Annotated in this window: 103 protein-coding genes (2 of these 103 cut by a window edge); 56 read left to right on the plus strand and 47 right to left on the minus strand. The window is 69.5% G+C overall.

Annotated features, from left to right (window positions below; genetic code table 11):
• Both AC1ROC_RS11195 and AC1ROC_RS11200 read left to right on the plus strand, forming a co-directional pair.
• A protein-coding gene (locus AC1ROC_RS11195; protein ID WP_085369169.1) for a PTS sugar transporter subunit IIA crosses the window boundary here: on the plus strand, window positions 1-86 show its final stretch. 373 nt of this gene lie to the left of the window's left edge; 86 of the gene's 459 nt are visible here — the last part of the coding sequence; its start codon lies off the left edge, out of view; the stop codon is at window positions 84-86.
• Window positions 86-358, plus strand: a complete 273-nt coding sequence (locus AC1ROC_RS11200) for a PTS sugar transporter subunit IIB (protein ID WP_085369168.1) — start codon at window positions 86-88, stop codon at window positions 356-358. Before AC1ROC_RS11195 ends, AC1ROC_RS11200 begins: the two co-directional genes overlap by 1 nt.
• A gap of 21 nt (window positions 359-379) precedes the next feature.
• Here the strand turns inward: AC1ROC_RS11200 and AC1ROC_RS11205 are convergent, their stop codons facing one another.
• Window positions 380-691 carry an ArsR/SmtB family transcription factor gene (locus tag AC1ROC_RS11205; protein WP_493000181.1) on the minus strand — a complete coding sequence of 104 codons (312 nt, stop codon included), beginning with the start codon at window positions 689-691 and terminating at the stop codon, window positions 380-382.
• A gap of 59 nt (window positions 692-750) precedes the next feature.
• On the opposite strand from AC1ROC_RS11205, the gene AC1ROC_RS11210 reads away from it, so the two are divergent.
• Window positions 751-2052 carry an MFS transporter gene (locus AC1ROC_RS11210; RefSeq protein ID WP_493000183.1) on the plus strand — a complete coding sequence of 434 codons (1302 nt, stop codon included), beginning with the start codon at window positions 751-753 and terminating at the stop codon, window positions 2050-2052.
• Here AC1ROC_RS11210 and AC1ROC_RS11215 read toward each other — a convergent pair.
• Both AC1ROC_RS11215 and AC1ROC_RS11220 read right to left on the minus strand, forming a co-directional pair.
• A complete protein-coding gene (locus AC1ROC_RS11215; protein ID WP_493000416.1) occupies window positions 1957-3657 on the minus strand; it encodes a phospho-sugar mutase in 1701 nt (566 codons plus the stop codon). The two genes, AC1ROC_RS11210 and AC1ROC_RS11215, sit on opposite strands and share 96 nt — an antisense overlap.
• Before the next feature lie 5 nt (window positions 3658-3662).
• A complete protein-coding gene (locus AC1ROC_RS11220; protein WP_434951969.1) occupies window positions 3663-4496 on the minus strand; it encodes a purine-nucleoside phosphorylase in 834 nt (277 codons plus the stop codon).
• Window positions 4497-4581: 85 nt separating this feature from the next.
• Here AC1ROC_RS11220 and AC1ROC_RS11225 point away from each other — a divergent pair, with 85 nt between their 5' ends.
• On the plus strand, window positions 4582-6018 hold the full coding sequence (locus AC1ROC_RS11225) for an NAD(P)H-quinone dehydrogenase (protein WP_085369163.1): 1437 nt from the start codon (window positions 4582-4584) through the stop codon (window positions 6016-6018).
• Between the two features lie 27 nt (window positions 6019-6045).
• Window positions 6046-7707 (plus strand): cation:proton antiporter, encoded by a 1662-nt coding sequence (locus tag AC1ROC_RS11230; RefSeq protein WP_493000186.1) that lies wholly within the window; start codon window positions 6046-6048, stop codon window positions 7705-7707.
• Between the two features lie 30 nt (window positions 7708-7737).
• Here AC1ROC_RS11230 and AC1ROC_RS11235 read toward each other — a convergent pair whose 3' ends face one another.
• On the minus strand, window positions 7738-9501 hold the full coding sequence (locus tag AC1ROC_RS11235; RefSeq protein ID WP_493000188.1) for an acetyl/propionyl/methylcrotonyl-CoA carboxylase subunit alpha: 1764 nt from the start codon (window positions 9499-9501) through the stop codon (window positions 7738-7740).
• Window positions 9502-9580: 79 nt separating this feature from the next.
• The gene (locus AC1ROC_RS11240; RefSeq protein ID WP_085369159.1) at window positions 9581-10219 is read right to left on the minus strand and encodes a Maf family protein; all 639 of its coding nucleotides are present in this window, start codon (window positions 10217-10219) and stop codon (window positions 9581-9583) included.
• A 24-nt stretch (window positions 10220-10243) separates the two neighbouring features.
• On the opposite strand from AC1ROC_RS11240, the gene AC1ROC_RS11245 reads away from it, so the two are divergent.
• Genes AC1ROC_RS11245 through AC1ROC_RS11260 form a run of 4 tightly spaced genes read left to right on the plus strand, consistent with a single transcriptional unit; the run spans window position 10244 to window position 14463 of the window.
• Window positions 10244-11503: a class I SAM-dependent RNA methyltransferase gene (locus tag AC1ROC_RS11245; protein ID WP_493000190.1), complete on the plus strand. Its 1260-nt coding sequence runs from the start codon at window positions 10244-10246 to the stop codon at window positions 11501-11503.
• Between the two features lie 38 nt (window positions 11504-11541).
• A complete protein-coding gene (locus tag AC1ROC_RS11250) occupies window positions 11542-12201 on the plus strand; it encodes a response regulator transcription factor (RefSeq protein ID WP_085369157.1) in 660 nt (219 codons plus the stop codon).
• Entirely contained in the window at window positions 12188-13438 is a 1251-nt protein-coding gene (locus tag AC1ROC_RS11255) for a sensor histidine kinase (RefSeq protein ID WP_085369156.1), read from the plus strand. The genes AC1ROC_RS11250 and AC1ROC_RS11255 overlap by 14 nt, the downstream gene beginning before the upstream one ends.
• The gene (locus AC1ROC_RS11260) at window positions 13435-14463 is read left to right on the plus strand and encodes a DUF8320 family protein (protein WP_168688852.1); all 1029 of its coding nucleotides are present in this window, start codon (window positions 13435-13437) and stop codon (window positions 14461-14463) included. The genes AC1ROC_RS11255 and AC1ROC_RS11260 overlap by 4 nt, the downstream gene beginning before the upstream one ends.
• A 365-nt stretch (window positions 14464-14828) precedes the next feature.
• On the opposite strand, the gene AC1ROC_RS11265 is transcribed toward AC1ROC_RS11260, so the two are convergent.
• Genes AC1ROC_RS11265 through AC1ROC_RS11280 form a run of 4 tightly spaced genes read right to left on the minus strand, consistent with a single transcriptional unit; the run spans window position 14829 to window position 17456 of the window.
• Window positions 14829-15050, minus strand: a complete 222-nt coding sequence (locus tag AC1ROC_RS11265) for an acyl-CoA carboxylase epsilon subunit (protein WP_143465756.1) — start codon at window positions 15048-15050, stop codon at window positions 14829-14831.
• Complete coding sequence (locus AC1ROC_RS11270; protein WP_085369154.1) at window positions 15047-16660, minus strand: acyl-CoA carboxylase subunit beta; 1614 nt, start codon at window positions 16658-16660, stop codon at window positions 15047-15049. Before AC1ROC_RS11270 ends, AC1ROC_RS11265 begins: the two co-directional genes overlap by 4 nt.
• A 39-nt stretch (window positions 16661-16699) precedes the next feature.
• Window positions 16700-17032 (minus strand): hypothetical protein, encoded by a 333-nt coding sequence (locus AC1ROC_RS11275; protein WP_493000194.1) that lies wholly within the window; start codon window positions 17030-17032, stop codon window positions 16700-16702.
• A gap of 31 nt (window positions 17033-17063) precedes the next feature.
• Complete coding sequence (locus AC1ROC_RS11280; protein ID WP_493000196.1) at window positions 17064-17456, minus strand: hypothetical protein; 393 nt, start codon at window positions 17454-17456, stop codon at window positions 17064-17066.
• 100 nt (window positions 17457-17556) lie between these two features.
• Between AC1ROC_RS11280 and AC1ROC_RS11285 the strand changes: the two genes are divergently transcribed.
• A complete protein-coding gene (locus AC1ROC_RS11285; protein ID WP_493000198.1) occupies window positions 17557-18318 on the plus strand; it encodes a biotin--[acetyl-CoA-carboxylase] ligase in 762 nt (253 codons plus the stop codon).
• Between the two features lie 6 nt (window positions 18319-18324).
• Window positions 18325-18879 carry a PH domain-containing protein gene (locus AC1ROC_RS11290; RefSeq protein ID WP_247597308.1) on the plus strand — a complete coding sequence of 185 codons (555 nt, stop codon included), beginning with the start codon at window positions 18325-18327 and terminating at the stop codon, window positions 18877-18879.
• Here the strand turns inward: AC1ROC_RS11290 and AC1ROC_RS11295 are convergent.
• On the minus strand, window positions 18841-19383 hold the full coding sequence (locus tag AC1ROC_RS11295; protein ID WP_493000201.1) for a GtrA family protein: 543 nt from the start codon (window positions 19381-19383) through the stop codon (window positions 18841-18843). The two genes, AC1ROC_RS11290 and AC1ROC_RS11295, sit on opposite strands and share 39 nt — an antisense overlap.
• Window positions 19384-19500: 117 nt before the next feature.
• On the opposite strand from AC1ROC_RS11295, the gene AC1ROC_RS11300 reads away from it, so the two are divergent.
• From AC1ROC_RS11300 to AC1ROC_RS11315, 4 genes are all read left to right on the plus strand, one after another.
• Complete coding sequence (locus AC1ROC_RS11300; RefSeq protein ID WP_434951991.1) at window positions 19501-20640, plus strand: 5-(carboxyamino)imidazole ribonucleotide synthase; 1140 nt, start codon at window positions 19501-19503, stop codon at window positions 20638-20640.
• A 67-nt stretch (window positions 20641-20707) separates the two neighbouring features.
• The gene (purE, locus tag AC1ROC_RS11305) at window positions 20708-21223 is read left to right on the plus strand and encodes a 5-(carboxyamino)imidazole ribonucleotide mutase (RefSeq protein ID WP_493000203.1); all 516 of its coding nucleotides are present in this window, start codon (window positions 20708-20710) and stop codon (window positions 21221-21223) included.
• Window positions 21220-22578 carry an LCP family protein gene (locus tag AC1ROC_RS11310; protein ID WP_085369146.1) on the plus strand — a complete coding sequence of 453 codons (1359 nt, stop codon included), beginning with the start codon at window positions 21220-21222 and terminating at the stop codon, window positions 22576-22578. The genes purE and AC1ROC_RS11310 overlap by 4 nt, the downstream gene beginning before the upstream one ends.
• Window positions 22579-22676: 98 nt before the next feature.
• A complete protein-coding gene (locus tag AC1ROC_RS11315; RefSeq protein ID WP_493000206.1) occupies window positions 22677-23903 on the plus strand; it encodes an acyltransferase family protein in 1227 nt (408 codons plus the stop codon).
• Here AC1ROC_RS11315 and AC1ROC_RS11320 read toward each other — a convergent pair.
• From AC1ROC_RS11320 to rfbB, 4 genes are read right to left on the minus strand one after another with little or no spacing between them, the layout of a single operon-like run.
• Window positions 23880-25100: an acyltransferase family protein gene (locus tag AC1ROC_RS11320; RefSeq protein WP_493000208.1), complete on the minus strand. Its 1221-nt coding sequence runs from the start codon at window positions 25098-25100 to the stop codon at window positions 23880-23882. The genes AC1ROC_RS11315 and AC1ROC_RS11320 overlap by 24 nt on opposite strands.
• Window positions 25101-25160: 60 nt before the next feature.
• Window positions 25161-26306 carry a glycosyltransferase family 4 protein gene (locus AC1ROC_RS11325; protein WP_168688860.1) on the minus strand — a complete coding sequence of 382 codons (1146 nt, stop codon included), beginning with the start codon at window positions 26304-26306 and terminating at the stop codon, window positions 25161-25163.
• Window positions 26281-27156 carry a dTDP-4-dehydrorhamnose reductase gene (gene rfbD, locus AC1ROC_RS11330; RefSeq protein ID WP_493000210.1) on the minus strand — a complete coding sequence of 292 codons (876 nt, stop codon included), beginning with the start codon at window positions 27154-27156 and terminating at the stop codon, window positions 26281-26283. The genes AC1ROC_RS11325 and rfbD overlap by 26 nt, the downstream gene beginning before the upstream one ends.
• On the minus strand, window positions 27156-28145 hold the full coding sequence (rfbB, locus tag AC1ROC_RS11335; protein WP_085369142.1) for a dTDP-glucose 4,6-dehydratase: 990 nt from the start codon (window positions 28143-28145) through the stop codon (window positions 27156-27158). The genes rfbD and rfbB overlap by 1 nt, the downstream gene beginning before the upstream one ends.
• A gap of 128 nt (window positions 28146-28273) precedes the next feature.
• Between rfbB and AC1ROC_RS11340 the strand changes: the two genes are divergently transcribed.
• The 5 genes from AC1ROC_RS11340 (at window position 28274) to AC1ROC_RS11360 (ending at window position 36437) form a co-directional block, all read left to right on the plus strand.
• Entirely contained in the window at window positions 28274-30166 is a 1893-nt protein-coding gene (locus tag AC1ROC_RS11340) for a cell wall-binding repeat-containing protein (RefSeq protein ID WP_493000212.1), read from the plus strand.
• Window positions 30167-30175: 9 nt separating this feature from the next.
• Window positions 30176-30787: a dTDP-4-dehydrorhamnose 3,5-epimerase family protein gene (locus tag AC1ROC_RS11345; protein ID WP_168688864.1), complete on the plus strand. Its 612-nt coding sequence runs from the start codon at window positions 30176-30178 to the stop codon at window positions 30785-30787.
• Window positions 30788-30792: 5 nt separating this feature from the next.
• Window positions 30793-31662, plus strand: a complete 870-nt coding sequence (gene rfbA, locus AC1ROC_RS11350) for a glucose-1-phosphate thymidylyltransferase RfbA (RefSeq protein WP_085369139.1) — start codon at window positions 30793-30795, stop codon at window positions 31660-31662.
• Window positions 31663-31837: 175 nt separating this feature from the next.
• Window positions 31838-34177 carry a cell wall-binding repeat-containing protein gene (locus tag AC1ROC_RS11355; RefSeq protein ID WP_493000215.1) on the plus strand — a complete coding sequence of 780 codons (2340 nt, stop codon included), beginning with the start codon at window positions 31838-31840 and terminating at the stop codon, window positions 34175-34177.
• 172 nt (window positions 34178-34349) lie between these two features.
• Entirely contained in the window at window positions 34350-36437 is a 2088-nt protein-coding gene (locus AC1ROC_RS11360; RefSeq protein ID WP_143465748.1) for a cell wall-binding repeat-containing protein, read from the plus strand.
• On the opposite strand, the gene AC1ROC_RS11365 is transcribed toward AC1ROC_RS11360, so the two are convergent.
• The 6 genes from AC1ROC_RS11365 to AC1ROC_RS11390 form a co-directional block, all read right to left on the minus strand.
• A complete protein-coding gene (locus AC1ROC_RS11365) occupies window positions 36424-37227 on the minus strand; it encodes a hypothetical protein (protein WP_493000217.1) in 804 nt (267 codons plus the stop codon). The genes AC1ROC_RS11360 and AC1ROC_RS11365 overlap by 14 nt on opposite strands.
• Entirely contained in the window at window positions 37224-38066 is an 843-nt protein-coding gene (locus AC1ROC_RS11370; protein WP_168688868.1) for a glycosyltransferase family 2 protein, read from the minus strand. Before AC1ROC_RS11370 ends, AC1ROC_RS11365 begins: the two co-directional genes overlap by 4 nt.
• Window positions 38067-38099: 33 nt before the next feature.
• Window positions 38100-39359 carry an ABC transporter ATP-binding protein gene (locus tag AC1ROC_RS11375; protein WP_493000219.1) on the minus strand — a complete coding sequence of 420 codons (1260 nt, stop codon included), beginning with the start codon at window positions 39357-39359 and terminating at the stop codon, window positions 38100-38102.
• Between the two features lie 2 nt (window positions 39360-39361).
• Complete coding sequence (locus AC1ROC_RS11380) at window positions 39362-40258, minus strand: ABC transporter permease (RefSeq protein WP_085369133.1); 897 nt, start codon at window positions 40256-40258, stop codon at window positions 39362-39364.
• Between the two features lie 47 nt (window positions 40259-40305).
• Window positions 40306-41703, minus strand: a complete 1398-nt coding sequence (locus AC1ROC_RS11385; protein ID WP_493000222.1) for a glycosyltransferase family 4 protein — start codon at window positions 41701-41703, stop codon at window positions 40306-40308.
• A 173-nt stretch (window positions 41704-41876) separates the two neighbouring features.
• The gene (locus AC1ROC_RS11390; RefSeq protein WP_493000224.1) at window positions 41877-42962 is read right to left on the minus strand and encodes a glycosyltransferase family 2 protein; all 1086 of its coding nucleotides are present in this window, start codon (window positions 42960-42962) and stop codon (window positions 41877-41879) included.
• A gap of 183 nt (window positions 42963-43145) precedes the next feature.
• On the opposite strand from AC1ROC_RS11390, the gene AC1ROC_RS11395 reads away from it, so the two are divergent.
• Window positions 43146-45971, plus strand: coding sequence for a rhamnosyltransferase WsaF family glycosyltransferase (locus tag AC1ROC_RS11395; RefSeq protein WP_493000226.1), 2826 nt, complete (start codon window positions 43146-43148; stop codon window positions 45969-45971).
• A 60-nt stretch (window positions 45972-46031) separates the two neighbouring features.
• Here AC1ROC_RS11395 and AC1ROC_RS11400 read toward each other — a convergent pair whose 3' ends face one another.
• Window positions 46032-47513, minus strand: a complete 1482-nt coding sequence (locus tag AC1ROC_RS11400) for a DUF2142 domain-containing protein (protein WP_493000228.1) — start codon at window positions 47511-47513, stop codon at window positions 46032-46034.
• A gap of 6 nt (window positions 47514-47519) precedes the next feature.
• Window positions 47520-48884, minus strand: a complete 1365-nt coding sequence (locus AC1ROC_RS11405) for a hypothetical protein (RefSeq protein WP_085369128.1) — start codon at window positions 48882-48884, stop codon at window positions 47520-47522.
• A 137-nt stretch (window positions 48885-49021) separates the two neighbouring features.
• On the opposite strand from AC1ROC_RS11405, the gene AC1ROC_RS11410 reads away from it, so the two are divergent.
• Together AC1ROC_RS11410 and AC1ROC_RS11415 are read left to right on the plus strand one after the other, a co-directional pair.
• Window positions 49022-51499, plus strand: a complete 2478-nt coding sequence (locus AC1ROC_RS11410; RefSeq protein WP_493000230.1) for a glycosyltransferase — start codon at window positions 49022-49024, stop codon at window positions 51497-51499.
• A gap of 2 nt (window positions 51500-51501) precedes the next feature.
• Window positions 51502-52491, plus strand: coding sequence for a glycosyltransferase family 2 protein (locus AC1ROC_RS11415; RefSeq protein WP_085369126.1), 990 nt, complete (start codon window positions 51502-51504; stop codon window positions 52489-52491).
• On the opposite strand, the gene AC1ROC_RS11420 is transcribed toward AC1ROC_RS11415, so the two are convergent.
• Genes AC1ROC_RS11420 through AC1ROC_RS11440 form a run of 5 tightly spaced genes read right to left on the minus strand, consistent with a single transcriptional unit; the run spans window position 52466 to window position 58498 of the window.
• Window positions 52466-54175 (minus strand): DUF2142 domain-containing protein, encoded by a 1710-nt coding sequence (locus AC1ROC_RS11420; protein WP_493000232.1) that lies wholly within the window; start codon window positions 54173-54175, stop codon window positions 52466-52468. The genes AC1ROC_RS11415 and AC1ROC_RS11420 overlap by 26 nt on opposite strands.
• A 25-nt stretch (window positions 54176-54200) precedes the next feature.
• Window positions 54201-55790, minus strand: a complete 1590-nt coding sequence (locus tag AC1ROC_RS11425) for a DUF2142 domain-containing protein (RefSeq protein WP_493000234.1) — start codon at window positions 55788-55790, stop codon at window positions 54201-54203.
• A 6-nt stretch (window positions 55791-55796) separates the two neighbouring features.
• Window positions 55797-56174, minus strand: coding sequence for a DUF2304 domain-containing protein (locus AC1ROC_RS11430; RefSeq protein WP_085369123.1), 378 nt, complete (start codon window positions 56172-56174; stop codon window positions 55797-55799).
• A 2-nt stretch (window positions 56175-56176) separates the two neighbouring features.
• Window positions 56177-56911 carry a glycosyltransferase family 2 protein gene (locus AC1ROC_RS11435; protein ID WP_085369122.1) on the minus strand — a complete coding sequence of 245 codons (735 nt, stop codon included), beginning with the start codon at window positions 56909-56911 and terminating at the stop codon, window positions 56177-56179.
• Window positions 56912-56941: 30 nt separating this feature from the next.
• Window positions 56942-58498, minus strand: a complete 1557-nt coding sequence (locus AC1ROC_RS11440) for a DUF2142 domain-containing protein (protein WP_493000237.1) — start codon at window positions 58496-58498, stop codon at window positions 56942-56944.
• Window positions 58499-58589: 91 nt separating this feature from the next.
• Here AC1ROC_RS11440 and AC1ROC_RS11445 point away from each other — a divergent pair, with 91 nt between their 5' ends.
• Window positions 58590-60461, plus strand: coding sequence for a hypothetical protein (locus AC1ROC_RS11445; RefSeq protein ID WP_493000239.1), 1872 nt, complete (start codon window positions 58590-58592; stop codon window positions 60459-60461).
• Window positions 60462-60467: 6 nt separating this feature from the next.
• Here AC1ROC_RS11445 and AC1ROC_RS11450 read toward each other — a convergent pair whose 3' ends face one another.
• Complete coding sequence (locus tag AC1ROC_RS11450; RefSeq protein WP_493000241.1) at window positions 60468-60677, minus strand: hypothetical protein; 210 nt, start codon at window positions 60675-60677, stop codon at window positions 60468-60470.
• A gap of 174 nt (window positions 60678-60851) precedes the next feature.
• Window positions 60852-61745, minus strand: a complete 894-nt coding sequence (locus AC1ROC_RS11455) for a glycosyltransferase family 2 protein (RefSeq protein ID WP_168688883.1) — start codon at window positions 61743-61745, stop codon at window positions 60852-60854.
• Window positions 61746-61825: 80 nt separating this feature from the next.
• On the opposite strand from AC1ROC_RS11455, the gene AC1ROC_RS11460 reads away from it, so the two are divergent.
• Window positions 61826-63208 (plus strand): lipopolysaccharide biosynthesis protein, encoded by a 1383-nt coding sequence (locus tag AC1ROC_RS11460; protein ID WP_493000243.1) that lies wholly within the window; start codon window positions 61826-61828, stop codon window positions 63206-63208.
• On the opposite strand, the gene AC1ROC_RS11465 is transcribed toward AC1ROC_RS11460, so the two are convergent.
• From AC1ROC_RS11465 to manA, 3 genes are read right to left on the minus strand one after another with little or no spacing between them, the layout of a single operon-like run.
• Complete coding sequence (locus tag AC1ROC_RS11465; RefSeq protein WP_493000245.1) at window positions 63150-64439, minus strand: exopolysaccharide production protein; 1290 nt, start codon at window positions 64437-64439, stop codon at window positions 63150-63152. The two genes, AC1ROC_RS11460 and AC1ROC_RS11465, sit on opposite strands and share 59 nt — an antisense overlap.
• 10 nt (window positions 64440-64449) lie before the next feature.
• Window positions 64450-65775, minus strand: coding sequence for an O-antigen ligase family protein (locus AC1ROC_RS11470; RefSeq protein ID WP_085369116.1), 1326 nt, complete (start codon window positions 65773-65775; stop codon window positions 64450-64452).
• Window positions 65776-65799: 24 nt separating this feature from the next.
• Window positions 65800-67020 carry a mannose-6-phosphate isomerase, class I gene (gene manA / locus AC1ROC_RS11475; RefSeq protein ID WP_493000247.1) on the minus strand — a complete coding sequence of 407 codons (1221 nt, stop codon included), beginning with the start codon at window positions 67018-67020 and terminating at the stop codon, window positions 65800-65802.
• 128 nt (window positions 67021-67148) lie between these two features.
• On the opposite strand from manA, the gene AC1ROC_RS11480 reads away from it, so the two are divergent.
• The 5 genes from AC1ROC_RS11480 to AC1ROC_RS11500 all read left to right on the plus strand — a co-directional run bounded on the left by AC1ROC_RS11480 (window position 67149) and on the right by AC1ROC_RS11500 (window position 74758).
• On the plus strand, window positions 67149-68327 hold the full coding sequence (locus tag AC1ROC_RS11480; RefSeq protein WP_085369114.1) for an acyl-CoA dehydrogenase family protein: 1179 nt from the start codon (window positions 67149-67151) through the stop codon (window positions 68325-68327).
• A gap of 72 nt (window positions 68328-68399) precedes the next feature.
• The gene (gene galE, locus AC1ROC_RS11485; RefSeq protein ID WP_493000250.1) at window positions 68400-69362 is read left to right on the plus strand and encodes a UDP-glucose 4-epimerase GalE; all 963 of its coding nucleotides are present in this window, start codon (window positions 68400-68402) and stop codon (window positions 69360-69362) included.
• A 194-nt stretch (window positions 69363-69556) separates the two neighbouring features.
• On the plus strand, window positions 69557-69877 hold the full coding sequence (locus tag AC1ROC_RS11490; RefSeq protein WP_082581223.1) for a WhiB family transcriptional regulator: 321 nt from the start codon (window positions 69557-69559) through the stop codon (window positions 69875-69877).
• 62 nt (window positions 69878-69939) lie between these two features.
• Window positions 69940-73335, plus strand: coding sequence for a glycosyltransferase family 2 protein (locus tag AC1ROC_RS11495; protein ID WP_493000253.1), 3396 nt, complete (start codon window positions 69940-69942; stop codon window positions 73333-73335).
• Entirely contained in the window at window positions 73328-74758 is a 1431-nt protein-coding gene (locus tag AC1ROC_RS11500) for a DUF5719 family protein (protein WP_493000255.1), read from the plus strand. Before AC1ROC_RS11495 ends, AC1ROC_RS11500 begins: the two co-directional genes overlap by 8 nt.
• Here AC1ROC_RS11500 and AC1ROC_RS11505 read toward each other — a convergent pair.
• Together AC1ROC_RS11505 and AC1ROC_RS11510 are read right to left on the minus strand one after the other, a co-directional pair.
• On the minus strand, window positions 74755-74949 hold the full coding sequence (locus AC1ROC_RS11505; protein WP_493000257.1) for a hypothetical protein: 195 nt from the start codon (window positions 74947-74949) through the stop codon (window positions 74755-74757). The two genes, AC1ROC_RS11500 and AC1ROC_RS11505, sit on opposite strands and share 4 nt — an antisense overlap.
• A gap of 178 nt (window positions 74950-75127) precedes the next feature.
• Window positions 75128-75571: a metallopeptidase family protein gene (locus AC1ROC_RS11510; RefSeq protein WP_085371336.1), complete on the minus strand. Its 444-nt coding sequence runs from the start codon at window positions 75569-75571 to the stop codon at window positions 75128-75130.
• Between the two features lie 42 nt (window positions 75572-75613).
• Between AC1ROC_RS11510 and AC1ROC_RS11515 the strand changes: the two genes are divergently transcribed.
• The 4 genes from AC1ROC_RS11515 to AC1ROC_RS11530 are packed head-to-tail and all read left to right on the plus strand — an operon-like array spanning window position 75614 to window position 79369.
• A complete protein-coding gene (locus tag AC1ROC_RS11515; RefSeq protein ID WP_085371335.1) occupies window positions 75614-75835 on the plus strand; it encodes a DUF3499 family protein in 222 nt (73 codons plus the stop codon).
• Complete coding sequence (locus tag AC1ROC_RS11520) at window positions 75832-77268, plus strand: phosphomannomutase/phosphoglucomutase (RefSeq protein ID WP_493000259.1); 1437 nt, start codon at window positions 75832-75834, stop codon at window positions 77266-77268. The genes AC1ROC_RS11515 and AC1ROC_RS11520 overlap by 4 nt, the downstream gene beginning before the upstream one ends.
• 59 nt (window positions 77269-77327) lie before the next feature.
• On the plus strand, window positions 77328-78818 hold the full coding sequence (gene ahcY / locus AC1ROC_RS11525; RefSeq protein ID WP_168688891.1) for an adenosylhomocysteinase: 1491 nt from the start codon (window positions 77328-77330) through the stop codon (window positions 78816-78818).
• Window positions 78818-79369 (plus strand): GNAT family N-acetyltransferase, encoded by a 552-nt coding sequence (locus AC1ROC_RS11530; protein WP_085371332.1) that lies wholly within the window; start codon window positions 78818-78820, stop codon window positions 79367-79369. Before ahcY ends, AC1ROC_RS11530 begins: the two co-directional genes overlap by 1 nt.
• 12 nt (window positions 79370-79381) lie before the next feature.
• Here the strand turns inward: AC1ROC_RS11530 and AC1ROC_RS11535 are convergent, their stop codons facing one another.
• Both AC1ROC_RS11535 and AC1ROC_RS11540 read right to left on the minus strand, forming a co-directional pair.
• Window positions 79382-80293: a cyclase family protein gene (locus tag AC1ROC_RS11535; protein ID WP_256922148.1), complete on the minus strand. Its 912-nt coding sequence runs from the start codon at window positions 80291-80293 to the stop codon at window positions 79382-79384.
• A 7-nt stretch (window positions 80294-80300) separates the two neighbouring features.
• The gene (locus tag AC1ROC_RS11540) at window positions 80301-81140 is read right to left on the minus strand and encodes an RDD family protein (protein ID WP_085371330.1); all 840 of its coding nucleotides are present in this window, start codon (window positions 81138-81140) and stop codon (window positions 80301-80303) included.
• Between the two features lie 17 nt (window positions 81141-81157).
• On the opposite strand from AC1ROC_RS11540, the gene AC1ROC_RS11545 reads away from it, so the two are divergent.
• Window positions 81158-82153, plus strand: coding sequence for a stage II sporulation protein M (locus AC1ROC_RS11545; protein ID WP_085371329.1), 996 nt, complete (start codon window positions 81158-81160; stop codon window positions 82151-82153).
• A 15-nt stretch (window positions 82154-82168) separates the two neighbouring features.
• Here the strand turns inward: AC1ROC_RS11545 and AC1ROC_RS11550 are convergent, their stop codons facing one another.
• Genes AC1ROC_RS11550 through AC1ROC_RS11570 form a run of 5 tightly spaced genes read right to left on the minus strand, consistent with a single transcriptional unit; the run spans window position 82169 to window position 87891 of the window.
• Complete coding sequence (locus tag AC1ROC_RS11550; protein WP_085371328.1) at window positions 82169-83500, minus strand: DUF58 domain-containing protein; 1332 nt, start codon at window positions 83498-83500, stop codon at window positions 82169-82171.
• 8 nt (window positions 83501-83508) lie between these two features.
• A complete protein-coding gene (locus tag AC1ROC_RS11555; RefSeq protein ID WP_085371327.1) occupies window positions 83509-84516 on the minus strand; it encodes an AAA family ATPase in 1008 nt (335 codons plus the stop codon).
• Complete coding sequence (locus AC1ROC_RS11560) at window positions 84513-85823, minus strand: DUF4350 domain-containing protein (protein WP_256922147.1); 1311 nt, start codon at window positions 85821-85823, stop codon at window positions 84513-84515. The genes AC1ROC_RS11555 and AC1ROC_RS11560 overlap by 4 nt, the downstream gene beginning before the upstream one ends.
• Window positions 85820-86506 (minus strand): DUF4129 domain-containing protein, encoded by a 687-nt coding sequence (locus AC1ROC_RS11565; RefSeq protein ID WP_085371326.1) that lies wholly within the window; start codon window positions 86504-86506, stop codon window positions 85820-85822. The genes AC1ROC_RS11560 and AC1ROC_RS11565 overlap by 4 nt, the downstream gene beginning before the upstream one ends.
• A complete protein-coding gene (locus AC1ROC_RS11570) occupies window positions 86503-87891 on the minus strand; it encodes a hypothetical protein (RefSeq protein ID WP_493000265.1) in 1389 nt (462 codons plus the stop codon). Before AC1ROC_RS11570 ends, AC1ROC_RS11565 begins: the two co-directional genes overlap by 4 nt.
• A 201-nt stretch (window positions 87892-88092) precedes the next feature.
• On the opposite strand from AC1ROC_RS11570, the gene mtrA reads away from it, so the two are divergent.
• The 7 genes from mtrA to secA all read left to right on the plus strand — a co-directional run bounded on the left by mtrA (window position 88093) and on the right by secA (window position 98318).
• Window positions 88093-88776 (plus strand): MtrAB system response regulator MtrA, encoded by a 684-nt coding sequence (gene mtrA / locus AC1ROC_RS11575; RefSeq protein WP_493000267.1) that lies wholly within the window; start codon window positions 88093-88095, stop codon window positions 88774-88776.
• A gap of 37 nt (window positions 88777-88813) precedes the next feature.
• Entirely contained in the window at window positions 88814-90448 is a 1635-nt protein-coding gene (gene mtrB, locus AC1ROC_RS11580; protein WP_256922145.1) for an MtrAB system histidine kinase MtrB, read from the plus strand.
• Complete coding sequence (locus AC1ROC_RS11585; protein ID WP_493000269.1) at window positions 90445-92145, plus strand: LpqB family beta-propeller domain-containing protein; 1701 nt, start codon at window positions 90445-90447, stop codon at window positions 92143-92145. Before mtrB ends, AC1ROC_RS11585 begins: the two co-directional genes overlap by 4 nt.
• A gap of 117 nt (window positions 92146-92262) precedes the next feature.
• Window positions 92263-92973: a ComF family protein gene (locus AC1ROC_RS11590; RefSeq protein WP_493000271.1), complete on the plus strand. Its 711-nt coding sequence runs from the start codon at window positions 92263-92265 to the stop codon at window positions 92971-92973.
• 149 nt (window positions 92974-93122) lie between these two features.
• On the plus strand, window positions 93123-93827 hold the full coding sequence (hpf, locus tag AC1ROC_RS11595) for a ribosome hibernation-promoting factor, HPF/YfiA family (protein ID WP_085369944.1): 705 nt from the start codon (window positions 93123-93125) through the stop codon (window positions 93825-93827).
• Between the two features lie 252 nt (window positions 93828-94079).
• On the plus strand, window positions 94080-95345 hold the full coding sequence (locus AC1ROC_RS11600; protein WP_493000273.1) for an ATP-binding protein: 1266 nt from the start codon (window positions 94080-94082) through the stop codon (window positions 95343-95345).
• A 165-nt stretch (window positions 95346-95510) separates the two neighbouring features.
• Window positions 95511-98318, plus strand: a complete 2808-nt coding sequence (secA, locus tag AC1ROC_RS11605) for a preprotein translocase subunit SecA (RefSeq protein WP_085369945.1) — start codon at window positions 95511-95513, stop codon at window positions 98316-98318.
• A 67-nt stretch (window positions 98319-98385) separates the two neighbouring features.
• Here the strand turns inward: secA and AC1ROC_RS11610 are convergent, their stop codons facing one another.
• Complete coding sequence (locus tag AC1ROC_RS11610) at window positions 98386-98937, minus strand: Rv3235 family protein (RefSeq protein ID WP_493000275.1); 552 nt, start codon at window positions 98935-98937, stop codon at window positions 98386-98388.
• Window positions 98938-99128: 191 nt separating this feature from the next.
• On the opposite strand from AC1ROC_RS11610, the gene AC1ROC_RS11615 reads away from it, so the two are divergent.
• Entirely contained in the window at window positions 99129-100622 is a 1494-nt protein-coding gene (locus AC1ROC_RS11615) for a sensor histidine kinase (protein WP_085369947.1), read from the plus strand.
• 158 nt (window positions 100623-100780) lie between these two features.
• A complete protein-coding gene (locus tag AC1ROC_RS11620; RefSeq protein WP_493000278.1) occupies window positions 100781-101173 on the plus strand; it encodes an avidin-fold protein in 393 nt (130 codons plus the stop codon).
• 6 nt (window positions 101174-101179) lie between these two features.
• Here AC1ROC_RS11620 and AC1ROC_RS11625 read toward each other — a convergent pair whose 3' ends face one another.
• Window positions 101180-101746, minus strand: coding sequence for an Lrp/AsnC family transcriptional regulator (locus AC1ROC_RS11625; RefSeq protein WP_085369948.1), 567 nt, complete (start codon window positions 101744-101746; stop codon window positions 101180-101182).
• Window positions 101747-101920: 174 nt separating this feature from the next.
• On the opposite strand from AC1ROC_RS11625, the gene AC1ROC_RS11630 reads away from it, so the two are divergent.
• From AC1ROC_RS11630 to AC1ROC_RS11650, 5 genes are read left to right on the plus strand one after another with little or no spacing between them, the layout of a single operon-like run.
• Complete coding sequence (locus AC1ROC_RS11630) at window positions 101921-103492, plus strand: ABC transporter substrate-binding protein (protein ID WP_493000281.1); 1572 nt, start codon at window positions 101921-101923, stop codon at window positions 103490-103492.
• Window positions 103476-104555: an ABC transporter permease gene (locus tag AC1ROC_RS11635; RefSeq protein ID WP_247597315.1), complete on the plus strand. Its 1080-nt coding sequence runs from the start codon at window positions 103476-103478 to the stop codon at window positions 104553-104555. Before AC1ROC_RS11630 ends, AC1ROC_RS11635 begins: the two co-directional genes overlap by 17 nt.
• Window positions 104552-105442, plus strand: a complete 891-nt coding sequence (locus AC1ROC_RS11640; RefSeq protein WP_085369950.1) for an ABC transporter permease — start codon at window positions 104552-104554, stop codon at window positions 105440-105442. The genes AC1ROC_RS11635 and AC1ROC_RS11640 overlap by 4 nt, the downstream gene beginning before the upstream one ends.
• A complete protein-coding gene (locus AC1ROC_RS11645) occupies window positions 105439-106233 on the plus strand; it encodes an ABC transporter ATP-binding protein (protein ID WP_493000284.1) in 795 nt (264 codons plus the stop codon). Before AC1ROC_RS11640 ends, AC1ROC_RS11645 begins: the two co-directional genes overlap by 4 nt.
• Window positions 106230-107006 carry an ABC transporter ATP-binding protein gene (locus tag AC1ROC_RS11650; RefSeq protein ID WP_085369951.1) on the plus strand — a complete coding sequence of 259 codons (777 nt, stop codon included), beginning with the start codon at window positions 106230-106232 and terminating at the stop codon, window positions 107004-107006. Before AC1ROC_RS11645 ends, AC1ROC_RS11650 begins: the two co-directional genes overlap by 4 nt.
• Window positions 107007-107120: 114 nt before the next feature.
• On the opposite strand, the gene AC1ROC_RS11655 is transcribed toward AC1ROC_RS11650, so the two are convergent.
• Window positions 107121-107369 carry a WhiB family transcriptional regulator gene (locus tag AC1ROC_RS11655; RefSeq protein WP_055890939.1) on the minus strand — a complete coding sequence of 83 codons (249 nt, stop codon included), beginning with the start codon at window positions 107367-107369 and terminating at the stop codon, window positions 107121-107123.
• A 292-nt stretch (window positions 107370-107661) separates the two neighbouring features.
• On the opposite strand from AC1ROC_RS11655, the gene AC1ROC_RS11660 reads away from it, so the two are divergent.
• From AC1ROC_RS11660 to AC1ROC_RS11690, 7 genes are all read left to right on the plus strand, one after another.
• A complete protein-coding gene (locus tag AC1ROC_RS11660; RefSeq protein WP_168688905.1) occupies window positions 107662-108078 on the plus strand; it encodes a hypothetical protein in 417 nt (138 codons plus the stop codon).
• Window positions 108079-108114: 36 nt separating this feature from the next.
• Window positions 108115-108870 (plus strand): DUF1684 domain-containing protein, encoded by a 756-nt coding sequence (locus AC1ROC_RS11665; protein WP_168688906.1) that lies wholly within the window; start codon window positions 108115-108117, stop codon window positions 108868-108870.
• Between the two features lie 79 nt (window positions 108871-108949).
• A complete protein-coding gene (locus AC1ROC_RS11670; RefSeq protein WP_493000287.1) occupies window positions 108950-110446 on the plus strand; it encodes an ABC transporter substrate-binding protein in 1497 nt (498 codons plus the stop codon).
• A gap of 75 nt (window positions 110447-110521) precedes the next feature.
• A complete protein-coding gene (locus AC1ROC_RS11675) occupies window positions 110522-111484 on the plus strand; it encodes an ABC transporter permease (RefSeq protein WP_085369955.1) in 963 nt (320 codons plus the stop codon).
• Window positions 111481-112365, plus strand: coding sequence for an ABC transporter permease (locus AC1ROC_RS11680; protein WP_168688908.1), 885 nt, complete (start codon window positions 111481-111483; stop codon window positions 112363-112365). Before AC1ROC_RS11675 ends, AC1ROC_RS11680 begins: the two co-directional genes overlap by 4 nt.
• Window positions 112362-113180, plus strand: a complete 819-nt coding sequence (locus AC1ROC_RS11685; protein ID WP_168688909.1) for an ATP-binding cassette domain-containing protein — start codon at window positions 112362-112364, stop codon at window positions 113178-113180. The genes AC1ROC_RS11680 and AC1ROC_RS11685 overlap by 4 nt, the downstream gene beginning before the upstream one ends.
• Window positions 113177-113941 carry an ABC transporter ATP-binding protein gene (locus AC1ROC_RS11690; RefSeq protein ID WP_493000290.1) on the plus strand — a complete coding sequence of 255 codons (765 nt, stop codon included), beginning with the start codon at window positions 113177-113179 and terminating at the stop codon, window positions 113939-113941. The genes AC1ROC_RS11685 and AC1ROC_RS11690 overlap by 4 nt, the downstream gene beginning before the upstream one ends.
• 118 nt (window positions 113942-114059) lie before the next feature.
• Here AC1ROC_RS11690 and AC1ROC_RS11695 read toward each other — a convergent pair whose 3' ends face one another.
• From AC1ROC_RS11695 to rsgA, 3 genes are all read right to left on the minus strand, one after another.
• Entirely contained in the window at window positions 114060-114686 is a 627-nt protein-coding gene (locus AC1ROC_RS11695) for an acetate uptake transporter (protein ID WP_085369959.1), read from the minus strand.
• An 85-nt stretch (window positions 114687-114771) separates the two neighbouring features.
• A complete protein-coding gene (gene bcp, locus AC1ROC_RS11700) occupies window positions 114772-115245 on the minus strand; it encodes a thioredoxin-dependent thiol peroxidase (protein ID WP_085369960.1) in 474 nt (157 codons plus the stop codon).
• Between the two features lie 58 nt (window positions 115246-115303).
• A protein-coding gene (rsgA, locus tag AC1ROC_RS11705) for a ribosome small subunit-dependent GTPase A (protein ID WP_085369961.1) crosses the window boundary here: on the minus strand, window positions 115304-115343 show its 3' end. 1019 nt of this gene lie beyond the right edge of the window; 40 of the gene's 1059 nt are visible here — the last part of the coding sequence; its start codon lies beyond the right edge, outside the window; it ends in the stop codon at window positions 115304-115306.

Below are 115343 nucleotides of genomic sequence, written 5' to 3' on the forward strand. Positions count from 1 at the left end.
CGGAGTCGATCCCCGCCCTCGCGGCGGCTCAGGATGCTGCGGACGTGCAGCGCATCATGGCCGCGAGCGAGCAGGGCGCCGCCTGATGAAGATCGTCGCCATCTGCGGGGCGGGCATCGGAACGTCCGGCATCCTCAAGGTCAACGCGGAGCGCGTGCTGAAGCGGCTCGACATCGACGCGGACGTGACCGCGTCCGACATCGCCGGGCTCGCGAGCGCCGCGTCGAACGCGCAGGTCATCCTGACCTCGCCGGAGCTGGTCGACAAGATCGGCCAGACCAACGCGGACATCGTGGTGGTCGACAACTACTTCGACCTGGACGAGCTCGAACAGAAGCTCGACGAAGCGCTCGGCTGAGCTGCGTCTCCGTCGAGGCGGTCAGGCGTCAGCGGCGACCAGCGCGTCCACCAGCCCGGGGAACCGCGCGTCGAGCTCGGCCCTGCGCAACTGGATAGCGTGAGTGCGCCCGTCGACGATCGTCAGGGTGACGCCCGCCTCGCGCAGCGCCTTGAAGTGGTGGGACAGCGTGGACTTCTGCACGTCGAAGCCCCATTCGGTCGCGGCCTTGGCGTGCGGTTCCCCGTCGGCGAGCACGCGCACGATCTGCAACCGGATGGGGTCGGCGACGGCGCGCAGCACGTCGACGAGTTCGACATCCTCGATGGCGGGAGCCGGGTAATCCGCCGACATGAGACCGCCCTTCGAAAAATAGTTTGACAATCATCGAACAATAGTCGTATCTTGACCGTATGACGTTCGTCGAACAATCATATCGCAGATCCACTCCCGCGCTGCTGATCCTCGCGCTCGCGCTGTTCGTGGTCGCGACCAACGCCTTCGTGATCGCGGGCCTCCTGCCGCAGATCGCCGACACCCTCGGGGCGACGCCCACCCAGGTGAGCTACTCGATCACTTCGTACTCGCTCGTGGTCGCCATCGCGTCACCCGCGGTGTCGATCCTGCTTCCTCGGGTCCCTCGCACCATCCTCATGGCCGGCGGGCTCGCGTTCTTCGCGGTCGGAGCCGCCATCGCGGCAGCAGCACCCGACCTCGCCGTCTTCATCACTGGACGGACGCTCTCCGGGCTGGGAGGGGCCGCCCTCGTGCCCACCGCCACGGCGGCCGCCACCACCTTGGTCAGCCCGCAGCATCGCGGACGGGCGCTCGCGATCGTCGGGGCGGGCTTCACCCTGGCGACAGCGGTCGGCTCGCCGCTCGGCACCGCCCTCGGCGGGCTGGCCGGCTGGCGGCTGCCGCTCTGGTGCCTGGTGGTGCTGGGGGTGCTGCTCTCCATCGCGATCCCGTTCGTCGTCCGCGGGGTGCCGCTGCCCCCTCCGGTGTCTTTGCGACGCCGGATGGCGCCGCTCGGCGACCGCCGCATCCTGGCGCCGCTCGGCACCACGCTGCTGATGGTGGCCGGGTTCAACATCGTCTACATCTTCTCGGCAGCCGTCACCCACGCATCGACGGGAGGGTCCGGCGGGCTGCTGGCCGTGCTCCTGCTGGCGTACGGCGCCGCGGGCGTGCTCGGCAACGTGGTGGCCGGCCCGCTCACCGACCGCTTCGGCAGCCGGGTGGTCGCCGCCGTGGCGCTGGGCGGTCAGTCGGTCGCGCTGATCGTGCTGACCTTCGTCGAGGCCTCGTTCGCCGCATCCATCGTCGTGTTCGCGTTCTGGGGGATCGCCGCGTTCGCCATCGCGATCCCGGTGCAGCACAGGCTCGTGCACGTCGACCCGGCGTCCGCGGCGCTCACCCTGTCCTGGTACTCGACCGCGATGTACGTCGGGATCGCCATCGCACCCCTGATCGGAACGGCGGCGCTGAGCGCCGGTGGGCCGGTCGCCGTGCCCGTCGCGGGCGCCGTGGTCACCGTGCTCGCCCTCGGACTCTTCCTGGTCGGCTACGCCGGGCGGACGAGCGGCGCCGGTGCAGGCGCCGCTCGTCCGGAGACGGGGTCAGAGGGCCGTGAGCTCCCGCATCCCGTCAGCGAGGGCGGCGACGCGGGCGGTCGCGGTCGCGCGGCGCTCGGCGACGGTGCCGTCGGACGATGACGCGTCGATGTAGATCTTGAGCTTCGGCTCCGTGCCGGACGGCCGCACCATCACGCGCGAGCCGTCCGCCAGCAGGATGCGCAGCACGTCGCTCGGCGGGATGTCGCCGAAACCGTCGATCAGGTCGTCGATCTGCTGCACCGTCACGTCGCCGATGGCGGACGGCGGGGTGGCGCGCAGCGCGGCCATGATGCGGCCGATCTGCGACAGGTCGGTGACCCTGATCGAGATCTGGTCGGAGGCGAAGTAGCCGAACGTCTCGGCGAACTCGTCCAGGTGGTCCGCGATGGACTTCCCGTCGACGGCGAGGCTGTTGGCCAGGTCGAGGAACGCGGTCGCGGCGGAGATGCCGTCCTTGTCGCGCACGGTCTCCGGGTTCACCAGATAGCCGAGCGCCTCCTCGTAGCCGTAGACCAGGCCGGTGGCGCGGGAGACCCACTTGAAGCCCGTGAGGGTGTTGGCGAAGTCGAGGTGATACTTCTCCGCGACGGCGGCGAGTGCCGGCGACGACACGATGGAGCAGGCCAGCGTGCCGAAGGCGGCCTGGTCCGGTCCTGCTGCGGCCTCCGCCAGCCGGGCGGCGCGCCAGCCGAGGATCGCGCCGACCTCGTTGCCGCTGAGGCGGCGGTAGCCCGCGTCGCTCGATGCGTCGGGGATCGCCACGGCCAGGCGGTCGGCGTCCGGGTCGTTCGCGATCACCAGGTCGGCGCCGGATGCGCGGGCGGCCTCGAACGAGAGGTCCATTGCCCCCGGCTCCTCCGGGTTCGGGAAGGCCACGGTCGGGAACGCCGGGTCCGGGTCGATCTGCGCGGTCACCACGGTCGGCTCCGCGAACCCTGCCGCGGCGAACACGTCGCGGGCCGTGCGCCAGCCGACGCCGTGCATCGCGGTGTACGCGAAGGAGACCGCATCCCGGGCAGCAGTAGTGGATGCGACGGACGCGGTGGCGTCGATGTACGCGCGCTCGATGTCGTCCGCTCCCACCTCGTACGCGTCGGAACGCGGCAGGTCGAGCACGCTGCCGGCGGCGACCTCCAGGATGCGCGACTCGATCTCCGCATCCACGGGGGAGACGATCTGCGAGCCGTGGTTCTCGCCGCCCAGGTAGACCTTGTATCCGTTGTCGTTCGGCGGGTTGTGGCTGGCTGTGACCATCACACCGGCGCTCACGTCGAGGTGGCGCACCGCGAACGCGAGCACGGGCGTCGGCAGCAGCCGGGGGAGCAGCACGGCGCGCACGCCTGCTCCCGCCATCAGCTCCGCGGTGTCGCGGGCGAAGACGTCGGAGTTCTTACGCCCGTCGTAGCCGATCACGACAGAGGGGGTCTGCCCGTCCGCGTGGTCGAGCAGGTAGCGGGCGAAACCGGCGGCGGCCTGTGCGACCAGCACCCTGTTCATCCGGTTGGGCCCCGCTGCGATCTCGCCGCGCAGCCCGGCCGTGCCGAAGGCGAGCCTCGCGTCGAAGCGCGAGTGCAGGTCGGCGACGGCGTCAGCCGACCCGGCCTGCGCGGCCACGATGAGGTCGTTCAGTTCGTCGCGCGTCTCCGCATCCGGGTCTTGCGCGACCCAGGCCTGCGCCCGCTCGATCAGGTCGTCCGTCTGCACCTCGCTCACAGGGCCTCCACGATCTGGGCGAGGAGGGCGCTGATGACCGGCTCGGCCTCGCGTCCGGCCTCGATGACCTCCTGGTGGCTGAGCGGCGTCTTCTGGATGCCGGCGGCCAGGTTGGTGATGAGCGACATGCCCAGGATCTCCATTCCGGACTGTCGTGCGGCGATGGCTTCGAGCGCGGTGGACATGCCGACGATGTGGCCGCCGATGGTCTTGGCCATCTGCACCTCGGCCGGGGTCTCGTAGTGCGGGCCGCGGAACTGGGTGTACACGCCCTCGTCGAGGCTCGGGTCGATGGTCTTCGCGAGCTCGCGCAGCCGCTTGGAGTAGAGGTCGGTGAGGTCGATGAACGTCGCGCCCTCGAGCGGCGAGTCCGCGGTGAGGTTGATGTGGTCGCTGATCAGCACGGGCGTTCCCGGCTTCCAGTGCTCCTTGATGCCGCCGGCGCCGTTCGTCAGGATCATCGTTTTAACGCCCGCAGCAGCTGCGGTGCGCACGCTGTGCACGACCCTGCGGACGCCGTGGCCCTCGTAGTAGTGCGTGCGCGCACCGATGACCAGGGCGCGCTTGCCGTTCGGCAGCAGGACGGAGCGCAGCGTGCCGACGTGGCCTTCCAGCGCCGGCTTGCCGAAGCCGACGATCTCGGTGGCGGGGATGGTGGCGGTCGTCTCACCGATGAGGTCGGCCGCTTTGCCCCAGCCGCTGCCCAGTGTCAGTGCGATGTCGTGCTGTGCGACGCCGGTCTTCTCTGCAAGCTGCTCTGCCGCGAGCCTGGCGACCTCGAACGGGTCGGTGGCCGGGTCGTCGAGCGGGTTCGTGATGGATTCAGGCATGAGCCAACTCTACTGAGCGGGCCGCGAGCGCACAGGAAGAGCCCGGGTGCGCATCCGTGCGCCAGGATACGAGAGAATAGAGGTCATGGCCTATGAATTCGAGCGCAAGCAGAGGATCGCTGTACTCGGGGGTGGGCCTGGCGGGTACGAAGCAGCCCTCGCCGGTGCCCAGCTCGGTGCAGACGTGACCCTGGTGGAGCGCACAGGCGTCGGCGGATCCGCCGTCATCACCGACGTCGTCCCGTCGAAGAGCCTCATCGCGACGGCGGAGGCGGCCAACGCCATCGGAGAGGCCGCCGACCTCGGCGTCCAGTTCTTCACCCGCGGAGAGACCGGCAAGCCGGTGCGCCCGGAGGTCGCGGTGAACCTCGCCGCCGTCAACAAGCGGCTGGTGGGCCTCGCCAGACAGCAGTCGGAGGACATGCGTGCGGAGCTCGTGCGCGCCGGTGTGCGCATCGTCTCCGGCCAGGGCAGGCTCGACGGGTCGAGCGCGATCATCGTCTCGACCGCGAGCGGCGCGGCGGGCACGGATTTCGACAGGATCGAGGCGGACACGTTCGTCGTCTCCGTCGGTGCGAGCCCGCGCATCCTGCCGTCCGCTGTGCCCGACGGGGAGCGCATCCTGACCTGGACGCAGCTGTACGACCTCGACCGCATCCCGGAGCACCTGATCGTGGTCGGTTCCGGTGTGACCGGCGCCGAGTTCGCCTCCGCGTACACGGCCCTCGGCTCGAAGGTCACCCTCATCTCCAGCCGTGACCAGGTGCTGCCCGGCGAGGACGCCGACGCCGCGAGGGTCATCGAGAACGTCTTCAAGCGCAACGGGATGCAGGTGCTCTCCAAGTCCCGTGCCGAGTCCATCGTGCGCTCGGAGGACGGCGTCGTCGCGACGCTCTCCGACGGCAGGACGGTCGAGGGAAGCCACTGCCTGATGGCGGTCGGCTCCGTGCCGAACACCAGAGGGATCGGGCTCGAAGAGGCCGGCGTGCAGCTCACCGAATCCGGGCACATCCGGGTCAACAGGGTGGCGCGCACGTCCATCCCGAACATCTACGCCGCGGGAGACTGCTCCGACCTGATGCCACTCGCGTCGGTCGCGTCGATGCAGGGGAGGACCGCGGTCTTCCATGCGATGGGGGATGCGGTCAACCCGTTCGAGCTGCGCAACGTCACCTCCAACATCTTCACCCAGCCGGAGATCGCGACGGTCGGCTGGAACCAGAAGCAGATCGAGGAGGGCATCGCGCAGGGCGACATCTACAAGCTGCCGCTCAAGTCGAACCCGCGCGCCAAGATGCTCGGCATCAAGGACGGCTTCGTGAAGCTGTTCGCCCGCACCGGCTCCGGAACGGTGATCGGCGGCGTGATCGTCGCCCCGCGCGCCTCCGAGCTGATCTTCCCGCTCGCGCTCGCCGTGGAGCACCGCCTCACCGTCGACCAGGTGGCGCGGGCGTTCACGGTCTACCCGTCGCTGTCCGGCTCCATCTCGGACGCCGCCAGGGCGATGCACATCGTGCTCTGAGCCCCACCTTCGCGGTAGGGTCGCGGGGTGGAAATCCTCCTCGTGATCGTCCTGGTGCTGCTGGCCATCGCCGGCGCGACCACGCTCGGGCCGAAGCTCGGCGTGGCTGCTCCGCTCGTGCTCGTGGTGCTCGGCATCGGGGTCAGCTTCCTGCCGTTCGTCCCGCCGCTGACGATCGAGCCGGAGTGGATCATCGCGGGCGTCCTGCCCCCTCTGCTCTATTCGGCTTCGGTGTCGATGCCCGCGATGGAGTTCCGGCGCGAGTTCACCGCGATCGGCGGGCTGTCGGTCCTGCTGGTGATCGTCAGCTCGGTGATCCTCGGCCTGTTCTTCGCCTGGGTGATCCCTGGCATCGGCATCGCGTGGGGCATCGCCCTCGGCGCGATCGTGAGCCCGACGGATGCGGTGGCGACCTCCATCGTGAAACGCTCGGGGGTCTCGCCGAGGGTCGTGGCGATCCTGGAGGGGGAGAGCCTGCTGAACGACGCGAGCGCTCTGGTGCTGCTGCGGACCGCCATCGCCGCGGCGGCTGCGTCGTTCTCGCTCGGCGGGTTCATCGGATCGTTCGCGTACTCGGTGGCGGTGGCGGTGGTGCTCGGCTGGGCGGTCGGGCGGCTGAACCTGATCGTGCGGGCGAAGGTCACGGACGCGACGGTGAACACGGTGCTGTCGTTCACCGTGCCGTTCCTCGCATCCATCCCGGCTGAGGCGCTCGGCGCATCCGGTCTGGTGGCCGCCGTCGTGGCCGGGCTCATCACCGGCAGGCGCGCTCCCCGGGTGCTCTCCCCGCAGCACAGGCTCTCCGACGCCCAGAACTGGCGGACGGTCGAGTTGGTGCTGGAAGGGCTCGTGTTCCTCACGGTGGGCCTGGAGCTCTTCGGCATCGTCACCGACGTGCAGAACGATCACGCCGGCTTCCTGCCCGCTGTGCTCGTCGGGCTGGGCGCGCTGCTGCTCACCGTCCTGGTGCGCGCGGCATACGTCGCTCCGCTGCTGGCGAGCCTGTCCCGCCGGGCCAGACGCGGCGAGAAGATGCGGCCGAGGATCGAGAGCATGCAGGGCAGCCTCACCGATCCAGAGTCCGCGACGACGGCGCTCGCCAAGCGCGGAGGACCAGGCGCCAACCGGCAGCTGAGCGCGGCGGACGTGGGACGGTTCGCCACCAGACTGCGCCGCACGATCGCGGACATCGACTACTTCAAGGCGGCCCCGCTCGGCTGGCGGGAGGGCTCGATCGTCGTCTGGGCCGGGATGCGCGGGGCGGTCACGGTCGCGGCGGCGCAGACCCTGCCGCACGACGGCACCCCGAGCCGTTCCCTGCTGGTGCTCATCGCGTTCATCGTCGCTGCCGCCTCCCTGCTCATCCAGGGCGGGACGCTCGGCTGGGTGGTGCGCCTGGTGAAGCCGGCGCCGGTCGACGAGGCGCTGGAGCGCGAGGAGGAGATCCGCCTGATGACGCTGCTCCGGGATGCGGCGGAGACGGTGCCCCTGACCGCGCCGCTCGAACGCACCCCGGAGGCGTTCCTGGCGCAGAAGAAGGCGAGACTCGACCGCATCCAGGCCCAGCGCAGCGCCCTCCTCGACGCCCGAGACGACGGCGCCTTCAGCGCCGACCTGCTCCTGAACGCCCTCAACAACCTCGACGCCGTCCAGATCAGCATCGAGCTGAAAGGCGACCCGGTCGCCTGAGCGCGGCGCGTCAGAGCGTCCGCACGAGCCTCAGACGATGTTGAGCAGGAGGTGGCCGGAGGAGACGGTTTCGCCGACGGCGGCGTTGATGCCGGCGACGGTGCCGTCCTTGTGAGCGGTGAGCGGCTGCTCCATCTTCATGGCCTCGAGCACGAGCACGAGATCGCCCTTGACGACCTCGTCGCCGTCGGAGACCGCGAGCTTGACCACGGTCGCCTGCATCGGCGCGGTCACCGAGTCGCCGGTCGCGGTGTCGACGGCGTGCGCTCCGCCGCGGCGGCGTGGGGCAGGGCTGGATGCGCCCGTGTCCGCTCCTCCGGTGAGGAGCTTCGCGGGGAGGGAGACCTCGATGCGCTTGCCCTCGACCTCGACCACGACGTTGCTGCGGCGCTCTGCGGGGGCCGCGTCGCCGAGCTCCCCCGACCAGGGGGCGATGTCGCCCTGCCAGTCCGTCTCGATCCAGCGGGTGTAGATGGAGAACGGCTCGCCGTCCTGCGGGGCGAACGCGGGGTCGCGGACGATGGCGCGGTGGAAGGGGAGAACGGTCGGCAGACCGGCGACCTCGAACTCGTCGAGGGCGCGGCGGGAGCGTTCGAGCGCTTCCTCGCGGCTCGCACCCGTGACGATCAGCTTGGCGAGCATCGAGTCGAACGAGCCGCTGATCACGTCGCCGGCCTGGATGCCGCTGTCGACGCGGACGCCGGGGCCGCCCGGCGCCTTGAAGACGTGCACGGGGCCGGGCGACGGGATGAAGCCACGGCCGGCGTCCTCGCCGTTGATGCGGAACTCGAACGAGTGGCCGCGGGCGATCGGGTCGTCGTAGTCGAGTTCTCCGCCCTCGGCGATGCGGAACTGCTCGCGCACCAGGTCGATCCCGGTGACCTCTTCGGAGACCGGGTGCTCGACCTGCAGGCGGGTGTTCACCTCGAGGAAGGAGACCGTGCCGTCCTTGCCGATCAGGAACTCGCAGGTGCCGGCGCCCTGGTAGCCGACCTCCTTCAGGATGGCCTTGGATGCGCTGTAGAGCTGGTCGGTCTGCTCCTGCGTGAGGAACGGAGCCGGTGCCTCCTCGACGAGCTTCTGGTGCCTGCGCTGCAGGGAGCAGTCGCGCGTGGAGACGACGACCACGTTGCCGTACGCGTCCGCGAGGCACTGGGTCTCGACGTGGCGCGGCTGGTCGAGGTACTTCTCGACGAAGCACTCGCCGCGGCCGAACGCCGCGATGGCCTCGCGGGTCGCGGACTCGAAGAGCTCGGCGACCTCGTCGCGGGTGCGGGCGACCTTGAGGCCGCGTCCACCGCCGCCGAAGGCCGCCTTGATGGCGACAGGGAGGCCGTGGATGTCGACGAAGTCGAGCACCTCGGAGGCGTCGGCGACCGGGTTCAGGGTGCCGGGAGCGAGCGGGGCGCCGACCTTCTCGGCCACGTGGCGGGCGGAGACCTTGTCGCCGAGGCGCTCGATCGCATCCGGGGACGGGCCGATCCAGGTCAGGCCGGCCGCGATGACGGCGCGGGCGAACTCGGCGTTCTCCGCGAGGAAGCCATAGCCGGGGTGCACGGCGTCTGCGCCGGACCTGCGGGCGATGGAGAGCAGCTTGTCGATGACCAGGTACGTCTCCGCGCTGGTCGTGCCGTCGAGCGCGTACGCCTCGTCGGCGAGCCGGACGTGCATGGCGTCTCTGTCCTGGTCGGCGTAGACCGCGACAGACGCGATACCGCTGTCCTTCGCTGCGCGAACGACCCGGACGGCGATCTCGCCCCGGTTGGCGATGAGGACCTTGGTGATACGTGGCACAGTTTCCTAGCCTATTGCTCAGTCGGGGGAGCCTTTTGGGCGATCCCCACAAAAATGGTCGGGTCGGACGTGAGGTTGACTACAGTCGCCGGTTCCACAGGTCGGGCCAGTTCACGCCGAGCTCGACGAACAGTTCCCGCAGGGTGGAGAGGGAGAGCCCCACCACCGTACTCGGGTCGCCGTCGACCCTGGTGATGAACGGGCCGCCGAGGCTGTCGATCGTGAACGCTCCGGCCACCTCCAGCGGCTCGCCGGAGGCGATGTACGCGTCGATCTCGGCGTCGGTGACGTCGGCGAAGGTCACGGACGCGACGGCCGTGCGGCCGACGGCCTGGTTCTCGATGCCGTTCCTGTGGTCGATCAGCCAGTGGCCGGAGTGCAGCCTGCCCGTGCGGCCGCGCTGCGCCAGCCAGCGGGTGCGCGCCGTCTCCGGCAGGTGCGGCTTGCCGTGGATCGCCCCGTCGAGCTCGAACGCGGAGTCCCCGCCGAGGATGAAGCCGTCGATGGGCTCGCCGTTCAGGTCGCCGCGCACCGCCTCGGCCTTGAGGCGGGCGAGGAGGTGCACCATCGCATCCGGGGTCAGCGGGCCGTGCTCGGCCTCGGCCGCGAGGACGGCGGCGGGCTCGTCCACGTGCGACGGGACGACGATCGGCTCGATCCCCGCTGCGCGGAGCAGTGCGAGCCTGGCTGGTGAGGTTGATGCCAAGTAGAGGCGCATGGGTTCCTGTGGGATGCTCGACGGATGCCCCAGTTCGATGAGGTCGACCTCGACATTACCAACGTCGCCCACGGCGGCGTCTTCGTCGCCCGCCACGAAGGCCGCGTCGTCTTCGTGCCGGACACCCTTCCCGGTGAGCGCATCCGGGCCAGGATCACCGATCAGAAGCACGACAGCTTCTGGCGGGCGGAGACGCTCGAGGTGATCGAGGCCGCCCCCGAACGGCAGGAGCACGTCTGGGAGGCGGCGTCCATCCACCGCGAGCCGGGCAACAGGGCGGGAGGCGCCGAGTTCGGCCACATCAGGCTCGATCACCAGCGCGAGCTCAAGCGCCAGGTGATCGCGGACGCGATGCAGCGCATGGCGAAGCTCGACACCGACGTGGTGGTGGAACCCGTCGCCGGCGAGACGGCCGACGGCACGGGATGGCGCACCCGCGTCCGTCTTCAGGTCGACCGTTCCGGCGCTGTCGGGCCGTACGCCGCCCGCTCGCACACCGTCGTCCCGGTGACCGGCCTTCCGCTCGCCACCGAGCTCGTCGACGAGACGGCTCCCTTTGGCCAGACCTTCCCCGGCGCGGAGTCCGTGGATGTGGTCGCCACCGGGACCGGCGCCGCCCACCTCCTCGTCAACGAGGCTCCCGTGAAGCGCGGCAGGAAGCTCGTGCGTCCCCGCCAGCGCCCTGTGCCCATCCGGGAGATCGTCGGCGACCGCGAGTTCCAGCTGGATGCGCGCGGGTTCTGGCAGGTGCACCGCGCGGCCGCCGCCACTCTCACCGAGGCCGTGCAGTCGGCCGTCGACGAGGCGCTGTTCGACCCGCGCGCCGCCAACCTCGACCTCTACGGCGGCGTCGGGCTGCTCGCGGCGGCCATCGGCGACCGTTTCGGGTCGACGCTGCGGATCACCTCGGTCGAGAGCGACGAGGCCGCGACGGACAACGCCGCGGAGAACCTGGCCGACTGGCTCGGCGCATCCGTCGTCACCGACAGGGTGGAGCGCTTCGTGCAGCGACTCGCCGGGGAGGCGTCCGCCGTCGAGCGGGCACGCCTGCGCGCGGCGACGGTCGTCCTCGACCCTCCACGCTCGGGTGCCGGCCGCCAGGTGGTCGAGGCGATCGCATCGCTCGCCCCCGCGCAGATCGTCTACGTCGCCTGCGATCCCGTGGCCCTCGCCCGCGACGTGGCCCTGTTCGCCGAGCGGGGATACCCGCTGCGCTCACTGCGTGCGTTCGACCTGTTCCCGAACACGCACCACGTCGAGGCCGTCGCCACGCTGGCGCCGTGAGCGCGTCAGTGCATCATCGCCCCACTACGATGGTCAGCATGGTGCGGGTGGCAATCGTCGATGATCACGAGTCCGTGCGTCTGGGCCTCAAAGCGGCCTGTCAGGACGCGGGCTACGAGGTGCTCGTCACCGCGCCCACCGTCGACGAGTTCGTGACGCTGCTCGGCGCACAGGAGTGCGACGTCGTCGTGCTCGACCTCTCGCTCGGCGACGGGTCGAAGGTCACCGACAACGTGAAGCGCGCCCAGGCGACAGGGGCGGCCGTGCTGGTCCACAGCATCGCCGACCGGGTCGCCAGCGTGCGCGAGGCGCTCGCCGCCGGTGCTGCCGGCGTCATCCCGAAGTCGTCGCCGACGACCACCGTGATGAACGCGATCAAGACGGTCGCGAGCGGCGACGTGCTCAACAACCTCGAGTGGGCGACAGCGATCGACGCGGACAGCGACTTCGCCAAGGCCCAGCTCGGCCGCCGCGAACGGGATGTGCTGCACCTGTACGCCTCCGGCCTTCCGCTCAAGGCGGTCGCGGCGCAGCTCGGCATCGCCAACTCGACCGCCCGCGAATACCTCGACCGCATCCGGGTGAAGTACGTGGAGGTCGGTCGTCCGGCACCCACCAAGGTCGACCTGCTCCGCCGTGCCGTCGAAGACGGAATCCTGCCCGGGCTCGACCCCGACACGGGCAATGAGCGCAAGTAGCGCGCCACCGCGGACCGCCCCTCCCGAGGCGTCCCAACCGCGCAACCCGATCAGCCGCGAGCGGTTCGAGCGCATCGCCGGCCGCAGCGTGTCGGCCTTCGGACTGGTGTTCGGCCTGCAGACCATCCCGACGGCGCTCGGGCAGCTGCCCGGGCTCCGGTCCCCGTGGGGCCTGATCGAGATCGTCGTCGTCTTCGGCGGTCTCGCGGCGATCGTGCTCCTCGCCATCGTGCAGCGGTTCGTGAAGGCGGCGATGGCGACGCTGTCCGTCGTCTACTTCGCGGCGATCGTCACCTGGCCGCTGCTCGCCCTCGACTCGCACTCGTTCGCGGCGGACAAGCCGTGGGTGTGGTTCCTCTGCTCGGTGTTCACCGCGTTCGCCGCCGTGGCGTTCCCGCTCTGGCTGGCGACCGCGTACACGTTCATCACGCCGATCGCATACGGCATCGTGCGCGCGCTGCCCGCCGGGGGAGGGGTCGGCGCCGAGCTGGCCGGTCTCGACGCGCTGTACGCGATCATCCTGGGCGGCGTGATCCTGGTCATCATCGCGATGCTGCGGCAGGCAGCGTCCACGGTCGACACCGCACAGAGCCAGGCGCTCGCCAAGTACGCGAATGCCGTGCGCCAGCACGCCACCGAGGTCGAACGCGTCCAGGTGGATGCGATCGTGCACGACAGCGTCCTGACCACCCTGCTCTCCGCAGCGAGTGCCCGCACGCCGGAGGCCAAGGAGCTCGCAGCGCGGATGGCCTCCGACGCCATCGGCCACCTGCACGCAGCGGAGGCATCGAGCCCGGAGGACCAGTCCCTGGTCGGTCTCGACCGGCTGAGCGAGCGCATCTTCACGGCCGCCAACGCCTTCTCGTCGCCGTTCGAACTGGATGTGCGCGACGTGGAGGTGCACGTGCTGCCCGTCAACGTCGCGGAGGCCGTCTACTCCGCCACGGTGCAGGCGATGGTGAACAGCATGCAGCACGCCGGCACCAAGGATGTGCGCCGCACCCTCTCGATCCGCGGCGGCAGCCCGCAGGCGACCGTCCACATCGTGGTGGCGGACACCGGGCGCGGTTTCTCGGCCGCCGACGTCCCCGCCGAGCGGCTGGGGCTGCGGGTGAGCATCCGGGAGCGTCTGTCGAAGGTGGGCGGTCACGCGCGCATCGAGTCGGCGCCGGGTGAGGGCACGACGGTGACGATCCTGTGGCCGTCGTCGGAGAGCGATGCGGAGGTGCGCGGATGATCACCCTGCCGCGGTTCCTCTTTCTTGGTCTCGGTGCCCTGTTCTCGGCGTACCACCTGTTCCTCGCGCTGTCGTCGCTGTCGACGCCCGTCAATCCGGGGCCGCCGATCGCCGCGATGATCCTGTACGGGGTGGCGACGGTGATCAGCCTGTGGCCGACCAGCCCCACCAAGATGCCGCTGTGGCTCGCGGCGTTCGACCTCGCGGTGTGCGTCGCCATCCCGATCCTGGTGACCAGCCAGCTCGACCCGGCGAAGGACAACGGCTACGCCACCTGGTATGTGGCGGCCGTCGGCACGCTGATGACGATCGCCGCGGTGCGCAGGCAGCAGTTCGCGGCCTGGGTGGGCGTCGGCTACCTGGCGGTGCAGACCATCGTCTGGGCCGGGATCCCCGCGCTGGCGGGCCTCGGCGTGATCGGCTCAGTGGTGTGGGTCGGCGTTGCGGTCGTGATCTCAGGCTCGCTCGCGAAGGCCGGCAGGGACGCCCTGCAGTTCGCCCGCGCTGAACGCGAGGCCACCGAGTGGCAGGCCGCCCAGGAGGCGCACGTCATGGAGCGCCAGCTGCGCCTGCGGCAGACCTACCGGGTGGCAGCGCCGATGCTCGCCGAGATCGTGCGCCGCGGGGGAGACCTGACGGAGGCCGAACGGCGGGAGTGCCGCTACCTCGAAGGTGCGATCCGCGACGAGATCCGTGGCCGCAGGCTGCTCAACGACGACGTGCGCCGCCAGGTGATGGATGCGCGCCGCCGCGGAGTCGTCGTCAGCCTCCTCGACGAGGGCGGCATCGACGACCTCGACCAGCACGCTCTCGACGGCGTGCTGCGTCGCCTGGCGGACGCCATCCGGGGCACCACGACGGACAAGCTGATCGTGCGCACGGTTCCGCGGTCGTCGAAGACGGCGGTGACGGTGGTGGGGCTGCGCATGTCGGACGACGGCAACGCCAACGCGCTCGGCGCGGACACCGAGGACGACGAGGTCGACCTCTGGCTGGAGATCCCGCGGCCGGTGCACGAGTCCTGACCCGGCTCTCGGCGGGTGGCTCTGCGGCGGCGGAGAAGGCGAACGCGCCCAGACAAGGAGAAAGGGGCCGACACCCGAATTGTCGGCCCCTTTTCAAACCCCGAGTCAGGGCGACAACCCGAATATCGCCCTGACTCGCCCCCAAAACACTCGCCCGCTTACCCTAGTCGGCGAGTGATTGGCGGTGTGACTCACGAGGAGAGACACCTAGCACTATCTATATTGGCGATGCCGATGACAGATAAATAGTCGTCATTTTGGAGGACATGGGGGACAATCGTGTCCCCTGCGCCTCCGGACGCCGCGAATTGGTGCTTGTCCCGCACTCGGGGGGCGGCGCCCCCGGGGTACATCACCCGCATTCGTCAGCCGGCGAACGAGCGCCACGCTCCCGGGCCGGGCGTCAGCGGCGTGCGCAGCGCACGCTGGCTGCGTGCCCAGGCGTCCGGTCCCGCCGGCGGGCGTGCATCCCGTGCAGCGGCCTCCGCCTCCGCGATGGCGGCCGTGAGCACGGCGGTCACGGCGGCGACCTCCTCCGGCGTCACGCCGCGCGTGACGAACCGGATGCTGTCTGGCTCGATCGTCACAGCGGGATGTTCCCGTGCTTCTTGGGCGGCATGGATGCGCGCTTGGTGCGCAGCGCCCGCAGCGCCTTGATGACGGACACGCGGGTCGCGGCAGGCTCGATCACGCCGTCCAGCTCGCCGCGCTCGGCGGCGAGGAACGGGCTGGCCACGTTGTACGTGTACTCGTTGGCGAGCTTCGTGCGGACCGCGGCGACATCCTCGCCGGCCTCCTCCGCACGCTTGATCTCGCCGCGGTACAGGATGTTGACGGCGCCCTGGCCGCCCATCACGGCGATCTCCGCCGTCGGCCATGCCAGGTTGATGTCCGCACCGAGCTGCTTCGAGCCCATGACAATGTACGCGCCGCCGTACGCCTTGCGGGTGATGATGGTGACGAGCGGCACGGTGGCCTCCGCGTACGCATAGAGCAGCTTCGCTCCTCGGCGGATCACGCCCGTCCACTCCTGGTCGGTGCCGGGAAGGTAACCGGGCACATCCACCAGGGTGAGGATCGGGATGCTGAACGCGTCGCAGAAGCGCACGAACCGGGAGGCCTTCTCCCCGGCGTCGATGTTGAGCGTTCCGGCCATCGCGCTCGGCTGGTTGGCGACGATGCCGACGGAGTGGCCTTCGACACGGGCGAAGCCGATGACGATGTTCGGTGCGAACAGCGGCTGGATCTCGAGGAACTCGCCGTCGTCGACGACGCCCTCGATGATGGACTTCACGTCGTACGGCTGGTTGGGCGAATCCGGGATGATCGTGTTGAGCTTGCGGTCGGCGTCCGTCAGCTCCAGCTCCGGCTCCGCGGCGAACACCGGCAGCTCGCCGAGGTTGTTCTGCGGCAGATAGCTGAGCAGGGTGCGCGCGTAGTCGAGCGCGTCCTCCTCGTCGCTCGCGAGGTAGTGCGAGACGCCGGAGATCTTGTTGTGCGTCAGTGCGCCGCCGAGCTCCTCGAAACCGACGTCCTCGCCGGTGACCGTCTTGATGACGTCTGGTCCGGTGACGAACATGTGGCTCGACTTGTCGACCATGATGACGAAGTCGGTGAGGGCAGGGGAGTAGACGGCGCCGCCGGCGGCGGGCCCCATCACGATGGAGATCTGCGGGATGACGCCGGACGCCTGGGTGTTGCGGCGGAAGATCTCGCCGTACTTGCCGAGCGCGACGACACCCTCCTGGATGCGCGCTCCGCCGGAGTCGAGGATGCCGATCATCGGAACGCCGGTCTTGAGCGCGTGATCCATGACCTTGATGATCTTCTCGCCGGCCACCTCGCCGAGCGAGCCGCCGAAGATGGTGAAGTCCTGGCTGAACACGGCCACGTTGCGACCGTGGATGGTGCCGACGCCGGTGACGACCGCGTCGCCGTACGGACGCTTGTTCTCCATGCCGAAAGCGTGGGTGCGGTGACGGACGAACTCGTCGAACTCCACGAACGATCCGTGGTCGAGCAGCAGGTCGATGCGCTCGCGGGCGGTGAGCTTGCCCTTGGCGTGCTGCTTCTCGATGGCGGACTGACCGCTCGCGGTCACGGCCTCGTGGAAGCGCTCCTTGAGGTCGGCGAGCTTGCCTGCTGTGGTGTGGAGATCGGCAGTCTGTCCATGTTCTGTGTCGGTCACGCCGTTCACTCTACCTGCCAGCAGAAGGGCGGTGGCGTTGAGGATTCCCTACAAAAGTCCGTCGGCTGCGTGTGCAGTGTCGCGGGTCTCACCGGGATGCGGCGCTTCGTCTCTGCGCACGCCATCGACGATGCGGGTGACGTGGCCCATGACGATTCCCGCCCCGATCAGGACGCTGCCCAGCGGCGCAATGATCAGGCCGACGGCGCGGACGGCGAAGTCGAACCCGAGCAGGATGTCCTGATCCATGCCGAGGGCCGTGGTGCTCGCGGCTGCGATGGAAAACCCGAGCGCGGGCAGTACGAGTTGCAGGACGGCTCCGGCGCAGGCGAGAACGATGCCGAGAACCAGAATGGTCTTGGGGCGAGGGCGCGCGTTCACGCTCAGGCCCGCCGATAGCCGGGGTAGCCGATCACGGCGCACCCCTGCACGCTCGTCGCCAGGTGTTGGCGATCCCACCGACACTTCTGACCTTCTGGCCGCACCCGGTCCTGCTCGTCCTGATCGCGAGGGTGTCGAGGGACCCCTGCCTATCGGCCTCCTGGATGGCCTCCGCCACTTCCAGCGCTTTGCCGGCCCTGACGTCCACGACGAGCTCTGCACCTGACGGCGTCGCAACGACAAGGGGACCCTCAAACGTTGTGGGGTCGATCGCGCCGTTCTCCTGTTGGGCAGTTTCTGGCGCGAACGCGACGGAGTCATCGCTTGCCGTCGCGGGTAGCGCAGAGGAGAACAGAAGGGCCGCCGTGCAGCCCACAATCAAGGCCGCACGAGCGCCCGAGTTCCTACGGAAGACGAACATCATTGTCACACCTTTCATGCAATATGTGGCCATAAGAGTGCCAGATACCATCATGTTCTGCAAGCGCTGGTATCGCACGCCGTCCCGCTGGCAGACTGGGGCAATGGAGTTCCGTCGCAGTCGCGCAATCGTCCCCGTCCTCGATGTGCTCGAGGAGGCGGGGTCGACGAACGACGTGCTCGTCTCCCGCGCTGCCGGGCTGCCAGACCTCGCCGTCGTGCTCACCGACAACCAGACCGGCGGACGCGGGCGGCTCGGCCGGGTGTGGGTGTCGCCTCCCGGCAAAGCCATCGCCGTCTCCGTGCTGATCAAGCCCAGCGGGCTCCCCGTCGAGTCGTTCGGCTGGTTCCCGCTGATCGCCGGGCTCGCCATGAGCAGGGCGCTCTCGCCGCTCGTGCCCGGCGCCGTCGAGGTGAAGTGGCCGAACGACGTGCTCATCGACGGCAGAAAGGTCTGCGGCATCCTCACCGAGCTCCTGCCCGACCTGTCCGGTCTCGTCATCGGCTCCGGCGTCAACCTCACGCTCAGCGCCGACGAACTCCCCACCGAGACCTCCACCTCCCTGCTGGTCGCCGGGGCGACCGACATCGACGTGGATGCGGTGCTCGCGGCCTACCTCCGGCACCTGACCACCCTCTACCGCGAGTTCGAGACCGCGGGCGGCGACCCGGTCACGAGCGCCGTCAGGGACGAGGTGGCCGAGGCGTGCCACACCATCGGCCGCAGCGTGCGAGTGCTGCTGCCGTCCGGAGACGATCTGCTCGGAACGGCGGTCGGGATCGACGAGGACGGACGGCTCCTGGTCGAGACCGATGCCGGGATCACGGCTGTCGCGGCGGGCGACGTGACCCACCTGCGGTATTAATTGGTCATGAGCAACACGCCCCCCGATTCAGGAGCGCCCGCTGCGCCTCCCGAGCGCATCGTGGCGCGGCTGCGCTCGAACGCCCGGGCGATGTTCTGGCCGAGCATCGTCCTGATCGCCGCCTGCGGAGCGCTCGGCTACTTCGCCGGCCGGTTCGACGAGGTGTGGGAGATCGTGCTGCTCTGGTCGGCCGCCGCCGCCGTCATCCTGCTGCTGTTCCTGCTCCCGCTGGCCTCGTGGCTGAGCAGGAGGTACACGATCACCACCAGGCGGATCATCCTGCGCCACGGCTTCTTCGTGCGGGTGCGCCAGGAGCTGCTGCACAGTCGCGGCTACGACGTGACGGTCAAGCGCAACTGGCTGCAGAGCGCGTTCCGGTCGGGGGATGTGCGCATCAACTCCGGCCTCGAACGCCCGGTCGTACTGAAGGACGTCCCGAAGGCCGACGCCGTCCAGCGCGCGCTGAACGACCTGATGGACCACGCGCAGACCGTGGTGGCCGTGCGCAGGCAGCAGTCGGAGTCAGTCTCGGACGAGACCACCGTCTGGGGTTCCCGGTAGCGGGGTAGCACCCGTGAGCACCGGCTCCGTGGTGGTGGTCGCCGCGTCGCGGCCGCCGCGGTGCGGTGCGAACACCCACCAGCGGTAGAACGCGAACCGGAACACCGTGCCGAGCGCGAGTCCGACGACGTTGTTCGCGATGTTGTCGGCGAGGCGGCTGTCGAAGCCGAGGACGACGCGGGACACGTAGACGCAGAGCACAGGGATGACGAGCCCGCAGATGCTCACGATCAGGAACTCGACGCCCTCGCGGGCGACGTTCGACCTGCGCTCCTTGGCGAACGCCCAGTAGCGGTTGCCGACGTAGTTGGTGGCGATGGCGACGGCGTTGGCGATGACCGTCGCGATCAGCGCACCCCCGTGCGACACGGACATCGGCGTGAGCAGCAGCAGGTTGAACACGGCGAGGTTCACCAGTACGCCGACAGCCCCGACCGCGCCGAACTTCGCCAGCTGCGGCAGCAGCCGCGAGCGGCGGGTTGCCGGGGGAGTGTCGATCGTCATGCGTCCAACCTGATCTGCGCGAAGATAGATGAGTGCGTGGCGAGCATACGCGCGAACGGTATCCCCAGTCTGGGAGTTGCCCCCACCCACCCTGAAGAGTATCGAGGAGACGATCAGATGGCGAAGAACACGGTCGGCGTTATCGGCGGAGGGCAGCTGGCCCGCATGATGGTCCCTCCCGCCATCGAACTCGGGATCGACATCCGCGTGCTCGAAGAGGCGGAGGGGATGAGCGCCGAGATCGCCGCCACCGGCGTCGGAGACTACCGCGACCTCGACACCGTCCTGGCGTTCGCCGAGACCGTGGATGTGATCACCTTCGACCACGAGCACGTCCCCCCGGCGATCCTCCGCGAGCTGGTCTCGCGCGGCATCGAGGTGCACCCGGGTCCGGATGCGCTGCTCTACGCCCAGGACAAGCTGCAGATGCGCGCCAAGCTCACCGAGCTCGGCCTTCCCGTCCCGGACTGGGCGGCCGTCGAGTCCGCCGACGAGCTGGGCGCGTTCCTCGCCGACCACGGCGGCCGCGCCGTCGTGAAGACCGCCCGCGGCGGCTACGACGGCAAGGGCGTCCGCGTCGTCTCGGAGGCGGCAGAGGCCGACGACTGGTTCCTCGCGCTCGCCGAGGACGGCAGGGGAGGGGCGCTCCTCGTCGAGGAGCTCGTCTCGTTCAGCAGGGAGCTCGCCCAGCTGGTCGCCCGCCGCCCGTCCGGCGAGATGAAGACCTGGCCGGTGGTCGAGACCGTTCAGCGCGACGGCGTCTGCGCAGAGGTCATCGCTCCGGCCCCCGGCTCGAGCGGCCGTGCCGCCGACCTCGCCGCGGAGATCGCGCGCACCATCGCCGACGGTCTCGGCGTCACCGGTGTGCTCGCCGTCGAGCTGTTCGAGACGACGGACGGCCGCATCCTGGTCAACGAACTGGCGATGCGCCCGCACAACAGCGGCCACTGGTCGATCGAGGGCGCCGTCACCAGCCAGTTCGAGCAGCACCTGCGCGCCGTGCTCGACCTTCCGCTCGGGTCGACGGAGACGCGCGACGACTGGTCGGTGATGATCAACATCCTCGGCGGCCCAGCTGCCGGATCGCTGCAGGACAGGTACCCCGCTGCGCTCGCCGCACATCCGAGGGCCAAGTTCCACGGCTACGGCAAAGACCCGCGGCCCGGCCGCAAGGTCGGTCACGTCACGGTCGGCGGGGACGACCTGGACGACGTGGCGTACCAGGCGAGAGCGGCCGCGGCCTTCTTCACCGACTGACGCAGCCTTCACGGACTGACGCAGCGCGGGGCGTGCCGTCCGGGCACCGGGCCGGAGCGCATCTAGCATGGTGGTCATGCCCGCAGCCTCCACCAACCCGCTCGTCTCCGTGGTGATGGGGTCGGACTCCGATTGGTCGGTGATGCAGGACGCATCACGGCTCCTCACCGAGTTCGGCGTCGACCACGAGGTCGAGGTCGTCTCCGCCCACCGCACTCCGGAGAAGATGATCGACTTCGGAAAGCGCGCAGCATCGCGCGGTGTGAAGGTGATCATCGCCGGAGCGGGAGGGGCGGCCCACCTGCCCGGGATGCTCGCGGCCGTCACAACGCTGCCCGTCGTCGGCGTCCCCGTACCGCTCGCCAGGCTCGACGGCCTGGACTCCCTGCTGTCGATCGTGCAGATGCCGGCGGGGGTCCCCGTCGCCACCGTGTCCATCGGCGGCGCACGGAACGCCGGACTGCTCGCGGTCAAGATCCTCGCCACCTCCGACAACGCGCTCGCGTCTGCGCTCGAGACGTTCGCGGCCGATCTCGAGGCCAGCGTCAAAGAGAAGAACCGGGCCCTCCAAGCAAAGCTATGAGCATCGCGACCCCACTGCGGCACCCGGATGTGTCGTCCGCTCCGATCATGACGAAGCGGGCCTGGTGGCTCGTGGGCCTGAACGTGCTCCTGCCCGGATCCGCCCAGGTGGTCGCCGGCAACAGGACGCTCGGCCGCGTCGGCATCGTCGCCACGCTGCTGCTCTGGCTGCTGGCGATCGTCACCCTGGTCGTCTACCTGATCTCGCCGTCGAGCGTGTACACGCTGTTCACCCAGACGGCCGGGCTGCTCGTGCTGCAGGTCATGCTCGTGGCGTACGCCGTGCTGTGGATCGTGCTCACCCTCGACACGCTGCGGCTCGTGCGGCTGGTCAAGGCCCGCCCGAACGCGCGCGGCTGGATCGCGGCGTTCGCCGTGATCGTGCTGGTGGGGCTCACCGGAACGGCCGGGTACGCATCCATCGTCGCCGGATCGGCGAGGGGCGCCCTCGGCGACATCTTCTCCGCCGGCCCGTCGCAGCCGCCCGTGAACGGCCGCTACAACATCATGTTGCTCGGCGGCGACGCCGGCCCGGACCGCGACGGCCTCCGCCCGGACAGCATGTCGGTCGTCAGCATCGACGCGAGCACCGGCCAGGCGGTCACGATCGGCCTCCCGCGCGACCTCGACCCCGTTCCCTTCCCGGCGAAGTCGCCGCTGCACACGCTGTACCCGGACGGCTACGGCTACGAGGACCGCTGCGACGTCGACGTCTGCCAGCTCAACTCGATCTACACCGAGGTGGAGCTGTACAAGCCCGACCTCTACCCGAACGCGAAGAAGAACAACAGCGAGCCGGGCATCGAGGCGATGCGGGATGCGCTGGAGGGCGCGACAGGGCTCACCATCCAGTACTACGTGCTGATCGACATGCAGGGCTTCTCCGACCTGATCGACGCGCTCGGCGGCGTCGACATCACCGTCACCGACCGCGTCCCGATCGGCGGCGACGAAAACCTCAACGGTGTCGCGGAGTGGATCGAGCCCGGGGTGCACCACATGGACGGCTACCACGCCCAGTGGTACGCCAGGGCGCGTCACGGGTCGAGCGACTACGACCGCATGGCCAGGCAGCGCCAGCTCCAGGATGCGATCCTCAAACAGGTCAACCCGGTCAACGTGGTGAGCAAGTTCCAGGACATCGCGCATGCGGGCGCCCAGGTGATGAAGACCGACATCCCGCAGTCGATGCTCGGTTACTTCGTCGACCTGGGGATGAAGACGAAAGCGCTGCCGGTGAAGCAGCTCGAACTCGTGCCGCCCACCATCGACCCCGAGAACCCCGACTACGGGCAGATCCACGGGCTCGTGCAGCAGGCGGTCGCCCCTACCACGCCGAAGCCCTCCGGCAAATAGGTCGGCGCGCAGCTCACAGCTGACCCCTGAACAGGTCACAGGAACCCGTGAGGCGCACGGGGTACCGTGGTCGGCCTATGTCGAGTACTGGTGTGAATGTGACGAAAAAAACGAGTGGACGGCTGGCCTCCCTCGATGGACTTCGAGGGGCGGCGGCGCTGATCGTGGTGCTGCACCACGCGATGTACACGAACCCCAACTTCCCCGGCACACCGGGCGGGGGCACGGCTCCGACCGGCTCTCCGATGTGGTGGATCAGCTACACGCCGCTGAAGCTGTTCACGGCCGGCTGGGAGTCGGTCATCGTCTTCTTCGTCCTCTCCGGCCTCGTCGTGACCCTGCCCGTCGTCCGCAAGCGCGGGTTCGACTGGATCGCGTACTTCCCCCGCCGCGCTGTTCGGCTGATGGTGCCTGTCATGGCGTCCGTGCTGCTCGCGGCCGGGTTCGTCGCGGCCATCCCGCAGGTGAGCACCCAGTCGAAGGGCACCTGGCTCAGCGACTCGTCGACGCCGGCGTTCAGCTGGGAGTACATCGTCAAGGCCTGGGACCTGCTCGGCGGAGACGGCCAGATCAACAACCCGCTCTGGTCGTTGCGCTGGGAGCTGATCTTCTCGCTCGCGCTTCCGGTGTTCGCCATCGCGGCCATCGCGGTGCGCCGCTGGTGGCTGGGCGGCCTCGCCGCCGCCGTGCTGCTCACCTGGCTGGGCGTCCGGACGGACGCCGGCGCACTGTCCTACCTGCCCGCGTTCTTCGTCGGGGCCGTGCTGGCCGTTCGCCTGGACTCGGTGCGGATCTTCGCCGAGCGCCTGAACGCGCGCCGCATCCGGCACCTGGTGTGGGCGGCGATGACGCTCGGCAGCGGCGCGCTGATGATCGCTCCGTGGCTGTTCGGGCCCGGTGTCGCCGACCTGCCGGAGCTCGTCGCCGTGCTCAAGGGACTGATGCCGCTCGCCGCCGCCGGACTGGTGGTCGCCGCGATCGGCTGGAAGCCGCTGCACGCCCTCTTCGAGTCGCGCCCGCTGCAGTACGCGGGAACCATTTCGTTCAGCCTGTACCTGGTGCACGTGCCGATCCTGATCTTCAGCACGTACCTGTTCGCCGGACAGGCCTGGTATGTGCCGCTGCTGTTCGGCATCCCGCTCGCCGTGCTCGTCGCCATCGGCTTCACCTGGCTGATCGAGCAGCGCAGCCACGGCTGGTCGCGCGCCGTCGGCGCCTGGGCGTCCGAGCGCTACCGCGCCTGGTTCGGCCCCGAGCAGGCGAGCGAAGCCGCAGGGACGACCGAGCAGGCCGCCGTGGAGTCAGGCGCGCGAGTCGGACGCTAGCTCGCGCGCCGGGGTCTGCTGCGCATCCGGTGCAGCCGCTTCTGCGGGCTCTCCGGAGCCACGGTGCGCGAAGCCGCGCGCCACAGCGGCGCCGGTGATCTTCGACAGTGTGTGCGAGCGCTTCTCGATCAGCCAGTAGAAGGCGGCGGCGACCGCGATGGCGGTCACCACGGCGAGCACGCCGACCACCGGAAGCGACAGCGACGGGAAGAGGTAGTAGAACGTCAGGATGATCGGGACGTGCACGAGGTAGAGGCTGAACGACACCATGCCGGCCCAGCGCAGCGGGCCCACGGACAGCAGCCACGCCAGCGGCGACCACTCCAGGCAGCAGATCACGATGATCAGCGCCGCCACCGGCTGGAATCCTGCCAGCCACATCGCCGGGATGGGCGTGAGCGCCGGGAACAGCCAGGTGCCGATCAGCAGCAGAAGCGACGCCACGAAGACGACGGCCCAGACCAGGTGCCCGATGCGCCACGACGAGATGGCGGCGCCGATGGCCTGGATGCGCGGGAACAGTGCGGCGGCAAGCGCGCCGACGAAGAAGGCGGGGAGGTAGCGGAAGCTCTGCGCCTGCGAGTCGATGCCGAGGAACGTGGATGCGACGGCCAATGCGAGCACGAGCGGCCAGAACCGCTTGAGCACGACGGCGAGGCCGACGAAGAGCGCGAGCGCCATCGAGAACGCCATCTCCCAGAAGATGGACCACAGCGGATTGTTGAGCGTCACATCCGGCATCAGCGGGTCGATGTTGACGAGGAACCGCTCGATGCTCAGTGGATGCACGCTCGTCGACGCCGCCCAGGAGCTGGTCCCGAATCGCGGGATCTGCGGCACGAGCAAGGCCAGCCCTGCTGCGAACACGAGTGAACAGAGCACGGGCAGGCCGATGCGCACGAGGCGGCGGGGGAAATACGCCATCCAGTCGAACTCGCGCGGTCTGAGCACGGGAAGGCTCAGCACGAAGCCGCTGAGCACGAAGAAGATGATCACGGCTTCCGGGCCGGCCGTCAGGAGCTTCAGCGGGGAGTGGCTGAACCACCACGCCAGCGACCCCTCTGCCGGAAGGTCCCCGCCCATGTACGTCGCCGCGAACGGCTGGTACAGCAGGCTCACGTGGTGCGCGACCACGATCAGAGCGGCGACGCCGCGGAGCCCGTCGAGGGAGGTGAGGCGGCGAGAAGAGGAAGACATGACCGGGTCAGAATAGCAACGACGGCCTGGACAGTCTCCGAGCGCGCCGTGCCGGGGTGCCTACAGGTCGGCGTGCAGCTGCCAGACGCGCTCTGCCGAGTCGCGCCAGCTGAACGCGCGGGCGCGGTCGGCGGCCAGGATGCCGAGCCTGCTGCGCAGCTCGTCGTCGGTCAGCACCCGGCCGATGGCCGCCGCGAGCCGCTCGGAGTATGCGGGGTCGTCCGGGGTGTCCGGTCGCTCAACCGCGAGCCCTGCACCCGCTGCGACCTCGACCAGGGCGGGGTCGTCGGAGTGGATCACGGGCAGGCCGAACTTGAACGCCTCGACGATCGGCAGCCCGAATCCCTCCGCCAGGCTGGGGAAGACGAACACCGTCGCGCGGTCGAGGGCGACAGCGAGGTCGGCGTCGTCCAAGTGGCCGAGTGCGCGCACCCTGTCCTCCGGGAGCCCGGCCGCAGCAGCGACCCCGGTGGCAGAGCCGTCGCCGTACCTGTCCGGTCCGGCGATGATGAGCGGGATGTCCTGGGCGTCCGGCAGGGCGACGGCGCGGATGAGCGGCGCGATGCCCTTGCGCGGCATGATCGAGCCGAGCGTGAGCGCGTATCGCTCGGGGAGCCCGAGCCTGGCCGCGCGCTCGTCGGCGTCCGCGGGGAGGCGCAGCGTCGTGGCCGGGGCACCTCCGATGACGCGCACCCTGTCGCCGAAGTCGATGAACTCGCCGAGCTGGTCCGCGATGGCGTGTGTCGGCACCACGATGGCGTCCGCGTGCTTGCGGGCGCGCTTGGCCATCGCCTTGTGCCAGAGGGCGTTGGCGGAGCCGAGCGATTCCGGGTGCAGCCAGGGGAGCACGTCGTGGATGGTCACCGCGATCTGGTCACCGTCGTTGACCCTGTCGTGCTTGCGCAGCGGAGCCAGCAGGCTGGGTGCGTGCACCATGCCGCTCACCCCGCCGAGCTTGAGGCCGGACTGCCAGGCCATGACGAGTTCGCGCCTGCCCATCGGCAGGGTGGTGATCGCCGCGATGCCGGGGAGGCGCATCCGGAGGTCGTCGACGATGTCGTCGGAGACGTTGGGGACGATGCCCTCGACCTGGCACCCCGCCGGCGCTGTGGCGATGAGCTGCCTGGTCAGTTCCTCGGTGTACCTGCGCGCCCCGCCGGGGGCGTCGCCGATGAGCTCATCAACGACCACTCTCAGGGTTGTCATGCTGCTCCAGAACTCCGTGACGCGCTGCGTCTGCCAGTGCTTCGTCCCACGCGCGCATGGGCTCGAGGCCGGCGGCGCGCCATGCCTCGTGACCGAGCACCGAGTACGAGGGCCGAGGTGCAGGGCGGGCGAACGCGGAGCTGTCGGTCGGTGTGACCCTATCAGGGTTCAAACCGGCCTCGCTGAAGACCGCCTTGGCGAAGCCGTACCAGCTCGTCTCGCCCGCGTTGGTGCCGTGGTAGACCCCTGCTGGAGCGTCCGCGTCGAGCATGGCGACGATCTGTGCCGCCAGGTCGGCCGTCCAGGTGGGCTGGCCGAGCTGGTCCTCCACGACACTGACGGTCTCGTGGCTTCCCGCGAGCTTCACCATCGTCTTGGCGAAGTTCGCGCCGCCCGCTCCGTAGAGCCACGCGGTGCGCACCACGTACGTGCCGTCCGGATGCGCTGCGAGCGCCAGCTCCTCGCCGGCGGCCTTCGTGCGGCCGTACGCGTTGATCGGATCGCGCGGGGCGTCCTCGGCGTACGGGGCGCTGCCGTGGCCGTCGAACACGTAGTCGGTGGAGACGGTCACGAGCTTCGCGCCGTGCTGCTTCGCCGCGATGGCGAGGTTCTCCGGGCCGGTCGCGTTGATCGCGTACGCCTCGTCCTCGTGTGTCTCCGCGTCGTCGACCTTGGTGTACGCGGCCGCGTTGATGACCACGTCGTGGCCGGCGACGGCGGCGAGCACGGCATCCCGGTCGGCGACGTCGAGGTCGGCACGGCGCAGAGCGGTGACCTCACGGCCGGCGAGCGCCTGCTGCAGGTCGAGCCCGAGCTGCCCGGCGGCGCCGGTGATCAGATAGCGCGTCATCAGTTGTCCAGCGCGGCGCGTGCCTTCAGCGGCTCCCACCAGCTGCGGTTGTCGCGGTACCACTGCACGACGTCTGCGAGACCCTGCTGGAACGGCACGAGCGGCTCGTAGCCGAGCTCTGCGCGGATCTTGGAGATGTCGACCGAGTAACGCAGGTCGTGGCCGAGGCGGTCGGCGACGCGGTCGACGTACGACCAGTCCTTGCCGGTCGCGTCGAGCAGCAGCTGGGTGAGCTCCTTGTTGGTGAGCTCGGTGCCGCCGCCGATGTTGTAGATCTCGCCGGCGCGGCCGCCCACCAGCACCATCGCAATGCCGCGGGTGTGGTCGTCGACGTGCAGCCAGTCCCGGATGTTGTTTCCCTCGCCGTAGAGCGGAACGTGCTTGTCGTCGATCAGGTTCGTGACGAACAGCGGGATGACCTTCTCGGGGAAGTGGTACGGGCCGTAGTTGTTCGAGCAGCGCGTGATCGAGACGTTGAGGCCGTGCGTGCGGTAGTAGCTGCGCGCGAGCAGGTCGCTGCCCGCCTTCGACGCGGAGTACGGCGAGTTCGGCTCGAGCGGCCGCTCCTCGTCCCAGGAGCCCTCGGCGATGGAGCCGTAGACCTCATCGGTGGAGACGTGGACGAAGCGCTTCACGTCGTTGCGCAGCGCCGCGTCGAGCAGCTGCTGGGTGCCGAGCACGTTGGTCTCGACGAAGATGGATGCGTCGCGCACCGAGCGGTCGACGTGCGACTCCGCCGCGAAGTGCACCACGGCGTCGATCTCGGGGAACAGTTCATCGAGCAGGCCGCCGTTGCGGATGTCGCCCTTGATGAAGGTGTAGCGGGGAGAGTCGGCCACGGGGGCCAGGTTCTCCAGGTTGCCCGAGTACGTCAGAGCGTCCAGCACGACGACCTCTGCGCCTTCGAGGCCGGGGTACGCATCCTGCAGCGTGCGCCGGACGAAGTTGGAGCCGATGAAACCGGCGCCGCCGGTGACGAGAATTTTCATGGAAAGTAGGACCTGCCTCACGGATTCTGGACTGCCGCAGAGATTCTACCCGGTCGCTCCCTGAGAGCCTTCACCGATAGACAATGCGGATATTGCAGGGGTGCACGGTTCGTTCTAGGCTCGCGCTCGTGACTAACACGGGGGAGCGCGTCCGCACGCGCACGAAATTGTTCGGGATCGTCGCGGCGGGGGCCACGGCGATCGCGCTGCTCTCAGCGCCGACGGCGGCGGTGGCGGACACGTCGGACGACCAGCGCGCGGCCGCGTACTACGCCCAGGTGCAGGCGGCAGCGGCTGCGGCGGGAACCGCGGTCTCGCCGGAGGCCGAGCAGCAGAACGTGATCGACGGGATGGGCGAGTTCCACGCCACCGGGGCGTCCGACGCTGTGGCGTCGAAGTTCGTCGCGGGCAACCTGGTGAGCGACGCGGTCTTCTACAAGGGCAACGCGTGGAGTGTGGGGACCATCCAGTCGTTCCTGAACACCAAGGGCGCTGGATGCACCACGAAGGCAGCGCCCGGATGCCTCAAGAACTTCAAGCAGACCACCTCGTCCAAGGCGGCCGACCCGATGTGCGCGGCATACCAGGGGGCGGCGGGGGAGTCCGCGGCCACCATCATCGCGAAGGTGGGCGTCGCCTGCGGCATCAACCCGGTGGTGCTCGTCACGATGATCCAGAAGGAGCAGGGGCTCGTCTCGACCAGCGCTCCGACCCAGTGGATGTACGACCACGCCACGGGCTGGAACTGCCCGGACACGAGCCTCGGCTGTGACAGCAGCGCAGCATCCACGGGCTTCTTCAACCAGGTCTACGGCGCCGCGTGGCAGTTCAAGCGCTACGCGGACCCGGCGGGCACCACCCCGTCGTTCGGCTGGATCAAGGTCGGCAAGGTGAACGCCGTGCGCTACAACCTCGACGCCTCCTGCGGCTCGGCCCAGGTCGCCATCTTCAACAAGGCGACCGCCGCGCTGTACTACTACACGCCGTACACGCCGAACGCCGCCTCGCTCGCCAGCTACCCGGGAACCGGCGACAGCTGCTCGGCATACGGCACCCGCAACTTCTGGATGCTGTTCAACGCCTGGTACGGATCGTCCACCGCAGGCTCGGTGCCCGCGCTGTCGCGCCTCTCCGGTGGGGACAGGTACGAGACGTCCGCCGCCATCTCCCTCGCCGCATATCCGAGCCCCGGCGCAGGGGTCGCCTCTGCGTACATCGCGAGCGGCTTGAACTTCCCGGACGCGCTCGCCGCCGCTCCGGCGGCAGCGAAGCTGGGCGGGCCGCTGCTGCTCGTGCAGACCACTGCTGTTCCCGCTCCGATCATGACGGAGCTGCGCAGGCTCAAGCCGGCGAAGATCTTCATCGCCGGAGGGGCGGCCTCCGTGACGAATGGGGTGATCCAGCAGCTGCGCTCCATCACCTCGTCGGTGACGCGGGTCTCGGACTACGACAGGTTCACCACATCCATCGCCATCGCGAACCAGGCCTTCCCCGCCGGAGCCGACACGGCATACGTCACGTCGGGGATGAACTTCCCCGACGCACTCTCCGCCGGCGGAGCCGCCGGAGCGCAGGGCAAGCACGTGCTGCTGGTCAACAGCGCGCTCGGCTCACCCGACAGCCTGACCGTCGCCGAGCTGCGGAAGCTCAAGGCCACCAAGGTGAACGTCGTCGGCGGCCCCGCCAGCGTGTCCGCCGGGTTCGCCAACGGCCTGCAGAAGCTCGGCTTCACGGTCACGAGGCTCGCGGGCAGCGACCGTTTCGCCACCAGCGTGGCCGTCAACGCCGCCGCGTTCCCCGGGGCGACGTCCAGCGCGCTGCTCGCCTCCGGGGCCGCATTCCCCGACGCACTGTCCGGAGCGGCGTACGCCGCGGCGGCGAAGAGCCCGCTGCAGGTCACCCCGCAGGGCTGCGTGTACCCGCAGGCGGCGGAGCAGACGCTCCGCGCTCCGACGTACAAGCTCCTCGGCGGAACCACGGCGCTCAGCGATCTCGTGGGGAAGCTCAGCGTCTGCCAGTAGACTCCTGGGGTGCAGATTCGCGAATTGAGTATTCCTGACGCTTACGAGATCACTCCGAAGCAGCACGCGGACGACCGCGGACTGTTCCTGGAGTGGTACCGGTACGACCGTCTGGAGGAGGCCGTCGGCCACTCGCTGAACCTCCGCCAGGGCAACACGTCCGTCTCCAAGCGCGGTTCGGTGCGCGGCATCCATTTCGCCGACATCCCCGTCGGGCAGGCCAAGTACGTCACCGCAACGCACGGCGCCGTGCTCGACTTCGCCATCGACATCCGGGTCGGCTCGCCGACATACGGGCAGTGGGACACCGTGCTGCTCGACGACAAGGACCGCAGGGCGATCTACGTCTCCGAGGCGCTCGGCCACTGCTTCGTCGCCCTCACGGACGACGCGACCGTCAGCTACCTCGTCAGCGACGTGTACAACCCCACCAGGGAGCACGGGATCAACCCGCTCGACGCGGAGATCGGCCTGCGCTTCCCCGAGGAGGCCGGCGAGCTGCTGCTCTCCCCGAAAGACACCGAGGCCCCCGGCCTCGCAGAGGCCGCAGCGGCCGGGCTGCTTCCCACCTGGGAGGCCGCCCGCGCGTTCTACGCCTCGCTCGACAACGGAGGTAACTGACCGACATGCGCGGAATCATCCTGGCCGGCGGCTCCGGCACGCGTCTGTGGCCGATCACCAAGGGCATCTCGAAGCAGCTGATGCCGATCTACGACAAGCCGATGATCTACTACCCCCTCTCGACGCTGATGATGGCGGGGATCAACGAGATCCTCATCATCACGACGCCGGAGTACAACCAGCAGTTCAAGGCGCTGCTCGGCGACGGGTCGGAGCTCGGCATCCGGCTCGAGTACGCCGTGCAGCCGTCGCCGGATGGTCTCGCGCAGGCGTTCATCATCGGCGAGGAGTTCATCGGGGACCAGTCGGTGGCTCTCGTGCTCGGCGACAACATCTTCCACGGCGCAGGGCTCGGCTCGTCGCTGCGCAACCACAGTGAGATCGACGGCGCGCTGATCTTCGCCTACCACGTGAGCAACCCGACGGCGTACGGCGTGGTCGAGTTCGACGACAGCTTCACCGCCGTCTCCATCGAGGAGAAGCCGGTCAAGCCGAAGAGCAACTACGCGGTTCCCGGCCTCTACTTCTACGACAACTCCGTCGTCGAGATCGCCAAGACGATCGAGCCGAGCGCGCGCGGCGAGCTTGAGATCTCCACGGTCAACGAGCGCTACCTGGATGCGGGCACGCTGCAGGTGCAGGTGCTCGACCGCGGCACGGCGTGGCTCGACACCGGCACATTCGAGTCGATGATGCAGGCCTCCGAGTACGTGCGCGTGATCGAGGACCGGCAGGGCTTCAAGGTCGGCTGCATCGAGGAGATCGCCTGGCGCGCCGGGTGGATCGACGACGCGCAGCTCGCCGTCCTCGCCGCGCCGCTCGTGAAGAGCGGGTACGGTCGCTACCTCAACGGGCTGCTGGCCGTCGACGCCTGAGCGCCACGCGCATCCACGTCGGAAGGCTCCCGCTGTCGCGAACAGCGGGAGCCTTCGTCGTTTCCGCGGCGTGGCGAGCCGTCGCGCACGCGTGTGCTGTCGAATAGGGTGGCTGGTGGCGCCCGACCGCGCTGTCTACCGGCTCGCCCCGGCACACCGTCTCCGAGGAGCTCCCATGACCGACCTCCGTCTGGGTACGGCGATCGTCGCCGCCGTCTGCGCCACCGTCGCCCTGGGCATCGCAGGCCCCGCAGCCGCAGCGCCGGCCGCGCCGGTGGCCTCCCTCGCGCGGCAGGCAGCCGACCCGGCCCCGACGCCGCCCGCAGGAACGCCGACGATGGGGGAGTACGCCCCCGAGACCTTCGCCGCAGCGGCGGCCCAGCTTCCCGCCGACCTCACCGACGCCGTCCAGCGTGACCTCGGGGTCACTCCCGAGGAGTACCTGAGCGACGCGGCGGCGGCGACAGACGCAGCAGCGGTCGTGTCGTCGCTGAAGAAGGACGGCGTCGACGTGGTGGCGTCGCGCATCGACGGCACGGACCTCCACGTCACCGTCGCGTCGTCGGCGGACGTCGCTCCCGCGGAGGCCACGGGAGCGACCGTGACGGTCGGGTCCGCCCCTCCCGCCATGAGCGGTCTCCGGCTGAACGCGGCGGCAGCGCCCCTGCTCGGCGGGACGGCGTGGGGCTACCTCGTCGACGCGAACAGCGGGGAGCGCTGCTCGATCGGCTTCAACGGCACGGACGCGAGCAACCAGCAGCAGTTCGTGACGGCAGGGCACTGTGTGCAGGGAACGCCGTATTCCTCGATCATGCAGATCGTCCAGAGCAGGCCGAGCGACCCGGCCGCGCAGTTCGGAGCGACCATCGGCTCTCCCGTCGCCGGGACGTTCCGGTTCGGCGGCGGCTTCGACTCCGGCCGGATCGCTGTGACCAGCACCGCTTTCGCGCCCCAGGCGGCCATCTCCACCTGGGGCGGTGCGCAGGGCGCGCCGACCGCGAGTTCGCTCGGCATCAAGGGCGACACGACGGCCGTGGTCGGGGCCTCGATGTGCAAGTCGGGGTCGAGCAGCGGCTGGACCTGCGGAAAGGTGCTGGCCGTCGACGCGATGGTCGACGTGGACGGTCAGGACGTCAACGAGATCATCAGCGATGCGTGCGTGCTGAAGGGCGACAGCGGCGGCTCGGCCGTCGTCGGGGCGTACGCCCTCGGTGTGACGAGCGCCAGCTCGCAGTCGGACACCTGCGGCTCAGGACAGCTCGGTGCCTTCTTCCCGTTGCGCTCCTCCGCGTCGCCCAGCGTCGCATCGCAGCAGCCCGGCTGGAAGCTGTCGGTGGCCGTCTCGGCGCCCGTGCCCTCCGTGCACGACGGTTCGACCGTGTTCGCGCCCGGATCGCTGACCGGAACCGTCGCGGGCGGGAACGCCCAGACGACCGTGTCCGTCTACTACGACGGCCGCACGGACGCCTCCGGTGCGAACACGACCGCCACGGTGTCGTCGGCGGGGGCGTGGAGCGTACCCCTGCCCACGACGCCGGGGAAGCACACCTACCGCCTGGTCTCGCGGTGGGGCACCACCGCGGCCGCGACCTCGACGGGGACGATCACGACCGTCGCCAAGCCCGCCGTCGCGCGGCTGTCCGGCAGCGACCGCTTCGACACCGCCGTGCAGATCTCGCGCGCCGGATTCCCCGGCACGGCGAAGACGGTGGTCGTCGCCTCCGGAGTCGACTTCCCGGATGCGCTCTCGGCAGCACCCGCCGCGGTCGCGCTCGGCGCCCCGCTGCTGCTGACGATGCCCGGGGCGCTCCCCGCATCCATCGCCGCCGAGATCGCCCGGTTGAAGCCCACCAGGATCATCGTGGTCGGCGGGGTCAACGCCGTATCCGCCGGTGTCGCGAAGACACTCTCGTCGTACGGCACGGTCACGCGGCTGGCCGGGGGCGACAGGTACGAGACGTCGAGGAAGGTCACGGCGTTCGCGTTCGGGAGCGCGAAGCGGGTCTACATCGCCACGGGCACCTCGTTCCCGGATGCGCTGTCGGCCGGAGCGGCGGCCGGAGCGTTCGCGAACCCCGTCGTGCTCGTCCCCGGCTATGCCGCGGGAGCGGACGCGGCGACCTCGTCGCTCATCTCGAAGCTCGGCGCCACCTCGATCGCGGTGGTCGGCGGCCCGGTGAGCGTGTCCAACGCGCTCGCCACGTCGCTCGGCCGCATCGCCCCGGTCACCCGGCTCGGGGGCAGCGACCGCTTCGAGACCGCGCAGGTGGTCAACAAGAACGTGTTCTCCTCGGACACGGCCCTGTTCGTCGCCTCCGGGGTGACCTTCCCCGACGCTCTGGCCGGATCGGCACTCGCCGGAGCGAAGGGCGCCCCGCTCTACGTCGTGCCGACCGGATGCGTCGCCCAGAGCACCGTGGCGGAGGTCGGCAGGCTCGGCGCGACCGCCATGACCGTCCTCGGCGGGACGGCGGCGCTCTCGTCCGGCATCTCGTCGCTCAGCGTCTGCGCGTAGCCGGTCCACCCCCGAACAGGGTGCGGCAAAACTGAGGCAAATTCAATAAACGAGCGTTCGACGCAATTTGCATGCAATTCCTTTGCGTCAGAGGGCCCAAACGCTGCGTATCCTGGCTAGGCTCGACGATGTGTTGACCCGCCACGCTCGCGCGCGCCTTCTCGCAGCGCTCATGACGACCATCGCCGTGACGCTCGGAGGCGCGATTCTCGGCGCGCCTGCGCAGGCCCAGGAGCCGGTGTCCGCATCCGCAACGGTGTCCGCATCCCGACCGGCCGCCGGGGTCCTCGGCCCCGTGAAGACGGCGGTCGCCTCCGGGTTCGATCCGGGCAACATCATCAGCGACTACAACTTCTACAACGGCTCGGCGCTCGACGCCGGCGCCATCCAGGCGTTCCTGAACACCCAGGTCTCCACCTGCCGCGCCGGATACACCTGCCTCAAGGACTACCGCCAGAGCACGTTCTCCCGGGCCGGAGACGCCATGTGCGCGGCATACACCGGAGGCGCCAACGAGACCTCGGCGACGATCATCGCCAAGGTCGGAGCCGCGTGCGGGATCAGCCAGAAGGTGCTGCTCGTGCTCCTGCAGAAGGAGCAGGGGCTGGTCAAGGACACCTGGCCGACCACGGGACAGTACAACAAGGCCACCGGGTACGCCTGCCCGGACACCGCGGCGTGCGACTCGCAGTATTTCGGCTTCTACAACCAGGTGTACATGGCGGCGTGGCAGTACAAGCGCTACGGCAACCCGCCGGGGACCAACAACTCGTTCACCTGGTTCCCGGTCGGACAGGTCAGCGCCATCCGCTGGAGCCCCAGTGCCGCGTGCGGTGCGGGCAACGTGCTGATCCAGAACAAGGCCACCGCCGCGCTCTACTACTACACGCCGTACCAGCCGAACGCCGCGGCACTCGCCAACCTGTACGGCACGGGCGACGGCTGCTCCGCATACGGCAACCGCAACTTCTGGGTGCAGTACACGGACTGGTTCGGGCCCACCTCCGGTGGCGTCCCGCCGACCGGCAACTACGAGTCGGCCACGCTCACCGCGTCGTCGTTCTCGGTCGCGGGATGGGCGATCGACCTCACGCTCGCGACCTCGGTGGTGAGCGTGCAGATCACCTGGAACACCCCGTCCGGCGTCAGCACGCAGACGGTGGCTGCGTCAGCGTCCAGGCCGGACGTGGGCAACGCCTTCCCGGCGGCCGGCGCCAACCACGGGTTCAGCGCGAGCATCCCGCGCTCGGGCGACGGCCAGTACTCCGCGTGCATCACCGCCATCGCGGCACCGGGAAACACGGCGGGGAACGCGGCGTTCGGCTGCAGGACCGTGCTGTTCTCCTCCGGCATCAACGGCAGCCCGACGGCGGGCAGGGTGCAGGGCGCAGACCGGTTCGACACCTCGGTGGCCGTGTCCAAGGCCGCGTACCCGGCAGCGGGCGTTCCTGTGGCGTACATCGCGTCCGGCGCGAACTTCGCCGACGCGATCAGCGCAGGACCGGCGGCCGCCGCCCAGAAGGGACCGCTGCTGCTCGCGAACGTCGGCTTCGTCCCCTCCTCCGTGCTCGCCGAGCTGAAGCGGCTCGCGCCGAAGAAGATCGTGGTGGTCGGCGGGGCCGCAGCCATCGGAGACGGCGTGCTGGCGACGCTGCGCACCGTCCAGCCCAACACCGTGCGGGTCGCGGGCTACGACCGTTTCGAGACCTCCAGGCAGCTCGCGAAGTACGCCTTCCCTGCGGCCACGGGCGCGTACTTCGCGTCCGGCGTCAACTTCCCGGATGCGCTCTCCGCTGCGGCAGCAGCCGGCGTCGCCGCGCAGCCCATGCTGCTGGTCACCGGCTCTGCAGCGCTGGATGCGCCGACGGCGTCGTACCTCGCCGCCTCGGCCGTCAAGACGGCCACGATCATCGGCGGCCCGAGCGCCGTCGGGAACGGCTACGAGACGGCGCTGAAGAACGTCGGAGTGACCGCGACGCGGATCGGCGGAAGCGACAGGTTCGAGACGAGTCACCTGATCAACGCGTCGAAGTTCCCGACCGCGTCCACGGTCTACATCGCGGCGGGCACGACCTTCCCGGACGCGCTCTCCGGCTCGACGCTCGCCGGCGCGACCAGGGGCCCGCTGTTCGTCACACCCGGCTGGTGCGTCCCCCGCTCGATCGGCAACGACATCGCGAAGATGAAGGCGACGAAGGTGGTCTTCATCGGAGGTCCGGCCGTGCTGTCGGCGGACGCCGTGGCGTTCAAGCCGTGCTGACGTCGTCCAGCTGCAGGTAGCGGTAGAACTCCGCCTTGAGCTCGGCCAGCGAGTGGTGCTGGTTGGTCTCGTCGAGGACGAACTCGATCGGGGTGTCGACCTTGCGCAGGCGCCAGCCGCGCTTGCGGGCGTAGCCGCACATCCACACGTCTTCGAGGAACGCGAAGTAGCGCGGGAGTTCGGTGAAGAACGACAGGTCACTGACGATGTCGATGTCGCACGCGCAGCCGCCGGTGCCCACGTAGCTGACCCGGTCGCCCGGCTCTGCCGGCCTGCGGGCCCAGTAGTCTCCGTCCATCGTCCAGGCCCAGAACCCGGCGATGGTGTGCGGCCCGGAAGCGGCGAGCAGGTCGGTGACCAGGTGGTCGCTCACGTCCTGGTCGTCGTCGAGCATCAGGAAGGCGCCGCGGTAGCCGTCGACGTAGAGTTTGCGCGCCACGAAGAAGCGGCCGAGGCCGCCCACGTTCACCCTGCTGGTGAACATGCTCACCTCGGCGAGAGCGCCGTGCGGGCGGTACGCGGCGATGCGCTCGCGGTAGTACGCGGCGTCGGCAGGGCGGTTGTTCCAGAACAGCAACCGGATGCGCGTGCCCTGCTGCGCATCCAGCTGGGTGAGGATCGCGTCGATGCGCTCACGGCGGTTCCAGAGGCAGACGATGATCGCGACCTCGCCGCCCTCCGCTGCGCCGTGCAGGCGCTGCGGGCGGAACCGGCCGGAGCGGTAGCGGGCCATCGCCCAGCGCCACCGCGCGGCGGACACGGCGCGGCGCGCGAACGACGATGCACTCACCGCGAGACCCACCACAGGCGGCCCCACAGGCCGAAGCGGACGGCGAGACGCAGCGGGGCGAAGTACCAGCCAGCGTACTTGCGCGACAGATAGCGGTATGCGCTGTCGTGGTGGGCCTTCTCCATCGTGTGCGCGTCGCGCGACGTGGAGTGGGCGCCGGTGTGCGTGACGACGGCCTCCGGGATGTACATGTTCCGCCAGCCCGCTTGCCCGAGCCTGGCGCCCAGGTCCACGTCTTCGAAGTACATGAAGTATCCGGGGTCGAAGCCGCCCAGCTCGCGGTACGCCTCTGCGCGCACCAGCACGCACGCGCCGGAGAGCCAGCCGGCCGCCCTGCGGGACTCCGTCTCGCGCTCTGCGCGGTAGCGCACCGTCCACGGGTTGGTGGGCCAGATGCGCCCGAAGAGCGCGTGGGCGACGCCGGTGCGCAGGGAGGGGAGGCGGCGGGCCGACGGGTAGACGGTGCCGTCCGCATCCAGGATCTTGGGGCCGAACGAGCCGGCGCCCGGCAGCTCCTCCGCCGCGGAGGCGAGCACGTCGATCGCGCCGGGCTGGAAGATCACATCCGGGTTCGCGACCAGGATCAGGTCGGGGTTCGAGGTCGCGGCGTCGACGGCGGCACGCACGCCACCGCCGTATCCCTCGTTCTTCGGCAGCTCCACGAACGTGTACCCGGCCGCGCGTACCAGTTCGCCCGTCTCCGCAGCGCCGTCGGACGCGTTGTCGACCACGATGACCTCGACGACGCTCGAGCCTGCCGACGGCAGCGACGACAGGAACGGGCGCATGGCCTCGGTCGAGTTGTACGTCACCGTGACGACGAGAACGGAAGGAGTCATGCGTGCTTTCTTGTGCGGCCTGCTGGCGGGTGGTCAGGAGGAGAGGTCGATGACCTCCGGGACCGCGTGGATGACACCCACCGCGAGCGGGTAGTACGGCACATCGAACGAGCACGCCTGCGGCATGTCGGAGAGGTGACGGCCCGCGCTGTCCATGAGGGAGGCGTTGACGAAGTACTTGCCTGCGCCGAACTGGGCTTCCTTGAGCACGATGCCGACGGTGCGGCGCTCCTTGAGCCTGGACAGGGCGGCGCCGATGCGGGCGGTGGTGGTGCCGTAGACCGCCTGGCCCATCGTGTTGTCGATCTGGATGGCGCACATCCAGTCGTCGATGCCGGTGTCGTGCTCCAGGGTGACCTCGATGCGCACGTCGTCGCCCGGCTGGACGGGCTCGCCGGGTTCGCGGCCGACGGCGAACACGCGGGCGTCCACGACGCGGCCGTGCTCCACGGTGACGCCGGGGTGCTTGTTCGCCTGCACGGCGGCCTCCGCCTCGGCCTCGACGACGCGCCGGTCCTCCAGGATGTTCCTGAACTCTGTGACGGCGTCGCCCGGGTCGCCGTCGAAGACGACCTGGCCGCGGTTGAGCAGCACGGCCCTGTCAGCCAGCTCCGTCACCTGGTTGAGGTTGTGCGTCACGAGGATGATCGTGCGCCCCTCCTCCTGGAACGAGCGGATCTTGTCCAGGCACTTGCGCTGGAACGCCTCGTCGCCGACCGCCAGGACCTCGTCCACCAGCAGCAGGTCGGGGTCGGTGTGCACGGCGACGGCGAACGCCAGGCGCACGTACATGCCGGACGAGTAGAACTTGACCTGCGTGTCGATGAAGTCGCCGATGCCGGAGAAGCTCAGGATCTCGTCGAAGCGCTCCTCGGTCTGCTCCCGGCTGAGGCCGAGGATGGAGGCGTTGAGGTAGACGTTCTCGCGCCCGGTGAGGTCGGGGTGGAACCCGGCGCCGAGTTCGAGCAGGGCGGCGATGCGCCCGCGGCGGGAGACGCTGCCGGAGGTCGGGTCGATGATGCCGCCGATGACCTTGAGCAGGGTGGACTTGCCGGAGCCGTTGTGGCCGATCAGCGCCACGGTCGTTCCCGCGCGCATGGTGAGGTTGACGTCCTTGAGCGCCCAGAACTCCTCGCGGTGCTGGCGGCCGCGGCCGAACGCCACCAGCCGCTCCTTGAGGGAGTTGTCCTTGCGGATGACGAAGCGCTTGGAGACGTCGGCGACGCGAACGACCTCGGGGGCCTCGCCCTCCGCGCCGGTCGCCGTGTTGCTCTGCGTGATGTTGGTCGTCATCGTCACACCACCTGCGCGAAGTTGCCCTGCAGCCGCGAGAAGACCCGCTGGAAGCCGAGGAGGAGGACGATGCCGATCACGAAGGCGATGCCCATGCGCAGCAGCAGGAAGTCGGGGTACTCCGCGACGCCCTGGCCGCCGACCCACATGGCCTTCTGGAAGCCGAGCACGGCGAGGGTCACCGGGTTGTCCGTGTAGATGTCGAGCGCGAGCGAGTGCCCGAGCGCATCCCGGACCATCGTCCAGGAGTAGACGATCGGCGACGCCCAGAGCAGGAGCAGCAGCACGACCTCGACGAGGTACTGCACGTCGCGCAGGTAAACGTTGATCGCGGAGAGCAGCAGGCCGAACGCCGTGCCGAACACCAGCAGCAGGAGCACAGACGGGATGAGGTACCACGTCTCGGCGTGCAGCGGCGGCTTGCCGATCACGATGGTCGCAACCAGCAGGATCACGAACTGGATCAGGAAGTTGAAGATGGCGGAGCCGACGCTCGCCAGCGGGAAGATCTCGCGCGGCAGGTAGATCTTCTTGATCAGCCCGGAGTTGCCGACGATGGATGCTGTCGTGCCGCTGATGATGTCGGAGAACAGCGAGTAAGCCGTCAGGCCCGTGAAGACGTAGATGGCGAAGTCCGGGATGTTCCTGGCGGCGCCGAGCACCTGTCCGATGACGATCGCGTAGATGAGCAGCTGCGTCAGCGGGCGCACGAGCGTCCAGACGAAGCCGAGCACGCTGTCTTTGTAACGCGACTTCAGGTCGCGGCGGACGAGGAGGGAGAGGAGCTCGCGGTGGCGGAAGATCTCGCGCAGCGAGTGCCACGATCCGGCTTTGCTGTCGCCTCCGACCGTCACCATCCGCTCTTGGGAGAGCGCAAGGTATCGATCCTGTGCAGTCATTCAGTCGTCAATCTGTGTCGGGGTATCGGTATCGCGCGCTCGATGGATTATAGCTCGGAGCGTCGGCCGGGCAGTCGTTCCATCACCGCGCGCAGCGGCCGGGTGAGCCGCCAGGACGAGCTGTTCTCGAGTCCGGCGATGCGCTTGTGCAGGTCGTTGTTGATCCTGGTGCGCTCGGAGACGATGCCCCGGACGCGGTCGGGTGCCGGCGTCGGGTTCTTGCAGAACTCGATGAGCGGCGTGAGCGAGGTGGCCCAGGTCATCCCGGCGGCGAAGCGCTCGACGTTCCCGGCGATGCGGGTGCGCTCGTCGGCGTCGAAGAGGAGCTCCTCGATGGCGGTGGCCAGCGCATCCACGTCTTCCGGCGGCACGACGCGGCCCAGCTCGTTGTCGCGGATGAGCTCGGCGAAGGTGTCTCCGTCCGTGCTGACGATCGGCAGCGACGCCCACAGGTAGTCCAGGATGCGCGTGCGGAAGCTGAACGCCGTCTCGAGGTGGTCGTAGTGGGTGCTCACGCCGAGGTCGGCGTCGAGCAGGAAGTCGGCACGCTCGGTGTACGGCACCCAGGAGTCGTTGAAGAACACGACGCTGCCGGTGAGTCCCAGGTCTTCCGCGCGCTTGCGGGCCTCCACGGCCATCCGCATGGTCGGGATGTTCGGGTTGGGGTGGCTCGCGCCGAGGAAGTAGAGGCGCAGGTCGGGGTGGGCCTTGGCCGCGATGGCGACGGCCTCGATGAGGGTCAGCGGGTCGAACCAGTTGTAGATGCCGCCGCCCCAGATGATGACCTTGTCGTCCGGCCCGATGCCGGGGACGGTGCCCTTGATGCCGTGGGCGCGCTGCACGGGGGCGTCGTTCTCGACGCCGAACGGTGCGACGTCGAGCAGCGAGCGCAGGCTCGGGTCCCTGTCGTAGGTGGCCGGGTTGATCCTGGCGAGCCCGGCGAGCTGGCCGAGCCAGAAGTCGCGCTGCTTCTCGGAGGCGCAGACCATGAAGTCCGCGCGTTCCAGCTGGTCGTTCAGCACCTCGACGGTGTCGATGGCGACGGCGAGCCTGTCGGCGGGCCCCAGGTCTTTGCCCTGCTCGAGCTGCTCCAGGTGCATCGGGTCGTAGATGTCGGCCACGATGATCGTGTCGGTGTCTTTGATCCACTGGTGGGTTCGCAGGATGTGCCCCTGGAACACCAGGACCTCCGCCCAGTCCACGTGCTCGTGCAGCCCTGAATCGTCAGCGAAGTGCACGGGGAAGGCGTCGGAGCTGATCTCGGCCCTGTTCGTGGAGACGAGGCGGACGTCGGCGAACTCGGAGAGCGCCTTCGCGATCTCCCAGGCGCGGATCGCCGGCCCGGCCATCAGCTCACCGAGGGTGTCCGGGGTGACGACCAGGATGCGGCGCTTGGTCTCCGCGCCCCCTGCTGCGGTTTCGATCTGCGACGGTGTGGACGTCATGGAATAAGAGTCTCCTGCTTGCACGTGTGGGTGCGCCAGGGCATTCTGGCGTCTGCTGACGTGCTTCTCGCCCGCGTCGGGCACGCCCAGCACGAAAAGCCGTCGGCAGGCTACCACTGCAATCGGGGAGATCGGTGTGACCAGGACGCGCCCGGTCTCGGCTCCCTCGTCGCTCAGCGCCGGCCGCGGCCCAGCAGTCTGGCGGCGCCGTCCGCCATCCGCACCATGCGGCGGGAGGTGAGGCGGTCTATGAACTCTCGCAGACCCTGGTTCTCCGCCTTCAGCTCGTCGACCTCACGCTCCAGGCCTGTCGCCTGGGCGTCCGCGGCGGCGACGCGCCTGTCGAGGTCTGCGATGGCGAGGCCGATCGCGCGCGCCTCGGAGACGGATTCCTCGTCGACCGGGACGTCGGCGACGGGGGAGGGGACGGTGTCCGCGATCCTGCGGTCGAGCACGTACTCTCCGGAGGCGATCCCCTCGGCCAGCTCTGCGTCGTCCGGGTGGCGGCAGAGGTAGAGGGGGAAGAGGACGCCGTCGAGCAGGCGGCGGTAGTCGCGCATCCCGTGGTGGTTGGGGCTGGGGGTGAGGTCCGGCGAGTTCTCGTACGCGCTGCCGGCGTTGCGCACCTTCCTGCTGTACTGCTCCCAGGAGCGCCAGGGGAAGTGCAGCACCTCGACCTCGAAGCCCTCCGGCACCGGGCCGCGGTTCTCCAGGCTGACGAAGTGGTTGCCCTGCACCACCTCGACCTCCGCGTCTCCGATGTGGGCGGCGTCGTGGGTGGCGTGCGCCTTGAGGCCGACGCGGTGCAGCGCATCCACCGACCGCAGGTCGCGGTAGGCGAGCCGCTGCAGGCCGGAACCGGCGATGGCCGCCGGCCCGATCATGTCGTGCACGGGCACGTCGAACGCCTGGATGCTCACCGGGATGTTCCCGAACGCCTCTTTCAGCGTGATGCCGGGGCGCGCAGGCAGCCAGAACTCGTCGGCGTCCGCGTTGATGACCCAGTCTGCGCCGTGCACGGTCTTCGCCTCGCGCGCCATCCGGGTGACGGTGACGCCCTGCTGCTTCTGGTGCACGGGATCGCTGCGCAGGTCGACGACGCCGCGCTCCGCATAGCCCTGCAGCAGCTCGTACGTGCCGTCGACGGAGCCGTTGTCGGTCACGATGATCACGTCGACGCCCTGCCGGAGGTGGTGATCGAGCATCGCACCGACGATGTCGACTTCGTCGCGCACCATCATGGTCATCGCCAACTTCACTCGCTGCCTCCTCGCCGCACAGTCTAGATGACCGGCGACAACCACTCCGCCGCTAGACTTGCCCGGATGAACCCCTGGAAGGACAGTGCCGGACGCGCGTTCCGATCGATGCTTCCGCCCGAGTCAGCCCCCCGTCGAGTTCTCCGCGCAACCCGTGGCGCGGCCCGCAGCTTCCGCGACACCTTGCACACGCAGGAGCCCGAGCAGGTCCACGAGGGGCCGGGGCTCACCGACTACGCCGAGTGGCGGGCAGAGCAGCCCGCCCTCGAACCGCTGCCGAGCGACCAGCAGGAGACGACGTTCGTCGTGGTGGTCGAGTCGTCCGCGCATCCGGATGATCGGGAGCGCGACGCCGTCGCCGCCACCGTCGCGAGCGTCGCAGCGCAGCGGTCCGTCACGGCCAGAACGGTCGTCGCCGTGACCGGCACTCCGCTGGCCGAGGTGCTCTCCGGCGCGGAGGAGCAGTTCGCGATGTTCCTCACCGCCGGCTCCGTGCTCGATCCGGCGGCGCTGGAGCAGGTGGCGAAGGAGCACAGGGTCGACCCCGTGCGCCGGGTGATCGCCTTCGACACCGACCAGGTCACGAGCACCGGCGAGCGCATCGCACCGCGGTTCCGCCCCGCCTGGTCGCCGGAGATCATGCTCGGCGTCAACTACCTCGGCCGGGCCTTCGCCATCCGCACCGCAGCGGCCGCCGCCGACGAACGCGCCACCCTCGACTCCCACGGCATCTGGAAGCTTCTGCTCGGCACCGAGCTGTCGGATGCTGTCGTCGGCCTCATCCCGCACATCCTGTTGTCGACGCCCGCCGCCCCGACCCGGGATGCGACGGAGCAGGACGCCGCGATGGTGCAGCGCTCCCTGCGCGAGCGAGGCGAAGCGGCCACCGCCCAGGTGAGCAACGGGATCGTGCGTGTCGCGTTCGAGCTGGAGACCTGGCCGAGCGTGTCCATCGTCATCCCGACGAAGCACTCCACCGCCAACCTGGACCGGCTGCTGCCCAGCCTCGCCGGCACCGACTACCCCTCCTTCGACGTCACGGTCGTGGACAACGGGGGAGAGACGGAGGAGCACGAGGCCTGGTACGCGGCGCTCGACGCCGGTCTCCCCGTGCGCCACGTCTGGTGGGACGAGGAGCCGTTCAACTACTCCCGCGTGAACACCGTCACGGCGGCGGCCACCGACGGCGACGTGCTGGTGTTCCTCAACGACGACACCGAGATCGTCGACCCGGACTGGCTGCGCGAGCTGGTCGGGATGCTGCACCGCGAGGGCGTCGGCACGGTCGGCTACCAGCACAGGAACGACGACGGCCTCGTGCAGCACGGCGGCGTGATGATCGGCCCTGGCGGGTTCGCTGCGAACCTGTTCGCCGGGATGAGCCCGGACGACGACAGCCTGCTCGGCCCTGTGCGCTGGTACAGGAACACGCTCGCCGTCACGGCGGCCTGCGTCGCGATCCGCCGCGAGCTGTTCGACGAGGTCGGCGGGTTCGACGAGCGCTTCCAGCTGACGGGCAGCGACGTGGTGCTCGGGCTGGACCAGATCATCCGGGGCAGGCGCAACGTCGTCATCCCCTTCGACGCCGTTCGGCATTTCGAGTCGCTGACCCGGGGCGCTCACGCCCCGCGCGCTGACTCGTTCGCGAGCTACTGGCGCTACCACCCGTGGCTTGCGGCCGGTGACCCGTATGTCTCGCCGAACGTGTGCCGTCTCACCGAGGTGCCACGGTTCGCCGCGGCGGACGACCCGTCGCCGCTGCAACTGGCGATGGCCGGCCTGGGCCGCGAGTACCGCTCCGACGCGCAGAAGTCGACCATCTCGGAGGACGCGACGGCGCTCATGTCGCTGGCGACCATCTCCGCGGAGGAGGTCGCCGCCGTCGTCGAGTCGCACGCCTCCACGACCGGACGCCGCCAGGTGCGCACGATCAACTGGCTGCTGCCCGGCTTCGACATGCCGTTCTTCGGCGGGGTCAACACCACGTTCCGCATCGCGGACAAGCTCGCGCGCGAGCACGGCGTCGTCAACCGGTTCCTGATCAACGGCCACCCGAACAACGAGTTCTACGAGTCGGCCATCGTCGCCGCCTTCCCCGGTCTGGCCGGGTCGGAGGTCGGCCACTACTACGGGGACGACGCCGGCATCGCCGAGGTCCCTCCCGCCGACGTCGCCATCGCGACGTTCTGGCTGACGGCGGTGGATGTGGCCAAGACGCCGGGCACACCCCGCAAGTTCTACCTCATCCAGGACTACGAGCCGTCGTTCTACCCGGCGAGCACGATGTTCGCGATGACCGAGCAGACGTACAAGCTCGGTCTCTACGGCATCTGCAACACCGAGAGCATGCACGACATCTACGCCGGCGGATACGGCGGTACCGCCACGTACTTCACCCCGGCGGTCGACAGGGGCATCTACCATCCCATCGGCCGCAGGGAGCGGGGTGACGACGAGCCGGTGACGATCTTCGCCTACGCCCGCGACCACTTCCGCAACTGCTGGGAGCTGGTGTTCGCGGCGCTCAGTGAGATCAAGCGCAGGCACGGCGACCACGTGCGGATCATCGCGGCCGGCGCCAAGTACCTTCCGCCGAGCGCCGACTTCATCGACCTCGGCCTGCTCGACTACCGCGCCACCGGCCGTCTGTACCGCGAGACGGACATCGGCGTCACCATGCAGATCTCCCGGCACCCGTCCTACCTGCCACTCGAACTGATGGCGAGCGGGGTGGCGATGGTCGCCCCGGACTCCGACTGGTTCCGCTGGCTGTTCCACCCGGACGAGAACGCGCGCACCACGATGATGACCTACGACGACGTGGTCGCCGGGATCGACGAGCTGGTGCTGGATGCGCAGAAGCGTCGCGCCATCCAGGCGGCGGGCGTCGCCACCATCGACGCCGCGCACTCCGACTGGGACGCCGCCCTCGACCACCTCTACGACTACCTCTGCGACCCGGAGGCCCAGGCCATCCCCTCCACGGCGCCTCGCACCGTCGCCCCCTGACCCGGCCCCGACGCGACCCTCGCGCCCCCAAGCCATCGAGCCGGGACTTATGTACGGCCGCTACCGGCGTGTCGCGTGCACAACTCCCGGCTCGATTTTCAGGAGGTGGGGGAGGGCGCGGAAGGTGCCGACCGTGAAGAAGGCGAGCGCGAGGGTGACGGCGAGCGTGAGCGGGACGACGCCGCCCGGGGGCTGCCAGGTGGGGCTGAAGAAGGCGGCAGTCCACGAGGTGGAGCCCGCGGCGTAGCGGCGGAGCGTGAACGCGAACGCGGCGAGCTGGCCGACGGCGAGCACGACGGCGGCGGCGCGGAGCGCGGCGACCGTGTTGCGCGAGCCGACGCCGACCTCCGCCCTATCGAGCGCCATGCCGCCCCAGATCGCCAGGACCAGCACGACCGCGAGCATGTACCGTCCCTGCCAGACGTCGCCGACCTGACGCCAGAGCGCCACCTGGATGACGACCGGGATGACGAGCAGCGCGCCGACGGAGCCGAGTGCGATCCACCGTTCGCGTCCGCGCCCGAGCACCACGGGGACCAGCACGATCAGCGAGAGCACGCCGAACCAGATCACGATCACCGCATCCGGGGCCCACACATCCACGGTGCCGAACAGCCCGATCATCTGCTTCCAGTACGAGAACGTGTTCTCCACCATCGTCTGCGCCACGGTGAATAGGCTGCCGGGCGTCGGCTCCAGCTGCGCCTTCACCTGGTTCTCCGGCCGCGTGAACCAGAACAGCTGCCCGGCTCCCACGACGGCCAGCAGCGCGAGCACGACCCAGGTGGATGCGCGGCGCAGCAGATACTCCCAGTCCGCCTTCCGCATGGCGAGCACGACGGAGACGGCGATGAGGAGTAGCCACAGCATCCCGAGGCTGCGGCCGCCGGTGACGAGTGCCGCGGAGACCACGGCGGTCACGCCGGAGAGCCAGAGCCGCCACCCGGTCGGCCGGTGCCTGGCAATGGTCAGCAGCGACACCAGCAGGGCGGCGGCGGAAGCGGCTTCGACGGCGTTCGGGTTGATCGCGCCGCCGAGGAAGAACACCATCGGGGTGAGCGCGCCCACCGGGAGCAGCAGCGACCAGCGCGCGCCCGGCCAGGTGCGGACGAGCGCGGCGAGCACCGCGAGCAGGGCTGCGACGACCGCCCCGGAGAAGATGCGCATGGCGTGGATGGCCGCCTCGCCGGAGAAGACCAGCGACGGCAGGCCGACCACGAGGTAGTAGACGGGGCTGTTGGTGTACGCCGTGCTGATCGAGCGGCGCGTCTCTCCCGGCGCGGCGTCCGAGCTGCCGACGCACGCGGGCGTGACGCTCGGCTGTCCGGCGAAGCAGCCGCCCGCGCCGGGGATGTGGAGGTAGGCGGGCGCGTCGAAGTACTTGCCGTCGCCCACGATTTGCCCGCGCACGGCCGTCGTGGCACGCACGGTGTGCGACGCCTCGTCCGGCACGGCGTAGATCGGCGTCGCGAGCGACCACGCGGTGAGCAGCACGAACAGGGTGCAGAAGACGGCGGCGAAAAGTCTCAGTGGAAACCGCATCCCCGGTCAGCCCTGCGGGATGAAGAGGGAGGCGATGAAGACGACGCCGCCGACGCCCGCCATGATCCAGCGCGGAACGGGACGCTTCGCCAGCAGCAGGGCGGCGCAGGCGAGGAAGAACGGGATGAGCGAGATGCCGTAGCGCGCGGGCGGCGGATCGGGGTATGTGCCGAGGGCGGCATACGTCACGATCGACAGCAGCGGGGCCGAGATGACGGCGGCGGCGAACGTCGCCCACGCGACGGCGGCACGGCGGCCGCCCCAGCGCGCGACCATCAGCAGGCCGATCACGCCGGCGATGGTGACCCAGGCGACCGCGTAGTTCGAGATGAGGCCGGGCCCCTTGAGGAAGGTGGTCGTGTCGCCGACACCGCGGGCCGATCCGTCGATGAAGAGGCCGGACTGCAGGATCAGCGACGTGATCCCGAGCGGTCGCACCTTGCCCATGTCGGGCGCAGGGCCGACCGCGGAGACCGAGCTGTAGACGGTCCAGGCCAGCTGCAGGACCATCGAGACGACCACGGAGACGATGCCCGTGATGGTCCGGCCGTCGGCGAACGTGCGGCCGATCCAGCCGGCCCGGGATGTGCGGGTGCGGTACGCGTCGATGCCGGCGCGGATGATCAGGAAGAACACGGCCGCTGCGACGGCGGCGAGGTTCTGCACCTTCAGCAGCGTGACGAACGCGGCGCCGGCGGCGAACCACACGTATCCGCGTCGACTGTCGGCGAGGGTGGCGAGGTACAGCATCAGGCCGCCGGCGAACAGCGCGGTCGCATCCGTGCTGATGTACGTGTTCGACCAGTACGCGGGCAGCGAGCCGATCATCAGCAGCCCGACACCGGTCGCGGCCACCGGATGCACCTTCAGCCGTCGCAGCGCCAGATAGAGGAACAGGGCGGCGGCGGCCAGCCAGAGCGCGCCGACGAACCGTCCGGCATCCACCAGGTCGACGCCGAGGAACACCAGCGGCTCGGCCAGGATGCGCGTGATGCCGAAGTACAGCGGGGTGTAGATGTACGCAGAGGTCGCGCCGTGGAACGGGAACAGCTCGGCGTTCTTCGCGTTGGAGAGGTCGCAGCGCGCATCCGGGCTCGGGGCGAGCAGCCGCAGCCCGCGGCAGCCCAGCTGCTGGCGGGCGTACGTGCCGGTCGGCTCTCCGCGGTTCACGGTGAGCTGGTGCCCCATCTTGGCGAAGTAGTCGATGTAGACGTACTCGTCGACCGGGGAGACGCCGCGGTGGCCCGGCACCTGCACGATGCCGACGAGCAGCGACGCGATGATGAGCACGGCGGGCGCGATGGCGCTCCGCGAGAACACGCGCGCGAAGAAGCCGCGTCGCCCCTCGGGGGCTGTCGACTCGGTTTCCATGCTGATGTGAGGCCTTACGCTCGTGGGCGGCGAACTGCGCCAGCTTAGCAATCGGTCGCTGGGAGGGGCGGACGACGCGGCCGCCACAGCACGCCTTGGTAAGCTGGCGGGCGCACACGCCCATGCGAAAGGACCGTATGCCTGCAACGCGTCACGGAGTCGTCTCGGTCGTCCTGGTCAACTTCCGGGGAACCGACGACACGCTCACCGCCATCGAACATCTCGGCCGCCTGGACTGGCCGGCCGACCGTCTCGAGATCGTGGTGGTCGAGAACGCCTCGGGCGACGACAGCGCCGCGCGCATCCGGTCGGCGGCGCCGCACGTGCTGCTCATCGAGTCGAAGACGAATCTCGGGTTCGCCGGTGGCTGCAACCTGGGCGTGAAGGAGGCGAGCGGCGAGTACGTCGCCTTCCTCAACAACGACGCCAAGCCGGATGCGGCCTGGGTTCGTGCCGCCGTCGAGCGGTTCGAGTCGAGCCCGTCGGTCGGCGCTGTCGCCAGTCGCGTGCTCGACTGGGAGGGCCAGAACGTCGACTTCATCGGGTCGGCGATGACCTGGTTCGGCCAGGGGTACAAGCCGCTCACCGCCCAGCCGGTGCCGAACACCCCGGATGTGCCGCACGACGTGCTGTTCGGCACGGGATCCGCGATGTTCGTCCGCCGGTCGGTGTACGACCAGCTCGGCGGGTTCGACGAGCGGTACTTCATGTTCTTCGAAGACGTGGACCTGGGCTGGCGGCTCAACCTGCTCGGCCACCGCTACGTCTACGAGCCCGCATCGCTGGCGTATCACAAGCACCACGCATCCATGTCGTCGTTCGGCGCGTTCAAGGAGACGTACCTCCTCGAACGGAACGCGCTGTTCACGCAGTACAAGAACCTCGGAGACGAGGCGCTCGCCAACGCGCTTCCCGCGACCCTCGCGCTGACCGTCCGCCGCGGTGTGGCGAAGGGCGGGCTCGACTCGACCTCGTTCGACCTGCGGAAGGGCGCGTCCAACGACCCGACGATGGAGATCTCGAAGGAGACCGTCGCCGCCGTCTATGCGATCGACCAGTTCGTCGAGCACCTGCCGTCGCTGGTGGAGTCGCGCGAGCAGATCCAGCGCAGCAGGGTCGTCTCGGACAGCCGCATCTGGTCGCTGTTCGGCGAGACCGACGCCCCGTCGTACACGGCGGAGCACTACCTCGAGGGCTACGACAAGCTGGTCACGGCGTTCCCGGTCACCGAGACACCGGATGTGACCCGCGTGCTGGTCATCACCGGCGACCCGATCGGCGTCAAGATGGCGGGCCCGGCGATCCGGGCGTGGAGCATGGCGGAGGCGCTCGCGAAGGACAACCTGGTGACCCTCGTGTCGCTGTCCGGCGTCGAGCCGGTGTCCGCGCCGTTCGACATCGTGCACATCCGGCCGGGCGACGACCGTTCCATGCGCAAGCTGGAGCGCGAGAGCGACGTGATCGTCTTCCAGGGCCTCGCGATGGCGCTGTTCGACAGTCTGCGCAAGACGGACAAGATCATCGTCGCCGACGTCTACGATCCGATGCACCTCGAGCAGCTCGAACAGGGCAAGGAACTCGGCCGCGAGCAGTGGGACAAGCAGGTCGGCGACGCGACGGACGTGCTCAACGAGCAGCTCGAACGCGGGGACTTCTTCCTCTGCGCCTCCGAGCGCCAGCGGCACTTCTACCTGGGCCAGCTCGCCGCGCTCGGCCGGATCAACCCGGCCAACTACGCCGACGATCCCGACCTCGACCACCTCATCGACGTCGTTCCCTTCGGCCTGTCCGAGACGGCGCCTGTGCACGAACGGGATGTGCTCAAGGGCGTCCTCCCCGGGATCGGCGCCGACGACAAGCTCCTGCTGTGGAGCGGCGGCCTCTACAACTGGTTCGACCCGAAGTCGCTCATCACCGCCGTCGCGAAGCTGTCGGAGACGCACGACGACGTCCGCCTGTTCTTCCAGGGCACGAAGCACCCGCATCCCGGCGTGCCGGAGATGGCGATCGTCGCGGAGTCCCGTGCCCTCGCCAGCGAGCTCGGCGCGCTCGACACCTCGGTGTTCTTCAACAGCTCGTGGGTCGACTACGCCGACAGGCAGAACTACCTCACCGAGGCCGACGCGGGCGTCAGCACCCACTTCTCGCACGTCGAGACGACGTTCTCGTTCCGCACGCGCATCCTGGACTACCTGTGGGCAGGGTTGCCGATGGTCGTCACCGCCGGCGACCACTTCGCGCAGCTGGTCGAGGAGGAGAAGCTCGGTGTCGTGGTCCCGTCCGGAGACGTGGATGCGCTGACCGCCGCCCTCGAGACCGTGCTCTACGACGAGAAGTTCATCGCGGCCGCCAAGCGCAACATCCAGCGGGTGCGCAAGCGCTACTTCTGGAGCGTGGTGCTCGCGCCTCTCGTCGACTTCGTGTCCGACCCCCGGCACGCGGCCGACCTGGTCGCGAAGGGTGTCGTCGGGACGGGCGGAGCGCCGCGCAAGGCGACGACCAGGCGCAAGAAGCACGGGGTGCGCCACGATGTCGGCCTGTTCTTCCACTACATGAAGAACGGCGGTCCGGCCGTCGTCGTCAAGAAGGTGCGGAGCAGGCTGGGGAGACGCTGACCGTGACCCGTCCGGTCTCCGTCGCGCTCTGCACCTTCAACGGCGCGACATACATCCGCAGGCAGCTGGCGAGCGTGCTCGCCCAGACGGTGCCCCCGACGCAGCTGGTCGTCTCCGACGACGGCTCGACGGACGCGACCATCGCGATGGTCGAGGAGGAGCTGCGGGCGCACGAGGCGGCGACGGGCTGGAACCCCGAGGTGGTGCTGCTGCGCAACGAGACGCCGCTCGGCGTGACGGCGAACTTCGAGCAGGCGCTGCGCGCATCCACCGGCGAGCTGATCGCCCTGTGCGACCAGGACGACGAGTGGGAGCCGCGGAAGCTGGAGAAGCTGGTCGCGATGTTCGACGCGCGGCCGGGACTCGGCTTCCTGCACACCGATGCGCAGCTGATCGACGACGACGGAGCCCCGACGGGCGGCACGATCTTCGGAGTGCTCGAAGTGTCGGAGGAGGACAGGCAGGCCGTGCACTCCGGACGCGCGTTCTCGGTGTTCGTGCGCCGCAACATCGCCACGGGCGCCACGGCGATGGTGCACCGCGACCTGGTGGCGGCGTGCGCGCCGTTCCCCGCCGAGTGGGTGCACGACGAGTGGCTGGCCATCCAGGCCGCAGCACGCGACAGGCTCGACCTGAGCGAGGAGCCGCTGACGCGCTACCGGCGGCACGCCGCCAACCAGATCGGGGCGGGCGACCCGACCATCGGCCACAAGATCCGCCGCGTTCTCGGCGCCCGCGGCGACCGCAACCGGATGCTCGCCGCGCGCTCGCGCATCCTGGCGGACAGCCTGCGCGGTGCGGACGGCGTCGACTCGTCGAAGGTGGCGCTCGCCGAGGAGAAGGCGGCGTTCGAGGCGACGCGCGCCGAGCTTCCGGCGAACAGGGTGAAACGGTTCGTGCCCGTGCTCCGGCTCGCGGCGGGCGGAGCATACCCTCGCCTGGCGAGCCAGGGCTGGATGGATGTGGTCAGAGACCTGTTCCAGCCGGCGTGAGGCCGGCGGCGGGTGCGGTCTCCGCTTCCGCGGCGCCCACCGGCTCTGTGGCGTCGGCAGGAACGACAGCATCCACCGGCTCGACTCGGTTCATCGGATCCGCGGCATCCACCGGCTCGACGTCGTCCTCCTCGGAGCGCGACCACGCGGAGACGTGCAGCAGCAGCGCCGCCGCCAGCACGAGCAGCACGGCGAACAGGGCCAGCCACAGCCAAGTGCCGCCCGGAGGCGTCCACGCGGACTGCCCGAACAGGTAGGTGCGCATCGAGCCGTTGGAGCCGACCGCGTAGCGGCGGAGCGTCGACTCGAAGGCCCAGAACTGCGCCCCGGCGGCGCCGACGGCCACGATCACCGCGATGCGCCGCCAGGCGTATGGCGCGCGCACGAACGCGGTCTCGCCGAGCAGCGCGGCGAGTCCGACGATGAGGCAGAGGAATAGCGGCAGGTTGTACCTGCCCTGCCAGATCATCCCTCCGCCGTGGATGTACGCGGCCTGCACCAGCGCGGGGCAGAGCAGGAAGGCGGCGACGAGCAGCCACGCGACCAACAGGCGGCGACGTCGCAGCACGACGACGGCGCCGACGACGATGGCCCCGATGGCGAGCCCCCAGAGGTAGAGCACCACATCCGGCGCAGGGGTGTCGAGCCAGCCGAACAGGCCGACGAGGCCCTGGCTGTATCCGACGGTCCCGATGAAGACCTTCTGGAAGCCGACGAGCGGCGACGCCCCGATGCCAGGGAAGGAGAGCGCCTGATCCGGATGCTCGATGGCGTTGGCGAGCGAGTTGGTGCCGACGGTCCACAGCCCGGCAGCGATGGTGCCGGCGGCGACCACGGCGATGAGCACGATGACGGCGCGTCGTTTGAGGAGCGCGACCAGCGCATCCCGGTCGGCCAGCAGCAGCAGAGGCACCACGAGCGCGAGCGCCACCCACAGTGGTGAGAGCCCGCGCGCGTTGACCGCGACGACGGCCCCGGCCATCACCACGACGGCCCGGCCGGTGAGCCGGGAGGCGTCGGGGGAGAGGGTGATCGCGAGCATCCCGCAGAAGACGGCGAGGGTCGCCGTCGCCTCCAGGGCGCTCGGGTTCACCGAGCCGCCGAGGAATAGCAGCATCGGCGTCACCGCCACGGCGAACGCCAGCAGCGGCACCCTGCGGTTGCGCATCGTGGCCACGATGGCGAACGCGAGCGCGGCGAACAGCGTGGTCAGCAGGCCGCTCAGGATGCGCATGGCGTAGATCCCCGACGCATCGTGGAAGACCAGAGACGGGAGCCCGACGACGGCGTAGTAGAGCGGGTTGTACAGCCCGGCGGTGGTGGGGGCCTCGACGCTCTCCCACGGGTCGGCACTGGGCGTGTACGCGCAGTTCGCCGTGACGGTCGGGTTGAACGCGAAACAGGTGACGGCGTGCGATTCGGCGATGTAGCGCGGCACCGTGACGATGTGGCCGGCAGGGGACGGCGTCCCGACGAGCTCGCCCCGCACGACGCTTGCGGCGCGCACGATGTGGGCCGGCTCATCCGGGGAGGCGGACGGCGGGGTGGCGAACACCCAGGCGGTCGTGAGCGCGAAGAGCACGGCCCACGCGACGAAGAACGGCTTCAGCGGGATGGAGCGGCGTCTCGGTGCCTGAGTGGCGGCGGGCGCGACCGTGCCGCTTCCCGCCTGTGGGTTTCCCATGAGGCAAAGGTATCGGACCGGACGGTCAGACCGCGGCAGGCTCCTCCGTCGGGGCGAGGCGCGCATCCACACGGGTCACCCGGTCGATGGACCGCAGTACCAGCCAGCCGGCCACCACGACCACCGCCGTGAACACCAGGAGCCACAGCAGGTTGCCGCCGGGCGGCGCCCAGGCCGGCGTGCCGAACAGGAACTGCTTGAGCGAGCCGATCGGGGTCACCGAGTATCGCCGCAGCGTGTTCTCGAAGGCGTAGACCTGCCCGAACGCCAGCACGATCACCACGAGCCAACCGAACCGCCGCCAGATCGCGGGGGCCCGTTCCACCCGGATGCGCCGGCCGAGCACGACCGAGAGTCCCACCAGCAGGCAGAGGAACAGCGGCATGTTGTACCTGCCCTGCCAGATGATGCCGCCTCCGGTGATGTACGCGGCCTGCACGATGGGCGGGAGCAGGATGAAGGCGCCGAACAGCACCCAGGCGAAGACGAGCATCCGGGAGCGGAGGAGCACGAGGGCGGCGGCGAGCAGGATGCCGACGAGGGCCGACCAGATGAAGAACACCTCGGGAGGGGCCGGCGTGTCGAGCCAGCCGAAGATGCCGATCAGGCCGTGGCTGTACTCGGTGGTGCGCACGAGGGTGATGAAGAAGCCGCTCAGTGGGTTGGTGCCGACGCCGAGGAAGCTCTGCGGCGTCTGGTCCGGGTTCTCGACGGCGTTGTAGAGCGAGTTGGTCCCGACGGTCCAGGCCAGGGCGGCGATGGTCGCGAGCACGACGCCCGCCGCTGCGGCGATCACGGGCGGTCGCCGCAGCAGCGCGACGACCTGCCGCCACGGGACGAGCACGAACGGGATGAGGATGGCCAGCAGCACCCACAGCGGCGAAAGCCCGCGCGTGTTGACCGCGACCGCTCCACCGGCCAGCACGATCATCGCGCGCGACAGCAGCCGGGAGCGGTCAGGGTCGAGCACGGCGGCGATGATGCCGACGAACACGGCGAGGGTGGCCGTGGCCTCGATGCCGTTCGGGTTCACCGAGCCGCCGAGGAAGAGCAGCATCGGCGTCACCGCGACGGCGAAGCCGAGCACCGGGATGGCGCGGCGCCGCATCCCCCACAGGATCGAGAACGCGAGCGCGGCGAACAGCGAGGTGACGATGCCGCTGACGATCCGCATCGCGTAGATGCCGGAGGTGTCGTGCAGGAGCAGCGTCGGCCAGCCGACCAGCAGGTAGTACACCGGGTTGTAGAGCCCGGCGGTGGTGTACGAGGTGGTGAGGGCTCCGGGGTCGGTGAGTGGGGCGAGCCCGCACTCGGCCGGACGCTCCTGGTGGAAGGCGAAGCAGGTGTCCAGCTGGGTGCGCGCCACGTACGCGGGGACGGTGACCCTGTGGCCGTCCTTCGACGGCGTTCCGATGAACTGGCCGCGCGCGACGCTCGCCGCCTTGACGATGTGCGCAGGCTCGTCCGGGGATGCACCGATCGGGGTGGCGATCGCCCAGCTCGCGCAGAGGGCGGAGAGCAGCACCCAGACCACCAGGAAGGCGCGCCAGACCCTGGGCCGGTCGCCGGGGAGGGTGGATGGGCCGGCGGTCGGCATGCTGGCGGTGGTGCTCACCCTGCGCTACTCCTTTTCGTCGCTGAGTGCGGCGATGCGCTGCTCCAGCTCGGCGATCCGCAGCTCGTGCAGAGCGCTGCGCTCTGCGAGGGTGCGGGTCTTGCTCTCGAGGGTGGTCAGTTCGGAGCTGTGCTGGATGCAGACCAGGAACAGCACGGCGATGCTCACGAAGAACACCAGGTTCACCGGAGCCCCGACGCCGATCAGTCCGGCCGCCCAGTCCAGGATGGTCGGGAAGACGCCGATGATCAGCGCGAGCACACCGGCGATGAGCCACCAGATCGCGTGCCGTTCGCGCATCCGGCCGCGGCGCAGCATCTCGATCACCACAGCGAGGGTGAGCAGGGCTGCGAGGATTCCGAAGATGTAACTGGTGATCGACATGGTCAGGCCGTTGCCGTTTCCTTGATGGCGGTGCGGGGGCGCATGAGCGCGACGAGGAGGGCGATGAAGGCGCGGGCCAGGTAGACGGCCGCCTTGATCGGGTTGTGCGACGGCTGGCCGCCGGCGCGGGGACGCATCGAGGTCGGCACCTGGGCGACGCGCAGACCGCCGCGGGCGGCGATCACGAGCGCCTCGATGGTGTCTCCGAGGTATTCGGCGGGGAAGGAGTGCGCGAACAGGGCGATGGCGCGCGGACCGGCGGCCTTGAAGCCGCTGGTGGTGTCGTTGAGGCGCGTCCGGACGACGCGGCTGAGGACGGTCGAGAGCACGTTCATGGCCCAGCGGCGCGGGCCGCGGACCTCGTAGTCGCCTTCGCCGGAGAAGCGGGCGCCGATCACCAGGTCTGCGCCGTCGAGGGCAGCGATCAGGGACGGCACGTTGCCAGGGTCGTGCTGACCGTCCGCGTCGATCTGCACGGCGACGGAGAAGCCGTTGTCCCTCGCGAACTGGTAGCCGAGGCGCAGTGCTCCGCCGACCCCCATGTTGAACGGCATGGATGCGACCAGGGCCCCCGCCTCCTTGGCGATGTGCGCCGTGTCGTCGGTCGAGCCGTCGTCGACGACGAGGCAGGTGACGCCGGGAAGTTTGGCGTAGACCTCGGCGACGACGGCTGCGACGGATGCCTCCTCGTTGAAGGCGGGCATCACGATCAGCGTCTGGGAGAGATCGAAGGGCATGGAAGTCAACGTACTAGATCGGTGTGGGCGTCAGAGCTGGTGCGACCGGCCGGTCGGGAGCTCGGCTGTCGGTTCGATATTCTCGCACGTCCTGCTGAGCGCCCTGATCAGGAACCAGACGGACAGCCCGGTCGCGACGGCGAACACGACGGCGACGGTCGGCCATCCGCCCGGCGGCTGCCACTGCGGCGCCCTGATCATGTCGATCCAGGTGAGGTTCGGCTGCAGCCCGGTGACGTACCGGCGGAGCATCCACAGGAACGCGGCGAGCTGGCCGATGCCGAGCAGCACGACGGACACGCGCATCACGGCGGTGAGCCGCCTGTCGGCGGCCGGCAGAGCGCGGTCGAGCCCGATCCCGGCGAGGATCGCGAGGAGCACGGCGGGTGCGATGGTGTACCTGCCCTGCCAGATGTATCCGGCGTCGTGGATGACCGCTGCCTGCGAGAACGGCGGCACGAACACGATGGCGAGCCCGAGCAGGAGCGCGCCGATCTTCACGGGGCGGGGGCCCAGAGTCGCGCCGAGCAGGATCACCATCCCGCCGATGCTCGCCCACACGGCCACGGAGAGCGCTGGCGCCGGGATCTCCAGCCAGCCGAACTGGGCGATCCAGCCGACCATAAAGCTGAACGTGTTGTCGATGGTGTTGGAGAATCCCTGCCACCAGCTGCTGCCGGCTCCGACGGGCGCATACCCGGGCGTCAGCGACCGCGGCCGCAGGTAGAACAGGGTCGCCGCCACGGCGACGGCGCCGATCAGGACGATGCCCACCCAGGTCAGCCACGACCGGAACACCGTGCGCAGCACGTCCCGCCTGCCGAGCAGCAGCGCGATCACGAACGCGAGCGCCAGCCACAGCATCGCGATGCTCCTGGTGTTCACCAGCAGCAGGCTCACCACCACGATGCCCAGGATGCGCAGCACCAGCCACCGCCCGGCCGCCGGCGTTCCGAAGGTCAGCAGCAGGAGCGCGAACGCCGCGGCGGAGGCCGCGACCTCGATGCCGTTCGGATTGAGCGTCCCGGAGAGGAACAGCACCATCGGGGTGACGCCGACCGCGAGACCGCCGAGCGCCCAACGGGAGCGGGGGAGGCTCCGCAGCGCCGTGAAGGCGAGCGCGAGCAGGGCGGAGCAGAGCAGCGCGTTCACGAGCCGCATCGCGTACAGCCCCTTCGCACCGTCGAGGAACGCGGTCGGCCAGCCGACGAGCACGTAGAAGACGGGCGTGTTCACGGTGGTCGACGTGTGGCCGGTGGTCGGCGCATCCGGGTTCTGGATGGGGGTGACGCAGGAGGCCGTGACGGCCACGTTCCTCTTGAAGCACGGCGTGTGCGACTCGAGCTTCGCGAAGTAGGTGGAGACGGTCTGGTCGATGGTGCCGGGGATGGTCTTCGACTCCGGCCCCCAGAGCTCGCCGTGCGCTGCGGCGTTGGCGCGGATGGCGTGCGCAGGCTCGTCCGGGCTCGCGCCAGGAGGGGTGGCGATCGAGAAGCTCGCCATCAGGAGGAACAGCAGCCCGAAGGCGATGCCGAACACGGTCAGCGGGCGGCGAGCGGGGCGGATGTCCCCGTCGTGCTGGGTCATGCACCGTCCTGTCGTCGTCCGGATGGCCGATGGCCCGGTGGTGAGGTAGGTTCGGTTCTCGAACAACCGGGTTCCATCGGAGAGGAACACAGTGGACGATATCACCCGTCGCCCCGCGTCCCGCTGGTGGGTGGCCGGTGTGCTGCTCGTCGTCGTCGCGGCCGGGCTGGTCGTCGTCGGGGCCGGCTGGACCGTGTGGGTGCTCGCCGCTGCCGCCGCCCTCTGCCTGGCCACGGGCGTCGCCGCGTTCGCCGGCTGGAGCCTCGGCGTGGTCTCCGCCATCGCCGTCCCGCTCGCGGTCGAGGCGTACGGCATCCGGATCTTCCACAGGATCGGGCTCGGCGTCTTCACCGGCAACCTGCTCGTCCTGGTCGTGATCGCGCTGGCCGGGCTGGTGCTCGTCGCGCTGAGCGGCGACCGGATGCGCCTGCCGGCTAGAGCCGTCTGGTGGGGCGTCCTCCCCGCGGCCGTCGTGCCCGCGATGGTCGGGACGGTCTTCGCGATCCTGCCCGCCCTGCGCGACGGCAACGCGCTCTCCTGGGCGATGCGCAGCGACGCCGTCTGGAACCTGGTGTCCGCCCGCTTCCTGCTCGACGACCGCGGCCTGAACCCGTCGCTGCACCCGAACTCGTCTCCGATGACCGCCATCCTGCTCGCGGCCGGTATGGCGCCGGGCCGGGCCGGGGCGAAGACGACCGAGCTGTTCCACCACGACATCGCCGCGATGGCAGGCGTGTTCGCGCTCGCGATGGTCATCACGAGCCTGCTCGCCGGCCTGGTCGTCGCGCAGCTGGTGCGGCCGGAGCATCCGGTGTTCCGTGCGATCGGGGCCGTGCTCGGGTCTGCGCTGATCGCATCCTGGTTCGTGGCAGGCTTCTCGTTCGAGTTCGGCTTCTACAACGTGATGCCGACGGTCGCCTGCCTGCTCGGCAGCTGGCTCGCCTGGCGGGCAGCTCCACGGGCTCCTGTGGTGGCCGTCGCGCTGCTGCTGGCGATGACGACAGCGCTGCTGGCGCTGTGGGCGTTCCTCGCCATCGTGCCGCTCGCGCTCGCCGCGGTGGCCGCCATCCGGCTCATTCTGCGTCACGCGCGGTCGTTCGGCTGGCTGTCCTGGACGATCCTCGCCGTCGCGGCCGCCCAGCTGCTGGTGTATGCCGTGCTGGTCTCCCTGCGCGACCTGCGCCGCGACCAGGGCGAGCTGGCCCAGGGCGGCTCGATGGCGCCGGTGACACCCGCGCTGCTGTTCATCCTGATCGGCCTGGCGGTAGCGATCACGGCGGTCACGGCCCGCACGGCGGCACACCGCGCCGACCTCACGGGCGTCGTCACGGTGTCCGCGGCGCTGGCCGGGCTGTACGCCTATCTCGGGACGCAGGTGCAGGCCGACGCGTACTGGTGGGGCTACTACCCGGCGAAACTCGTCTGGTTCGGCGGCATCCTGCTGCTGGTGGTGGTGATCGGCCTCGCGCTCGACCGGCTCTCGCGGGTCGACCTCGCCGTGTGGCCGCGGGTGGCGGCGACGGCGGGCGTGCTCATCGCGGTCGTCTCGATCGCGGCCAGCGTGCTGCCCAAACCACCGACACTCGGCGCACTGGTGCCGTACGGCGACATCCTCGCGGGGGAGGGTGTCGCCTCCGGAGACGACGTGCTCCCGGCGATGTTCGCCCTCGACGACCCGACCGACGCCAAGAACATGTTCGTCGGCTATTACGACTGGAAAGCCGACGGCTTCGCCAACCTCTGGCTCCTCGGAGCATCGGCGACCAGCGGCACCGACCCGATCCGCCCGTATTCGTACTACCTGGACGTCCGCTCGCTGAAAGACGTCTGCTCGGCGGTGAAGGCGTGGGACGGCGGCGTGACGATCCGCACGAGGGACGAGACGCTGCGGGCGAAGCTCGCGGCGACCTGCCCCGGCCTGGATGCGACGGTGCTGGTGGGGCGCATCCCGGTCAGCGGGTGAGGTCGGCTACTCCGACGGACCCCGCAGCGCGTTCACGATGAGCACGACGGCGAGCGTGGCGACGGCGATGATGCCGCCGAGGTTGAGGAACGGCCCTCCACGGTTCGCGCCGGAGTGGTCGCTGAGATTGAGGACAATGCCGACGATCGTCAGAATCGCGGCGGCGGCCAGCGGGATGAACCCCAGCCGGTTGCGGCGCAGCGTCGACCTGCTCATTGGGTCCAGCAGACGAACCAGGCGTCTGCGGGCGACCGTCCTGCGTGATTGCCCCCGGCGGTGAGAGGAGATTTCATGCTGCTTCCGTTCCTGGCGTTGGGCCTCGTTGCCCACTACGGCCAGGTTAGCCATCCGGTTACGCGTTAGATATCAATGTCAGCCAACATACTGACATCAACTCCGCCACCCTAGAAACACGTGCCGCAGCAGCGCCCGCAGGCCGGCCCCGTCGCGCTTCGCGAGCGCCGACGGTAGCTTGGTCGCCGCGTTCAGCCGCGACGACCAGTGGGCGGACGCGACGCGCGCCGCCCTGCGCCAGCCGTGCCGCCGCAGCACAGCCGCCTTCGTGAGGAAGAAGGCGCGCTCCTCGTCGAAGCGGGTGCCGTCCTGCGCCGTCCAGGAGGAGACGCTGCCCGCGTGCCTCCGGTAACGGAACTCGTGGTCGGGCAGCAGCACCAGGCTGCCGCCGTCGAGGACGATGTCGATCTGCAGGTTGAGGTCGAGCACGACGTCGAAGTCGGGGTCGAAGCCGTGGCGGCGCACCGCCTCCGTTCGCCAGCAGATCGACGGGAAGTATGTCCAGTTGCCGCGCAGCAGACTCACCGCGAGCGCTTCCCCGCTGAGCTCGGCCGGCGCGCTGTGGGTGGGACGGTACCAGCCCTTGACCCGGTCGGCGAGGGGGAGCGTCTCGCGACCGTCGTCGCCGATCACGGTCACCGCCGGCTGGAAGTATGCGCCCGCGGGATGCGCGGCGATGGCGGCGCGCATCCTGGCGATGTAGCCGGGCTCCAGCAGGTCGTCGCAGCCCATCAGGACGAAGTGCTCGCTCGTCACCAGCTGCACCGACTTGGTGAAGTTGCCGCTCACGCCGAGGTTCGTCTCATTGCGCAGATAGTGGATGCGCGGATCGCCGAGCGCGCTCACCCACTCGCCGGGCTCCGTGTCCGGGTACACGTCGTCGATCACGACGAGACGCCAGTCGTCGTCCGTCTGGGCGATGACGCTGTGGACGGCGTCGCGGAACAGCTGGGGATCGCCGTAGAACGGCATCATGATGTCGATGGTCACGGTGGAGGTTTTCGTCCGCTCGGAGCTTTTCGTCGTATGGTTGGCCTGCCGCGCCCGAGGCGCAGAGCATCCATCCTGTCATGCCACCCCTGGAGTCTCCCATCACCAGCTATGAGCCGCTCAACGAGCCGATTCCCGACGAGTGGGAGACGCAGCCGGCGGGGTCGGGCGGGCGTTCGTCCGTCGTCCTGATCCTCGGTGCGACCGTCGTGTCCGGACTCGCAGGATACGTGGTCACCTGGCGCGTGTTCACCTCGGTGGGCGCCGCGGGCTACGGCGTGTTCTCGGTGTTCTGGTCCGCGCTGTTCCTGGTGGTCGGCATCCTGTTCGGGCTTCAGCAGGAGTCGACGCGTGCCGTGGCGCAGACCGCCGTGCAGGCCGTGGATGCGGGCGCCGGCCGAATGGGCGCAGGAGCGGCCGCCGCGATCCGCCGCACCTCCATGTGGTCGTTCGCCGCGATGGTCGCCGTCGTCGTCGTGATCGCCGTGCTGGCGACCAGCCTGCTCTGGGCGACGCCGAGCCTGGGCGCGCAGAACGCCGGTCTCGCCTGGTTCGTCGCGTTCGGCGCCGGCCTCAACTGCCTGGTGGCCGCCGCATCCGGTGTGATGGCCGGGGCGGGGATGTGGCGGCAGCTCGCCGCGATCGTCGCGCTCGACGGCGTGCTGCGCGTGATCGGCGTCGTCGCCGTGCTGGCGTTCACCGACGACCTCGTGGCGCTCGCCGTCGCCGTCATCCTGCCGTTCCCCGTCTCGCTGGCGATCGTGTTCGCCTCGGCCCCGAAGGCGCTCGTCGCCAACGCGCGGGTGAGCATCGGGCTCTCCACCCTGATCGCGAACACCGGCAGGACGATGCTGGCCGCGTCCGCCACCGCCGTGCTCATCAACGGCTTCCCTCTGGTGCTGTCGTTCTTCTCCGGACCGGACAACCACGCCGACCTCGGCTCGCTCGTGCTCGCCGTCACGCTGACGAGGGCGCCCATCCTGGTGCCGCTGATGGCGCTGTCGAGCTTCCTGGTCAGCCAGTTCTCGCACCATCCGGAGCGCGCAACGCGCACCATGCTGACGATCATCGCCGGGATCGCCGCGGTGATCGTGGTGCTCTGCCTGGCCGCCTGGCTGTGGGGCGTGCCCGTGATGCAGTTCGTCTTCGGCGCGCAGTTCGACCTCGGCGCCGACGTGCTGGTGGCCCTGATCGCGTCCTCCGGGCTGATCGGCGCGCTCTGCGTGAGCGGCTCCGCCGTGCTCGCGAAGGGGCTGCACGGGGGATACGCGACGGGCTGGGTGGCGGCGTCGCTCGTCTCGCTCGCCGTGCTGTTCATCCCGCTGGATCTGCCGATCCGTGCGGCGCTGGCCCTCGCATCCGGACCGGCCGTCGGGCTCGTGGTGCACCTGGTGTGGCTGCGGGTCAGCTCTGGTCGTGCCGTGCCAGCCGAAGTCGCCAGCTCATCCCCTGCGAGGCCTTGACCGCGCAGATCACGAGGAGCAGCCAGCCGGCCTCCACCAGGATCGAACTCTCGAACACGCTGGTCACGAGCAGGGCGACCAGCACGAGGGGCGCCCAGGCGTAGACCACGCTGCGCTTGTTGGACGCGAGCAGCCACGAGCGGCCGAACGCGAGCGCGACCAGCGCGACGAACAGCAGCAGCCCGATGATGCCCACCTGCAGGTAGACATCGAGATAGGCGTTCAGGCCGTCGGAGTGATAGACGCCCGTGGCCGCCTGGATGGCCGTGAACGGGTACAGCTCGGTCGGCCAGCTGCCCACCCAGCCCCAGCCGACGGTCTGCTCCACCGGGATGAGCTCCCAGATCTGGATCCACAGCTTGTAGCGCACCTGGAAGTCGGCCCTGGCGTTCAGCAGGTCGATGACCCTGGTGCGATAGATGTACGCCGAGACGAGGGCGGCGATGGTGAACACCGCGAGACCCCACTGGTAGTAGGGGCGCTGGTGCGCGGGCACCTTGCGCAGGCCGAACAGCGCCAGCGTCGCGAGGCCGACGACCACGGCGACCGCCGCGATGACGGGGGAGTGCGCGAACAGCAGACAGAGCACGGCCAGCGAGATGGAGACGGCGGCGAGCGGCGCCCGCACCGACCGGGTCCTCAGCTCGACGAGGAACGTCACGAACGCGATCAGCGCCACGATGCTCAGCGCGTTCCTCGACCCGAACAGTCCCTGGATCGGGCCGCCCAGCGCGATATTGCCCTGGATGCCGAGGAACCGGATGGGCAGGTCCAGCAGGATCCCGCTCAGCACCTCCAGGGCGAGGGAGGCGGTCAGCAGCACCCGGAGCACGTCGCCGACGACGCGCACGATCTGGATCGCATCCCGCACCAGGGCGATGTAGACGGCCAGGAAGGCGAAGCTCAGCTGGTAGATCACCCCGGCGAGCGTGGCCCACTGGTAGGTGCTCCAGAAGATCGAGATGGCGCACCAGCCCACAAACAGGAGGATCGAGATCGGCAGTAGGCCGTGCCACTCGATCAGCTTCCTCTGCGCGACGAACGACAGTGCGGCGAGCACGACCACCACGCCGAGCGCGCCGATGAGCCCCGGCCAGCCGATGAGAGCCCGGATCGCGTGGGTCGAGAACCCGACACCGACGGCCACCAGCGAGAGCGCCGAATTGAACCGTGCCGAACCCAGGAATTCGGTCACCGCGACGGGGACCAGGGTTCGACGGGTCGCGGCCATGAACGCAATCCTACGGTGTGCTCTGCTTCGTCTTCACGGACAGCACCACGAGCAGCGCCCACCCCGCTTCGATCAGGATGCGGCTCTCCGCTGCGCTCTGCGCGATGAGCGCGGCGATCAGCAGCAGGGGCAGCAGCCCGAGCGCGGTGTACGGCTTGTCGTCCGCGATCGTGGTCCTCGGCCGGTCGACGGCGAAGAACCAGGAGCGGCCGAGCGTGGTCGCGACCAGCAGGATGAACACCACGAGTCCGACGATGCCGAGCTGCAGCCAGACGTCGAGCCAGGCGTTGTGCGCCTGCAGGTAGGTGACGCCGTTGCGTTCGGCGAGGTTCTTGAACGGGGAGACCCAGGGCGCCCAGTAGCTCACCCAGCCCCAGCCGAACACCGGGCGTTGCTGCGCCAGCCCGATCACCGAGTGCCAGATGTCGAGGCGGCCCGTCAGGTCCTCGCTCTTGCCGAACAGGGCGGGGATGCGCGAGGCGAACGCGATCAGCAGCCCGGCGGCCACCACGACGAGCGCTGCGGCGGTGAGGTAAACGGGACGGCGCCGGTCCGGCGCGACCCTGCGCATCCACAGGGCGAACGCGAACACGACGGCGGTGGCCAGCCCGGCCACGATCACCGTCGACGAGCGGGTGAGCGCCAGTGTCCCGACCGCGATCACCAGCCAGGTGATGCCCGCCCCGCGGCGCACGGTGCGGTCGGCGAGCTGGATGCCGAACACGATCACGGCCAGCAGCGCCACCATCGCCAGCAGGTTGCTGTTGCCCTGGATGCCCTGGATCTGCCCGCCGTGGAACAGCAGCCCCCTGCTCCAATAGAACGCGGCGGGCAGCTTGCCGGATTGGTACTCCGCCCAGAACGGCAGCACAGGATGCCGCACGAACGCGGCCACGACGAACTCGAACAGCAGCGACAGTCCCAGGATCCAGCGGAACGCGTTCGCCAGCGCGCGCAGCAGCTGCGGCCAGTCGAGGGCGAGCGCCAGGTAGAGCGCGCCCGCGGTGGTCGCGAACTGCGCGATCACGCCGAGCGCACTCGCCCCGGGGTACGCCGACCACGCGATCGAGACGGTGGCCAGCAGGAGGAACAGCACGAGCATCCTGGGCAGCCTGCGCCAGTGGAAGGCGGGCCGCGTGCGCACCAGGACGACGATGCTGGCGGCGGCGAGCAGTCCGGCGAGCACGAAGTAGCCCGGCCAGCTGATCAGGTTGCGCCAGAAATCGCCCGCGAACAGCGTGAACAGCAGCAGTGTCGCGAACGCCGCGGCGCCGGATCCGGACGCGGCGGCGGCCACGCGTGCCCGGACGGACGAAGCGGAGGGTGCGGAGGTCACCTCGGAAGACTAGCGGACGGCAATTCAGGCATTCGGTGTCGCGACGAACACCGTCCCGTCGCCGGAGACGGAGACGAACTCCTCGTCGGGCGTGACGAACACCGACTGCCCGCGTTCCAGCGTCAGCCCGTCGTGCTCCCCGGCGAGCTCCACCGAGCCTGCCGTGCAGATCGCGATGGCCGCGCCGGGCAGCGGGATGCGCGTGGACGGCGTCCCTGCCCCGACCGTGATGTGGTCGAGCGCGAAGTCGGGCACATCCGGTCGGAACACGTCGACGCCGGGCGCCGGATGCTCCGCGGCCATCGGCGTCGCCACGATCGGACGGAAGTCCAGGATGCTCACCAGCTCCGGCACGTCGATGCGCTTCGGCGTGAGGCCGCCGCGCAGCACGTTGTCGGACGCCGCCATCAGCTCGATCCCGAGCCCCCGCAGGTACGCGTGGATGTTCCCGGCCGGCAGGTACAGCACCTCGCCCGGACGCAGCGTCGCGCGGTTGAGCAGCAGCGCGAGCACGATGCCCGGATCGCCGGGGAACGCCTCCGCGAGCATCCGGACGGTGTCTGCGGCGACAGCGAGATCGTCGCCCGCCGGGTCCGGCTCGACGGAGAGCGCGGTGGCGACGACGGCGCCGACCAGCTCGCCTACCGCAGGGTCGCCGCCGAGCAGCCACTCGGTCGCGCGGCGGAGCACCCCTGTCGGCTCGCCGGCGAGAGTGTCGGCGAACGACGCGATCACCGCGCGCTCGCCGTCGTCCGCCGTCTCAGCGAGCGCGGAGAACAGTGCTGCACTGCGCTCGACGTCGCGGAAGCCGCAGAGCGCGTCGAAGGTGTCGCTGAGCGCGTAGATCAGCTCCGGCTTGTGGAACGGGTCCTTGTAGTTGCGCTCGGGGGAGTCGATGGGGATGCCCGCGGCGCTCTCCCGCGCGAACCCGGCGGCGGCCTGCTCGGACGACGGGTGCGCCTGCAGCGACAGTGGGCCGGCGGCGGCCAGCACCTTCAGAAGGTACGGCAGGTGCGCATCCGGGCTACCGAGCGCGGTCTGCGGGTCTGCTGCCGTCCACGCGGCGAGGTCCGCCGCTCCACCGGTCTGCGCCGGGTCGGCGATCACCGACGGCGATCCGGGATGCGCGCCCAGCCACAGCTCCGCCTCCGGTCGTCCGCTCGGTTCGGTGCCGAGCAGCCCGGCGATGGCAGTGGTCGAACCCCAGGCGTAGTCGCGGGGGGTATTGCCGATGCGCACAAACATCCGTCGTAGTCCCTTTCGATTCGTTAGACCAAACTACCAATCGCTTTTGCGCGGCATTGCCGGTTCCCTAGGCTGGCGCTGGTCGCCAGCCGACCCGTCATCCCGCCGTACGACGCAATGGAGCAGCTATGTCCTTCGAGTCCCTCGCCAGCGATTTCTACGGATACGAGGACCTTCTCAGCACCCAGGAGAAGGACTTCCTCGCCCACCTCCGCTCCTACCTGGAGACCGAGGTGAAGCCGATCGTGAACGAGCACTGGGAGCGCGCGGAGTTCCCGCACCAGATCATCGAGGGGCTGCACAAGACCGGCACCGTCGGGCTCGGCTTCCCGGAGACCGCTCCGTTCGAGAACTCCGCCGTGTTCCGCGGCTGGGTCGCCCTGGAGCTTGCGAGGGTGGATGCGTCCGTCAGCACATACGTCGGCGTGCAGAACGGTCTCGCCCTCGGCGCCGTCGGCGTCTGCGGCTCCGAGGAGCAGAAGGCGGAGTGGCTGCCGAAGCTCGCCAGCGGCGAGGTGCTCGGGGCGTTCGGCCTGACCGAACCGCTCTCCGGCTCGGACTCCGCGCAGGGCCTGCGCACGATCGCGACGCGCGACGGCGACAACTGGGTGCTCAACGGCTCGAAGCGCTGGATCGGCAACGCCACGTTCAGCGACATCACCATCATCTGGGCGAAGAGCGCGGAGGACGGCCAGGTGAAGGGCTTCATCGTCCCGACCTCGACGCCCGGGTACACCGCGACGAAGATCGAGGGGAAGCAGTCCCTCCGCATGGTGCAGAACGCCGACATCACGCTCGAGAACGTCGTCGTGCCCGAGTCGCTGCGCCTGCAGAACGCCAACACGTTCAAAGACACCGCCGCCGTGCTCCGCCTCACCCGCGCCGAGGTCGCCTGGGCGGCCGTCGGGGTCGCGATCGGCGCGTACGAGGCAGCCGTCGCGTACTCGAAGGAGCGAATCCAGTTCGGCAAGCCTCTGGGAGCGCACCAGCTCATCCAGGATCTGCTGGTCAAGTCGCTCGGCAACATCACCGCATCCATCGCCCTCTGCACGCGCGTCTCCGAGATGCTCGACACCGGCAAGCAGCGCGACGAGCACTCGGCACTCGCCAAGGCGTTCGCCACCTCCCGGATGCGCGAGACCGTCGCCTGGTGCCGCGAGATCCTGGGTGGCAACGGCATCGTGATCGACTACGACGTCGCCCGCTTCTTCGCCGACGCCGAGGCCCTCTACTCCTACGAGGGCACCCGCGAGATGAACACGCTGATCGTCGGGCGCTCGATCACCGGCCAGGCCGCCTTCGTCTAGCAGGCGATCCGTTCGGCGCCGGCGGGCCGGATAGGCTGGGCGTTCGGCAGTCGAGCGTTTGAGGAGGACCGCGTGGCGTGGTTGGTGACCGGAGGAGCTGGATACATCGGCTCGCACATCGTGCGGGCGTTCCGTTCGGAGGGCATCGACGTCGTCGTGGTCGACGACCTGTCCAGCGGGCATGAGGAGTTCGTGCCGGCGGACGTCCCCTTCTATCGGGGGACCATCCTGGACGGCGCGCTGCTCGAACGGGTCTTCGCCGAGAACAGCGTCTCCGGCGTGGTGCACGTCGCCGGGTTCAAGTACGCCGGCGTCTCCGTGCAGCGTCCTCTGCACACCTACGAGCAGAACGTGACGGCGACCGCCGTGCTGCTCGCCGCCATGCAGGAGGCGGGGGTGGATGCGATGGTCTTCTCGTCCTCCGCCGCCGTCTACGGCACGCCGGACACGGACCTCGTCACGGAGAGCACGCCGAAGAGCCCGGAGTCCCCGTATGGCGAGTCGAAGCTGATCGGGGAGTGGCTGCTGCGCGACCAGGGCATCGCCGCCGGTCTCCGCCACACCAGCCTGCGCTACTTCAACGTCGTCGGCTCCGGCGATCCTTCGCTGCGCGACACCAGCCCGCACAACCTCTTCCCTCTGGTGTTCGACGCCCTGGTGGACGGCCGCACGCCGCGCATCAACGGCGTCGACTACCCGACGCCGGACGGCACCTGCGTCCGCGACTACATCCACGTCGCCGACCTGGCCGTCTCGCACGTCGCTGCCGCGAAGCGACTGGATGCGCACGAGGCGATCGAGCCCGTCTACAACCTGGGCAGCGGCGACGGCGTCTCCGTCGGCGAGATCATGTCGACCGTCGCCGCAGTGACCGGCATCGACTTCACCCCAGAAGTGGGGCCGCGCCGCGCCGGAGATCCTGCGAGGATCGTCGCATCCGGTGAACTCGCCGCCCGGGATCTGGACTGGAGAATGCGCCACACCCTGGACGAGATGGTTCGGAGCGCCTGGGAAGCACGCCAAGCGGCATCCTGAGCCCTCTCCTGGCCGTCCGACGGGGGTAGAACGGCCGGGCGTGTCGGGATTGTTGTGGAGCGTCGGCGCGTCGCGAACTCTCGACCAGGACTCAAGGCTTTACGATTTGCGACTTGACTCTTGCGAATGACAACGGTGTAATTATTCCAACACGTTGTCTTGCGTGCTTAGCAGTTAATGGGTGGGAGTCCGATATGACAGTTCCTGAATATCGCTCTGGAGTACCCGACGACTGGTTCATCGACCCGGTCAAACTGGGGGTTCCGGGTGTCCGGCCGAATGTCGACGACGACAATCCGCTGGCCTGGCAGTCCGACTCGCTGTGCGCTCAGACCGACCCGGAGGCGTTCTTCCCCGAGAAGGGCGGATCGACCCGCGACGCCAAGCGCATCTGCACCTCGTGCGAGGTTCGCACCCAGTGCCTCGAATACGCTCTCGCGAACGACGAGCGGTTCGGCATCTGGGGTGGGCTGTCCGAGCGCGAACGCCGCAAGCTGCGCAAGCGCGCCAGCTGAATTCGCGCCGCGCCCGATCTGCCTCCACGGATCGACGCGACGCCAACCTAGGCTGACTCCCGATGTATCCGAGAGTCACTGCCATCGTCGTCGCCCAGAGTGGCGGCCCCCACCTTCAGCGCACTCTCGACGCCATCGCGGCACAGACGAGACAACCGGACGCCGTGATCGCCGTCGACTGTGCGTCGACGGACGACGCCGCCAAGCTGCTCGCCGACTTCCGCCCCACCCAGCTGCTCTCCGTGCCGGAGAAGCTGCCGTTCGGCGCTGCCGTGGCGACCGGTGTGCGGGTGACGGCTCCTCCGTCGTCCGACCACGAGTGGCTGTGGCTGCTCGCGCAGGACACCGCACCGGAGCCCGGTGCTCTCGAAGCACTCCTCGGCGCCGTCGAGGTCTCGCCCTCCGTCGCCGTCGCAGGACCCAAGCTGGTCGACTGGGACGACGCATCCTTCATCCGTGAGTTCGGCGAGGCGATGACGCCGCTCGGCGCCGCGGTGCCGCTGGTCGAGAACGAGATGGACCAGGCGCAGCACGACGGCCTCACCGACGTGCTCGGCGTCTCGTCCGCCGGGATGATCGTCCGCCAGACCGTGTGGGACAAGCTCGGCGGTTTCGACCCCGGCCTGCCGACCGCCGACGACGGACTCGATTTCTGCACCAGGGTCCGACTCGCGGGCTTCCGCGTCTCCCTCGTCGCCCAGGCCAGGGTGGCCATCGCGGGCGACGGCGTCGCAGGACCCAACCTCTCGCGCAAGTGGACCGTGCGCCGCCGCCTCACCAAGGAACGGCGAGCGGCCCAGCTGCACCGCAGGATGGTCTACGCGCCTGCCGCTGCCGTGCCGTTCCACTGGCTCAGCCTCGTTCCGCTCGCGATCCTTCGCTCCATCGGCCGGATCCTGCGCAAGGAGCCCGGCTCGGTCGGCGGCGAGCTCGCTGCGGCGTTCAGCGTGGCGTTCTCCGGGATGCGCGTGAGCAACGCCCGCCGCACGCTCGCCCAGAACAAGACCGTCGGCTGGGCGGCGGTCGCTCCGCTGCGCATCCCGTTCGACGAGGTGCGGCGTGGTCGCGCGCTGAAACGCGAGGCCGCGCAGGTCGGCCAGCAGGGCGAGCGACAGGAACTCGACTTCTTCGGCACGGGTGGCGGTTGGACGGTGCTCGCGGCACTGGTCATCGGCGTCGCCCTGTTCTTCCCGCTCTTCGGGAGCGCGGCGCTCACCGGGGGAGGGCTGCTCCCGCTCAACGCGTCGGTCGGCCAGCTGTGGGCGAACCTCGGCTACGGCTGGCGGGATGTCGGGCTCGGCTTCACCGGAGCCGCCGACCCGTTCGCGGCGGTGCTCGCCGTGCTCGGAACGCTGACCTTCTGGCAGCCGTCCGTCTCGATCGTCGGCCTCTACTTCCTCGCGGTCCCGCTCGCAGCGCTCGGCGCGTGGCTGGCGGCGGCGCGGCTCACCTCCAAGACGACGCTGCGCATTTTCGCCGGCCTCGCCTACGCACTCGCGCCGACGCTGCTGGTGGCGCTGCAGGGCGGCCGTCCTGCTGCCGTGCTCGCGCACGTGCTGCTCCCGTGGCTGTTCTTCGCCGGGCTCGCCGCACGCCGGTCGTGGGCGGCCAGCGCGGTCACCGCGCTGCTCGCCGCGGCGACGGCGGCGTGCGCACCCGTGCTCATCCCGGCCCTCGCTGTCGCCTGGATCGCGGCCATCGCGTTCGGTGGACGCCGTGCCGCACGCATCGCGTTCATCCCGTTGCCCGCTGTTGTGCTGTTCGCGCCTCTGGTTTGGCAGCAGATCTCCCGCGGGGCGTGGCTGTCGATCTTCGCCGACCCCGGCGTGGCACTGGATGCGCGGCAGACGCCGGCCTGGCAGCTCGCCCTCGGCTTCCCGGACGGCACGCTCGGCGGCTGGCACGCGCTCGGCTCCGTACTGCCGTTCGACCTCGCCGAGGCCGCCCCGAACATCATCGTCCCCATCCTGCTCGCGCCGCTCGGCGTGCTGGCGATCCTGGCCCTGTTCCTCCGCGGGTCGAGCAGGGCGATCGTCGCGCTGCTGGTCGCCCTGGTCGGCTTCCTCACCGCGGTCGCCGCGCTGCACGTCCAGGTGACGTTCGCCGGATCCAGCGTCGTGCCGATCTGGCCCGGAACGGCCGTGAGCCTCTACTGGCTCGGACTGATCGGGGCAGCGGTCCTCGCGCTCTCCGCCATCGGCCGCGCCGCCGTCTACCCGGCCTGGGTCGCGCTCCTCACGCTCGCCATCGCCGCCGTCCCCTCCGCCATCGCGCTGCACGACGGACAGTCGAAGGTGGTCGAGAGCGACGGACGCACCATGCCGGCGGTCGTCACGGCCAAGGCCGCCACCCAGCCCCGCACGGGAACGCTGCGCATCACGCCGCAGCCGGACGGCGGCATCGCGGCGGAACTCATCCGCGGCGCCGGGCAGACGCTCGACGCGCAGAGCACCCTCAGCTCGACGGAGCGCACGCTGTCACCCGAGCAGAAGGAGCTGGCGACGCTCGCGGGCAACCTGTCGTCCCGGAGCGGCTACGACGGCTCTCCGACCATGAAGCGCCTCGGCATCGACTTCGTACTGCTCGCACCGGCAGCGGTGGACCTGAACCAGAGCACGGGCGGGAACGCCCCGGTGAGCGAGCCTGCCAAGGTCAGCGGGGTGCGCGCATCCACCGCCCTCGATGCGAACCCGCTGCTCGCCCCGGTGGGTGCGACGGTGAGCGGGCAGCTCTGGGCGTTCGACCGCGGCACCTCGGCGGAGCCGAAGGCCGCGCTCGTCCCCGCGGACGCCGGAGGGATCTGGCGGCTGGTCGTGCTGCTGGTGCAGGGCATCGTCATCGGCATCACGCTGCTCATGGCCATCCCGACCACGCGCTCGGCCGACCGCGTCGCCGAGCTGAACTCCCGCCGCCCGAAGCGCCGCCACGGCGACGAGGACGACCTCGTCGTCACCCCCGACGACGAGCCGGAGCAGCCGAAGGACGGCGAGGAGGCCGTAGCCGACGAGACGCTCTCGGAGTATGAGGCGGAACCCGACGACGAGGCGGCCGTCGAGTCCTCCGAGGTGGAGGAAGCGGCGGAGCCGGAGCCGGAGCCGGAGCCTGTGGTTGCGCCGGGGCCGGAGGTTGAACCAGAGCCGGTGCCTGAGCCCAGCCCGATGGTCGAGCCAGAGCCTGCACCCGAGCCAGAGCCGGTGGTCGAGCCTGAGCCGGAGCCCGCGCCTGTCATCGAGCCAGAACCGGAGCCCGCCGTCGAGCCACAGACCGCCGAGCCCGAGCCGGAACCAGAGCCCGCCCCCGAGCGCGACACCGCCCCGGAGCACCAGCACCCCGCATCCACCCCGGATGCGCTGGTCCCCACCCCGTCCACCCCCACGACGCTCGAGGAAGGCCTCGAGGAGACGATCATCCGCCCCCGCCGCGGAACCGAGCGAACCGAAGGAGGCGACCGTGGCTGACAAGCGTGGAATTGCCAGGGTCAGCATGCGGGTGGTCGGCGGTGTGATCGGCCTCGGCGTCGCCGGCATCGCCATCGCGGGTGCATCGTTGCTGCCGCTGCCGTCGTTCCAGGTCGCGGCCCCCGTCTCGACCGTCAAGCCCGTGCCTGCCGACCAGCAGAGGGTCTGCCCCGGCCCGCTGCTCGCCCTCGCGGCCGACGCGGGCGCCGCCACCACCGCATCCCCGTTCGGCGCCCCCACCTCCACCTACGGTGCGGACGGCGGCAGCGTCGACACCCGGTCGCTGAAGGCCGACGCCGACGGTTCGTCGCGCGGTGAGGCCCCCCAGGTGCTCACCGTCGCCACCCCGCAGGGCGCGAGCACCCCGCCGCTCGTCGCGGGCGCCCAGTCGCAGAGCGCGACGACCGACGACCTCGCCGGTCTCGCGACCTCCTCCTGCGGAGAGGCGAGCGCGGACAGCTGGCTGGTCGGCGGTTCCACCGCGCTCGGCCAGACGAGCCTCGTGATGCTGTCCAACCCGACCTCGGTGCAGGCCACCGTCAACCTCTCGATCTTCGCCGAGACCGGCCAGGTGGATGCGCCGGGAGCCGCCGGCATCGTCGTCCCCGCCGGCGCGCAGAAGGTGGTCCCGCTCGCCGGTCTCGCTCCGTCCGTCGCCGCCCCCGTCGTGCACGTGCAGAGCACGGGAGGGCAGGTGCTCGCCTCGCTGCAGCAGAGCTTCGAGCAGGGCATCGACCCGCGCGGCGTCGAACTGTCCGGCGCGACAGGCTCCCCGTCGCGCGTGCAGGTGATCTCCGGCATGACCATCGCGAACCTGGCGACCATCGAGGGCGCCCAGTCCGGCGAGGGCTACGGAGCGGACCTCCCCGCCGTCCGCGTGTTCGTGCCCGGCGACCAGGATGCGGACATCACCGTCGGCGCCGTCGGTGAGAACGGCACGGCGGCAGGCAACTCGTACGCGCAGACCGTGAAGGCCGGCGTCGTCGCCGAGATCCCGCTGGATCACCTCAAGGACGGCAACTACACCGTCACCGTCCGCTCCTCCGTGCCGGTCGTCGCCGCGGCCCGCACGTCGGTCGCCGGCGCGAAGACCCACGACTTCACCTGGTTCGCCTCGTCGCAGCCGATGGGCGAAACCTTCCTGGCCGCCATCCCGTCCGCCCCGACCCCGATGGTGCACTTCGCCAACCCGGGCGAGAAGGACCAGAAGGTCACCATCGAGGGACGCAACGGCAAACCGGCGACCCTGACCATCCCGGCCGAAGGAGCCGCGAACGTCAAGGTGGGCGCCGGGATGTACACGGTCACCGGGGGAGACGGCCTCTACGTGAGCGTCAGCTTCTCCGCCGACGGCGCCGCAAGCTCGTTCGCCCTCAACCCGCCCGGCCCGCTGGCCGCGCCGATCGAGGTGTACCCGCGCTAGCGCCCGGAGCCCCTTCCTCGAACAAACGAGACGAGGGAGACCACGACGATCACGATGGCGAAACCGGGAACGATGTACGCCATGGGGTGGCTGGCCGACGAAAAGTAGGCGGCGGGCAGGCCGATCACTCCGTAGATCAGCAAGAAGGAAGCGAAGAGGACCGCAACGATCTGCTTCTTGACCAACGTCACGGCACACCTTTCAGGGCCGCGTTCTGGACTTACGAGTGCCGCGACCACCTGTCGACTGTCTCCGAGGGTATTGGTCGTCAAAGCGGCACTCAATATATGCAACAGGCTATGGATGCATTTGTTCGGCAAGACTGCGCGGATAGAGCCTTGATTGACCGCAGGCGCGCGGCCACCGTCCTCAGAAGTGCCGGTACCGGTCCGGCGCCAAATCCCACGGGTCCTTCCCCAGCAACTCGGCGACGGCGCGGAACACGCAGCCTTCGACGAACATCCTGCGATGCAGATCGTCGTTGCGGTGCAGCTTGGTGAGGCGCTGGATCGGGACGCGGTAGAGCACGATGCGGCGCTGGGCGTGGTCGACGTGCCAGCGGTCGACGCCGTCGCTGCCCGTGTTGCCGATGGGGGTGGCAGCGACCTCGAAGTGCACGTCGGCGAGCTCGTTCGGCCAGACGCCTTTGAGGTAGTCGGCCGTGGATGCGACGGTCATGTCGAAGAAGTCGATCCTGTTGTTCAGCATCGGCAGGTGGGGGCCGGTCACCGGGCCTCTCGCACCCCTGCCGTGCCTGCTGCGCCACCGGGAGGTGGCAGGCGGCTGGCTGCTTGAGCGGCGGTTGCGGGGCATGTCGCAATCCTACGTCGCCCGCGCTCGGGTATTCTGAGCCCGATGTTGAGCCGTCCATGTTCCCGCGTGGCGTGTCCACGCGATGCCGTGGCCACGCTCACCTACGTGTACGCCGACTCGATGGCCGTGCTCGGCCCGCTGAGCCTGAGCCACGAACCGCACTCGTACGACCTGTGCGCCATCCACGCCGAGCGTCTGTCCGCGCCGCAGGGCTGGCAGGTGATGCGGCACGAGGTGTTCGGTGAAGTAGGTTATGGGGCGTGAGCAGCAACAGCAACGTCCCCAGCAATTCCTCTCTCGACGCTGTCGTCAAGACCTATGACATCCGCGGTCTGGTCGGCAAAGACCTGACGGAGGAGGTCGTCACCGCTATCGCGGCCGGCTTCGTCGACGAGGTCGGGGCTGCCGGGGAGGACGTGATCGTCGGCCACGACATGCGCGACTCGTCGCCCACCTTCGCCGCGGCGTTCGCCCGCGGAGCGCAGGCCAGGGGTGCCAACGTCGTGTCGATCGGGCTGTGCTCCACGGACGAGTCGTACTACGCATCCGGAGCGCTGGCGTCCGCGGCGGCCATGTTCACCGCGAGCCACAACCCGGCGACGTACAACGGCATCAAGCTCTCCCGCGCCGGCGCGCAGGGCCTCAGCATGAACACCGGGCTCGCCGGGGTGCGCGACCGTGCTGCCGTGTACCTGCACGACGGCGTCGACCCGGTGGACGAGCAGGGCGGCTTCCGCGAAGTGGATGTGCTCGCCGACTACGCCGCATACCTGCGGTCGCTCGTCGACCTGTCCGTCATCCGCCCGATCACGGTCGTGGTCGATGCCGGCAACGGGATGGGCGGCCTCACCGTCCCGGCGGTGCTCGGCGACGCAGCCGGCCTTCCCGCTCTGCCGCTCACGATCATCCCGATGTACTTCGAGCTGGACGGCTCCTTCCCGAACCACGAGGCGAACCCGCTCGACCCGAAGAACCTGGTCGATCTGCAGCGCGCGGTGGTCGAGCACGGCGCCGACCTCGGGCTCGCCTTCGACGGGGACGCCGACCGCTGTTTCGTCGTGGACGAGAAGGGCGACGCCGTCACCCCGTCTGCCGTCGCGGCCATCGTCGCACTGCGCGAGATCGCCCGCGCCAGGCGGGAGGACCCAGACGCGGACATCACGGTCATCCACAACCTGATCACCTCCAACGTCGTCCCAGAGACCATCGAGGCAGCAGGCGCGACGCCGCTGCGCACCCGCGTCGGCCACACCCTCATCAAGGATGCGATGCGTGAATCCGGCGCCGTCTTCGGTGGGGAGCATTCGGCGCACTACTACTTCCGCGACTTCTGGAGCGCAGACAACGGGATGCTCGCAGCCATGCACCTGCTCGCCGAGTTCGGCGGCCAGGACAGCCCGCTGTCCGAGCTGTCTGCCCGGTTCACGCCCTACCCGATGTCCGGCGAGATCAACTCGACGGTCGACGACGTTCCCGCCGCGTTCACGCGCGTGGTGGAGGCCTTCACCGGCCGTGCAGAGTTCGACGAGCTCGACGGTCTGACCGTCACCGGCTTCGTCGGGGGAGACGAGCCGTTCTGGTGGTTCTCGGTGCGTCCGTCGAACACCGAGCCGCTGCTGCGACTCAACGTCGAGGCGGCGGACCTGGCGACGATGCAGCGCATCCGGGACGAGGTGCTGGCGCTCATCCGCGCCTGACGGAGAGCCGGCGCGACACACGACTGTGAGAGTCGGGCACCGGATGCGACAATGGGGCAATGGCCACAACCACCGTCGCTGAATCCACCTCCACTCTTCCGTTCAAGGTCGCAGACCTCTCCCTCGCAGAAGCGGGACGTCACCAGATCCGTCTGGCCGAGAACGAGATGCCCGGTCTCATGTCGCTCCGCGAGGAGTTCGGCGCGTCGCAGCCTCTTGCCGGCGCGCGCATCGCCGGCTCGCTGCACATGACCGTGCAGACCGCCGTGCTGATCGAGACGCTCGTCGCGCTCGGCGCCCAGGTGCGCTGGGCGAGCTGCAACATCTTCTCCACCCAGGACGACGCGGCGGCCGCCATCGCGGTCGGCCCGAACGGCACCGTGGATGCGCCTGCCGGCGTTCCCGTGTTCGCCTGGAAGGGCGAGACCCTCGAAGAGTACTGGTGGTGCACCCAGCAGATCTTCGACTGGACGGCGGAGGCGGAAGCCGCCGGGGCGGACTGGACCGGCCCGAACCTGATCCTCGACGACGGAGGCGACGCCACCCTCCTGGTGCACAAGGGCCGCGAGTTCGAGCTCGCCGGCGCCGTCCCGGACGACGCGCAGGGCGACAGCCACGAGTACCGCGTGATCCTGGCTGCGCTGCGCGCATCCCTCGCGGAGTCCTCCGACCGCTGGACCCGCGTTGCTGCGGACATCCTCGGCGTCACGGAGGAGACCACCACCGGTGTGCACCGCCTCTACGAGCTCGCCCGCGACGGCCAGCTGCTGTTCCCGGCCATCAACGTCAACGACTCGGTCACCAAGAGCAAGTTCGACAACAAGTACGGCATCCGCCACTCGCTGCCGGACGGCCTGAACCGCGCCACCGACGTGCTGATCGGCGGCAAGGTCGCGTTCGTCGCAGGATACGGCGACGTCGGCAAGGGCGCAGCGGAGGCGCTGCGCGGCCAGGGCGCGCGCGTGATCGTCAGCGAGGTGGACCCGATCAACGCCCTGCAGGCGGCGATGGACGGCTACCAGGTGGCCCGCATCGAGTCGGTCGTCGACCAGGTCGACATCTTCATCTCCGGCACGGGCAACCTCAACGTCATCACCCTCGACCACATCCTGGCCATGAAGCACCAGGCCATCGTGGCGAACGTCGGTCACTTCGACAACGAGATCGACATGGCGGGCCTCGAAGCGCTGGAAGGCGCGGAGAAGATCGAGATCAAGCCGCAGGTGCACGAGTGGCGCCTGCCGAGCGGACGCAGCGTCCTGGTGCTCTCCGAGGGCCGCCTGATGAACCTCGGAAACGCCACGGGCCACCCGAGCTTCGTGATGAGCAACTCGTTCACCAACCAGGTGCTCGCGCAGCTCGAACTGTACGTGTCGACGGAGAACTACCCGATCGGCGTCTACGTGCTGCCCAAGCACCTCGACGAGAAGGTCGCCCGCCTCCACCTGGATGCGCTCGGCGTCGAGCTGACGACGCTCACCCCCGAGCAGGCCGCATACATCGGCGTCAGCGTCGACGGCCCGTACAAGGTCGACCACTACCGATACTGATGACACCCACTTTCACCGACCGCGAGCTGCCGGGCGGCCTCATCCTGCGCGTGCGCAGGCCGGAGGACGCCCCGGCGCTCGCGGCAGCATACGTCGCCAACCGCGGACACCTCGCGCCCTGGGAGCCCACCCGCACCGAGGAGTTCTTCACCGAGGCGGGCCAGCTCAAGCGCACCACCGAGCTGCTCGCCCTCTACGAGGCGGGCACGGCCATCCCGCTACTCATCATGGACGGGGACGCCGTCGCGGGCGGGTTCGACCTGAGCAGCATCGTCCGTGGCGCTTTCGAGAGCGCGATGATCGGATACTGGCTCGATCGCGCGCACACCAAGCAGGGTCTCGCCTCCACGGCGCTCGCCGCGATCATCGCGGCGGCGCGCGACGAATACGGCCTGCACCGCATCCAGGCCGCGACGCTGCTGCACAACCAGGCGTCGCAGTCCGTGCTCACCCGCTCCGGCTTCGAGCGCATCGGGGTGGCCCCGAACTACCTCAAGATCGCGGGCCGCTGGCAGGACCACGTGCTGTTCCAGCGCATCCTGCACGACTGACCCTGTAGGTCGCTAAACCTCCGCGTACGCCCGCACGGGGAACGTCCCGAACCCCTCCACGGCGGGCGGCGCGGCGGTGAAGCGTGCGCCGCGGGCCGGGACGGAGCCCAGGTTGGTCAGGTGCTCGACCACGTGGATGCCCGCGGCGAGCAGCAGGGTGTGTGCCGGCCGCGCTCCGCCGCCCTCGGTGTCGTCGATGTTGAGCGAGTCGATTCCGACGAGGGCGACCCCCGCATCCACGAGTTGCTGCGCGCCCGCCTCCGTGAGGTATGGCGCACCCGTCGCGTACTCCGGACGCCCGAAGTGCGCATCCCACCCGGTGTGCAGCAGCACCGCCGAGCCCGCGAGCTCTCTGTCGTGAAACACCGTGGCCGGGATGCCGCGCGTCCCGAGGTCGGTGAGGTGGAACACGTCCGCGCGCAGCCCGACGAGGGTGGACAGGTCGAGCGACGCCAGGTCTCCGCCGTCCGCGTAGCGGTGGAACGGGCTGTCGAGATATGTGCCCGTGTTGCCGATCATCGTGATGATGTCCATCGCGAACTGCGTGCCCGGCGCGTACTTCGCCACGGAGTCCTCGCGGGTGAGGTGCGGGGTGATCGTGGGGGCTGGGAGCCCCGGATACGTGACGAGCCCGGCCCGGATGCGGTGGCTGAGGTCGACCACGCGGGGACGCCCGGCCTCGGGCACCCTGGCCTGCTCCGGGCTGATCCCTCTGCTGCCCCTGTGCTGCTCCTCGACGATCGAGAGGCCGTCCAGCCGCACATCGCCGACCAGCGCGAGCCCGAGGTGCCGCACGAACAGTTCGGCGATCTGCTCCTCCGACAGGGATGCGTCCGGCAGGTCGAGCCGGAAGCCGTTCGTCTGCAGGCTGCCTCCGTTGACGAACGTCACGGTGGCGTCGAAGTGGGCGCGGTACTCGGTCACAGGTCTCCTAGCGATCGGGGAAGGCGTGGGGGAGGCCGTCGAGCACCGGCTCCAGGCGCTGCAGGCGCTCCTGCTCCAGCTCGAGGCCGGCTGCATCGCGCTGGCGGCGCAGCAGGGCGACGGCCACCAGGAACGTCTCTGCGTCGACGGGCGGGATCGGCGACACGTAGGCGGACGCCTCAGCGGCGAGCTCTCCGCTCAGCCCTGCCCGCGCCGCGGGGGTGAGCTGCGGCGCCTGACGCACGAACTGGGCGATGCGGCGGGAGAGCCTGTCCGGCAGTTTCGCCACGTCGGCCGTCGCCGCCCAGCCGGTCAGGTGCGGCGCGAGATAGAGGGGGAGGGGCGTCGCCTTCGGCGCGCGCTCGTACTGGCTGTACGTGCCGGCCAGGAGGTCGCCGAGGCGCTTCGAGCGGGCGTTGAGGAGTCCGGTGAGGGCGGCGACGCCGCCGAAGGTCATGAAGATCTCCAGCACGCCGACGAGCGCCCGGATGAACGCGTGCCGGAAGCCGATCGCCCCGCCGTCGTCGCGGACGATGCGCGCGCCGACCGCGAGCTTGCCGAGCGACTTGCCCTTCGTCGCGAGTTCGACCGTGGTCGGCAGCACCACCATCCCGAACACCAGGATGAGGACGACGAGCGCCCTGCCGGCCGCCGCATCCAGCCCGCTCCCGGTGGCGACGAGCAGCATCAGGCAGCCGAACATCACCAGCAAGTACGTGAGCCAGTCGATCACCGTCCCCGCTGCGCGCAGGATGTAGCTGGCCGGTTTGACGTCGAGCGCGACGGCTTCGCCGGTGACGAGTTCGCGTTCGCCCGACGTCTGCAGTGCCTGGGCAGGTGCCGTCATGGCTATCATTCAAGCAGATGGATCTCGACGCATACACGGCAGCGCGCAGCGCCGACTGGGACAGGCTCGCCCAGCTGGCGAAACGACGCCGCCTCGACGGCAAGGAAGCCGACGAGCTCATCGACCTGTACCAGTCCGGGGCGTCCGACCTGTCGGCCATCAAGACCATCGCGGGGTCGACGGCGACGGGCGACAGGCTCTCCCTCGCGCTCGCGTCCGCACGGCTGAAGTTCACCGGGGCCGGCGCGAACCTGTTCTCGATGCTGCCCAGGTTCTTCGTCTACCAGCTGCCTGCTGCGCTTTACCGCATCCGGTGGGTGGTGCTGGCCGTCGCACTCGCCACGGTGGTGGTCGCCACGCTGTACGCGGTCTGGATCACCGGCAACCCGGAGGTGCTCCGCAACTTCGGCACGGACGCCCAGTTGCGCCGCTACGTCGAGCACGACTTCATCGACTACTACTCCAACAACCCGGCCGCGTCGTTCTCCGGCCAGGTCTGGACGAACAACGCGTGGATCGCGGCGCAGTGCATCGCGTTCGGCATCACCGGCGTCTACGTGCCGTTCGTGCTCCTGCAGAACGCCATCGGCGTCGGGACGGCCGCCGGGGTCATGTTCGCCTACGGGCGGGGAGACGTCATGTTCTCCTACATCCTCCCGCACGGGATGCTCGAGCTCACCAGTGTCTTCGTCGCCGCGGCCGCCGGGCTGCGCATCTTCTGGGCCTGGATCGCCCCGGGCGCCCGCACGCGCGCGCAGGCGCTCGCCGAGGACGGGCGCGCACTGTTCACCGTGGCGGTCGGCTGCGCCATCTCCCTGTTCGTCTCCGGCCTGATCGAGGGCTTCGTCACGCCGTCCGCGCTGCCTGTCTGGGCGAAGATCGCGATCGGGGCGCTCGCGCTCGCCGCGTTCCTCGCGTACATGCTCGTGCTCGGCCGCCGCGCCGTGCGCCTCGGCGAGACGGGCGACCTGACCGAGTACGAGTCCGGTTCCCGCCGCGTCGTCGCGGGCTGACGCCGCTCGCTGACCTCAGAGGCGCCCGGCGGCTTTCAGCGACAGGTAGACGTCGCTGAGCGCGGGCGGCAGCTCCTCGGGGGAGCCCGTCACCACGTCGGCGCCGAGGCGCTGGATGGCGGCGGTCACCCTGCTCACGTCGAGCAGCGAACGCTCCGCCGCGGCAGCGCGGTAGACCTCATCCCTGTTCCTCCGCGTCCCCGTGGCCTCGATGGTCTCGGGATCGGTGACGGAGGCGACGACGACGATGTGCTTGTTCGTGAGCTGCGGAAGCACCGACAGCAGCCCCCGTGAGGCGCCGGGCGCCTCCACGGAGGTCAGCAGCACGACGAGCGACCGCTGGCTGGTGACTGCGGACACCTGGGCGGGCACCGCCGACCAGTCCATCTCGATCAGTGCAGGCTCGATGCCGGCCATCGCATCCACCATCCTGGACAGCAGTTCCGGTCCGCTGGCGCCCTGCACCCGGCCGCGCACAGCCCTGTCGTATGCGATCAGGTCGACGCGGTCGCCCGCGCGGGTGGCGAGCGCTGCGAGCAGCAGCGACGCCTCGAACGCCGTGTCGATGCGCGGCTCGTCGCCGATCCTGGCGGCGGACGTGCGGGCCGTGTCGATCACGATGACCACGCGCCTGTCGCGCTCCGGACGCCAGGTGCGCACCATCACGCGGGCACCGCGTCCGCTGTTGGGGTCGTGGCGGCGTGCCGTCGCCCTCCAGTCGATCGAGCGAACGTCGTCGCCGCGCACGTACTCGCGCAGGGAGTCGAACTCGGTGCCTTGCCCGCGCAGCATCACGCTGGTCATGCCGTCCAGCTCGCGCAGGCGGGCCAGCCGCGACGGCAGGTGCTTGCGTGCGGTGAACGGCGGCAGCACCCGGATGCGGCCGGGCGCGCTCAGCGTCGCCTGCCGCGCCCACAGGTGCAGCGGCCCCCACGACCGGATGCTCACCTGCGTCACGTGGCGCTCTCCCCTCCGCCACGGGGTCAGCGTCGCGGTGATGCGCCTGCGCTCCCCGGCGGGGACGGCCACCCTGGTGCGCGACCTGTCGATGCCGGCGGACGGCTCCCACGCATCCCGGACGGTGCCGCGGATGGCCCGGCGGCCGGTGTTGGTCACGAGCAGTTCGCTCGTCGCCTCGGTGCCCAGCCGCACGCGCGACGGCAGCACCCGTTCGAGCACCACGCGCCGCGGAGAACCGGCGAGCATCAGGTCGAGCACGCCGAGCACGATGCAGAGCAGCAGCCAGCAGCCGAGCGCGAGGTACGACATCGCCTCCGTCCAGCCGAGCAGCACGACGGGGATCACCCCGAGCGCGAGCAGGGCGACGAAACGTCCGGATACGGTCACGTCACTGCCTAGATCGGAACCTGGACCTGCTGCACGATCGAGCGCAGGATCGCATCCACTCCGACACCCTCCAGCTCCGCCTCCGGGCGCAACTGGACCCTGTGCCGCCAGACCGGCAGCAGCATCGCCTGCACGTGGTCCGGGGTGATCGAGTCGTAGCCGGAGAGCCACGCCCACGCCTTCGACGCGGCCAGCAGCGCCGTGGTGCCGCGCGGGCTCACTCCGAGCTTCACGGAGGGGCTGGTGCGGGTGGCGCGGGCCAGGTCGACGATGTACGCGAGCACGTCGCCGGTCGCGCCGACGGATGCTGCCGCTGCCCTGGCCGCGTGCAGTTCGGCAGCGCTGAGCGCCGGCGTCACGCCCGCGGCGGCGAGGTCGCGGGGGTTGAACCCGGCCGCGTGACGGCGCAGCACCTCGACCTCGGTGTCGCGCGGGGGCACATCCAGGGTCAGCTTGAGCAGGAAGCGGTCGAGCTGCGCCTCGGGAAGCGCGTACGTGCCTTCGTATTCGATCGGGTTCTGCGTCGCGGCGACGATGAACGGGTCCGGCAGCTGGCGGCTGACGCCGTCGACGCTGACCTGGCGCTCCTCCATCGCCTCGAGCAGGGCGGACTGCGTCTTCGGGGGCGTCCTGTTGATCTCGTCGGCGAGCAGGATGTTCGTGAAGACCGGGCCCTCGCGGAACTCGAAGCCGCCGGTGCGACCGTCGTAGACGAGCGAGCCCGTCACGTCGCCCGGCATCAGGTCCGGCGTGAACTGGATGCGCTTGGTGTCGAGGCTGAGCGCCTCGCTGAGCGAGCGCACCAGCAGTGTCTTCGCCACGCCGGGCACACCCTCCAGCAGCACGTGGCCGCGGGCCAGCAGAGCGATGATGAGGCCGGTGACGGCCCCGTCCTGACCGACGACGGCCTTGCCGACCTCCGTGCGCACGCGGGCGAGCGCGTTGCGGAGAGCGGTGGAGTCGTGGTCCTGGCTGTGGATGGGCGCTGCGCTCGATCCGGTCGTGACGTCGGTCATGCATCCATTCTTCCGGTCGGCCCCGACTCGGCGGGGGTGACTGCTGCCGCGGTCGCTCGTTCGAGCGTCGCGAGGTCGTCTGAGAGGGCGATCAGCTCGGCGTCCGTGCGCGGCACCGTGTCGATCAGGATCGCGTGGATGGCCGCCCTGTCGCGGCCGGTCACCGAGGCGACGGCGTCCGCGATCTCGGCGGCCGTCGCGGCGCGGGGCAGCCCGGTGAGCGTCGCCAGCCGCCCGATGGCGCCGATCCGCAGCGCGTCCGCCGCCCGCAGGCGGGCCGACGACCGCTGGTAGAGCCTGGCGCGGCCCTCGCGGGTCTCTCCGGCGCGCACCACCACGGGCAGGTTCTCGACCACCAGTGGGCCGAAGCGGCGTCCCCGCCAGAACGCTGCGGCGATGAACACGAGCACGAGCAGGATCACCACCGGCGTCACCCAGCCGGGCGTGAGCGCCCCGATGTCCGGGGCGCCGGTGACCGGCCGGTCGAGCATCGTCGGCAGATACCAGACGAGCGTGCGGTGTCCGCCGAGCACGCCGAGGGCGAGTGCGGCGTTGCCCGCGCGGTCGACCCCGTCGTTCATCAGGATGCCGGCCGAGCCGACCAGGTAGATCGTGCGGCCGTCGGACGTGGTCTTCACGAAGGCGTACTGTCCGCTGTTCGTGCGGAAGCAGCCGACCGCATCCCCGCCGTCCACGCGGAAGGTGCCCGCGACGCCCGCGTCCGCGGTGTTGTCGGTGGAGCGAGGGTCGATGCGCTCCGCCCTCACGGCGGCCGGCACGGCGCAGCCTGCGGCGACGGGGCCTTTCGCGGAGGGTGTGCCCGCTGCCGTCACGTGCGGCGCGAGCCTGTTCAGAGCGGCGAAGTCCGGCTCGACCACGACGATGGTGCTGGCGATGGCGGTCAGACGGTCGTAGCCGTCCCCGTCGAGGTTCCCGCCCTGGTCGAAGACGAGCACGGTCGTGTCGTCGGTCGCCACATCCTGCACCTGGCTCAGCGTGCTCGCCGTGCGCACGTCGACGCCCTGGCCGCGCAGCACCTGCGCGACCGCCTTCCCGCCGACAGGGCCGGCGTTGGCCGCGTCCAGCGGGATGCCCGCCGACGACTGACCGCCGGTGAGCAGCGCGCCGAGGAACGCGACGACGATCGCGATCACCGCGAGCACGATCCACGGGATGCTCTTCCTCCCGACCTGCCGGAGCCCGGGCGAGATCGCCGCGGCGTCCTCCGCGCCCGTCGGGGCCGCATCCGGTGCTGCGACCGGCGCTGTCTCTGGGGTGCGCTCGCGGTCGAGGGTCTGCTCCGTCACCGGACGCCACCGCCCTGCGCGACGGGCTGCTGCCCGAACAGCTGCGGGCGTGCCTCCTGCAGGCGCTGGTCGAGCGCGACGAGCTGCTGGTAGCGCGCCTCGGTGCCGGGACGCCCGAGGTAGCGGACCTCGTCGAACGCGCGTGCGGCGTCGAGCAGTCGTTCGCGTTCGGCAGGGACGGCGTTCGCCGCTCTGTGCGCGAACTCGGTCGCCGTCGTGCCGGGGCTCACGGTGACGATGGTGCGTTCGTCCATGCTCTGCGCGATGGCACGGAACTGCTCCTCGATCGCCACCACCCAGTCGCCTGCGGCTGCTGCGGACGCCGCGGAGTGCCGCAACTGTGCTGCGGTGCGGAGGTCGTCGTCGCCGAACAGCGAGCGGCGGCCGTCCGCCGTCCTCCTGTTCACACGGGGGCGGCCGAAGATGAAGAACGCTGCGACGATCAGCCCGGCGATCACCAGCACGACGGCGAGCAGCAGCACGGGGCCGGCGTCGCCGCCCGGACCCTGGAACAGCGAGGCGATCCAGTCCTGCACGGCCTTGGAGGCGAGGTCGAACCAGGTCGGCTTCGCGGTCTGATACTCGGGTTTCGCGAGTTCGTCGCCGATCCAGCGCCGAGCATCCGGTGAGCTCGGGTCGACAGGGATGTCGGCGCGCAGCAGAGAGAGGACGGCGCCCGTCATGCGGCGGGCGGGGGAGGCGGAGGCGGAGGGTATGAGCCGCCAGGCGGGTACGAGCCGCCGGGCGGGTACGAGCCGGGCGGGTACGAGCCCGGCGCCGGCGGGTACTGACCAGGCGCGGGCGGATACGGCGGCTGCTGCGTGAAGACCGGAGCGGACAGGTACGGGTCGGGGGCGTCCTGCCCGGTCTGGCGCGCCTCCACGAACCGCACCAGCTGCAGGTCCAGGCCCTCCTTGCGCATCCGGAGGTCGATGTAGATGAGTGCGACGACGGAGGTCTGCACCACGGCCATGATCGCGCCGACGATCGCTCCGACCACGCTGGCCAGCAGGTTGACGCCGAGCTGCCCGGCCAGCACCTGACTGAAACTGGACGCATCCGGCGAGGACAGCGACGTGGGCGCGAAGATGCCCCCGACGATGCCGCCGAGCAGGCCGAACGGGATGGAGATGATCTGCGCGACGGCGTAGACGATCACGGCGATGAGGGCGACCGTGCCGAAGGTCTTCCAGAAGTAGCCGGTGGTCAGCCCCCACGAACGCGCCATCGCACGGCGGATCGGGAGACGTTCGAGCACGATGGCGCTCGGCACGAGCACGAGCTTGGTGTTCAGCCAGATGGCGAGGACGATCAGGCCGAGGAACCCGAAGATGAGCACGAGCACGCCGCCGACCACCCCGGCGGGCCCGAGAGCGAACAGCACGGCGGTGATGACGGCGACCAGCGCGGCGGAGAGGAACCAGGCGAGGCCGAACAGGAAGGTCCAGGCGATCAGGGCGCCCACGCGCCCGCGCACCAGCCGCCAGACCCCGCGGAAGGTCAGCTTCTCGCCGACCGTCCCCCTGGCCACCTCGCCGACGATCACGCCCTGGAGCAGCGCGTTGGAGATGCCGTCGATCACGGCGGACAGCAGGCCGAGCACGATCGTGCCCCCGACCGCCCCCGCCATCAGGGCGCTGCGGTCGTCGGCGGTCGCGTTGATCGCCCTGTCCATCAGCAGGTAGATGCCGGAGAAGATGAGCACGCTCGCGATGATCGAGGGGATGCCCCTCAGCAGCAGCGCCGCGCCGACGGTGATCTTCGGGTTGCGCCGCAGCGTCTGGAACGGAGCGCCGATGAGCGTGCCGAAACTCAGTGGCCGAAGCGGGATGAGGCCGGGCTTCGGCGGGGGAGTCCAGCCGGGCTGCTGAGGGAAGCCTGCGCCGGGCTGGTCGTACTGGGTGAAGCCGGGCTGCTGCTGACCATAACCGGGCTGCTGCTGGCCGTATCCCGGCGCGTACTCCCCGTACTGCGGCGCGGGAGGGACGGGGGACTCGTTGCCCGCGCTCGCCCCTGCTCCATCGCCTGCCTGCGACCCCGGTGCCTGCCAGTTCTGCTCGTCGGTCACGCGGTGCCCCTCTTTCCCGTGCGTAGTCCGCTCCCATGCTGGCACATCCGGGGCGGGAGCACTGCCCCACCCACAGGGCACGTTCGGCAGGCTTTCACGGGTGGCGCAGGAGTGTCGACTACGCTGGCACGGAGACTTCAGCAGTCATCGGGACCTCAGTGGTCTCCGGCCGCCCGAGAATGGTTGTGGGAAACTTCGGAAATGAACAGTCGCATCCTGGTGGTCGACGACGACACCGCCCTCGCCGAGATGATCGGCATCGTGCTGCGCACCGAGGGATTCGACCCCGTCTTCTGTGAGGACGGCGCGCTAGCCGTCGACACGTTCCGCTCCTCGAAGCCCGACCTGGTGCTCCTCGACCTCATGCTGCCCGGACTGGACGGCATCGAGGTGTGCAGCCGCATCCGGGCGGAGTCCGGCACGCCCGTGATCATGCTGACCGCCAAGTCGGACACTGCGGATGTGGTCAAGGGCCTCGAGTCCGGCGCAGACGACTACATGGTCAAGCCGTTCAACCCGAAAGAGCTCGTCGCGCGCATCAAGACCAGGCTGCGTCCGGCATCCACGGTGCCCGTCGCCGAGCAGTTGCGGATCGGCGACCTCCTCGTCGACGTCGCAGGCCACGAGGTCAAGCGCGGCGACACCCGCATCAACCTGACCCCGCTCGAGTTCGACCTCCTGCTCGCCCTCGCCTCCAAGCCGCAGCAGGTGTTCACGCGCGAGATGCTCCTCGAACAGGTCTGGGGTTACCACTACAAAGCGGACACCCGCCTGGTGAACGTGCACGTCCAGCGCCTGCGCGCCAAGGTGGAGCAGGACCCGGACAACCCCAAGATCGTCATGACCGTGCGCGGGGTCGGCTACCGCGCCGGCGCCGTCACGTAGCACGCCGGAAGCGGCGCCCCGGATGCGGTACAGGTGGATGGACGGGCGATGGTGGCGGCAGCTTCCCTCGCAGCTCGTCGGCGTGTGGCGGCGCTCGCTGCAGGTCCGCACGGTCGCCATCACGCTGCTGCTGACCGGCATCGCCATCCTGATCACGGGCATCTACATGGCGCTCAGCATCAGCAACGACCTCTACCAGTCGCGGCTCGACCAGGCGCTCCGTGACTCCAGCAGGGCGACCACCTCCGCCCAGACCACGCTGAACGCCTCGGATGTCTCCGCGTCCGACACCGGGAAGAACCTGCTCAATTCCACGCTGCAGACCGTGCAGGGCGCCACGTCGAGCAGGCTCATCGCCGCCTACCGCGTGCCAGGGCAGGATGTGTCCGTGCCTGCGCCGCCCGACCGGTCCAGCCCCGGACTGAACGGCGTGATCTCCAGCGAGCTGCGCGCCCAGGTGCAGAACGGCGGGACCAAGCAGTTCTACCAGTCCGTCGCGCTGCCGGCGGGGAACGGGACCACCGACCCCGGCATCGTCGTCGGCACCCAGCTCACCCTGCCGAGCTACGGGCACTACGAGCTCTACATCGGCTACAACCTGCGCGATTCGGAGAACACCCTGCTGTTCGTGCAGGGCACCCTCCTGCTCGCCGGGTTCGCCCTCATCCTGCTCATCGGTGCGATCACCTGGGTGATCGTCCGGTTCGCCGTCCAGCCGATCCGGGTGGCGGCGGAGACCAGCGAGCGCCTGGCCGCCGGAGACCTGGCCGTGCGCATCCCGGAGCACGGTGAGGACGTGTTCGCGTCGCTGGCGCGCTCGTTCAACGGGATGGCGGACAGCCTTCAGAGCCAGATCAACCAGCTGGCGACGCTCTCGCAGTTGCAGCAGCGGTTCGTCTCGGACGTGTCGCACGAACTGCGCACGCCGCTCACGACCATCCGGTTGGCCGGCGACGTGATCTACGACCAGCGCGAGTCGTTCCCTCCAGCGACGGAGCGCACCGCCGAGCTGCTGCACACCCAGATCGAGCGGTTCGACCGGCTGCTGTCCGACCTGCTCGAGATCAGCAGGTACGACGCGGGCTCCGTCGCCCTCGACCCGGAGCCCACCAACCTGGTGCGCCTCGCCGACGACGTGGTCGACGAGCTGCGCACGCTGGCCGAGCAGAACGGCTCCGAGCTGCGACTGGATGCGCCGGGCGGCTACTTCGACGTCGGCATGGACCCGAGGCGCATCCGCCGCGTCGTGCGCAACCTCATCGGCAACGCCATCGAGCATGGCGACGGCAAGCCCGTGGTCGTGACCGTCGACAGCAACGAGAGCGCCGTCGCGCTCACCGTCCGGGACTACGGGATCGGGATGAGCCAGCAGGAGGTCAACCACGTGTTCGACCGGTTCTGGCGGGCGGACCCGTCGCGCAAGCGCACCATCGGCGGCACCGGGCTGGGACTCGCGATCTCGCTGGAGGACGCGACGCTGCACTCCGGCTGGCTGCAGGTCTGGTCCGCTCCTGGTGCAGGCTCCTGCTTCCGGCTGACCCTGCCGCGCGTGCCTGGCAAGGAGATCGCGTCGTCTCCGCTCCCGCTTCCGCCGGTCGACGCCGGAGCCACCGGGGTGGCCGGTGCGCGGGCGGGAACGCAGGAGCTGACGGACAAAGGGGCGACAGCATGAGACTCCACAGCCCGTTGCGCCGCACCGTCGCCGGTGTGGTCGCCGCCGTCGTGCTCTGCGTGCTCGCCGCGTGCGCGAGCATCCCGAGTTCGGGGCCGGTACGCCAGGGCGGTCCGGTTGCGCAGGTCAACGACCCGCTCGACCTCGACTTCAACCCGTCGCCGCCGGAGAAGGGCGCGACCCAGGAGCGGATCGTCCAGGGCTTCATCGACGCAGCGTCCAGCCCGAAGAACAACTTCGACATCGCCAGGAAGTACCTCACCAGATCGATGTCGGCCAAGTGGAACCCGGACGAGTCCGTGACGGTCGACGACGGCCGCAACCGGTCGTTCGACCACGACGGCAACCAGTGGAGCGTGCAGGTGAACCCGGTCGCCAACGTCGACAGCGTCGGTGCGTACCATCCAGTGTCGAGCACGGCGCCGGTCGGCCTCCGCTACGAGCTCGAGAAGCAGGACGGCGAGTGGCGCATCGCCGTGGCCCCGAACGGCGTGATCATCGACGACCCGACGTTCCGGTCTGTCTACTCCCAGCAGCCCGTCTACTTCTTCAGCCCCGACTACGCCTATCTGGTGCCGGATGCGCGCTGGTTCCCTGCCCGCGTCGCCACCGCGGCCACGCGGGTCGCGAGCGCCATCCTGGCCGGGCCGGCCAAGTGGCTGAACGGTGCCGTGACCAGCGCCTTCCCGCAGGGGACGCAGCTGGCGCTCCCGTCTGTGACGACCTCGGGAGGGGTCGCCAGGGTCGACCTGAGCTCGGAGGCCGGACAGGCGGACACGCTCGCCCTGCAGCGGATGCAGCTCGAACTCGAGCAGAGCCTCGGCAGCCTCGCGCAGAGCGTCGAGATCTCGATCGAGGGCAACCTGCAGCAGATCCCGCCGCTCAGCGACGCCAACGCGCCCACCCAGGACCCGCCCGTCGACTCCCACCCCATCGTCTACCGCCAGAACACCTTCGGCCTGCTGAGCGGGTCGAGCGTCACCGAGCTGAGCGGGATCAGCGACAAGATCGTCGCCCTGCAGCCCACCGCCGTCGCCCTGAACGCGGCACGGGATGAGGCGGCCGTGCTGTCCCACGGCGCGGCGTACGTCGTGCGCAAGAGCGCGGAGCCCGCAAAAGTGGATGCGCGCCCCGGCCTGATCGCGCCCGCCATCGACACGAGCGGCTGGGTCTGGTCGGTGCCGCAGGGCAGCCCGGGCGCGCTGCAGGCGTACAGCCAGGACGGGCAGGCGCATCCGGTGAAGACTGCGTGGCCGTCTGCGTCCGCGATCGAGTCGCTCGCGGTGTCCCGCGACGGAACGCGCGTGGTCGCGCTGCTCACGAACGGCCCGCAGACGCTCCTGGTCGCTGCGGGCGTCGTCCGCGGTGAGGCAGGGGTGCCGACAGCCCTCACCGAGCCGATCGAGCTGGCCGTCGGCCAGGGGACCCCACGTTCCGTCGCCTGGACCGGCGAGCTGACGGTCGCCGTGCTCAGCGACCTGAGCGGCGACGCGACGTCGATCTCCGAGCAGACCATCGGCGGCACGTCCACCACGACGGCGGGTCCGGGAGGGGGCATGACGATCGTCGGAGCAGGCGGCCTCGCCCGCTACCTGGTGCTCACCTCCGACGGCTCGCTGCAGGCCCCGACGGGCACAGGCTGGCAGGCGCAGACCGACAAGGTCGGCGCCGTCGCGGTACAGCTCGGCCAGCCGTGACCCTGCGGCGCTGAGAGCGGCGCAGCTGTTCTCTCCACAGGCCAGGTAGTTTGGCGCGTTCTCCACCGATTCCCACCGCCCGGTCCGCCGCGACCTCCCGCACGGGATGCTCGAACCATGACACCGACCACCCTGATCCGAGACTCCCTCCTCGACGCGGCCGCCGTGCTGCTCCCCGTGCGCTGTAGCGGCTGCGGCCGCCCAGACTGCGCCGTCTGCGCGAACTGCACGCGCGCCATGCGGCCAGGACCGATCGCGCCGGACGCCTTCGACCCTCCGCTGTTCGCTGCGCTCGACTACGACGGCGTGACCAGGCGCGTGCTGCTCGCCTTCAAAGACGGAGGGCGAACCGACGCCGCGCCCGTGCTCGCCGGAGCTTTGCGGGCGGCCATCATGGCAGCCCTTCCTCAGCTGCGACCGGATGCGCCTCCCGTGCGTCTCCGCCCTGATGCACCGCGCGCCGTCCTCCCCGTCGTCATCCCGTCGACCCGCGCCGCCTTCCGCCGCAGGGGATACCATCCGACGGCGATGCTCCTGCGCCGGTCGCGCATCCTGTCGCCCCCGTTGTGGCGCGCGCTGCGGCTCACCAGGCAGACCCACGACCAGGTCGGCCTCACCGCCGGCCAGCGTGCAGGCAACCGGGAGGGCAGCCTCGTCGCGTCCCCGCGGCTGCAGGGGAGGGACTGCCTGATCGTCGACGACATCGTCACCACGGGTTCCACCGTGCGGGAGGCGGCACGTGCCGTCGCCGCAGCCGGAGGCAGGATCGTCGCCGCCGTAGCAGTCGCGCGGACGCCGCTGCGAGGGGGCACGCCGCGGTTGTCCTGACGCACGGGGACCGCTCGGGAAACCTTCGGCAGATAGAGCACTTCTCCCTGTTCACTTCCGAGGCGGACGGCACTACGGTGGTCGAAAAGGTGTGGATGACCCGCCCTTCGTGATCCGGGCGGACGGCACGCCGGAACAGGGAGGTCTCCATGGACATCAACATCATCGGACGCAACCTGGGAATCACCGATCGTTTCCGTGAATACGCGACTGAGAAGGCGGAAAAGGTCTCGCACCTCGCCGAACGCGCGATCTCTTTCGAGATCAAAGTCAGCCGTCACAACGAGAAGGTCGGCACCCAGAACGGCGATGATCGCGTCGAACTGACACTCGTCGGCCCCAAGGCCGTCGTGAGGTCGGAAGCGACCGGGACCGACAAGTACGCGGCGTTCGACATCGCCCTCGGAAAGCTCCTGGAACGGGTGCGCAGGGCGAAGGACCGTCGCAAGGTGCATCGCGGCCAGCACAGGCCGACGTCGCTCCGAGAGGCGAGCACGGACGGCTTCAGCGCCGTCGGACTCGCAGCGGCCCCCGTCGCAGTACTCGATCAGGTGAGGACGGGCAGCGTTCCCGTCGTCTCCGATGATGCGGAAGGAGCGGAGGAGGCGGAGGACGATTACAGCCCCGTCGTCATCCGCAAGAAGGTGTTCGCCTCCGTCCCCATGACCGTCGACGACGCTCTGTACTACATGGAGCTCGTCGGCCACGATTTCTACCTCTTCATCGACCAGGAGAACCAGCGCCCGAGCGTCGTCTACCGCCGCAAAGGCTGGGACTACGGCGTGATCGCCCTGGACGACGAGGCGGAGGAACTGCAGGAGGTCGCGACCGCGAGCCGCAAGCTCGGAGGCTGACCGGCATCCGGTCTCGGTGCCACCGGCTTTGTGACACCGGAACAGCGCCGATGGTGGCGGCCCAGGCGGCCGTCACCATCGGCGCCCCTGTTTGCCTCCGTCGAATCCTGCCCGACTCCCTGCGCAAAACCCTGCTATACGTACCATAAAAGCTCCGCTCGATGTACCATAAAGAGCCTGCTCGGCGTGCCACAGAGCGTTTGCCCGCCGCAGCACAGCGCGCGGGCGAGGCAGATTTCGTGCGGAGGGCACATGACGTATACCGAACGCACCCTCGATCGCGTCCTCGATCTGCTCATGGTCGACCTCCCCGCGATTGCGATCGAAGGACCGAAGGGCGTCGGAAAGACCGCGACAGCGGAGCAGCGAGCAACGCGCGTGTTCCGCCTCGACGATCCTGAGGACGCCGAACTGCTGCGCGCTTCCCCGGGCATGATCGCAACCGCCGAGCGTCCGGTCCTCATCGACGAATGGCAACGATATCCGGCGTCCTGGGACCTCGTGCGACGCGCAGTCGATACGGACTATCGTGGCGGCCAATTCCTGCTCACCGGGAGCAGCCTGCCAGCGGATGCTCCGGCGCACACCGGGGCTGGCCGCATCGTCTCGCTTCGAATGCGAGGGCTCTCCTTCGACGAACGAGCGATCGAACGGCCCACGGTGTCGTTCGGAGGTCTCTTCGATGGTGGACAGGACATCGCGGGGCGCACGACGATCGATCTGTCCCGATACGTCGAAGAGATCGCCGCTTCGGGGTTTCCTGCCGTCCGCACCCTGAGTTCACGCGCGCGCCGAGCAACGCTCGACGGGTACATCACGCGAATGCTGGAGCACGAACTCACCGAGCGGGGGGTCGGAGCACGGCAGCCCCTGCAGCTGCGCCGTTGGCTGGCCGCGTATGCGCGGGCCACGGCATCGACGGCCACGCACTCGACGATCGCCTCCGGTGCCCACGAGAACGAGGGTGGCGCGACACCACGGCAGACCGTGAACCGGTATCGCGACGCGCTGGCTCAGTTCTGGATGCTCGACGAGCTTGCCGCCACAAACCTGCCCTTGACCGGTATCCGCCTCGGCGAGGCACCGAAGCACTTCCTCGCCGATCCGGCCATCGCTGCCCGACTGCTCGACCTGGACGAGGACCGGCTCATCGCCGGGGCAGCCACCGACATGCTCGGGCCCCAGGACCGGACCGCGCTCGGCGCCCTCTTCGAGGCGCTCGTGGTGATGACCGTGCAGACGCACGCACAGGCTGCCGACGCACGCCTTTCCCACCTTCGAACTCGTAACGGCGACCATGAGATCGACATCATCGCGCGTCGTCACGATGGAAGGACCGCCGCGATCGAGGTGAAGCTCGCTGGCGCTCCGACCGACCGGGACGTGCGGCATCTGCTGTGGCTGAAACGGCTCCTCGGCGACGATCTCGCGGATATGGTCGTCGTCACCACCGGCCCCTATGCGTACCGGCGGACTGACGGTGTCGCTGTAGTCCCGCTCAGCCTTCTCGGACCGTGAACGCCCGGCGCCCCGCTTTCCGGAGCGCCCTCACAGGAACTACCCGCCGAACGCAACGGCGAAACAAGTACGATATGTCTAGCGTCGGCCACGGCCGGCGGTTCGACGTGCGCCCGACTGGGCGACAGGCGACATCAGCCTGAACAAACAAAGTGGAGTGCATACGTGGCCTCAGTATTGGAAAGGGTCCTCCGAGTCGGCGAGGGCCGTACCCTCCGTCGCCTGGAGGCGTACGCCAAAGCGGTGAACGCGCTCGAGGACGACTTCAGCGAACTCACCGACGAAGAGCTCATGCACGAGACCGTCGAATTGCGGGAGCGATACAGCAACGGCGAGTCCCTCGACGACCTGCTGCCCGAGGCCTTCGCCGCGGTGCGCGAGGCCGCGAAGCGCACCCTCGGGATGCGTCACTTCGACGTGCAGATCATGGGCGGCGCCGCCCTGCACCTCGGCAACATCGCCGAGATGAAGACCGGTGAGGGCAAGACCCTCGTCGCCACGACGGCCGCGTACCTCAACGCGATCGCCAGCCGCGGCGTCCACGTCATCACGGTCAACGACTACCTCGCCAGCTATCAGTCCGAGCTGATGGGCCGCGTGTTCCGCGCGCTCGGCATGAGCACCGGCGTGATCCTCGCCGGCCAGACGCCGGAGGAGCGCCGCGAGCAGTACGCGGCAGACATCACGTACGGCACCAACAACGAGTTCGGCTTCGACTACCTGCGCGACAACATGGCGTGGCAGGCGAGCGACATGGTCCAGCGCGGCCACTTCTTCGCGATCGTCGACGAGGTCGACTCCATCCTCATCGACGAGGCCCGCACCCCGCTGATCATCTCCGGTCCGTCCTCCGGTGAGGCGAACCGCTGGTTCAACGAGTTCGCCAACCTCGCCAAGCGTCTCGAGCCGGAGGTCGACTTCGAGATCGACGAGAAGAAGCGCACCGTCGGCGTGCTCGAGCCCGGAATCGAGAAGGTCGAGGACTACCTCGGCATCGACAACCTCTACGAGTCGGCCAACACGCCGCTCATCTCCTTCCTCAACAACGCGATCAAGGCGAACGCCCTGTTCAAGCGCGACAAGGACTACGTCGTGATGAACGGTGAGGTGCTGATCGTCGACGAGCACACCGGCCGCATCCTGATGGGTCGCCGCTACAACGAGGGCATCCACCAGGCCATCGAGGCGAAGGAGGGTGTCGAGGTCAAGGCCGAGAACCAGACCCTCGCCACGGTCACCCTGCAGAACTACTTCCGCCTCTACAAGAAGCTGTCCGGCATGACCGGTACGGCCGAGACGGAGGCCGCCGAGTTCATGAGCACGTACAAGCTCGGCGTCGTCCCCATCCCGACGAACAAGCCGATGCAGCGCATCGACCAGTCCGACCTCGTCTACAAGAACGAGCAGGCGAAGTTCGCCCAGGTGGTCGAAGACATCGCGGAGCGCCACGAGAAGGGCCAGCCTGTCCTCGTCGGAACGACCAGCGTCGAGAAGAGCGAGTACCTCTCCCGCCTGCTCGCCAAGAAGGGCGTGCGGCACGAGGTGCTCAACGCCAAGAACCACGCGCGAGAGGCCGCGATCGTCGCGCAGGCCGGACGCCTCGGCGCCGTCACCGTCGCCACCAACATGGCCGGTCGTGGAACAGACATCATGCTCGGCGGCAACGCCGAGTTCATCGCCGTCGCCGAGATGAACGCCCGCGGCCTGTCGCCCGTCGACACCCCGGAGGAGTACGAGGCGGCCTGGGATGAGGTCTTCAACTCCGTCAAGGAGAAGGTCCAGACCGAGGCGGACAAGGTCGTCGCGGCGGGCGGGCTCTACGTGCTCGGCACGGAGCGCCACGAGTCGCGCCGCATCGACAACCAGCTGCGCGGTCGTTCCGGCCGTCAGGGCGACCCGGGCGAGAGCCGCTTCTACCTGTCGCTGACCGACGACCTGATGCGCCTGTTCAACGCGGGAGCAGCCGAATCGCTGATGGGCAGAGGAAACGTCCCCGACGACCTCGCCATCGAGTCGAAGGTGGTCAGCAGGGCCATCCGCAGCGCCCAGTCGCAGGTGGAGGCCCGCAACGCGGAGATCCGAAAGAACGTCCTCAAGTACGACGACGTCCTCAACCGCCAGCGCGAGGCGATCTACGGCGACCGCCGTCGCATCCTCGAGGGCGACGACCTGCACGAGCGCACGCAGCAGTTCCTCACCGAGGTGATCGACGACATCCTCGACCAGCACACGGGCGAGGGCAACGGCGACGACTGGGACTTCGACGCCCTGTGGGCCGAGCTGAAGACGCTCTACCCGGTGGGCGTGACGATCGACGAGGTCATTACCGAGGCGGGCAACAAGGGCAAGATCAACCGCGACTTCATGCGCCGCGAGATCCTGTCGGATGCGCGGATCGCCTACAAGAAGCGCGAGGAGTCGCTCGGTTCGCCCGCAATGCGCGAACTGGAGCGCCGCGTCGTCCTCTCGGTGATCGACCGCCGCTGGCGCGACCACCTCTACGAGATGGACTACCTGAAGGACGGCATCGGCCTGCGCGCGATGGCCCAGCGCGACCCGCTGGTCGAGTACCAGCGCGAGGGCTACGCGATGTTCCAGCAGATGATGGGCTCGATCCGCGAGGAGACGGTCGGCTTCCTGTTCAACCTGGAGGTGGAGGTCAACGAGGCTCCCGGCGAGGTCGAGGCGCCGAGCGTGGCCGCCAAGGGCCTCGGCCGCGGCGACGACGACGCCCCGCTCAGCTACTCGGCTCCGAGCGACGCCGGCGGCGTCGAGGTCCGCAACCAGCGCGGCCAGATCGAGCAGAGCGCCACCGCCCGCGCCCAGCGTGCGCAGGCGCAGCTGAACGAGGCATCGGCGCCCCCCGCACAGGGCGGCACCCAGCGTGGAGCCTTCGGCCAGCGCGTCTCCGACAGCGACGACGCCGCGCCCGCCAACCGCGCAGAGCGCCGCGCCCAGGGCAAGAAGCGCTGACCAGCTCCTGACCGACCACGAATGGCCGCCCCGCCCGGGCGGCCATTCGCGTCTCCGCCTGGTGACTTCACAGCACGGTCATCGCGCTCGCCCTCCAGCGCGAGCCGACCACGTCGAGGCGCATGGCGACGGCGCGCGTGCGGTTGGGCTGGTGCACGAGCACGACGGCCTCGATCACGCCCTCGCGGGGCGTCGCGATGTACGGCTCGCCGACCCAGAGGCGCGGGCGCTGCACCGGGTTGCCCGCGATCTTCCTGGTGCGCTCCGAGATGGTGGTGCGTCGCAGCAGATGCACGAAGACCGAGTCGCTCACCCAGCGGCTGAGCTGGTCGATGTTCCTCGCTCCGGCCAGCACCTCGATGACGCGCAGAGCGAGGTTGGCTGCGAGGGGCGCCGGATCGGGCAGCCCGTCCGGGCGCGGGGCGGCTGGAAGCTCTGCGACGGACCGGAACGGCGCTGCCCCACCCTCGGGTGCCCGGCCGCGTCCACGCGCCTCCTGAGCCGCTTCAGGCGCAGCCACCGCATCCACCCCCTGCCGCGCCCGGAGGCGCATCCCGGCCCGTTCGCGGAGGGTGGTCGGGCTGGTGCGGTCGTCGTGGTGGTTGAGAACGGTGGTCACAGGAGTTTTCCCCTCGTCGTGGCCGCGGCTGTGCGGCGACTTGCTTCGGTGCTGGCAGCGGGAAGCCTCTCCTCGCTCCGGCTGCCGCGTGAGTGTCACTCAAGCAGGCGCGTCCGCGGGGAGTCCAGGGCTCTAACACAGGCTGTGGATAACATCCGTGATCGTGTCGGGGGACTGCCTAGACTAGGTGCGTGTCGACGCTCAGTGATCTTGTGCATGCCCATACCCGTTCCTCGGAGGAGGACGTCGATTGGCTGCACGGCCTCGTCGGGGACTGGCAGCTTCTCGCCGATCTGGCCTTCGCCGACATCGTGCTCTGGGTGCCGACCACCGATGACGATTTCGTCGCCGTCGCGCACGCGCGCCCGTCGAGCGCCGCGACCCTGTTCTACCGTGACTTCGTCGGCCAGCGGATCAAGCCGGAGTGGCGGCAGCAGGTCACGGATGCGTTCCAGACCAAGCAGATCATCGACACCAACGCGCCGGACTGGTTCGAGGAGACGCCGACCAGGGTGCTCGCCGTCCCAGTCATCCGGCGGCTGAGCGTCAACTCTCCGGAGACCGCCGAGCAGCCTGTCGCCGTCATCACGCGGCACTCCAACCTCAGCGAGGCGCGCACCCCCGGCCGTCAGGAACTCACGTTCAACGCGTGCGCCAACGACCTCTTCAACATGATCGCCACCGGCGACTTCCCCGACCTGGGGGCGCCGAGCGGCCCGCGGCGTGGAGCGCCCCGCGCCTCCGACGGACTCATCCGGCTCGACGTGGATGGGATCACCACCTTCGCCAGCCCGAACGCCCTCAGCGCGTTCAACAGGATGGGCTTCACCGAGGAGCTGGAGGGCGAGTCCCTCGCTACCGTCACCACCCGGTTGCTGTCCGGCCGGATGACCGTCGACGAGTCCCTTCCGCTCGTCGTCACCGGGCGTGCACCGTGGCGCACCGACATCGAGGCGCGCGGCGTCACCGTGTCGCTCAGGGCCATCCCGATCCGCAACAGGGGGGAGCGCGTCGGCGCGATCGTCCTCTGCCGCGACGTGTCCGAGCTGCGGCACCAGGAGCGCGAGCTCATCACCAAGGATGCGACCATCCGGGAGATCCACCACCGGGTGAAGAACAACCTGCAGACCGTCGCGTCGCTGCTGCGCATCCAGGCCCGACGCACGCACTCGGAGGAGGCCAGGGAGGCCCTCAACCAGGCGATGCGCCGGGTGGCGGCCATCGCGGTCGTGCACGACACACTCTCCACCGGGCTCAACCAGATCGTCGACTTCGACGACGTGTTCGCCCGGGTGCTGCTGCTGGTGGCCGAGGTCGCGTCGAGCCACAACACGACCGTGCACCCGAAGTCGTCCGGCAGCTTCGGTTCACTGCCGAGCGAGTACGCGACGCCGCTCGCGCTCGCACTCACCGAGCTCGTCACCAACGCCGTCGAGCACGGGCTCGCGGGTCGCGAGGGCGAGGTGGAGATCATCGCCGACCGCTCGGAGGACTCGCTCACGGTCAAGGTGGTCGACAACGGCTCCGGCCTGCCGGAGGGCAAGGTGGGCAGCGGGCTCGGCACGCAGATCGTGCGCACGCTCATCCAGGGCGAGCTGGGCGGCACGATCGACTGGCACACGATGATGGGGCAGGGCACAGAGGTGACCATCGAGGTGCCGCTGCGCTACCTCACGAAGTCATAACGTCCGATCGTTCGCACCTGCCGCAGCCATCTGTAGCGGTGAAAACGTGGTTCGGGACGAATCGTTCCGCGCAAACGGCGTTTCGTAGCACAAATGCCGCGCAACAGGCTCCGGATGCGCGCCCGCTGGACGGATCGCATTCCGGTTTGACAGCCCCCATGGCAACGGGGGCAGAATGGTCCGCCGTGACCGCCTCCGCCAAGAACACCCGCGCATCCGCTCCCCTCGACGGCAAGTACTTCGACATGATCTCGTCGACGTCGAGTGTGGTGGCCGAGGATGCTCCCACACGTTTCCTCTACCGTGAGGACTCCGGGGTGCTGTGGGGCGAGTATGTCGGCGACACCGTCGCGGTCGGCCGCTTCGTCGGGCGCAGGGAGGACGACGTGCTGCACATCTCGTTCGTGCACCACGGCATCGACGGCAGCACGGCGCAGGGGAGTGCCACGTCGACGCTCTCCACCGACGACGACGGCCGGCTGATCCTCACCGAGGAGTTCGCGACCCCGGATGGCGCGCAGCACGTCTCCGTGTGCCGCGAGGTGGCGTAGCTCAGCTCACCGCCGTCTGCGCGGATCGGCCGTCGCCCGCTCCGCCCGCTGGTCGCTGGTGCGGACGAACCGGGTCATGCCGTAGCGCTCGCCCGAGGTCTGCAGTGCGTCGGAGGCGACCCGGGGCATCCGGAGCGACACCCTCGTCGCCTGCTCGTCCATGAGGAACACCGTGACCGTCGCCTTGATCGACGGCCACTGCGCGAGCCGGGTGGCCACAAGGTTGTGGATGGCGGAGACGCCGCTGGCGCGGACGAGCAGCATCGCGTCGTGCTCGCCGGTCATCACGGTGAAGTATTCGAGTTCCGGCAGGGTCTCCAGCCTGCTGCGGAAGTCGGCCCACTGGCTCTGCCGGAGGGTGACGAAGACCAGTGCTGAGACGCTCAGGCCGACGGCGGCCGGGTCGATGTCGGCGTGCACCCCGCGGATCACGCCGTTCTTCACGAGAGCCTCGTAGCGGGCGTACGCGTTGGAGCGCGAGATGCCGAGTTCTTCGGCCAGGGCGGCGATGGAGGTGCGGCCATCCTCTCGCAGAAGTTCCAGCATCCGGATATGCGTCTCGTCGAGTTCCATGCGCCCTCACATTCGTCCTCCGAGCGGGCGAAATGGCCCGCGTGATGGAGATAATATGCCGTCGAGGGCAGAAGCGCAGCACATTCGTCCGAGATTTCTGCGCAAAGTTGACACACATTCATGGATGACAGTAATTTCACACCTAACCTTCCAACCAAGTCAAAGGGGTCATCCGTGTCCCATTCCCTGCGTCGCGCCGGCCTCGTCGGCATCGCAGTCGCCAGCGCGCTCGTCCTGAGCGCCTGCGGCGGCACCTCCAACAACGCGTCATCGTCTGGCGGAAAGTCGATCGTGGTCGACGCTTCGTTCGACCTGAAGACCGCAGACCCGAACCGCGAGTACGAGACGACCGGCGGCATGGTCGCCCACGCTCTCTACCAGACCCTCCTCACCTTCGACGGCAGCGATGTCTCGAAGCCGGTCGACGGGCTCGCCAGCTACACCATGTCGGCCGACAACAAGGTGCTCACCCTCACCATGAAGGGCGACTCCACGTTCTCGGACGGCTCGAAAGTGACCGTCGACGACGCCGTGTTCTCGCTGCAGCGCGTGCTCGGCATCAAGGGCAACCCGTCCTTCCTGCTCGACGGCATCACCGTGGCGAAGACCTCGGACACCACGCTGACGCTCACATCGGCAGAGCCGAACCCCGCTCTCCCGTACATCCTTCCCAACCCGGCGCTCGGCGTCGTGAACCAGAAGGTCGTCGAGAAGAACGGCGGATCGGCGACCGCAGACGACAAGGCGGAGTCCTTCCTCAACAAGACGTCGGCAGGCTCCGGCCCGTACATGCTCGAGTCGTTCGACGCCGCCTCCCAGGTGGTGCTGAAGAAGAACCCGAAGTACAGCGGCAAGGCTCCGGCATACGACCGCGTCGTGCTGCGCAACGTGCAGGGACCGACCCAGAAGCTGAACGTGGAGGCGGGCGACTCGCAGATCGCACTCGACCTGAACCCCGACCAGGTCGCGGCCATCGACGCCTCCAAGGTCAACGTCATCTCGGCGGCGTCGCGATACACGATCTTCCTCCTCCTCAATCAGGACAAGGCCGTCGACCCGTTCACCAGCAACCCGGACTTCCTGGACGCCGTCAAGAAGGGGATCGACTACGACAAGATCCTCGACCTGGCCGGCAAGGGGTCCGAGCGGCCGGGCGGCGTCATACCGTCGATCTTCATCGGCGCGCTGAAGGCGTCGGACGGCAACCAGTTCGACCTCAGCGGCGCGAAGGCGGCGCTCGCGAAGTCCGGATACAGCGGCCAGACGGTCAAGCTGAACTTCCCGAACGACATCACGGTGCAGGGCCTGTCGCTGCAGTCGGTCGCCGAGTCCATCCAGGCTCAGCTGAAGACCGTCGGCATCACCGTCCAGCTCGCCCCCGCGCCCGTCGCCACCGAGCTGGATGCGTACCGCAACGGCAAGGAGCCGATGGGACTGTGGTACTGGGGCCCGGACTTCCCGGACCCCTCGAACTACCTGGCGTTCACCCCCGGTGAACTGGTCGGCCTCCGCGCCGGCTGGACGGCGGATGCCGACCCGGCCGTGAGCGACCTGGCAGCGAAGGCCAAGGCCGCGACCGGCACGGAGGAGCGCACCGCCGCCTACCAGGCGCTGCAGAAGGCGCAGAACGCCTCAGGGCCGTTCATCCCGCTGCTGCAGCCTGCGCAGAACGTGGTGACCGCGAAGTCCATCACGTCCCTGTCGCTCAACCCGCTCTGGACGATCGACTTTGCGGGCATCAAGTAAGACGCCTCCGGGCGAACGCGAGAGGAACGCGCCGGCGGGGATCCCCCCGCTGGCGCGTTACCTCGCGATCCGGCTCGGCATCACCGTCCTGCTCCTCTTCGGAGTCACGCTCGTCACGTTCACGCTGACCAACCTCGTCCCGGCAGACCCCGTGCAGGCGGCCCTCGGCGAGCAGGCGGCCGCCGACCCGGCGATCGTGCAGCAGTTCCGCGAGGCGCAGGGACTCGACAAGCCGCTGCCGGTGCAGTACCTCACCTACCTCGGTCACGTGCTCCAGGGCAACCTCGGCACGTCCACTCAGACGCACAACGCCGTCGCCTCCGACCTGTCGCGGGCGTTCCCCGCCACGATCGAGCTGGCGGTGACCGCGATCGTCATCTCGATCGTCCTGGGCATCGGCCTCGGCCTGATCGCCGCCCTCAAGCGGCGCACGTTCTGGGATCAGCTCATCCGGGTCATCAGCCTCATCGGCGTCTCGATGCCCGCGTTCTGGCTGGCGCTGGTCGTCTACTTCGTCTTCTTCTACCAGCTGCACCTGTTCCCCGGGTCGGGCCGGCTGGCACCGACGGCCATCGCGCCTCCGCAGGTCACGGGCCTCTATACCGTGGATGCGCTGCTCGCCGGTGACCTGCCGACGTTCTGGGATGCGGTCTACCACCTCATCCTTCCCGCCTCCGTGCTCGCGCTGTACACGATCGGCCTGCTGACCAGGTTCGCGCGCTCCGCCGTGCTCGAAGTCCTGGACCTCGACTACGTGCGTGCCGCCAGGGCCAAGGGCCTCCCCGCGCACACCGTGGTGTTCCGCTACGTGCTGCGCGGCTCGCTCGTGCCGATCATCACCGTGGTCGGCCTGGCGTTCGGCTCCCTGCTCTCGGGCACCGTGCTCGTCGAGAAGATCTACTCCTGGCACGGGCTCGGCGAGTACGCGTTCTCCGCGGCGACCAAGCTCGACCTCCCGGCCATCATGGGCGTCGGCCTCGTGGTCGGCTTCGTCTACATCGGGCTCAATCTGGTGGTCGACATCGCGTACGGTCTGATCGACCCGAGAGTGAGGACGGCATGACCCAGGACGTTCTCTCCCGCGGGCTGCGCCGCCCGTTCCGCGCCAGGCTCAACGTGCCGCGCGCGATGCGGACGCCGCTCGCCGTCACCGGCGGCGCGATCGTGGTGGTGTGGCTGCTGGTCGCGATCCTCGCACCGTGGATCGCGCCGTACGACCCTCTTGCCCAGAGCTTCACCAAGCTGCTCGCCCCGAACCCGGTCAACTGGTTCGGCACCGACGAGGTGGGGAGGGATGTGCTCTCCCGCGTCATCGCCGGCGCGCGCGTCTCCATCCTGCTCGCGCTGCTGCTGGTGGCGTCGTCGCTGGTGATCGGCTCGATCCTCGGGGCCGTCGCCGGATACATCGGCAAGGCGGCCGACGAGATCATCATGCGCATCGCCGACCTGGTGTTCGCGTTTCCGACGATCATCCTCGCGATGGTGATCGCCGCATCCCTCGGCCCGAGCCTGACCAACGCGGTGATCGCGATGCTGATCGTGTCGTGGCCCGCATACGCCCGCGTCACCCGTTCGCTGGTGCTGGGGGCGCGCACGAGCGAGTACGTGATCGCGGGACGTCTGCTGGGCAACAGCCCGGTGGTGTCGCTGTCGAAGGACATCCTGCCCAACATCATCGCGCCGGTGTTCGTGCTGGCGACCCTGGATGTCGGCACGGCGATCCTGCTGCTCTCCGGCCTGTCGTTCCTCGGCCTCGGCGCCGTGCCGCCGACACCGGACTGGGGCGCGATGGTCTCGTCCGGCGTCCTCAACTTCTCGTCCTGGTGGATCGCCGTGTTCCCGGGGCTCGCGATCCTCTCCGTGGTGCTCGCGTTCAACTTCCTCGGGGACGCCCTGCGCGACTCCCTGGATCCGCGCACGGCTGAGAGCGTTCAGGGGAGGGCACTGTGAGCGGGTTGAGCATCCGGAATCTGACGATGTCGATCGGGTCAGGCGAGCGTGCGAAGCACATCCTGCGCGGCATCGACCTCGAGGTGCCCGCGGGCCGGATCACCGGGCTGGCCGGCGAGTCGGGGTCGGGCAAGACCATGACGGGGCTCGCGGCCCTCGGGCTGCTGCCCGCCGGATCGCAGACCGGCGGCACGATCGAGTTTGATGGGCGCAACCTGCTCGAACTGCGGGGGAGAGCGCTGAACGAGCTGCGCGGCTCGCGGGTCGCGATGGTGTTCCAGGATCCGACGGCGAGCCTGCACCCGATGCTCACGATCGAAGGGCAGCTGACCGACCACCTCAGAGCGCACCGCAAGATCTCCAAGAAGGAGGCCGTTGCGCGCGCCATCGACACGCTCGAACTGGTGAAGGTGCCCGACCCGGCCGGGGCGCTGAAGAAGTACCCGCACCAGTTCTCCGGAGGCCAGCTGCAGCGCATCGCCATCGCGATGGCGATCATCTGCGGGCCGTCCGTGCTGGTCGCCGATGAGCCGACGACCGCGCTCGACGTGACCGTGCAGGCGGGCATCCTGCGGCTGCTGCGCACCCTGTGCGACGAGCTCGACCTCGCAGTGCTGCTCGTCACGCACGACCTCGGCGTGATGTCGGCGCTGGCGGACACCATCGCGGTGATGCGGAACGGAGAGATCGTCGAGCACGGCGACCGGTTCCAGATCATCACCGACCCGCAGAACGAATACACGCGCGCGCTCATCGACGCGCTGCCCAGCACCGACAGGGATGCATCATGAGCCTGCTCGACATCGAAGACCTCGTCGTCACGTACAAGCAGCCGGGTCGCGGGCGGCTGACCGCCGTCGACGGCGTCAGCCTGCGCCTCGACAAACGCCAGGTGCTCGGCCTCGTCGGCGAATCGGGATGCGGCAAGTCGACGATCGCCCGCGCGGTCTGCGGCCTCGAGCCCGTGCAGCACGGGAGCATCCACTTCGAGGGCGAGCCGGTGCGCCGGCTGGGGCTGCGGAAGCGCGACAAGGCGCAGCTGCGCATCCAGATGGTGTTCCAGAATCCGTATGCGTCGCTCAACCCGCGGAGGACCATCGCGAGCCAGCTGACCGACGGCCTGCGCATCAACCCGGACCGGTCGGCCTGGACGGTCGCGTCGCTGCTCGAAGCCGTCGAACTGGATGCGTCGGCCGCGACCAAGCACCCGCACGCGTTCTCGGGCGGGCAGCGTCAGCGGATCGCCATCGCGCGTGCCATCGCCACCGGACCGGACCTGCTGATCGGCGACGAGCCGATCGCGTCGCTCGACGCCTCGCTGCAGGCGCGCGTGGCCGGGATGATGCGCACCCTGGCGATTGAGACGGGCGCCGCCCTGCTGTTCATCAGCCACGACCTCGCCATCGTGCGCGAGATCGCCGACGACGTCGCGGTGATGAGCGCCGGGCGCATCGTCGAGCGCGGCCCGGTCGCCGAGGTCTGGAACAACCCGCAGGCGAGCTACACGCGCCGCCTGCTCGCCGCCATCCCGAAGGTCGACGGCCTCGGCCAGCTCCCCGGCTGACCGCGCGGTCGTTGTCGTCGTCGGCGCGCGTTAAATACGAAAGCCGAGGCCGCTCCCTCGAATGCTAGGTGTGCGAGGGAGCGCCTCGGCGGGGCGCCTCGTGCTGTGGCGGGTCTAGGAGGCCCGGCGTGCGCGGGCTGCGCGGCGCTTGAGCGCGCGGCGCTCGTCTTCGGAGAGGCCACCCCAGACGCCGGAGTCCTGTCCGGTCTCGAGGGCGTACTGGAGGCAGATCTCGGTCACGGTGCAGCGGGCGCACACGGACTTCGCCTTGTCGATCTGGTCGACGGCGGGCCCGGTGTTGCCGACGGGGAAGAAAAGCTCGGGGTCCGCTGTGAGGCAGGCAGCTTTGTCGCGCCAGTCCATGAAGATGTGCTCCTTGTTTGCTGATTGTTCCCCGGCCGCTACGGCCTAGGATGCATGGTAAGCAGTCGAGCTACAGGGTGAATGATCCGTGGGGGATAGACCTGCCCACGACCCTGTGAGCGCTAACTCGACCTCGAATATGCTCCCATAGCGCATAATCCGAATCAATAGTTTTGTATGAGATAACGCTGTGAACACAAGCGAGAAATGAATGAGTGCTAGAGTTCCGCCCCCCGATGGGGACCAGTCCGACCGTTCCACCGACCCGCGTCTCGACCGTCAGGGCGAGCCTGTGAGCGCGGCCTCCGACGTCCACCGGCGGCCGCCTCTGCTGGTCGCGCTCGCCGTCCTGCTCTTCCTGGAGGCGCTGCTCGTCGCCGGGGCGGCGGTGTGGCTGCTCGTCGAACTGCTCACGGTCACGCCGGAGTCGTTCACGACGGCTGTCGCCATCCTGGTGCTCGTGGTCATCGCGGCCATCTGGGTGGTCGCGACCGCGATCGGAGCGCTCAGGGCGCAGAACTGGACGCGTGCGTCGGCGGTGACCATCCAGATCCTGCAGATCGCGGTCGCCGTCGGTTCCTTCCAGGGCCTCTACGCGCGTCCCGACCTCGGCTGGGCGTTGCTCGTCCCCGCGCTCGTCGGCATCGTCCTCGCCGTCTCGCCGCAGGTGGTCAAGGCCACGACGCGCAACACTGTGCAACACGAATAGGGCCGATGCGGGAACAAGTCGCAGACTCTGATGGTTATGGCAGACATCGTGACTGAAACATCCATCGCTCCGCTCGCCTCCTCATCCACCATCGACGAAGCCCGCGCCGGCCACCAGGCGTGGCGCGAATGGCGTCTCGCCTCCGTCGTCGCGGCGACGGGCAACCTCAGCCTCATCGAGACCCGCTGGCTTGCCGAGGGCGATACGACGACCACTCAGGATGCGCTGGCCGGGCACCCGGACACCGTCACGGCCACCGAGCTCACCCGCACCAACCTGGAGACGGGGCAGCCGGAGCGCGGCATCCGTCTCTGGGACGCGAATTCGCCCGCGATCCAGGCGTTCGAGACCATCACGGCGTTCCCGTTCAACCCCGAGTGGGTCATCGAGGCCACCTTCACGCCGGTCGACGGCGCCCGCACGGTCCCGTTCGAGCACATCCGCGACAACGGAGGCACCCGCGACCTCGTCGTCCCGGGCGACATCACCTTCAGCAAAGACGGCGTCGAATACTCGCTGAGCGCGTTCGACGACGACGGAACACTGCTGCTCGTCTTCGGCGACCCGACCAACGGCGCGGAGGGCGACGACGGCACGTACGGTTCCGGCCGCTTCCTGTTCGTGCAGCACGACGGCGACAAGGCCGTCCTCGATTTCAACCGTGCCTTCGTGCCCCCGTGCGGTTTCTCGGACCAGTACAACTGTCCGCTCCCGCCGCGCAACAACCGCTTCGCCGTCCCTGTGGACGCGGGCGAGAAGGTCGTCGTGTTCCGCGACGGCTTCGCGCACTAGCGGCGGCGCACGGCACCCGCGCGCAGCGCGCGCAACAGCTTCACAGCACAGCATCCCAACCCCCACCAGGAGAACTCCGTTGAGAAAGAAATCCCTTCTCGTCGTGCTCGCCACGGCCGTCGCCACCACTCTGGCTCTGGCCGGATGCTCGGGCGGCTCGTCGTCGTCGAGCGGCGCAGACGCATCTATCGCCATCGGCTCGCTGTATGAGCCCGTCAACCTCGACAACACGGCCGGCGGCGGCCAGGGTGTCACCGAGGCGCTGAACGGCAACGTCTACGAGGGCCTGTTCAAGCTCACCGACGACGGCAAGGTCGAGCCCCTCCTCGCCACGAAGTACACGATGAGCGACGACGGCCTCACGTACACGTTCACGCTGCGCGACGGCGTGAAGTTCCACTCCGGCAAGGCGCTCACCAGCGCAGACGTCAAGAGCAGCATCGAGCGGGTGACCGCCGCCGACTCGCAGTCCGCCCGCAAGTCGCAGCTCGCCGTGATCTCCGGCATCGCGACCCCGGACGACAAGACCGTCGTCATCTCGCTGAAGTCACGCTCGATCTCGCTGCCGTACAACCTCAGCTACATCTGGATCTACGGTCCGGGCACCAAGAACTACAAGACCGCGGAAGACGGCACCGGCCCGTACACGCTCGGCACCTGGAAGCGCGGGAGCTCGCTGAGCCTCGAGCGCTCGGCCGGCTACTGGGGCGACAAGGCGAAGAACAAGGAGGTCGTCTTCGACTACTTCACCGACGCCACCGCCCTCTCCAACGCCCTGGTGACCAACCAGGTGGACGTGGTCACCAGCATCCAGAGCCCGGATGCGCTCACTCAGTTCGACGGCAACAAGGACTACACGATCTCCAACGGCAAGTCCACGACGAAGGAGCTGCTGGCCTTCAACGACAAGGTCGCCCCGTTCGACAAGGTCGAGGTGCGCAAGGCCGTCTACTCGGCGATCGACACGAAGAAGCTGCTGAGCTCCATCTGGGGCAAGTACGGCACGCTGATCGGCTCGATGGTCCCGCCGAGCGACCCCTGGTACGAAGACCTCACGAAGGTGAACCCGTACGACGTGACGCTGGCCAAGAAGGAGCTGGCGGCCGCCGGTCTCCCGAACGGCTTCACCTTCACGCTCGACACCCCGACGTACGACCCGCACCCCGCCGTCGCCGAGTTCCTGAAGAGCGAGCTCGCCAAGGTCGGCATCACGGTGAACATCAACTCCATCTCGGCCGACGAGTGGTACACGAAGGTGTTCAAGAACCACGACTTCGCCGCCACCCTGCAGGAGCACGTCAACGACCGCGACGTGGTCTGGTACGGCAACCCGGACTTCTACTGGGGCTACAACAACCCGCAGGTGACCAAGTGGGTCGACGAGGCCGAGCAGGCGACCAGCACCGCTGACCAGACCGCGAAGCTGAAGCTCGTCAACGAGCAGATCGCGAAGGACGCCGCCAGCGCCTGGCTGTACCTCTACCCGCAGATCGTGGTCGCGTCGAGCGACCTCAGCGGGTACCCGGTCAACGGGCTGAACTCCCAGTTCTACGCATACGACATCGTCAAGAAGTAGACAGGGGCGAGTTATCCACCGGATGCTCGGGGGGGCCGGTCGCCGGCTCCCCGAGCATTTACTCTTGAGAACGTCATGGCCGTCTATCTTCTGCGTCGCTTCGCCTTCCTGGTGGTGTCGCTGCTGCTTGCCATGGTGGTCCTCTTCCTGCTGCTGAGGGTGCTGCCGGGAGACCCGTCCAACGCACTGCTGTCCGTGAACGCCACTCCGGAGCAGATCAAGGCCGCGCAGGAGCAGGTGGGCAGCGACCAGCCGCTGCTGCAGCAGTTCTTCTCCTGGTTCGGCCAGATGCTCACGCTCGATCTGGGGGAGTCGTTCGTCTCCTCGCTGCCGGTCGGCCCGGAGATCGCCTCCCGGCTGGCGGTGACCATCCCGCTCACGCTCATCTCGTTCGTGATCGCGCTGGCACTCGCGCTCGTGATCGGGTTCGTCGCTGCCTGGAAGTCGGACACCTGGTACGGCGTCGCCCTGTCCGCCATCTCGCAACTCGGGATCGCCGTGCCCGTCTTCTGGGTCGGCATCCTGCTGGTGAGCGCCTTCTCGATCAATCTGCGGTGGTTCCCATCCGGCGGCTTCCCGCGCGACGACTGGGCCGACCCGGGCGCAGCCCTCACGTCGCTCGCCCTCCCGGTGATCACGATCGCCGTGGTGATGAGCGCATCCATCGCCCGGTATGTGCGCAGCGCCACCCTGGATGTGATCGGCAGCGACTACCTCCGCAACTCGCGCGCCCTCGGGTCGAGCTTCGGCCAGGCCATGAGGAGGCACGGGCTGCGCAACGGCGCTGTGCCCGTCATCTCCATCCTGGGCATCGAGCTGGCGACGACCTTCCTCGGCGCCGTGGTGGTGGAGAGCGTGTTCACGCTGCCCGGGCTCGGGAGCATGCTGCTGCGCGCGATCCAGCAGCACGACTACCCGAACATCCAGGGCATCCTGTTCGTGAGCACCCTGGCGGTGCTGCTGATCGGCTTCGCGGCCGACCTGGTGCAGCGTCTCGTCGACCCGCGTCTGCGGCAGAGCATCTCGGGCAACCGATGAGCGCCATCGTCGACCAGGCCGCTGGACACGCGGGAGAGACAGGGCAGCAGCCGCCGGCGCGGGTGCGCAGGCGCCGGTCCGCGTCGCTCAGCATCGGCGCCGTGCTGGTGGGGATCGTCGTCGTGGTCGCCGTCGTCTCGTTCTTCTGGCTGCCGTACGCGCCGAGCGACACGGCGGGCGGCCGGCTCGAGCATCCGGATGCTGCGCACTGGCTCGGCACGGACAAGCTCGGCCGCGACCTGCTCTCCCAGCTGATGGTGGGCGCGCGCATCGCGCTGGCGGTGGGTGTCGGCTCCGTCGCCATCGGGGCGCTCATCGGCATCACGCTCGGATTGCTCGCCGCATTCGCCACCACCTGGCTCGACGACACGATCTCGGCAGCGCTCGACATCCTGATCGCGTTCCCGACGCTGCTGCTCGCGATGCTGATCGTCGCGGCGCAGGGCGCATCGCTCGGCACGGCCATCCTCGCGATCGGCCTGGCGATGTCCGCCGTGGTGGCCCGGCTCACCCGCGTGCTCGCCAAACGTGTGCTCTCGATGCAGTACGTCACGGCGGCCCGCACGTCCGGCACGAGCTGGCTGGGCATCGTCGGCAAGCACATCCTGCCCAACATCTGGCCGACGCTCAGCGTGAACCTCGCTCTGCAGTTCGGCGTCGCCGTGCTGGCGGAGGCGAGCCTGTCGTACCTCGGGCTCGGCGCCCCGCCGCCGAACGCCTCGTGGGGCCGGCTGCTGCAGGAGGCACAGGGAACGGTGGCGACGGCACCCGTCGGCGCGATCGCGCCCGGTGTGGCCCTCGTGGTGCTGGTGATCGGCGTCAATCTCGTCGCCGACGGGCTCCGCGACGTCGCAGACCCGACGAGGAGGCGATCCCGATGAGCGATTCCACCGAACGGGATGCGGAGACGCTGCTCGACGTGCGCGGGCTCGGCGTCACCTCGGCGTCCGGCGCACCGCTCGTGCGCGACGTGACGTTCAGCGTCGCGGCGGGGGAGCGACTGAGCCTGATCGGCGAGTCCGGCTCCGGCAAGTCGCTCACGTCCTTCGCCGTCACCGGGCTGCTGCCGGCCGGGCTCGTCGCATCCGGGAGCGCCGTGCTCGGCGGCGTGGAGGTGGTCGGTGCGAAGGAGCGCGATCTGGTCGCGCTGCGCGGACGCGTCGCGTCCGTGGTCTTCCAGGAGCCGCTCACCGCCCTCGACCCGCTGATGCGCCTCGGCAAGCAGGTCGCGGAACCCCTGCGTCGCCACCTCGGGCTCCGTGGAGACGCGCTGCACCGCGCCGTGCTCGACGCGCTCGCCGAGGTGCGGCTGCCGGAGCCGGAGCGGATCGCCCGCGCGTACCCGCACGAGATCTCCGGCGGTCAGCGACAGCGCGTCGCCATCGCAGCCGCCCTCGCCTGCCGCCCGCAGCTGCTCATCGCCGACGAGCCGACCACCGCGCTCGACGTGACGGTGCAGGCGGAGATCCTGTCGCTCATCGACGCCATCGTGGCCGAGCGCGGCATGGCGCTGGTGTTCGTGAGCCACGATCTCGCCGTCGTCTCCCGGATGACGGAGCGCGCGCTCGTCCTCCGGGCCGGCCGGGTAGTCGAGGAGGGCAGCATCCAGCGGCTCCTCACGGCCCCCAGCGACCCGTACACGATCGAACTCGTCGCCAGCGCACGCGAACTCGACAGAGCCCTGGAGGTGTCGTGAGCGCCATCCTGGAGCTTCGTGAGGCCGGTTTCCGCTATCGGCGCGCATCCACTGCCGCGCTGGACGCCGTCTCGCTCGCCGTCGAGCCCGGCCGCAACGTCGGCCTGGTCGGAGAGTCCGGCGCCGGCAAGACCACCGCGCTGTCCCTGCTGCTCGGGCTGACCAGCCCGACGAGCGGCGAGCTCCTGTTCGACGGGGTGCCCCTCGACCGCCGCGACAGGGCCAGGATGCGCGAGTTCCGCCGGAGCGTGCAGACGGTGTTCCAAGACCCGTACTCGTCGCTCGACCCCCGGCAGAGCGTCGGCCGCATCATCGCGGAGCCGCTGACAAGCCTGAAGGTCGCCTCCGGTCAGGATGCGCGGGACCGCGTGGCCGAGGCGCTCACGGCCGTCGGCCTGCCGGTGGATGCTGCCGCGCGCTTTCCGCACGAGTTCTCCGGCGGTCAGCGGCAGCGCATCGCCATCGCGCGCGCCGTGGTCTCCCGGCCGCGAGTGCTGCTCGCCGACGAGCCGGTGAGCGCGCTCGACGTGACGACGCGCATCCAGATCATCGATCTGCTCGGCGAGCTGAGCGGGCGGGAGGGCATGACCGTCGTGATGGTCTCGCACGACCTCGGCGTCGTCGCCTCGCTCTGCGACCAGACGGTCGTGCTGCGCGGAGGCCGCGTGGTCGAGCAGGGCGCCACGACCGAGGTGCTCGGCCGCCCGCAGGACCCGTACACCCAGCGCCTGCTCGCCTCGGTGCCGCGGCTGCCCGCCTAGCTTCGGCGTGTAGGTCCGGTCGCCGCGCGCGGGAGCGCGACGCGCCACACGGTGCACACGAGCGCGCGACGGCCGGAGCGAGGGGACGGGCCGGGGAGGACGGGCAGGGCAGGATTGCTCAGGCGCGCGGCCACACCGGGAGCACATCGCGCTTCCAGGTGGCATTGGTGACGCCCGCCCAGGAGGTGTAGAGAGCCGTGAGGCCGGTGACGAGGCCCAGCCACCCTCCGAGCCGCGTGGCGGCCTCCGCGCCGGCGAGGTCGCCGATGGTGAGCGCGGCGAACGTGATGGTGAGGAGCACGAAGACCGCGAGCGTCGCCCCGTTGGTCTTCGCCGCGGCGACAGTCATCAAGGCGGTGAAGAGCGTCCAGCCCAGCAGGTAGACACCGACACCGGCCGACCCGGCGCGCTCGGCGACGTCCGGGTTCGTCTGCAGCCACCAGAACGACAGCCAGAACGCCCCGTAGGCCGTGAACGCCGTGGCGCCGAACGTGTTGCCGCGCGCGAACTCCCAGAGCCCGGCGGCCGCCTGGGTCAGTCCGCCGAAGAATAGGGCCATGCTCACCGCCGCGGCGCCTGCCTCGTGAAGGATCCTGGCGTTGGCGAGGCTGAGCAGCAGCGTCGTGAGGGCGAACGCCGCGAGTCCGAGCGGTCCAGGATCGGCGATCTCGACGCGGGCGGGCTGCGGGGGTTCAGTCGCGGCCGACGGCGCGGTTCCCTGGTTCTGCTCTGCGATGCTGCTCATGGGACACTCCTTCGTGCGGGATGCGGCGGTGGACGCCGTATCCCGACTCTAGAGTGCTGGATCACACCCGTAAATATTTGTAATCTCAGTCAATGCCGAGCTTCTTGCGCAGCATCGCGACGTGGCCGGTGGCCTTCACGTTGTAGAGGGGGAGACGGACGGTGCCGTCCGGGTTCAGGACGAACGTCGAGCGGATGACGCCGGTGACGGTCTTGCCGTAGAGCTTCTTCTCCCCGTACGCGCCGTATGCCTGGTGCACGGCGAGGTCTTCGTCGCTCAGCAGCGGGAAGTTGAGGCCCTCCTGCTCCTGGAACTGCTTGTTCTTGGCCGGGGCGTCCTTGGAGATGCCGATGACCTGGTAGTCGGCGGACGCCAGAGAGTTGAGGTTGTCGCGGAAGTCGCAGGCCTCCGTGGTGCAGCCGGGGGTCATGGCCGCCGGGTAGAAGTACACGATCACGTTCTTGCCCGCGTAGTCGCCGAGCGAGACGGGCGCGCCGTCCTGGTCTGTGAGCGTGAACGCCGGGGCGGCGTCTCCCGCTTCGAGTCGCACATCAGTCATGGCTTCATTCTCGCGCACCAGTGGGCCGCGCGGGCGAATCGGGCTCGCTCAGAAGAACTCAGGCGAACGTCGCGAGCAGCCGCTGCAGCGAGTCCAGC

The sequence above is a fragment of the Leifsonia sp. GW821-FHT13C05 genome, from assembly GCF_058806515.1.

Coding starts and splice junctions, on each gene's coding strand:
- AC1ROC_RS11200 (WP_085369168.1), top strand. CDS start 86: ATGAAGATCGTCGCCATCTGCGGGGCGGGCATCGGAACGTCCGGCATC.
- AC1ROC_RS11205 (WP_493000181.1), bottom strand. CDS start 691: ATGTCGGCGGATTACCCGGCTCCCGCCATCGAGGATGTCGAACTCGTC.
- AC1ROC_RS11210 (WP_493000183.1), top strand. CDS start 751: ATGACGTTCGTCGAACAATCATATCGCAGATCCACTCCCGCGCTGCTG.
- AC1ROC_RS11220 (WP_434951969.1), bottom strand. CDS start 4,496: ATGCCTGAATCCATCACGAACCCGCTCGACGACCCGGCCACCGACCCG.
- AC1ROC_RS11225 (WP_085369163.1), top strand. CDS start 4,582: ATGGCCTATGAATTCGAGCGCAAGCAGAGGATCGCTGTACTCGGGGGT.
- AC1ROC_RS11240 (WP_085369159.1), bottom strand. CDS start 10,219: ATGCGCCTCTACTTGGCATCAACCTCACCAGCCAGGCTCGCACTGCTC.
- AC1ROC_RS11245 (WP_493000190.1), top strand. CDS start 10,244: ATGCCCCAGTTCGATGAGGTCGACCTCGACATTACCAACGTCGCCCAC.
- AC1ROC_RS11250 (WP_085369157.1), top strand. CDS start 11,542: ATGGTGCGGGTGGCAATCGTCGATGATCACGAGTCCGTGCGTCTGGGC.
- AC1ROC_RS11255 (WP_085369156.1), top strand. CDS start 12,188: ATGAGCGCAAGTAGCGCGCCACCGCGGACCGCCCCTCCCGAGGCGTCC.
- AC1ROC_RS11260 (WP_168688852.1), top strand. CDS start 13,435: ATGATCACCCTGCCGCGGTTCCTCTTTCTTGGTCTCGGTGCCCTGTTC.
- AC1ROC_RS11280 (WP_493000196.1), bottom strand. CDS start 17,456: ATGATGTTCGTCTTCCGTAGGAACTCGGGCGCTCGTGCGGCCTTGATT.
- AC1ROC_RS11285 (WP_493000198.1), top strand. CDS start 17,557: ATGGAGTTCCGTCGCAGTCGCGCAATCGTCCCCGTCCTCGATGTGCTC.
- AC1ROC_RS11290 (WP_247597308.1), top strand. CDS start 18,325: ATGAGCAACACGCCCCCCGATTCAGGAGCGCCCGCTGCGCCTCCCGAG.
- AC1ROC_RS11295 (WP_493000201.1), bottom strand. CDS start 19,383: ATGACGATCGACACTCCCCCGGCAACCCGCCGCTCGCGGCTGCTGCCG.
- AC1ROC_RS11300 (WP_434951991.1), top strand. CDS start 19,501: ATGGCGAAGAACACGGTCGGCGTTATCGGCGGAGGGCAGCTGGCCCGC.
- purE (WP_493000203.1), top strand. CDS start 20,708: ATGGTGGTCATGCCCGCAGCCTCCACCAACCCGCTCGTCTCCGTGGTG.
- AC1ROC_RS11310 (WP_085369146.1), top strand. CDS start 21,220: ATGAGCATCGCGACCCCACTGCGGCACCCGGATGTGTCGTCCGCTCCG.
- AC1ROC_RS11320 (WP_493000208.1), bottom strand. CDS start 25,100: ATGTCTTCCTCTTCTCGCCGCCTCACCTCCCTCGACGGGCTCCGCGGC.
- AC1ROC_RS11325 (WP_168688860.1), bottom strand. CDS start 26,306: ATGACAACCCTGAGAGTGGTCGTTGATGAGCTCATCGGCGACGCCCCC.
- rfbD (WP_493000210.1), bottom strand. CDS start 27,156: ATGACGCGCTATCTGATCACCGGCGCCGCCGGGCAGCTCGGGCTCGAC.
- rfbB (WP_085369142.1), bottom strand. CDS start 28,145: ATGAAAATTCTCGTCACCGGCGGCGCCGGTTTCATCGGCTCCAACTTC.
- rfbA (WP_085369139.1), top strand. CDS start 30,793: ATGCGCGGAATCATCCTGGCCGGCGGCTCCGGCACGCGTCTGTGGCCG.
- AC1ROC_RS11355 (WP_493000215.1), top strand. CDS start 31,838: ATGACCGACCTCCGTCTGGGTACGGCGATCGTCGCCGCCGTCTGCGCC.
- AC1ROC_RS11360 (WP_143465748.1), top strand. CDS start 34,350: ATGACGACCATCGCCGTGACGCTCGGAGGCGCGATTCTCGGCGCGCCT.
- AC1ROC_RS11370 (WP_168688868.1), bottom strand. CDS start 38,066: ATGACTCCTTCCGTTCTCGTCGTCACGGTGACGTACAACTCGACCGAG.
- AC1ROC_RS11375 (WP_493000219.1), bottom strand. CDS start 39,359: ATGACGACCAACATCACGCAGAGCAACACGGCGACCGGCGCGGAGGGC.
- AC1ROC_RS11380 (WP_085369133.1), bottom strand. CDS start 40,258: ATGACTGCACAGGATCGATACCTTGCGCTCTCCCAAGAGCGGATGGTG.
- AC1ROC_RS11385 (WP_493000222.1), bottom strand. CDS start 41,703: ATGACGTCCACACCGTCGCAGATCGAAACCGCAGCAGGGGGCGCGGAG.
- AC1ROC_RS11400 (WP_493000228.1), bottom strand. CDS start 47,513: ATGCGGTTTCCACTGAGACTTTTCGCCGCCGTCTTCTGCACCCTGTTC.
- AC1ROC_RS11405 (WP_085369128.1), bottom strand. CDS start 48,884: ATGGAAACCGAGTCGACAGCCCCCGAGGGGCGACGCGGCTTCTTCGCG.
- AC1ROC_RS11410 (WP_493000230.1), top strand. CDS start 49,022: ATGCCTGCAACGCGTCACGGAGTCGTCTCGGTCGTCCTGGTCAACTTC.
- AC1ROC_RS11420 (WP_493000232.1), bottom strand. CDS start 54,175: ATGGGAAACCCACAGGCGGGAAGCGGCACGGTCGCGCCCGCCGCCACT.
- AC1ROC_RS11430 (WP_085369123.1), bottom strand. CDS start 56,174: ATGTCGATCACCAGTTACATCTTCGGAATCCTCGCAGCCCTGCTCACC.
- AC1ROC_RS11435 (WP_085369122.1), bottom strand. CDS start 56,911: ATGCCCTTCGATCTCTCCCAGACGCTGATCGTGATGCCCGCCTTCAAC.
- AC1ROC_RS11440 (WP_493000237.1), bottom strand. CDS start 58,498: ATGACCCAGCACGACGGGGACATCCGCCCCGCTCGCCGCCCGCTGACC.
- AC1ROC_RS11450 (WP_493000241.1), bottom strand. CDS start 60,677: ATGAGCAGGTCGACGCTGCGCCGCAACCGGCTGGGGTTCATCCCGCTG.
- AC1ROC_RS11460 (WP_493000243.1), top strand. CDS start 61,826: ATGCCACCCCTGGAGTCTCCCATCACCAGCTATGAGCCGCTCAACGAG.
- AC1ROC_RS11465 (WP_493000245.1), bottom strand. CDS start 64,439: ATGGCCGCGACCCGTCGAACCCTGGTCCCCGTCGCGGTGACCGAATTC.
- manA (WP_493000247.1), bottom strand. CDS start 67,020: ATGTTTGTGCGCATCGGCAATACCCCCCGCGACTACGCCTGGGGTTCG.
- AC1ROC_RS11480 (WP_085369114.1), top strand. CDS start 67,149: ATGTCCTTCGAGTCCCTCGCCAGCGATTTCTACGGATACGAGGACCTT.
- AC1ROC_RS11490 (WP_082581223.1), top strand. CDS start 69,557: ATGACAGTTCCTGAATATCGCTCTGGAGTACCCGACGACTGGTTCATC.
- AC1ROC_RS11495 (WP_493000253.1), top strand. CDS start 69,940: ATGTATCCGAGAGTCACTGCCATCGTCGTCGCCCAGAGTGGCGGCCCC.
- AC1ROC_RS11510 (WP_085371336.1), bottom strand. CDS start 75,571: ATGCCCCGCAACCGCCGCTCAAGCAGCCAGCCGCCTGCCACCTCCCGG.
- AC1ROC_RS11515 (WP_085371335.1), top strand. CDS start 75,614: ATGTTGAGCCGTCCATGTTCCCGCGTGGCGTGTCCACGCGATGCCGTG.
- ahcY (WP_168688891.1), top strand. CDS start 77,328: ATGGCCACAACCACCGTCGCTGAATCCACCTCCACTCTTCCGTTCAAG.
- AC1ROC_RS11530 (WP_085371332.1), top strand. CDS start 78,818: ATGACACCCACTTTCACCGACCGCGAGCTGCCGGGCGGCCTCATCCTG.
- AC1ROC_RS11540 (WP_085371330.1), bottom strand. CDS start 81,140: ATGACGGCACCTGCCCAGGCACTGCAGACGTCGGGCGAACGCGAACTC.
- AC1ROC_RS11545 (WP_085371329.1), top strand. CDS start 81,158: ATGGATCTCGACGCATACACGGCAGCGCGCAGCGCCGACTGGGACAGG.
- AC1ROC_RS11555 (WP_085371327.1), bottom strand. CDS start 84,516: ATGACCGACGTCACGACCGGATCGAGCGCAGCGCCCATCCACAGCCAG.
- AC1ROC_RS11565 (WP_085371326.1), bottom strand. CDS start 86,506: ATGACGGGCGCCGTCCTCTCTCTGCTGCGCGCCGACATCCCTGTCGAC.
- mtrA (WP_493000267.1), top strand. CDS start 88,093: ATGAACAGTCGCATCCTGGTGGTCGACGACGACACCGCCCTCGCCGAG.
- mtrB (WP_256922145.1), top strand. CDS start 88,814: ATGGACGGGCGATGGTGGCGGCAGCTTCCCTCGCAGCTCGTCGGCGTG.
- AC1ROC_RS11585 (WP_493000269.1), top strand. CDS start 90,445: ATGAGACTCCACAGCCCGTTGCGCCGCACCGTCGCCGGTGTGGTCGCC.
- AC1ROC_RS11590 (WP_493000271.1), top strand. CDS start 92,263: ATGACACCGACCACCCTGATCCGAGACTCCCTCCTCGACGCGGCCGCC.
- hpf (WP_085369944.1), top strand. CDS start 93,123: ATGGACATCAACATCATCGGACGCAACCTGGGAATCACCGATCGTTTC.
- AC1ROC_RS11600 (WP_493000273.1), top strand. CDS start 94,080: ATGACGTATACCGAACGCACCCTCGATCGCGTCCTCGATCTGCTCATG.
- AC1ROC_RS11620 (WP_493000278.1), top strand. CDS start 100,781: ATGGCAACGGGGGCAGAATGGTCCGCCGTGACCGCCTCCGCCAAGAAC.
- AC1ROC_RS11625 (WP_085369948.1), bottom strand. CDS start 101,746: ATGGAACTCGACGAGACGCATATCCGGATGCTGGAACTTCTGCGAGAG.
- AC1ROC_RS11640 (WP_085369950.1), top strand. CDS start 104,552: ATGACCCAGGACGTTCTCTCCCGCGGGCTGCGCCGCCCGTTCCGCGCC.
- AC1ROC_RS11650 (WP_085369951.1), top strand. CDS start 106,230: ATGAGCCTGCTCGACATCGAAGACCTCGTCGTCACGTACAAGCAGCCG.
- AC1ROC_RS11655 (WP_055890939.1), bottom strand. CDS start 107,369: ATGGACTGGCGCGACAAAGCTGCCTGCCTCACAGCGGACCCCGAGCTT.
- AC1ROC_RS11665 (WP_168688906.1), top strand. CDS start 108,115: ATGGCAGACATCGTGACTGAAACATCCATCGCTCCGCTCGCCTCCTCA.
- AC1ROC_RS11675 (WP_085369955.1), top strand. CDS start 110,522: ATGGCCGTCTATCTTCTGCGTCGCTTCGCCTTCCTGGTGGTGTCGCTG.
- AC1ROC_RS11680 (WP_168688908.1), top strand. CDS start 111,481: ATGAGCGCCATCGTCGACCAGGCCGCTGGACACGCGGGAGAGACAGGG.
- AC1ROC_RS11685 (WP_168688909.1), top strand. CDS start 112,362: ATGAGCGATTCCACCGAACGGGATGCGGAGACGCTGCTCGACGTGCGC.
- AC1ROC_RS11695 (WP_085369959.1), bottom strand. CDS start 114,686: ATGAGCAGCATCGCAGAGCAGAACCAGGGAACCGCGCCGTCGGCCGCG.
- bcp (WP_085369960.1), bottom strand. CDS start 115,245: ATGACTGATGTGCGACTCGAAGCGGGAGACGCCGCCCCGGCGTTCACG.